111 protein-coding genes, 1 tRNA gene, 1 pseudogene and 1 other annotated feature are annotated in these 107,782 nt (G+C 44.3%); of the genes and pseudogenes, 29 read left to right on the top strand and 84 right to left on the bottom strand.

Translation table 11 applies throughout. From position 1 onward, the window contains the following. Nucleotides 1–25: 25 nt before the first annotated feature. The 17 genes from D2910_RS13870 to D2910_RS13790 all read right to left on the bottom strand — a co-directional run bounded on the left by D2910_RS13870 (nt 26) and on the right by D2910_RS13790 (nt 9,329). A complete protein-coding gene (locus tag D2910_RS13870) occupies nt 26–247 on the bottom strand; it encodes a hypothetical protein (protein ID WP_117313869.1) in 222 nt (73 codons plus the stop codon). Nucleotide 248: 1 nt separating this feature from the next. Continuing rightward, nucleotides 249–797, bottom strand: coding sequence for an ERCC4 domain-containing protein (locus D2910_RS13865; protein ID WP_117313867.1), 549 nt, complete (start codon nt 795–797; stop codon nt 249–251). After that, nucleotides 797–1,063, bottom strand: coding sequence for a hypothetical protein (locus D2910_RS13860; RefSeq protein ID WP_117313865.1), 267 nt, complete (start codon nt 1,061–1,063; stop codon nt 797–799). Before D2910_RS13860 ends, D2910_RS13865 begins: the two co-directional genes overlap by 1 nt. Nucleotides 1,064–1,367: 304 nt before the next feature. Continuing rightward, nucleotides 1,368–3,719 (bottom strand): phage/plasmid primase, P4 family, encoded by a 2,352-nt coding sequence (locus D2910_RS13855; RefSeq protein WP_117313863.1) that lies wholly within the window; start codon nt 3,717–3,719, stop codon nt 1,368–1,370. A 292-nt stretch (nt 3,720–4,011) separates the two neighbouring features. After that, nucleotides 4,012–4,455: a DUF669 domain-containing protein gene (locus D2910_RS13850; protein ID WP_117313861.1), complete on the bottom strand. Its 444-nt coding sequence runs from the start codon at nt 4,453–4,455 to the stop codon at nt 4,012–4,014. A 21-nt stretch (nt 4,456–4,476) separates the two neighbouring features. After that, a complete protein-coding gene (locus tag D2910_RS13845) occupies nt 4,477–4,917 on the bottom strand; it encodes an ERF family protein (protein ID WP_117313858.1) in 441 nt (146 codons plus the stop codon). Next, nucleotides 4,914–5,270: a YopX family protein gene (locus tag D2910_RS13840; RefSeq protein ID WP_117313856.1), complete on the bottom strand. Its 357-nt coding sequence runs from the start codon at nt 5,268–5,270 to the stop codon at nt 4,914–4,916. The genes D2910_RS13845 and D2910_RS13840 overlap by 4 nt, the downstream gene beginning before the upstream one ends. Nucleotides 5,271–5,284: 14 nt before the next feature. Beyond that, entirely contained in the window at nt 5,285–5,776 is a 492-nt protein-coding gene (locus tag D2910_RS13835; RefSeq protein ID WP_117313854.1) for a siphovirus Gp157 family protein, read from the bottom strand. A gap of 72 nt (nt 5,777–5,848) precedes the next feature. Further along, nucleotides 5,849–6,034, bottom strand: a complete 186-nt coding sequence (locus D2910_RS13830; protein WP_117313853.1) for a hypothetical protein — start codon at nt 6,032–6,034, stop codon at nt 5,849–5,851. 442 nt (nt 6,035–6,476) lie between these two features. Beyond that, the gene (locus tag D2910_RS13820) at nt 6,477–7,100 is read right to left on the bottom strand and encodes a hypothetical protein (RefSeq protein ID WP_117313849.1); all 624 of its coding nucleotides are present in this window, start codon (nt 7,098–7,100) and stop codon (nt 6,477–6,479) included. A 47-nt stretch (nt 7,101–7,147) separates the two neighbouring features. After that, complete coding sequence (locus tag D2910_RS13815) at nt 7,148–7,399, bottom strand: hypothetical protein (protein WP_117313847.1); 252 nt, start codon at nt 7,397–7,399, stop codon at nt 7,148–7,150. Between the two features lies 1 nt (nt 7,400). Beyond that, complete coding sequence (locus D2910_RS13810; RefSeq protein WP_117313845.1) at nt 7,401–7,616, bottom strand: hypothetical protein; 216 nt, start codon at nt 7,614–7,616, stop codon at nt 7,401–7,403. A gap of 31 nt (nt 7,617–7,647) precedes the next feature. Next, entirely contained in the window at nt 7,648–7,806 is a 159-nt protein-coding gene (locus D2910_RS16950; protein ID WP_165850188.1) for a hypothetical protein, read from the bottom strand. Between the two features lie 16 nt (nt 7,807–7,822). Further along, nucleotides 7,823–8,350 (bottom strand): hypothetical protein, encoded by a 528-nt coding sequence (locus D2910_RS13805; protein WP_117313843.1) that lies wholly within the window; start codon nt 8,348–8,350, stop codon nt 7,823–7,825. A gap of 39 nt (nt 8,351–8,389) precedes the next feature. Beyond that, nucleotides 8,390–8,593 (bottom strand): hypothetical protein, encoded by a 204-nt coding sequence (locus D2910_RS13800; protein ID WP_117313841.1) that lies wholly within the window; start codon nt 8,591–8,593, stop codon nt 8,390–8,392. Nucleotides 8,594–8,667: 74 nt separating this feature from the next. Further along, the gene (locus D2910_RS13795) at nt 8,668–9,096 is read right to left on the bottom strand and encodes a hypothetical protein (protein WP_117313840.1); all 429 of its coding nucleotides are present in this window, start codon (nt 9,094–9,096) and stop codon (nt 8,668–8,670) included. A 20-nt stretch (nt 9,097–9,116) separates the two neighbouring features. After that, nucleotides 9,117–9,329 carry a helix-turn-helix domain-containing protein gene (locus tag D2910_RS13790; protein ID WP_240633626.1) on the bottom strand — a complete coding sequence of 71 codons (213 nt, stop codon included), beginning with the start codon at nt 9,327–9,329 and terminating at the stop codon, nt 9,117–9,119. 162 nt (nt 9,330–9,491) lie between these two features. On the opposite strand from D2910_RS13790, the gene D2910_RS13785 reads away from it, so the two are divergent. The 3 genes from D2910_RS13785 to D2910_RS13775 all read left to right on the top strand — a co-directional run bounded on the left by D2910_RS13785 (nt 9,492) and on the right by D2910_RS13775 (nt 11,721). After that, the gene (locus D2910_RS13785; RefSeq protein WP_117313839.1) at nt 9,492–9,890 is read left to right on the top strand and encodes a helix-turn-helix domain-containing protein; all 399 of its coding nucleotides are present in this window, start codon (nt 9,492–9,494) and stop codon (nt 9,888–9,890) included. Nucleotides 9,891–10,096: 206 nt separating this feature from the next. Continuing rightward, nucleotides 10,097–10,570, top strand: coding sequence for an ImmA/IrrE family metallo-endopeptidase (locus D2910_RS13780; protein WP_117313838.1), 474 nt, complete (start codon nt 10,097–10,099; stop codon nt 10,568–10,570). 14 nt (nt 10,571–10,584) lie between these two features. After that, entirely contained in the window at nt 10,585–11,721 is a 1,137-nt protein-coding gene (locus tag D2910_RS13775; RefSeq protein ID WP_117313837.1) for a tyrosine-type recombinase/integrase, read from the top strand. A 137-nt stretch (nt 11,722–11,858) separates the two neighbouring features. On the opposite strand, the gene D2910_RS13770 is transcribed toward D2910_RS13775, so the two are convergent. The 5 genes from D2910_RS13770 to D2910_RS13750 form a co-directional block, all read right to left on the bottom strand. Beyond that, nucleotides 11,859–11,931, bottom strand: a tRNA-Val gene (locus D2910_RS13770). 127 nt (nt 11,932–12,058) lie between these two features. Continuing rightward, nucleotides 12,059–14,092: a TRAP transporter permease gene (locus tag D2910_RS13765; RefSeq protein WP_117313836.1), complete on the bottom strand. Its 2,034-nt coding sequence runs from the start codon at nt 14,090–14,092 to the stop codon at nt 12,059–12,061. Further along, a complete protein-coding gene (locus tag D2910_RS13760; protein WP_117313835.1) occupies nt 14,082–14,606 on the bottom strand; it encodes a DUF1850 domain-containing protein in 525 nt (174 codons plus the stop codon). Before D2910_RS13760 ends, D2910_RS13765 begins: the two co-directional genes overlap by 11 nt. Nucleotides 14,607–14,683: 77 nt before the next feature. Further along, entirely contained in the window at nt 14,684–15,676 is a 993-nt protein-coding gene (locus tag D2910_RS13755) for a TAXI family TRAP transporter solute-binding subunit (RefSeq protein WP_084244769.1), read from the bottom strand. Between the two features lie 120 nt (nt 15,677–15,796). After that, a complete protein-coding gene (locus tag D2910_RS13750) occupies nt 15,797–16,390 on the bottom strand; it encodes a phosphatidylglycerophosphatase A family protein (protein ID WP_084244767.1) in 594 nt (197 codons plus the stop codon). Between the two features lie 103 nt (nt 16,391–16,493). Between D2910_RS13750 and D2910_RS13745 the strand changes: the two genes are divergently transcribed. The 3 genes from D2910_RS13745 (at nt 16,494) to D2910_RS13735 (ending at nt 18,247) form a co-directional block, all read left to right on the top strand. After that, a complete protein-coding gene (locus D2910_RS13745) occupies nt 16,494–17,216 on the top strand; it encodes an alpha/beta hydrolase (protein WP_101801454.1) in 723 nt (240 codons plus the stop codon). A gap of 77 nt (nt 17,217–17,293) precedes the next feature. Next, complete coding sequence (locus D2910_RS13740) at nt 17,294–17,812, top strand: YjcG family protein (protein WP_084244763.1); 519 nt, start codon at nt 17,294–17,296, stop codon at nt 17,810–17,812. Continuing rightward, complete coding sequence (locus tag D2910_RS13735; protein WP_084244760.1) at nt 17,813–18,247, top strand: GNAT family N-acetyltransferase; 435 nt, start codon at nt 17,813–17,815, stop codon at nt 18,245–18,247. A 65-nt stretch (nt 18,248–18,312) separates the two neighbouring features. On the opposite strand, the gene fabI is transcribed toward D2910_RS13735, so the two are convergent. Both fabI and mgtE read right to left on the bottom strand, forming a co-directional pair. Beyond that, nucleotides 18,313–19,083, bottom strand: a complete 771-nt coding sequence (gene fabI / locus D2910_RS13730) for an enoyl-ACP reductase FabI (RefSeq protein ID WP_117313834.1) — start codon at nt 19,081–19,083, stop codon at nt 18,313–18,315. A gap of 78 nt (nt 19,084–19,161) precedes the next feature. Beyond that, nucleotides 19,162–20,532: a magnesium transporter gene (mgtE, locus tag D2910_RS13725; RefSeq protein WP_084244756.1), complete on the bottom strand. Its 1,371-nt coding sequence runs from the start codon at nt 20,530–20,532 to the stop codon at nt 19,162–19,164. A gap of 100 nt (nt 20,533–20,632) precedes the next feature. Between mgtE and prpE the strand changes: the two genes are divergently transcribed. Next, entirely contained in the window at nt 20,633–21,370 is a 738-nt protein-coding gene (gene prpE, locus D2910_RS13720) for a bis(5'-nucleosyl)-tetraphosphatase PrpE (protein ID WP_117313833.1), read from the top strand. Here the strand turns inward: prpE and D2910_RS13715 are convergent. From D2910_RS13715 to yjbM, 3 genes are read right to left on the bottom strand one after another with little or no spacing between them, the layout of a single operon-like run. After that, entirely contained in the window at nt 21,363–22,241 is an 879-nt protein-coding gene (locus D2910_RS13715) for an RluA family pseudouridine synthase (protein ID WP_084244752.1), read from the bottom strand. The two genes, prpE and D2910_RS13715, sit on opposite strands and share 8 nt — an antisense overlap. After that, nucleotides 22,238–23,044 (bottom strand): NAD kinase, encoded by an 807-nt coding sequence (locus D2910_RS13710; RefSeq protein ID WP_117313832.1) that lies wholly within the window; start codon nt 23,042–23,044, stop codon nt 22,238–22,240. Before D2910_RS13710 ends, D2910_RS13715 begins: the two co-directional genes overlap by 4 nt. Next, complete coding sequence (gene yjbM, locus D2910_RS13705; protein ID WP_084244748.1) at nt 23,041–23,718, bottom strand: GTP diphosphokinase; 678 nt, start codon at nt 23,716–23,718, stop codon at nt 23,041–23,043. Before yjbM ends, D2910_RS13710 begins: the two co-directional genes overlap by 4 nt. Nucleotides 23,719–23,873: 155 nt before the next feature. Between yjbM and D2910_RS13700 the strand changes: the two genes are divergently transcribed. From D2910_RS13700 to D2910_RS13690, 3 genes are all read left to right on the top strand, one after another. Next, nucleotides 23,874–24,452 carry a CYTH domain-containing protein gene (locus D2910_RS13700; RefSeq protein WP_117313831.1) on the top strand — a complete coding sequence of 193 codons (579 nt, stop codon included), beginning with the start codon at nt 23,874–23,876 and terminating at the stop codon, nt 24,450–24,452. Nucleotides 24,453–24,580: 128 nt separating this feature from the next. Next, nucleotides 24,581–24,979, top strand: a complete 399-nt coding sequence (locus D2910_RS13695; RefSeq protein WP_084244744.1) for a globin domain-containing protein — start codon at nt 24,581–24,583, stop codon at nt 24,977–24,979. Then, nucleotides 24,976–25,773, top strand: coding sequence for a ClpXP adapter SpxH family protein (locus tag D2910_RS13690; RefSeq protein WP_084244742.1), 798 nt, complete (start codon nt 24,976–24,978; stop codon nt 25,771–25,773). The genes D2910_RS13695 and D2910_RS13690 overlap by 4 nt, the downstream gene beginning before the upstream one ends. 303 nt (nt 25,774–26,076) lie before the next feature. Here D2910_RS13690 and pepF read toward each other — a convergent pair whose 3' ends face one another. From pepF to D2910_RS13640, 10 genes are all read right to left on the bottom strand, one after another. Continuing rightward, nucleotides 26,077–27,885: an oligoendopeptidase F gene (gene pepF / locus D2910_RS13685; protein ID WP_117313830.1), complete on the bottom strand. Its 1,809-nt coding sequence runs from the start codon at nt 27,883–27,885 to the stop codon at nt 26,077–26,079. Between the two features lie 60 nt (nt 27,886–27,945). Continuing rightward, a complete protein-coding gene (locus tag D2910_RS13680) occupies nt 27,946–29,034 on the bottom strand; it encodes a competence protein CoiA (protein ID WP_084244738.1) in 1,089 nt (362 codons plus the stop codon). Between the two features lie 146 nt (nt 29,035–29,180). Further along, complete coding sequence (mecA, locus tag D2910_RS13675) at nt 29,181–29,840, bottom strand: adaptor protein MecA (RefSeq protein ID WP_084244736.1); 660 nt, start codon at nt 29,838–29,840, stop codon at nt 29,181–29,183. Between the two features lie 257 nt (nt 29,841–30,097). Beyond that, the gene (gene spxA / locus D2910_RS13670; protein WP_008429739.1) at nt 30,098–30,493 is read right to left on the bottom strand and encodes a transcriptional regulator SpxA; all 396 of its coding nucleotides are present in this window, start codon (nt 30,491–30,493) and stop codon (nt 30,098–30,100) included. Between the two features lie 367 nt (nt 30,494–30,860). Then, the gene (locus D2910_RS13665; protein WP_117313829.1) at nt 30,861–32,069 is read right to left on the bottom strand and encodes a putative glycoside hydrolase; all 1,209 of its coding nucleotides are present in this window, start codon (nt 32,067–32,069) and stop codon (nt 30,861–30,863) included. Between the two features lie 107 nt (nt 32,070–32,176). Further along, nucleotides 32,177–33,115, bottom strand: coding sequence for an ABC transporter ATP-binding protein (locus tag D2910_RS13660; protein ID WP_084244732.1), 939 nt, complete (start codon nt 33,113–33,115; stop codon nt 32,177–32,179). Then, nucleotides 33,115–34,170 (bottom strand): ABC transporter ATP-binding protein, encoded by a 1,056-nt coding sequence (locus tag D2910_RS13655; protein ID WP_084244730.1) that lies wholly within the window; start codon nt 34,168–34,170, stop codon nt 33,115–33,117. The genes D2910_RS13660 and D2910_RS13655 overlap by 1 nt, the downstream gene beginning before the upstream one ends. 15 nt (nt 34,171–34,185) lie before the next feature. After that, nucleotides 34,186–35,205, bottom strand: coding sequence for an oligopeptide ABC transporter permease (gene opp3C / locus D2910_RS13650; protein ID WP_084244728.1), 1,020 nt, complete (start codon nt 35,203–35,205; stop codon nt 34,186–34,188). Then, the gene (opp3b, locus tag D2910_RS13645; protein WP_084244726.1) at nt 35,205–36,140 is read right to left on the bottom strand and encodes an oligopeptide ABC transporter permease; all 936 of its coding nucleotides are present in this window, start codon (nt 36,138–36,140) and stop codon (nt 35,205–35,207) included. The genes opp3C and opp3b overlap by 1 nt, the downstream gene beginning before the upstream one ends. Before the next feature lie 197 nt (nt 36,141–36,337). Continuing rightward, on the bottom strand, nt 36,338–38,065 hold the full coding sequence (locus D2910_RS13640; protein WP_117313828.1) for a peptide ABC transporter substrate-binding protein: 1,728 nt from the start codon (nt 38,063–38,065) through the stop codon (nt 36,338–36,340). A gap of 240 nt (nt 38,066–38,305) precedes the next feature. Between D2910_RS13640 and D2910_RS13635 the strand changes: the two genes are divergently transcribed. Continuing rightward, nucleotides 38,306–38,647: a DUF3899 domain-containing protein gene (locus tag D2910_RS13635; protein ID WP_084244722.1), complete on the top strand. Its 342-nt coding sequence runs from the start codon at nt 38,306–38,308 to the stop codon at nt 38,645–38,647. Between the two features lie 42 nt (nt 38,648–38,689). Next, nucleotides 38,690–38,901, top strand: a binding site (T-box leader). Nucleotides 38,902–38,944: 43 nt separating this feature from the next. Next, nucleotides 38,945–39,931: a tryptophan--tRNA ligase gene (gene trpS, locus D2910_RS13630; protein WP_117313827.1), complete on the top strand. Its 987-nt coding sequence runs from the start codon at nt 38,945–38,947 to the stop codon at nt 39,929–39,931. Between the two features lie 115 nt (nt 39,932–40,046). Here the strand turns inward: trpS and opp4C are convergent, their stop codons facing one another. The 7 genes from opp4C to D2910_RS13595 form a co-directional block, all read right to left on the bottom strand. Beyond that, nucleotides 40,047–40,964, bottom strand: coding sequence for an oligopeptide ABC transporter permease (gene opp4C / locus D2910_RS13625; protein ID WP_084244718.1), 918 nt, complete (start codon nt 40,962–40,964; stop codon nt 40,047–40,049). An 11-nt stretch (nt 40,965–40,975) separates the two neighbouring features. Beyond that, nucleotides 40,976–41,941, bottom strand: a complete 966-nt coding sequence (opp4B, locus tag D2910_RS13620) for an oligopeptide ABC transporter permease (RefSeq protein WP_084244716.1) — start codon at nt 41,939–41,941, stop codon at nt 40,976–40,978. A 152-nt stretch (nt 41,942–42,093) separates the two neighbouring features. Further along, the gene (gene opp4A, locus D2910_RS13615; protein WP_117313826.1) at nt 42,094–43,836 is read right to left on the bottom strand and encodes an oligopeptide ABC transporter substrate-binding protein; all 1,743 of its coding nucleotides are present in this window, start codon (nt 43,834–43,836) and stop codon (nt 42,094–42,096) included. Nucleotides 43,837–43,863: 27 nt separating this feature from the next. After that, complete coding sequence (locus D2910_RS13610; RefSeq protein ID WP_117313825.1) at nt 43,864–44,874, bottom strand: ABC transporter ATP-binding protein; 1,011 nt, start codon at nt 44,872–44,874, stop codon at nt 43,864–43,866. Beyond that, entirely contained in the window at nt 44,871–45,917 is a 1,047-nt protein-coding gene (locus tag D2910_RS13605; protein ID WP_117313824.1) for an ABC transporter ATP-binding protein, read from the bottom strand. Before D2910_RS13605 ends, D2910_RS13610 begins: the two co-directional genes overlap by 4 nt. Before the next feature lie 243 nt (nt 45,918–46,160). Beyond that, nucleotides 46,161–47,399: a beta-ketoacyl-ACP synthase II gene (fabF, locus tag D2910_RS13600; RefSeq protein WP_117313823.1), complete on the bottom strand. Its 1,239-nt coding sequence runs from the start codon at nt 47,397–47,399 to the stop codon at nt 46,161–46,163. A gap of 27 nt (nt 47,400–47,426) precedes the next feature. Next, a complete protein-coding gene (locus D2910_RS13595) occupies nt 47,427–48,359 on the bottom strand; it encodes a beta-ketoacyl-ACP synthase III (RefSeq protein ID WP_084244706.1) in 933 nt (310 codons plus the stop codon). A gap of 187 nt (nt 48,360–48,546) precedes the next feature. On the opposite strand from D2910_RS13595, the gene D2910_RS13590 reads away from it, so the two are divergent. After that, a complete protein-coding gene (locus tag D2910_RS13590) occupies nt 48,547–48,732 on the top strand; it encodes a YjzD family protein (protein WP_117313822.1) in 186 nt (61 codons plus the stop codon). A 165-nt stretch (nt 48,733–48,897) separates the two neighbouring features. Here the strand turns inward: D2910_RS13590 and D2910_RS13585 are convergent, their stop codons facing one another. The 3 genes from D2910_RS13585 to D2910_RS13575 all read right to left on the bottom strand — a co-directional run bounded on the left by D2910_RS13585 (nt 48,898) and on the right by D2910_RS13575 (nt 52,318). Then, complete coding sequence (locus D2910_RS13585) at nt 48,898–51,042, bottom strand: ATP-dependent Clp protease ATP-binding subunit (protein WP_117313821.1); 2,145 nt, start codon at nt 51,040–51,042, stop codon at nt 48,898–48,900. 133 nt (nt 51,043–51,175) lie between these two features. Continuing rightward, on the bottom strand, nt 51,176–51,484 hold the full coding sequence (locus tag D2910_RS13580) for a metal-sulfur cluster assembly factor (protein ID WP_033540921.1): 309 nt from the start codon (nt 51,482–51,484) through the stop codon (nt 51,176–51,178). A gap of 66 nt (nt 51,485–51,550) precedes the next feature. Next, nucleotides 51,551–52,318: a serine aminopeptidase domain-containing protein gene (locus tag D2910_RS13575; RefSeq protein WP_117313820.1), complete on the bottom strand. Its 768-nt coding sequence runs from the start codon at nt 52,316–52,318 to the stop codon at nt 51,551–51,553. A 164-nt stretch (nt 52,319–52,482) separates the two neighbouring features. On the opposite strand from D2910_RS13575, the gene D2910_RS13570 reads away from it, so the two are divergent. Genes D2910_RS13570 through D2910_RS13560 form a run of 3 tightly spaced genes read left to right on the top strand, consistent with a single transcriptional unit; the run spans nt 52,483 to nt 55,515 of the window. Next, complete coding sequence (locus tag D2910_RS13570) at nt 52,483–53,292, top strand: Cof-type HAD-IIB family hydrolase (RefSeq protein WP_117313819.1); 810 nt, start codon at nt 52,483–52,485, stop codon at nt 53,290–53,292. 16 nt (nt 53,293–53,308) lie between these two features. After that, nucleotides 53,309–54,163: a DegV family protein gene (locus tag D2910_RS13565; RefSeq protein ID WP_117313818.1), complete on the top strand. Its 855-nt coding sequence runs from the start codon at nt 53,309–53,311 to the stop codon at nt 54,161–54,163. 14 nt (nt 54,164–54,177) lie between these two features. Continuing rightward, nucleotides 54,178–55,515, top strand: a complete 1,338-nt coding sequence (locus D2910_RS13560; protein ID WP_117313817.1) for a CoA-disulfide reductase — start codon at nt 54,178–54,180, stop codon at nt 55,513–55,515. A 50-nt stretch (nt 55,516–55,565) separates the two neighbouring features. Here D2910_RS13560 and D2910_RS13555 read toward each other — a convergent pair whose 3' ends face one another. The 7 genes from D2910_RS13555 to D2910_RS13525 all read right to left on the bottom strand — a co-directional run bounded on the left by D2910_RS13555 (nt 55,566) and on the right by D2910_RS13525 (nt 67,577). After that, nucleotides 55,566–57,035: an alpha-amylase family glycosyl hydrolase gene (locus D2910_RS13555; protein WP_117313816.1), complete on the bottom strand. Its 1,470-nt coding sequence runs from the start codon at nt 57,033–57,035 to the stop codon at nt 55,566–55,568. Nucleotides 57,036–57,221: 186 nt separating this feature from the next. Further along, nucleotides 57,222–57,596 carry a YisL family protein gene (locus D2910_RS13550; RefSeq protein ID WP_117313815.1) on the bottom strand — a complete coding sequence of 125 codons (375 nt, stop codon included), beginning with the start codon at nt 57,594–57,596 and terminating at the stop codon, nt 57,222–57,224. Between the two features lie 69 nt (nt 57,597–57,665). After that, nucleotides 57,666–58,565, bottom strand: a complete 900-nt coding sequence (locus tag D2910_RS13545) for a fumarylacetoacetate hydrolase family protein (protein WP_117313814.1) — start codon at nt 58,563–58,565, stop codon at nt 57,666–57,668. A 42-nt stretch (nt 58,566–58,607) separates the two neighbouring features. Beyond that, a complete protein-coding gene (locus D2910_RS13540; RefSeq protein WP_084244686.1) occupies nt 58,608–59,786 on the bottom strand; it encodes a DUF418 domain-containing protein in 1,179 nt (392 codons plus the stop codon). Between the two features lie 10 nt (nt 59,787–59,796). Next, the gene (addA, locus tag D2910_RS13535; RefSeq protein ID WP_117313813.1) at nt 59,797–63,411 is read right to left on the bottom strand and encodes a helicase-exonuclease AddAB subunit AddA; all 3,615 of its coding nucleotides are present in this window, start codon (nt 63,409–63,411) and stop codon (nt 59,797–59,799) included. Then, the gene (addB, locus tag D2910_RS13530; RefSeq protein ID WP_117313812.1) at nt 63,389–66,865 is read right to left on the bottom strand and encodes a helicase-exonuclease AddAB subunit AddB; all 3,477 of its coding nucleotides are present in this window, start codon (nt 66,863–66,865) and stop codon (nt 63,389–63,391) included. Before addB ends, addA begins: the two co-directional genes overlap by 23 nt. An 82-nt stretch (nt 66,866–66,947) precedes the next feature. Next, nucleotides 66,948–67,577: a TVP38/TMEM64 family protein gene (locus D2910_RS13525; RefSeq protein WP_101803128.1), complete on the bottom strand. Its 630-nt coding sequence runs from the start codon at nt 67,575–67,577 to the stop codon at nt 66,948–66,950. 308 nt (nt 67,578–67,885) lie between these two features. Here D2910_RS13525 and D2910_RS13520 point away from each other — a divergent pair, with 308 nt between their 5' ends. Further along, nucleotides 67,886–68,578 (top strand): AzlC family ABC transporter permease, encoded by a 693-nt coding sequence (locus D2910_RS13520; RefSeq protein WP_117313811.1) that lies wholly within the window; start codon nt 67,886–67,888, stop codon nt 68,576–68,578. Beyond that, entirely contained in the window at nt 68,578–68,883 is a 306-nt protein-coding gene (locus tag D2910_RS13515) for an AzlD domain-containing protein (protein ID WP_084244676.1), read from the top strand. The genes D2910_RS13520 and D2910_RS13515 overlap by 1 nt, the downstream gene beginning before the upstream one ends. Before the next feature lie 13 nt (nt 68,884–68,896). On the opposite strand, the gene D2910_RS13510 is transcribed toward D2910_RS13515, so the two are convergent. From D2910_RS13510 to hpf, 12 genes are all read right to left on the bottom strand, one after another. Continuing rightward, nucleotides 68,897–69,154, bottom strand: coding sequence for a CsbA family protein (locus D2910_RS13510; protein ID WP_084244674.1), 258 nt, complete (start codon nt 69,152–69,154; stop codon nt 68,897–68,899). A gap of 18 nt (nt 69,155–69,172) precedes the next feature. Continuing rightward, a complete protein-coding gene (locus D2910_RS13505) occupies nt 69,173–70,327 on the bottom strand; it encodes a PDZ domain-containing protein (protein ID WP_240633625.1) in 1,155 nt (384 codons plus the stop codon). A gap of 178 nt (nt 70,328–70,505) precedes the next feature. Further along, nucleotides 70,506–71,612: a trans-sulfuration enzyme family protein gene (locus D2910_RS13500; protein WP_117313810.1), complete on the bottom strand. Its 1,107-nt coding sequence runs from the start codon at nt 71,610–71,612 to the stop codon at nt 70,506–70,508. Between the two features lie 12 nt (nt 71,613–71,624). Next, complete coding sequence (locus D2910_RS13495; protein ID WP_117313809.1) at nt 71,625–72,200, bottom strand: redoxin domain-containing protein; 576 nt, start codon at nt 72,198–72,200, stop codon at nt 71,625–71,627. A gap of 126 nt (nt 72,201–72,326) precedes the next feature. Continuing rightward, nucleotides 72,327–73,646 (bottom strand): murein hydrolase activator EnvC family protein, encoded by a 1,320-nt coding sequence (locus D2910_RS13490; protein WP_117313808.1) that lies wholly within the window; start codon nt 73,644–73,646, stop codon nt 72,327–72,329. Nucleotides 73,647–73,733: 87 nt separating this feature from the next. Next, nucleotides 73,734–74,618, bottom strand: coding sequence for a permease-like cell division protein FtsX (gene ftsX, locus D2910_RS13485; protein WP_117313807.1), 885 nt, complete (start codon nt 74,616–74,618; stop codon nt 73,734–73,736). Then, nucleotides 74,608–75,294 carry a cell division ATP-binding protein FtsE gene (gene ftsE / locus D2910_RS13480; protein WP_084244664.1) on the bottom strand — a complete coding sequence of 229 codons (687 nt, stop codon included), beginning with the start codon at nt 75,292–75,294 and terminating at the stop codon, nt 74,608–74,610. Before ftsE ends, ftsX begins: the two co-directional genes overlap by 11 nt. Before the next feature lie 286 nt (nt 75,295–75,580). Continuing rightward, entirely contained in the window at nt 75,581–75,919 is a 339-nt protein-coding gene (cccB, locus tag D2910_RS13475) for a cytochrome c551 (RefSeq protein WP_117313806.1), read from the bottom strand. Nucleotides 75,920–75,965: 46 nt separating this feature from the next. Further along, on the bottom strand, nt 75,966–76,838 hold the full coding sequence (locus D2910_RS13470; protein WP_084244660.1) for a YitT family protein: 873 nt from the start codon (nt 76,836–76,838) through the stop codon (nt 75,966–75,968). A 318-nt stretch (nt 76,839–77,156) separates the two neighbouring features. Continuing rightward, a protein-coding gene (gene prfB / locus D2910_RS13465) for a peptide chain release factor 2 (RefSeq protein WP_101803211.1) occupies nt 77,157–78,258 on the bottom strand; the annotation gives its coding sequence in 2 pieces (ribosomal slippage) (nt 77,157–78,185 and nt 78,187–78,258; 1,101 coding nt in all). 161 nt (nt 78,259–78,419) lie between these two features. Continuing rightward, on the bottom strand, nt 78,420–80,936 hold the full coding sequence (gene secA, locus D2910_RS13460) for a preprotein translocase subunit SecA (RefSeq protein WP_117313805.1): 2,517 nt from the start codon (nt 80,934–80,936) through the stop codon (nt 78,420–78,422). A gap of 320 nt (nt 80,937–81,256) precedes the next feature. Further along, complete coding sequence (gene hpf, locus D2910_RS13450) at nt 81,257–81,823, bottom strand: ribosome hibernation-promoting factor, HPF/YfiA family (RefSeq protein ID WP_084244656.1); 567 nt, start codon at nt 81,821–81,823, stop codon at nt 81,257–81,259. Nucleotides 81,824–81,952: 129 nt separating this feature from the next. Here hpf and D2910_RS13445 point away from each other — a divergent pair, with 129 nt between their 5' ends. Then, the gene (locus D2910_RS13445; protein ID WP_117313803.1) at nt 81,953–82,660 is read left to right on the top strand and encodes an SDR family NAD(P)-dependent oxidoreductase; all 708 of its coding nucleotides are present in this window, start codon (nt 81,953–81,955) and stop codon (nt 82,658–82,660) included. 34 nt (nt 82,661–82,694) lie between these two features. Here D2910_RS13445 and D2910_RS17070 read toward each other — a convergent pair whose 3' ends face one another. From D2910_RS17070 to D2910_RS13415, 6 genes and pseudogenes are all read right to left on the bottom strand, one after another. Continuing rightward, nucleotides 82,695–83,351: a ComF family protein gene (locus tag D2910_RS17070; RefSeq protein WP_240633624.1), complete on the bottom strand. Its 657-nt coding sequence runs from the start codon at nt 83,349–83,351 to the stop codon at nt 82,695–82,697. Beyond that, nucleotides 83,348–84,676, bottom strand: a complete 1,329-nt coding sequence (locus D2910_RS13435; RefSeq protein WP_117313802.1) for an ATP-dependent helicase ComFA — start codon at nt 84,674–84,676, stop codon at nt 83,348–83,350. The genes D2910_RS17070 and D2910_RS13435 overlap by 4 nt, the downstream gene beginning before the upstream one ends. A gap of 48 nt (nt 84,677–84,724) precedes the next feature. Further along, the gene (locus D2910_RS13430) at nt 84,725–85,564 is read right to left on the bottom strand and encodes a DegV family protein (protein WP_117313801.1); all 840 of its coding nucleotides are present in this window, start codon (nt 85,562–85,564) and stop codon (nt 84,725–84,727) included. Between the two features lie 85 nt (nt 85,565–85,649). Continuing rightward, nucleotides 85,650–86,204, bottom strand: a complete 555-nt coding sequence (locus D2910_RS13425) for a YybH family protein (RefSeq protein ID WP_101803204.1) — start codon at nt 86,202–86,204, stop codon at nt 85,650–85,652. 139 nt (nt 86,205–86,343) lie between these two features. Further along, entirely contained in the window at nt 86,344–87,018 is a 675-nt protein-coding gene (locus D2910_RS13420; RefSeq protein ID WP_117313800.1) for a response regulator, read from the bottom strand. Between the two features lie 26 nt (nt 87,019–87,044). Then, a pseudogene (locus D2910_RS13415) lies at nt 87,045–88,189 on the bottom strand (sensor histidine kinase). A gap of 155 nt (nt 88,190–88,344) precedes the next feature. Between D2910_RS13415 and D2910_RS13410 the strand changes: the two are divergent. Both D2910_RS13410 and D2910_RS13405 read left to right on the top strand, forming a co-directional pair. Further along, the gene (locus D2910_RS13410; RefSeq protein ID WP_117313799.1) at nt 88,345–88,980 is read left to right on the top strand and encodes a YigZ family protein; all 636 of its coding nucleotides are present in this window, start codon (nt 88,345–88,347) and stop codon (nt 88,978–88,980) included. Between the two features lie 159 nt (nt 88,981–89,139). Further along, nucleotides 89,140–90,180 (top strand): LCP family protein, encoded by a 1,041-nt coding sequence (locus D2910_RS13405; RefSeq protein ID WP_117313798.1) that lies wholly within the window; start codon nt 89,140–89,142, stop codon nt 90,178–90,180. A 104-nt stretch (nt 90,181–90,284) separates the two neighbouring features. On the opposite strand, the gene D2910_RS13400 is transcribed toward D2910_RS13405, so the two are convergent. Both D2910_RS13400 and D2910_RS13395 read right to left on the bottom strand, forming a co-directional pair. Further along, nucleotides 90,285–91,361, bottom strand: coding sequence for a glycosyltransferase family 4 protein (locus D2910_RS13400; RefSeq protein WP_084244637.1), 1,077 nt, complete (start codon nt 91,359–91,361; stop codon nt 90,285–90,287). Nucleotides 91,362–91,490: 129 nt separating this feature from the next. After that, nucleotides 91,491–92,456, bottom strand: a complete 966-nt coding sequence (locus D2910_RS13395) for an NAD-dependent epimerase/dehydratase family protein (protein ID WP_117313797.1) — start codon at nt 92,454–92,456, stop codon at nt 91,491–91,493. Between the two features lie 103 nt (nt 92,457–92,559). Between D2910_RS13395 and D2910_RS13390 the strand changes: the two genes are divergently transcribed. Beyond that, a complete protein-coding gene (locus D2910_RS13390) occupies nt 92,560–92,868 on the top strand; it encodes a hypothetical protein (protein ID WP_101803208.1) in 309 nt (102 codons plus the stop codon). 98 nt (nt 92,869–92,966) lie between these two features. Then, nucleotides 92,967–93,152 (top strand): CsbD family protein, encoded by a 186-nt coding sequence (locus D2910_RS13385; RefSeq protein WP_179135762.1) that lies wholly within the window; start codon nt 92,967–92,969, stop codon nt 93,150–93,152. A gap of 123 nt (nt 93,153–93,275) precedes the next feature. Here D2910_RS13385 and D2910_RS13380 read toward each other — a convergent pair whose 3' ends face one another. Continuing rightward, nucleotides 93,276–94,307 carry a general stress protein gene (locus D2910_RS13380; protein WP_117313796.1) on the bottom strand — a complete coding sequence of 344 codons (1,032 nt, stop codon included), beginning with the start codon at nt 94,305–94,307 and terminating at the stop codon, nt 93,276–93,278. A gap of 153 nt (nt 94,308–94,460) precedes the next feature. Then, the gene (locus tag D2910_RS13375; RefSeq protein WP_117313795.1) at nt 94,461–95,072 is read right to left on the bottom strand and encodes a YflT domain-containing protein; all 612 of its coding nucleotides are present in this window, start codon (nt 95,070–95,072) and stop codon (nt 94,461–94,463) included. A gap of 376 nt (nt 95,073–95,448) precedes the next feature. On the opposite strand from D2910_RS13375, the gene D2910_RS13370 reads away from it, so the two are divergent. Then, nucleotides 95,449–96,744, top strand: coding sequence for a helix-turn-helix domain-containing protein (locus tag D2910_RS13370; RefSeq protein ID WP_117313794.1), 1,296 nt, complete (start codon nt 95,449–95,451; stop codon nt 96,742–96,744). Between the two features lie 5 nt (nt 96,745–96,749). After that, entirely contained in the window at nt 96,750–97,079 is a 330-nt protein-coding gene (locus D2910_RS13365) for a hypothetical protein (RefSeq protein WP_117313793.1), read from the top strand. Between the two features lie 63 nt (nt 97,080–97,142). Here the strand turns inward: D2910_RS13365 and D2910_RS13360 are convergent, their stop codons facing one another. From D2910_RS13360 to D2910_RS13335, 6 genes are all read right to left on the bottom strand, one after another. Further along, nucleotides 97,143–97,877, bottom strand: coding sequence for a gamma-glutamyl-gamma-aminobutyrate hydrolase family protein (locus tag D2910_RS13360; RefSeq protein ID WP_117313792.1), 735 nt, complete (start codon nt 97,875–97,877; stop codon nt 97,143–97,145). A gap of 128 nt (nt 97,878–98,005) precedes the next feature. Continuing rightward, nucleotides 98,006–98,317, bottom strand: coding sequence for an MGMT family protein (locus D2910_RS13355; RefSeq protein ID WP_117313791.1), 312 nt, complete (start codon nt 98,315–98,317; stop codon nt 98,006–98,008). A 35-nt stretch (nt 98,318–98,352) separates the two neighbouring features. Continuing rightward, complete coding sequence (locus tag D2910_RS13350) at nt 98,353–98,820, bottom strand: hypothetical protein (protein ID WP_117313790.1); 468 nt, start codon at nt 98,818–98,820, stop codon at nt 98,353–98,355. Between the two features lie 58 nt (nt 98,821–98,878). Next, nucleotides 98,879–99,880, bottom strand: coding sequence for a GNAT family N-acetyltransferase (locus D2910_RS13345; protein WP_117313789.1), 1,002 nt, complete (start codon nt 99,878–99,880; stop codon nt 98,879–98,881). Nucleotides 99,881–99,907: 27 nt separating this feature from the next. Further along, nucleotides 99,908–100,573, bottom strand: a complete 666-nt coding sequence (locus D2910_RS13340; RefSeq protein WP_117313788.1) for a YveK family protein — start codon at nt 100,571–100,573, stop codon at nt 99,908–99,910. Between the two features lie 388 nt (nt 100,574–100,961). After that, nucleotides 100,962–101,258, bottom strand: coding sequence for a replication/maintenance protein RepL (locus D2910_RS13335; protein ID WP_101802710.1), 297 nt, complete (start codon nt 101,256–101,258; stop codon nt 100,962–100,964). 242 nt (nt 101,259–101,500) lie between these two features. On the opposite strand from D2910_RS13335, the gene D2910_RS13330 reads away from it, so the two are divergent. Then, nucleotides 101,501–102,925: an NAD-dependent succinate-semialdehyde dehydrogenase gene (locus tag D2910_RS13330; RefSeq protein ID WP_117313787.1), complete on the top strand. Its 1,425-nt coding sequence runs from the start codon at nt 101,501–101,503 to the stop codon at nt 102,923–102,925. Between the two features lie 76 nt (nt 102,926–103,001). Here D2910_RS13330 and D2910_RS13325 read toward each other — a convergent pair whose 3' ends face one another. Together D2910_RS13325 and D2910_RS13320 are read right to left on the bottom strand one after the other, a co-directional pair. Next, nucleotides 103,002–103,496, bottom strand: a complete 495-nt coding sequence (locus D2910_RS13325; RefSeq protein ID WP_117313786.1) for a cupin domain-containing protein — start codon at nt 103,494–103,496, stop codon at nt 103,002–103,004. A gap of 70 nt (nt 103,497–103,566) precedes the next feature. Beyond that, nucleotides 103,567–104,217, bottom strand: a complete 651-nt coding sequence (locus D2910_RS13320) for a LytTR family DNA-binding domain-containing protein (RefSeq protein WP_117313785.1) — start codon at nt 104,215–104,217, stop codon at nt 103,567–103,569. A 171-nt stretch (nt 104,218–104,388) separates the two neighbouring features. Between D2910_RS13320 and aceA the strand changes: the two genes are divergently transcribed. From aceA to yhfH, 3 genes are read left to right on the top strand one after another with little or no spacing between them, the layout of a single operon-like run. Beyond that, on the top strand, nt 104,389–105,681 hold the full coding sequence (gene aceA / locus D2910_RS13315; protein WP_117313784.1) for an isocitrate lyase: 1,293 nt from the start codon (nt 104,389–104,391) through the stop codon (nt 105,679–105,681). Nucleotides 105,682–105,687: 6 nt separating this feature from the next. Further along, nucleotides 105,688–107,280, top strand: a complete 1,593-nt coding sequence (gene aceB, locus D2910_RS13310) for a malate synthase A (RefSeq protein WP_117313783.1) — start codon at nt 105,688–105,690, stop codon at nt 107,278–107,280. Nucleotides 107,281–107,298: 18 nt separating this feature from the next. Further along, the gene (yhfH, locus tag D2910_RS13305; RefSeq protein WP_084244603.1) at nt 107,299–107,430 is read left to right on the top strand and encodes a protein YhfH; all 132 of its coding nucleotides are present in this window, start codon (nt 107,299–107,301) and stop codon (nt 107,428–107,430) included. The last annotated feature ends 352 nt before the right edge of the window (nt 107,431–107,782 follow it).

Here is a 107,782-nt window from a genome sequence, read left to right as displayed (position 1 = left end):
CCGCTTCACCTCTACTATAAAAAAATTAGTAGGATAAACCAATGCCTTGGTTCGTCCTACTAATCTTAGTATGTTTTTTGTATCCTGTTGCTACACGGTCGAGGTAAGTGGTTTCGTATTCATACGTGGCGACTGCTACAAATCCGCGTTGATTCATCTCCAAAATTTTATCTGCACGTTCTTCTTCGCTCCCCAACTCCGATTTCACGACACCGCCGCGATTGAAGGGGTTTGTTTTGACTGTCATATTAAATCAACCCTTTCTTCACACATTCCATCGCCGCGTAGTAAAAGTGATGGTAAATGTAATTTCCTGTATACGCTTTGTCCAAGTACACGATACTGAAACCGTAACGCGCTTCAAACGTTTTGAGTCTGCCGAGCAGCGCTTTCGGATCGTACTGGCTCCGGTATTCGCCGCGCAATATTTTGCCGTAACCGTCGGGATCTTCGCAAACTAGCACGAATGGAATATCACTAGCGCGTATCAATTCATTCTCGAAGGCCGTTGCTTTTAGCTTCGATAAGTTGCCGGTTATTTCGTCAATGTGCGCTTTTCTTTCCACAGCGGCAGTTAATTGGATATCTCGCATAATGCCGAGTTCTTCGTTCTTTGGTATCAAGCATCCGTAATCACCTGTTTTAAGTGTCCTTTTCATATACGGAACGCCTTTCTTGTCCAGGTAATCGGTCACATGCTGATTTTCCTTTTCACGCGTATCCACAATAATCATCAAAGTCGCTAGTATTTTCTTTACCTCTGTATCTGAGTAGTTGTATCTGAACGCTTGCACCATTACCGCTTACCTCCAAAATTCTCCATTGCCCGCTTATAAAGACTGTTTGCGATTTCCACAGCATCAGGAGTGGCGTATTCAAAAGGTGAATCGCTCAATTGCTTCCAGCCGTTCGATGCGCAAATATCCATAAACTTGATAATGTCCTGGTACGATCCGTCGTCTGCATTCACCCAATCGAGGATTCGCTGATTAGGTTCACCGGCTAACCAGTCCACAATTTTGTGAATGGTCGCTTTTACTGATTTTTCCGCTACGATTTCCACAGAATTATCATCCTTTCCGGAATAGTTAACTTTTGAAACTCGTTTTTTAACTAAAATTAACTCGCTCAAACCGTTGGTATGACTGGGTTTGTGGTCAAAATAGTTAATTTAGTTAACCATTTTTTGCATTGTAGGCTCCTTACGTTTATTACACCCTTAACGCCTTTTCCTTTTATATATATATTTCTTTCATCTCTGCAATAGAGAAATAAATTAACTATATTAACTATTAGGTACTTAAACCCTTGATATGACTGGGTTTGCGAAGAGTTAATTTTTGAATCGAAAATCACTCGTTTATTAACTATCTCCAGTTTTTGGAATTTTTAAAGCGAACCGCTTCTTTTTGCTTCATCACCACTTCGTTTAATTCCAATCCTCGAATCACCACTTTATTTCCAGTGCCGTTTTCTTTCTTGTAACCTCTGTTTTCCAATTCTCGGCCAAACGTCCGCTTCTTCAACTCGAAGTCTCCGTTTTCCTGGCAGTACAGTTTGTATTCGTTGTACAGTTCTTTGAAGCCAACACCGGACAATGGATTGATGTTGCAGCACTCGATGATGAATGGAAGCAGAAGATCCATTTCTTCTCGGTATGTTTTGTTGCTGCCTTCAACGGATGCCGGTGGTTTCAATCCTTCCTTCTGCCACAGCAAGCACCCTTCGACCATCCAGTTGAGTATGCCGTTCGCTTCTTCTTTCAACTTCACTGGCAGCGTTGCATCTCGATTCTTTTCCGGTATGAAGGCAAGGAATGGAATTAGTTTGATGCGCCGCCATATCCCTTCATCTGAACCTTTTACAATCGGCTTGTGGTTGGTTGTGAAGAACACTTTGAATTCTGGTGAAAACTCGAAATAGTCTTTATGAAGGAAGCGCGCGATGATGCTTTCACCACCGGTGATTTGCTTCACAATCGATTCATCCAACTTCTCGCCCTCGTTACTTTCCACAGCAGAGACGAACCGACTGCCTGCTAACCTCGCCACATCGCTGTTTGCGCTGCCGTTGTGTTCTTTAGATATGAACGTCTCTTTGTTGGTTTGGCGTGCGTAATCGCCCAGTATGTCCTTCACCGTGTTGATGAAAGTGGATTTACCGTTTTTACCGCCGCCGTATAGGAAGTACATGCTTTGGTCGGTAATGTCGCCAGTCATCGTGTAGCCGATTAACTTCTGCACATATCGGATCAGTTCGTAATCCGTATTGCCTTTTTCGTCAACGAATATCGTTTCCAAAAACTTCTTCCAGGTAGGCGCATCGGCATCTTTCTCGTATCCCACATCCGCGATTTTCGTCATTAGATGATGCGATGCGTGTGGGAGTAGCGTGCCGGTCTTTAAATCCACAATGCCGTTTTGACAGTTGAGTAAGTATTTGTTGGTGTCGAGTTGTTCATTCTTCACTGGAAGCAACGCCTTCGCCAGTAGCAAACTATTCGTGATAACTCGTCTGCTTTGCGAAGCGTGGCCCCATTTGCGCGCTGCCTTTTCCTCAGCTTGCGCAGCTTCTTCATCATCAATATCACTGTGGAAGGCCATCAATGTTTTAAATAACTTCGTCGCCTGTACTTCCACCTTGCTCATGTCGTCAATTTCCCACTTCTTCTGATTCCACACCAGCCACCCGTATTGATTGCTGTGAAGGATGCGCTCGCGGTATTCATGTGCAAACCATTCAGCGTTGCCAAGTTCGGTGTGCATGAATACTGGTGTTGTTTGGTCTGCTTCTTTAATTTTGATTAGGCGTTCCGTTTTCGGGTTAAGCGTTTCTTTGGTGTCGCGGATGGCCCGTTTTAATGTAATCTCGCCGTATGTTTCAGAGCCGCGCTTTTCGTCCCATTTGCTGCGCATCAAATCACTTTGCCTAAACATGTGATCCATCAACGAATAATTTTTATCGCACCAGAACGCCAGGTGATTCGCTAAACTTTGATCTGTTGCTGAGTGGTCGTTGTTGACGATTAACTCACCGTTAAACATACGCTTGATATCATCACCATTTTTCGACTTGAACATTTTGTTCCAAATGCCGGTGATGCTGTTTTCGTCATAGTCAATATCCTTATCAACTTCAAAATCGTTGTCGTCACTTGCTTCTTCAAAGGTGAACAACTCACTTGCCAACTCTGCTAATTCGTCCGTTCGTTCAAACACATCGTTCTCATTCTCTCGGTTGCCTGTAAACGTGAAGTAACGCCCCTCTGAGTAGATTTCAATGCCCAACTCGTCGTTACGCATCCCCTTCTTAAAGGAAGCGGGGAGAGCGCCCCTGATAATGATATGGATGCCCTCGCCTGATGGTGAAAACTCTGTGTAGCTGTCGAGTTGTTCGATTACTTTTTTAGCAAACTCGGAAATGTTACCTTTACTGTCAACGCAATCGTCCAGGTCGATCCCGATAAACTCATCTTCTGCTGTGAACACAAAGCCGATACCGTCGAATCCGTATTCGGTCATTACGTGTTTGGCTGCGGAAAAGCTGGACCATGTACCTTTGTAAGTTGGTGATGCGTTGTTGCCGTCAACTTGCTTCGGTACTTTGGTTAGCTTCACGCCACCGTTTTTCTTATCCGGTCGTTCCTCCAAACTCCACAAGACCCACTGCCGAAGCTTTTGAAGGTCGTATGGAATGTCTTGCAGGTTATACTTTGCCAATGGTCTCAACTCCTAGTATTTCTGTGGATGGCGTTACAGTTATTTGCGTGCGGACTGCTATTAAGGAATTAAAAGTCCCCTTAGTTCTTGATAGGACTCTTTTACCTCGAAGTAATCTCCCGCTCTATGAATTACAGTCTCTACCCCTGCACATTCACCCATCTCCCAAACATGTACGATATGATCTCGATTAAAAGTACTCTTTGTACCGTCTTTCAAAGTAACTTCTATGAACATATAATTCCTCTCCTTTATTGTTCAAATTCACGCTTATTAACGGTGAAGCTCCCTATTAAAAAGGAAGCTCCGATTCGTCAATGTCAACTGGTGCAGGTGGAGCAACTCTTGATTTGTTGTAATACTTAACACGCAGATATTCTTTACCGTTGTTCGCTTCTTCATACTTCACAACTAAACGCAGTTTCTTGTTCAAAAACGCTTTCGCCCATTCTGTGTACTTTTCAAACTCAGATTCTTCTTCTGTGAAACCGGCTGCAATTGATGCGTTTTCAATCTTCCAAAGCGCCTTCTCTGTGCAAAAGAAATCATCCTGGAAAATCTTTCTTCCTTGAAACTCTTGCTCTACATCGTCGCGGATCTCGTACTCGAATGAAATTACGTTTTTATCACCTACAACCTTTGTATCGAAGTTTGTTGCTGTTACCTCGTATTCACCAGCTTTGATTTGTTGCGGCGCTTCTTTTACCTCTTGATTTAAGTTAAGTTTGATAGCCATTTTGCATTTCTCCTTTTCGACTTAAAAGTCGTCATTTTTAGTTTGTTTTTTGTTCGTCGCGCCATTTCCGGTGGCGTTGTTGCCGTCGTCGTCTTCATCGCTTGTGATGCCGTAAATTGCTGATAAGGCGTAACGTTTGAGATAGCTGATGACACTGCCAGCACCCTGCGCCGTATCCTTATCTGATTTCATATACACCGGATCGTATTCGATATATTCACCCGATGAATGTAAAAGGAGTGTTGCAACTCCTGGTTTACCTTGCTCATTTGTGGATGGCCACTGTGTGAATGACAATCCGTGTTTCGGGCCGAAAGTGTTGATTGTTTTTACTACTTCTTCAAGCGGAACATACGAACTTTTAAAGAAGGGATTCGCCGCTGTTTTCTCCGGTTGCTTCACTTCCGCTTGAAACGCTGAGAGCGCTTTGGCGATTTCCACAATGGAATCTGATTTATTCATTCTGTGGACACCTCCAACAATTCAGGGTTTTGGTAAACGTTTCCGATAACCTCATACCTCAACAGGTTTAAACTCGTTAACGAATTCGGAACCCAATTCATCGCTTGTATTTTATTGGTCGATTTCCCAACAAAACAACCATTGAGGAACACGATGTGCATATCAGGATATCCAGCTAGGCGCATAACATCTCCTTCATAAATCTCAAAACCGTTTACATCATTTAAGCCGGTATATTGCAACCTAACGCCATCCTTCAATTCATGCGCCCAATATTGCGGATGTTGCGACAAGTCGAATGGTGCAATCATTTTGTAACCATCAATCCATACTCGAAACTTAATTTCTCGCATATTCCCAACTCCTTCTATACAATTCGCAAACTCTGTTCCCTCTTCAACTCCACGCCTTCCACAGCAATCCCATTCTTCAAATCAGCCAACAACGCTTTCTTATCAACTGTGGGATGCTGCTCAACCAGGTAATGCGCCGGTACTAACTTTTCATCGAGCAAGCGCACACTCGGCGGGTTATACTGCAAGCGCAAACCAACGTGAGCGCCTTTTACCTTGTCCTTGCCAGTCGCCTGCATCGTCTGAAAGATATAATCCTTCAAGCGATCCGCGTTGCCTTCCAGCGCTTGGCGGCGTTTCTTTAGGCGTTCCTCTTCCACCTTAATGGCGTTCGCTTCCGCTTCAATGGCGCGTATCACCTTCGCTGTGTTTTCCAATTTGTCGTCAATCGCTTCTTCGATGGATTCCAGCGTATCGGTAAATTCCGGACGTTCGGTATCGCTGCTGCTGATTAAGTCGATAAGTTGTTGGTATTGTGCGCTTAGTTCGTAAAGTTTGAATGCCATTTACTTACACTCCATTTCTGTGGTAAAATTACGGTAGATTATTAAATTTCGTTACACGCCACATGTGACGGTTCAAGCGTTCACCCTAGCCGGTGAGCGTTTTTCTTTTTGCCATTCATCGAGCGTCAATCCATCGGGCCAGATTTCGTCATCTTCAACATTCGGTTCATTCGCTTGGCGCAACTCCCATTCGAGATATTCGGGATTGGGATAGCCGATGCGCTCTATCCGGTTAATGTCGCTGTGTTCGATATCCATTTCGTATCACCTCATTTCTGTGGAAGGCTAATACTCTTCCGGCTCAGGTTCGGTTACATAGTTAGAACTGTTGACTAGTCTCCTACACTCGTAGCAAACGTAATCAAAATCATCATTAAGCGCTGACATACCGTGTGGATGGTCGTCGTTAATTGTTTCGAAAAGTCCGGAACCGCATTCGCATTGGAAATTTGTTTGGTGCGGGTCGTTATTCGAAAACTCGTTCATTTTCATCAACTCCTTCTATATAATCTGTGGACAGCCTACACCCGCTTAATCTGCTCACTGGCGCAATACGCGCAGCATTTCGGTGACGGCGTATTTTCAACGGTAAAGAACGTTCCGCCGCACTCGCATTTCCATTCGGTTGCGATCATGGTTAATCACCCCTTTCGAAGTTTTTGGTATCGGACTTTGTGTGCGAACTGTGCAGTAATTAATATTATGAATTTCCCCATTGTTCCGCCATAGCTTCTGCTATACCGGGGAATGTTTTACTTCTTAGTTTTGCTCTTTCTTCTTTCGGTAACTTCCACGCTTCTGCGTACCACGCTGGCATTGATTTCCCACTATCAAACTTTGTTCTTGGTGGTGGTTCTACTATGTTTGTGGGTTTTAATTTGGGTAGTCCTTTTAACCAAAAGCACGTTTTCTTTTCAAACGGATCGCCAAACTCATAAGGTTGTATTATTTGGTTTGGTTTTCTCCAATGTGAACTCATAACCCCAACTGGGTTCTCAATCGCTACCCTTTCGCAGTCTGCGTTAGCGAATAACATAAAGAAGTCAATTGCTTCCTCTCTATCTTTCGTTCTCTTAATCGCTTTTTCTCCGTATCTTTCAATATTGAACCATCTGTTTCCAGTAACTGTTAAAAATGTGCATGGTGGGAAAGCTAAAATCATATCCCATTTTTCTTTTAACAACTCCGTTACGTCTTGTTGTAAGTGCCATTCTGGATGACCTCCACTACATTCTAAAATGTCACAAGAATATGCTTCATGTCCTAACTTTCTAAATTCCTTCGTTACTACTTGGCTTTCTTCACACGCTACTAAAATTCTCATTTTCATTCTCCCCTTTACCTCGTTATATGGTTCAACTGTGTGGAAACTCAAAACACCATATCCGCTGGCTGATTCATAAAATTGTGCAGTTGTTCCCGATCCATAACACCCTTCACCTTCTCGCTAAAATGAATCATCAACTCGACTTCTTCGTAGCTTTCCACAATGTGCATGCTGTCTGCGTCATCCTTGCCGAACCAGAACATTGAACCGGTACTGCCATCCGATGTGATGCGCTCCACTTTGTCCAGGTTGATGAGGTTTTCGCGCCCCAATACTTCGTTTACTTTTATCCACATTTTATTGATGCCCCTTTCGGATAACTTCTGATGTTGTTGCGAGTTGTGCGGTTTTGCGACCGTAATTTGTAGCCGTGCGATTCACTTCCGCGATTTGCGTTTCATTCTTGCGCATCATTTGAATTTCTTGTCGGAAACCAGCGAACAGTAGTCCGAGAAATCCACCGAGCATTCCTGCGGCGATGATTGTATCGATGATATTTTCTTCATTGAACATTGGGCGTTGCTCCTTTCTGTGGATGGCGTCATTAGATAGTAGTCACGCTTACTTCAATATCAACCTCAACTTCTCCGTGGCAACTTTTGCAATTATCTTGAAAACCTTGCCCGTCTTTAGCTGATAACCAGTGAGCCATATTCGTTTGATTCCACTTACCGCAATCGCTGCATTCCCATTTGACAATCATTCTTTCCACCTCCTATTCATATCCACCCAAGCGCCTTCCACTTCACCAGCACATCCTTGATCCGCATCTTCAAACTCATGCGATATTCAACCTGCAACTGCTTCAATAAATTGTCCGAGTGCAGCCGGCTGTGTAATAGCGCATCCATCAGATTGGCGATCCGTTCTCGCTCAACTGTGGATAGTGATTCGATATTCTTTTCGAGTCCAGCTTCCTCCATCATTTGGAGTACGTTGCGCATTTCCTTTGCTGTGGTGTGGCGTAGCGCTAATCGATGCTGCTCAACTTTCTTGCCACGCATAACGGGCGATGTAAATCCGTGTGAAAACTCATGCAGAATGTCCATAATGTATTCGGGATTGTCGTATAGGCGTATACTCTCACTCGCCACATCAGCGGCCATCGTGCGCTTATTCGCTTTAATGCTCGTTATCGTTGGCTTGGATACAGAGAAGTCGAAAGCCAGTTGATCCCTGGATGCGCCTTCCTCTTCGATTAAACGTCCTAGCGTTTCGCCCACATAGGCTGAACGCTTGATTGGCATGGGAATCAGCTCCTTTTGTTGGGTTTTTGTGCGAACCTTTTAATAAATAAGCCTATTCAATTCTTTGTGGTCTTTTAAAGTTTGGTTTATACTGCTTTTCGATTTTTTAACTCGCACTAACGCTTCCTGCACTTCCTCGTCTGTAATAAAGCCGAAGCCTGCATCCAAAGCAACATCGTCATTCAGTTGTCGAATTGCTAAAGTTAGCTTTTTATCCAGCTTCTTGCGTTGTCTTTTATTCATCCAATACCTCCTTCTGTGGTTCCACTCCCCAAAACTGTATCCCTCCGGCTATACCGGTTATACAAGGTGGTGGGTTATGGTTTACTTAACGGCCGTACTAGATACTCTCCGCGATCACCATTCCTATACCTGGACCTTAATGTAGCTAAATGAAATCCATACTCTTTGGCTAAATCGGGTACTCTGTATAACTTGCCTTTCACTTCAACTAAAACGGCGGTGCTTTTGTTGTAGCTGTTTTCAGAAGCTGTGACCCATCTGCAGTTTTCAGGCGAATAACCTTTGTCATTATCGGTGCGATCAATTTGCAATTCATGTGAAAATCCATTTGCGAGCGACCAGTTATAGAACTTGTCGAAGTCTTGCCATTCTTCACAAACGGTTATACCTCTACCGCCATAAAGTCTATATGCAGGGTTTGCTGGATTCGTGCAGCGACTTCTCATTGCATGCCATCTGTCGCAAATACTTCCCTTAATAAATCTGTCGTTGTATTTTGGCATTTCTACAACTCCTTTCTACCCTAAACGTGTAACTTTTCCTTAAAAAAAAGCTCGTCCAGCTCCACATCCAATATCTCCGCAATGTGTTTAGCAGCTTCAAGCGACAACTTGGTGTGGCCTGATTCGATATTCGCGTAACCGGAAGCCGACTTGTAGCCTAGCTTTTCAGCCATGAACGTCATCGAGATTCCCTTTGCTTTTCGCGCTTGTTTCAGTCGCTCCTGAATCATCATTTATCACCTTCTTTCACGTATCGTGTAACTTTATATCCTAACTATACATACTCGTTTTGAGTAAGTCAACAACTTTCTACACTTTTCGTGAAACTTTCTTCACACCTTATGAAACAATGATAAAATTGGACGGAATACTACCTATTGAAATGAGGAATCCACATGACGACATTAGGCGAAAAATTAACAGCGCTCAGGGAACGTAAAGGATGGACGAAAACATTTGTAGCGAGGAAGTTAGGGATTAAAACACTTTCCACTTATGCGAATTATGAATATGGCACACGCGAACCGGACATGGAAACATTGAGCCGTATTGCAGATATATATGATATTAGCTTAGACGAATTAACAGGCCGTTCTGTGGACAGCAAACACACGATCCGCGGCGAAGAAGTCGACACATCCGATTTATCCGAGAATCAACGACTGGTCCTCGAATGGGCCATGCAGCAGGAAGCGCTCTCCTTCCACAGCACAGAAGAATTGAAGGAAATGCTGGATAATATGGCGGTTATTTTTGAGTATGAACGGCGCAAGAAAAACAATAAAAGTAAATAATTTGTAATTTCTATATCTTTTTCTGAATATTTTGGTAGGATATATATACCGATATAGTTATATCTTAGTTCTTTTATCTAAAATTTTACCTTAATGTTGGATAGGTATAATAGACTAATTATATTCGGATAATATCATAAGGGTGATTCACAATCGCTCTTTTTTACGCCGCAAAAAGAACATACGTTCTAAACAAGGAGGAAGTCATGTCGAATTATGTATTTCACACCGCAGACGAAACCGTAAAGAAGATTTACAGTTCCATCAACCTGTCGCATCCCGACCACCTGTCGCCTATTCTGATTGCTGAATTCTTGAATATCGAACTTGCTTACTTACCCGTTAACTCCATGCGCATCAACCGCAATATCTATCTTGACGACCGGCTATCCATAGAAGAGCAATGGGAACAATTTGGGCATGAACTGTGTCATGTGCTGTGGCATCCCGATAATCAGCTACACTTAACGCAAAGCTTCATCGACATGCAGGAACGGCAAGCCAATAATTTCGCCCTGTACGCCTGTATCCCGACCGATATGCTGATGCGTATGGAAATGCCACCCGACCGCTGCCACGCCATCCACAGGATGATGGAGACGTTTCATGTGACACGCCCGTTTGCCGAACGCCGGCTCGACCTACATATCGAGAAAATGAATCAGCTTACATACCAGTAAAGGATGTGGTTTGATTGGGATCCGTTCAACGTTTAGCGAAAGGCAAGTATAAACTGACAATCAGCCAGGGATTTGATGAGCATGGTAAGCGTATACGGCGTTACAAAACTGTGGATGCTAAAGGCAAGCGTGAAGCCGAACAACTGCTGCGGGAGTTTGAGAAGGAATTGGAAGAGGAAACGCTGGCGAAAGGTGAAGCGATTCGATTTGGTAAATTCTATGAACTGTGGAAGGCAGACTATGCGATTCCGCATCTCGAACCATCCACACTCGAAATCTACCGAATCGTATCAAAACCGATTCTCCACCATTTCCGCAACCATCAACTCGCGGCCATCACCGGAATGCAAATCTCGCAATTCCTGAATAACGAAAAGTTGAACGGCAAAGGTTCGTTGGAGAAAAAGTACAACGTCCTAAAATCGATATTCAAATGGGCCGTGAAGTGGAAGTACATCAAATACAATCCGATGGAAGGCGTGAAGAAGCCGCGCAATCCACAGAAGGAAATGGAGTTTTATGATCGGGATGAGATTCGCGAAGTATTGGAAGAAGTTAAGACGATGGAACGCAAACAGCAGCTTAAAGTAAAACTCGCTGTGGTAGGTGGATTGCGTAGAGGGGAAGTGTTAGCCATTGCCGAAGATGCGGTTATCTGGGAAACAAATCAGATTAAAGTATTCCGTTCCGTTCAGTTTTCCACAGAAGGTGGACTTCGCTTGAAGCGTACCAAAACAGGCGACTCACGCATCGTCACGTTTCCGAAATGGTTGATGATGGAATTGCGCTTACATTATCTCGAAGTGTTGCACCACCGCGCCAAACTCGGCCATCTGTGGAAGGGTTGGGAAGATACGGATGGACGGCAAGTTACGCTGCTATTCGCTGATGAGTATGGCAAACCGCTGCGCCCCAACTCCATCACGCAATTTTGGGGGAAATTTATGAAGCGAAACCCACAGTTGAAGCGGATCCGCTTCCAGGACTTACGCCACTCGATGGCAAGTTTGATATTAAGCGAAGGTGTCAACATTAAAATATTACAAAAACGTCTCGGTCATAAGCGCGCAAATACCACACTCAACGTCTACGCCCACATCACCGAAAAAGACGATAAACGGGCAAGCGATGTATTCGATAATTTGGAGTAAATAGCAGCATTTGCGCAAAAGTGTCGCTTTTTTTGTCGCTAGCGCATCATCCGTCCACAGAATATAACTAAAAATGCGCAAAGAAAAAACCGCGCAACCTCAACGGCTACACGGCTTTCTCCATTTTCACTCCACTATGATTCCTACTGGGCTCGAACCAGCGACCTCTACCCTGTCAAGGTAGCGCTCTCCCAGCTGAGCTAAGGAATCGCAATTTCAAGGACATTTTTAATTATATCGCCATCTCATAAAATGTCAATACTCTAGCAATAAATCTTATTACCAAAGTAAAAACCCCCGTAAGGCTCTGTTCATTCAGAGCTCTACGGGGGTTAGTTTATGCTTCAGTTGCTTTTGGTTCTTTTTTATCGCGTGCGAGCCATTGGATAACGAACAAGACGATAAAGGCTGCTGCACCAATTGTATCAGACAGACCTTCAGGATAGATTAACGCGATACCAGTGGCGAATGTGATGATTCGCTCAAACCAGTATAGCTTGCGATACCAGTAACCGATTAATCCGGCACCAATTGCAATCATCCCGGAAATAGCCGTTATGAGCACCCAGATCAGTTCCGGCCAGGTCGTATCGATCATCAGCAATGATGGTGACAAGACGAACATATACGGAATGATGAACGCGGCAATGGCCAGTTTAGCGGCATTAAAACCGGTTTTGATCGGTTCTCCACCGGATATTCCTGCAGCTGCGAAGGCAGCAAGGGCGACCGGTGGGGTGATATCGGCGATGATGCCGAAATAGAATACGAACAAGTGGGCAGATAAAGCTACCACTAATGGTGTCGCAGCTCCTTCAGGATATTCGAGCATCAGCAATGTGATGATTGCCGGAGCTGCAATTGTGGATGTGATAACATAGTTGGCCGTGGTCGGCGAACCCATCCCCAGTACAATTGCGGCAAGCATCGTGAAGAATAACGTCAACAGGACGTTCCCGCCTGAAGCTGAAACAAGGCCATTGGCAAGACTTAATCCAAGCCCTGTCTTAACAACAACCCCGACAATAATACCAGCCGCCGCCGTAGCAGCTGCTACAGCCAGCGCCGTCCGGGCACCATCGACCAGGGCATGGATCATATCCTTGAAATTCAAGCGTGTCTCTTTATCAAAAGCACTGACGACAATTGTTAAAACAATACCCCATAATGCAGCTTGCATTGTCGGAATACCGATCAACAGGAAAATGATGATGGCAAAGATCGGTGTAAGTAAATAGATTTTCTTCAAAACTTCTTTGCGATCCGGCATCTCTTCTTTTGATAAGCCTTTCAAGCCGATTCGTTTCGCTTCGAAATGGGTCATGATCCAGACACCAGTGAAATAAAGAAGCGCGGGAATAGCTGCCGCTTTGGCAATTTCCCAATACGTTACGCCTCCGATGAACTCAACCATCAGGAATGCTGCAGCTCCCATAATCGGCGGCATCAATTGTCCGCCTGTCGAAGCTGCCGCTTCAACCCCGCCTGCAAATTCCTTTTTATACCCCAATTTTTTCATCATAGGAATTGTATAAGAACCGGAAGTTACAACGTTGGCTACCGAGCTGCCTGAAATCGTCCCTTGCAAAGCACTTGAGAAGATGGCCACTTTTGCCGGTCCGCCAGTCAAGTTACCGGCTAATGATACAGCCAGGTCATTGAAGTATTGGCCTACTCCTGTTTTGACCAGGAATGAGCCGAACAACAGGAACGTGAAGATGAATGTGGCGGAAACACCGATCGGCGTTCCAAGAATTCCATCTGTCGTATAGAACATCAATTGGATCAATGAATCCAGGTCCTGCCCTCTGTGCCGCAGGAATCCAGGGAAATAAGGACCGAAAAAGGCATATGTCAGGAATAGCGCGGATATGACAGTTATGGGCATTCCGACTGCTCTTCGTGTAGCCTCAAGCACCAGCAGGACAGCCAGGACCCCAACGATGAAATCGAGTTCCGTAACCCGTCCGATACGGAATACCAAGTCTTCATACATGATCGGCCAATATGCACCGACTCCAAGGGACAATAAGGCAAGAACGTAATCATACCACGAAACTTTATGGCGGACCCCTTTGCGTTTCCGTGCAGGAAACAGGATGAAGATCAAGGAAAGCGCAAATCCTAAGTGGACTGAACGCTGGATATAAGCTGTGTATTGGCCGAAAATCGCCGTATATAACTGAAACAGCGCAAAAGCCAATAGTCCGTAGAAGACAACATGTTTCATAATGCCTGATAAATCACGTGTATTGGATTCAGGGTCGTATTTCTGCAGAATTTCTTTCTGTTTTTCTTCTGAAATATATGTATCATCTTCCGGCGGCAATTTCTGCTCTTCTCTTTCTTCCGGCGGTAATTTATTGGTCATCAATATTCACTCCTTTTAATTGCTGGAAAAATGACAGCCGCTGAATACGGAACGTATACGTCTTTCCTCTGACGAGTGTCTTTTTCAAATCATACTCTTTTCCTTTTTTGATCAAAGACAGGCCAGCATCGACATCACCGATCAGGATACTGAATTCCGGTAATCGCCTGTCCATATTTTTGATGAAATACTTACCGTCTTTTTCGACAAACACTTCCCCTTCTCCTGCATTGGAAGGCATTCCAATATTAAAATCTTCATATTCCAGCTCAGTCAATTTTATCGTGTTATCTGGAAGGGCTATGAAAGTTTCAATTACATCTGATAAATGGATGGAATGTGTATATTTTATCTGAAAACGGGGCTGAGTCAATAGCGAATAGGCCGTGAGGTTTTCTGTTTCGTTATTGATGAACACTATGCTTCTTTTTAGTGGGATGAATAAGAAAGCGGAGCTGATTAAGATGAGGACTATCAGAATCAGAAGAAAACGCTGCTTGTTATTTACTCGCATAATTCATTCTCCTCCGTTGTTCAAAACAAATAACGACGATAAAGCTTTCGCTTTATCGTCAATTATTCAACAAATTCTTATTGATTTACTTCATCAAAGTACTTTTGTGCACCTGGGTGGATATCGATTCCGATTCCTTCAAGAGCCGTTTCAGATTTGATGAATTCAGCTTTTGCGTGCTGGATTTTATCTGTGTTTTCATAGATCGCTTTTGTGATGTTATAAACCGTATCTTCCGATAAGTCGTTTTGTGCCACCAACATAGCCAAAACCGATACAGTCGGCACTTCTTCCGTCAAGCCGTAGACACCTGATGGTACAGTATCATGTGCATAGTACGGATATTTTTCAATCAGTTCGTTCGCTTTGTCTTCAGCAACCGGTACGATCACTACATCAGCAGTTGCGCTTAAGCTTTCAACAGCTCCAGTAGGTGTACCTGCTGTGATGAACGCAGCGTCGATCTGGCCCGATTGAAGGCTTTCCTGGGATTCACCGAAGTCAAGGTTCTGAGCATCGATATCATCCATTGTCATGCCGTGGATTTCGAGTAATTGTTCAGCGTTGATGTAAGTACCTGATCCAGGTGCCCCGACTGAAACCGATTTCCCTGCCAAATCTTCAAATGAAGCAATTCCTGAGTCCGCAGTTGTTACCAACTGGATTGTTTCAGGATACAAAGCGCCGATTGCAGAAACTGAATCGATCACTTCGCCGTCGAACATATTCGTGCCTTCAGAAGCATAGAAAGCTGTATCCGTTTGAACGAATGCAATTTCCCCTGTGCCGTCTTTAAGTGAAGTCATGTTGGCTGCAGATGCCTGTGAAACTTCAGCAGTCGTGTCAATGCCTGTTTCGTCTTCGATGATCTGAGCCATTGCTCCGCCAAGCGGATAGTAAGTTCCCGTTGTTCCGCCAGTTAGGATACTGATGAATTCAGGATCTGATGAACCGCCGCTTTCTCCGCCGTTTTCCGTATCCGTGTCTGCAGAATCATCTCCACAGCCAGCAAGGAATACAGATCCAGCCAATGCGATTCCCGCGAATAAACCAAATTTCTTGTTTACCATAATTTGACCTCCCCTTAATAATTTTTATATGTTCCTATCATCATAATACCATGACTTTATATCCAAATGTCAATGAAATTAAGAATTCGCAACCGCTTTCATCTCTTGCCCTTTAGAGCATTATGTCTCTGCGCCATCCACATGCATTTCCGGAGCAGTTTCATCCGGTGAAATGTCTTTGAAACCTTTGCCTTTTTCCTCGAGGTCGCGCTGTCTGTGTGCAATTCTGGCACTGGCACAGGCTGCAATACTTGAGACGAGATCATCCAGGAACGTGTGGACTTGCCCACCCACTTTTGTATCCAGCTCGCGTATGACTCCGATTTTATTGCGGTCGAGATGCCCGAATGTTGTGACTGCTATACTGCCATATGTCAATACCGCACCAAGGCCGATCATTTCATCCACGCCGAACAGCCCTTCATCCGAATCGACGATCTGCTGTAACGGGCGGGACAGCTTTCTTTGCTCAGCAAGCTCATCCATTTCAATGCCGACAAGAAGCGCGTGCTGCATTTCCCTTTTCAGCAGGACACTTTCTACAGATTCAATGCAATGCGACAATTGAAGCCCTTCGTTGAAAGGTTCCTGCATTTCAAATACGATTTTAGCAATTTCTTCAATTGAGACTCCCCGTCTTTCCAGCGCTTCATGTGCCGCTTTCGTCACTTCGTCAGAATGTACACGGAATTTACCGCCATCCAATCCTTCCATATCAAAAACCCCACTCTCTGTATTTGCTGCTTGCTCCCCCATTATACCTTGCAGTCCGAATATGATACAATTTTTATACAAAACCCATCAAGGAGGCTTCTTCATGAATACAGGAAAAGTTGAAGACATCACTATCTACAGTGAGGAATTGAAGGAAGACATGCAGTTGCTGGTATATCTCCCTTATAATTATTCACCTTTATACAAATACAGCCTGGTCATCGCATCAGACGGCAAAGATTATTTCCAGTTGGGCAGAGTGCCCCGTGTCGTGGATGAATTATTGGAAAAACGAGAAATTGAAAACATCATTTTTGTGGGTATTCCTTATAAGAGCGTCGATGACCGCAATAAAAAATATGAACCTTCCGGGGAACAGCATGCCGCTTATTTAAGGTTTTTGGCGCATGAACTCGTGCCTTTCCTGGATGAAAAGTATCCGACTTACCAGGTGGGGATGGGTCGGACGTTGATCGGTGATTCCCTTGCGGCCACCGTCAGTATGATGGCCGCATTGAAATATCCGAATATTTTCGGGCGTGTAATCCTTCAATCCCCTAAAGTCGGCCCGGAACTGATGGACACGGTGTCCAATTTCAATTCTGCCCACGCCTTCACCGTCTATCATGTAATCGGCAAGGGCGAAACCGAAGTGAAATTAACCAACGGCGAGACAGCCGATTTCCTAAAACCTAACCAGGAGCTGCATCAATTATTGAAAGAAAAGTCTTTCCCTCTTTTTTATGATGAATTCGACGGAGAGCATACCTGGAAATACTGGCAGCCGGATCTTAAGCGGGCCTTGATCCAAAACTTCGGTGTATAACATGGATTCGCAATTTATAAGATTCTTTTGTTATACTGTAATAAGATAAGATCTTTAACCTACGAGGAGGCATATTTATGAAATATGGTGTTGCAGCATTTCCGTCAAAACAATTACAGGACATCGCCAATTCTTACCGCAAACGGTATGATCCCCACTATGAGTTGATCACCCCTCATATCACATTGAAGGAACCGTTTGAAGCGGACGGCACAGAAATTAAAAAAGTTGCAGAAGAAATGGCGAAAATCGCCAAACGCCAAAAGCCTTTCAAATTGCATGCAACCCGCGTAAGTTCTTTTTCGCCGGTCACAAACACACTTTATTTCAAAGTTGAACCAAATCAAGACCTGCTCGCTTTGCATGAAGACCTGCATTCCGATTTCTTCGGAGGCATGCCGCATTATTCATTCGTGCCGCACATCACCATTGCCCAAAAACTGTCTGATTCCGAGCATTCGGACATCTTCGGACAGCTGAAAATGGCAGGCATCGACCATGAGGAAACAATCGACCGATTCCATCTCTTATACAAACTTGAAGACGGGTCGTGGACTGTCTACGACACATTCAGATTGACTGGAGATGAAGAATAATTGCAGAAAGTCAAAATAGCTGAAACCGAACTGGAAAAAGAACAGGCTTTTGAGATTCGCCGCAAGGTTTTCGTGGATGAGCAGCAAGTCCCTCTGCATATCGAAATGGACGAATATGACGACGAAGCGACACATTTTGTCGGCTACAATCTCCAACAGCCGATTGCAGCTGGACGCATCCGCGAAATCGAAAGCGGCATCGGTAAAGTTGAGCGGGTATCAGTATTACCGGAATTCCGTGGACAGCATGTCGGTGTCCTGATGATGGAAGCGATGGAAAAATACGCCCGCTCCGCTGGAATGTCTAGCCTGAAACTCAACTCGCAATCTTATGCCATCCCTTTTTATGAAAAATTGAATTACATCGTGACTTCTCCGGAATTCCTCGACGCAGGAATCCCGCACAGAACGATGGAAAAGAATCTTCATGCATAAAAAATCCAGCCCTCTATTAATAGAGAGGCTGGATTTTTTTGTAGCATTGGACTCAAGGAAAAATTTTAAAGAACATGATACCCGCTATCCACGTGGATCGTTTCACCTGTAATCCCCCGGGACATGTCACTGAACAGGAATACAGCTGTATCGCCCACTTCTTCCGGTGTTGTATTGCGATGAAGCGGCGATTTCTCTTCGATTTCATGAAGAATCGAATTGAAATCACTGACCCCTTTGGACGACAACGTACGGATCGGTCCGGAAGAAATGGCATTTACACGAATTCCCTGTTTGCCAAGATCTGCAGCCAAGTAGCGTACCGACATTTCCAATGCGGCTTTAGCGACACCCATTACATTGTAATTCGGCAATACACGTTCACCGCCGATATAAGTCAGCGCAACGATGCTGCCGCCTTCAGCCATCAATGGTTTGGCATATTTGGAGATGATGGTAAGTGAATAGGAACTGATATTTTGTGCAAGTAAGTAGCCTTCCCTTGACGTTTCAGAAAAATCACCAGCAAGCTCTTCCGTTTTAGCGAAAGCGATGCAATGGGCTAGGCCATCAATTTTGCCTGCCTGTTCCTTGATCGTGCCGAAACATTTCTCAACGTCTTCATCACTGGTCACATCACACGGAAGAATCAGTTCATGCTTTCCTTCAAGTGTTGCAACCAAATCCCTTACCGACTTCTCAAAACGCTCACTGGCATATGTAAAAATCAAATTAGCACCCGATTGGTCAAGCGATCGGGCGATACCCCAAGCGATGCTGCGTTTGTTGGCCACTCCCATGATGACGAAAGTTTTGCCTTTCAATGATATGGACATTGTCATTCCTCCTGATACTTGTTTATTACCTGGTACTAATATTACATCATAAAAAAGAAAAGTGCAATTTACACTTTTCTAAAGGTTGCTAAGGAATGTGGTCGCCAGTCCCAAATAAATTAAAATGGAGATAATATCATTCAAAGTAGTTATAAATGGCCCTGATGCAACAGCCGGGTCAATATTCAAGCGGTGGATCAACAATGGAATAAACGATCCTGCAAGTGTAGCTACAAAAATGGAACCTGCTACAGCTGTTCCGACCAGCAGCCCGATCAGCAGCTCGCCTTTCCAGAAATAGACCAGCCCTACAACTACCACACCGCAAACAAGTCCGGTGATGAGACCTGTCCCGGCTTCACGGAACAGCAGCTTCATCTTGCTTTCTTCTTCTATATCCCCGGTAGCAATGCCTCGGACAGCTACAGCCAGCGCTTGTGTACCGCTGTTTCCTGCCATACCTGCGATCAATGGAATAAATACCGCCAGCAGCGCCACTTGATCAAGAGTTGACTCAAACATCCCCATCAAGTTTGCTGTCAGCATCCCCAAAAAGGTCAGAAGGATCAGCCAAGGCAGCCGCTTTTTAGCGGCGCTGAAAGGTCCTCTGTCGAAATTATCCATATCCGAGACAGCCGCCAGTTTTGAGTAATCGTCTGAAGCTTCTTCATCAAGGACATCGATAATATCATCAACAGTGATGATACCCAGAAGATGGTCCTGAAAATCCACAACCGGCATTGCCAGGAAATCATAATCCTTGATCATGCGGGCAACTTCTTCCTGATCCTCTCCGACAGAAACGCTGACCACCCGTTCATTCATGATGGATTCGATCAGTGTATCTTCTTCAGCAATGATCAAATCCCGCAATGTGACAATTCCGGCAAGCCGTTTTCCTTCATCTATAACAAAAACGTAATAGATCGTTTCCGCGTTCGGTGCAGCATTCCGCAAGATATTCATTGCAGACCGCACAGTGGAGTTTTTGGGGATGGCAACAAATTCGGTCGTCATGATGGAGCCGGCTGTGTACTCTTCATAATGAAGAAGATCTTTAATTTCCCTAGCCGAATCTTTAGGCATAATGGTCAGGTAGCTTGCCACCTGATTTTTATTGAGATTATTCAATACGTCTACCGCATCATCCCGGTACATGAAGGACAGCAGATCTGCAGCATACATGGAATTCATTTCTTTGAAGAGGTTTTCGTATTCGTCGTCATCCAGTTCAATCGCTTCGAATATATCCGCCATTTCCTTAGGAGAGAGATACTCATACAGCTTTTGACGGATTTCAACCTCCGCCTTTTCATAAAATCCTGCCTGGTCATAAGGATGGTGGGACAGGAATTCTTCCCTGAATTTCTCCAAATCCCCTTCTTCCATCAATTGCATCAGCATTTCTTCATTCAACTCTTCGTCACGCACTGTTTTTTCTTCCAGCATCATGGCTCCCTCCTTTCGAATTTGCGACTCTCCGCTTTAGTAGTCTATACGTTACACTATAAGTATGTATAGTGAAATTTTCAGCAATGAGGTGTATTTTATGAAATTTGACATTATCGGTGATATCCACGGCTGCTATGATGAGCTGATGGATTTGCTTGAAAAGCTGGGATATCGGTTTGATGACGGTATCCATATCCATCCCGATGGCAGGATGCCTGCATTTGTCGGGGATGCCATGGACAGAGGTCCTGATTCACTGAAGGTCATGGAATTGCTTTTTGCAAGACAGGACCGCGGCATTCTCCATTATTCCCCGGGCAACCATTGCAATAAACTCTACCGCTTCATGAAAGGAAATCAAGTCCAGCTGGCACACGGCCTTGAAATTACAATTGCGGATTGGCAGTCCATGCCAAAAAAAGAACAGCAGAATTTCCGCGAAAGATATATCAGGTTTTACGAAGAGCTGCCTCAATACCTGGTGTTGCGCGATGATTTGATCGTGGCGCATGCCGGATTGAAACAGGAAATGATCGGCGTACCCGTCAACAGGAAAATAGCGGTGTTTACGCTTTATGGAGACATAACCGGCAAATTCCATGCCGATGGCCGGCCGGTCCGGAGGGATTGGGCAAAATCCTATAAAGGCGGACCATGGATCGTCTATGGCCATACACCTACCGAGGAACCTTATCTTATAAATAAAACCGCCAATATCGATACAGGCTGTGTTTTCGGGGGTTCCTTGACCGCATTCCGTTTTCCTGAAAAGGAATTAGTGGCTGTCCCTTCCATACAGCCTTACCAACCCGACCGCTTTCACCGCTTTATTTAATAAGTGACAGCATGTCTTCCCTGTTAGCCGATTTAAACTTGAGCGCCTCACCCGTTACCGGATGGATCATTTCCAGTTCCCGGCAATGAAGAGCCTGTCGGCTGATCAGTTCCCTGCTGCCACCGTATAAATCGTCGCCTACAAGCGGGTGATTGATATGAGCCAGATGCACCCGTATCTGGTGGGTGCGCCCCGTATTTAATTTGAGTTGGACATGGCTGAAATCCGAAAAAACTTTTAGCAACCGGACTTCAGTTTCCGCGAATTGGCCATCTGCCCGAACTTCCCTTTCAATAATACTGGAATTTTTCCGGCCGATCGGTGCTGTAATCGTAAACCGTTCATGGTCCACTCGACCATGAACCAGCGCTTCGTAACGTCTGGACATCTTTTTTTCCTGCTGCTGAATCGACAGCATATGATGAATGTGGCGGTTTTTCGCAATGCATACGAGTCCACTGGTATCACGGTCCAATCTCGTTGCGATATGCAAAGTTGCCGGAATTTCATTTTCCTCAAAATGTTTCGCTACTATATTGGCCAGGCTGCCGGATGGGTGTTCACGGGAAGGGATCGTATTTTGCAATGGAGGTTTGTCTACAATCAGGAGAGAGTCGTCTTCAAAAACAATCTTTAAATCCCCTTTTTCTGCCTGAAGGCCTTTCCCCAGCTCTTCCAACGGAAAAACAACGGTCACAGCATCTCCTGGTTCCAGGGGATGCCTGACCGTCACTTCTTTGCCGTTTACTGTTATCTGTCCGCCTCCGTACTTTACAGAAGCCAGTGTCCGCTTTGAAATCCCCCAATTGTGCAAGGCTTCGCGAAGCAGTCCTTGTTGTCCGGCAACATATTTCAATTCGAACGGTTTCATCGGGCTTCCTCGCTGTCGATGAAGGAATCATGCACCCTTCTCCAGAACGGGAATGGACGGAAACGGGCAAATCTCACTTTTTGATCGGCTACTCTGTATTCAATCGAACGAACATCTTTATGAAGCAATTGCAGGTGGTCGACTGTCACCATGAAATCCGGCGCTTTAACCGGACGGAGTGCGCAGCGATGATGCGATGGCAAAACCAGGGGAGAACCGACGGTACGGAAAACCCGATTATTGATTGAGGCCATTTCAGTCAATTGCATCGCTTCCAGTGAGGGGTGGATGATCGCGCCGCCAAGCGCTTTATTATACGCAGTGCTTCCTGATGGCGTCGACATGCACAGTCCGTCTCCCCGGAACCGTTCAAAATGGCTTTCGTTCAATAAGACATCCATGACCAGCGTTACGTCAGGTGATTTCACCGTCGATTCATTCATTGCCAGATATACGGCAGGCTCTTCTTTATTGCGGTAATGGATACTCGTTTCAAGCAGTGGATATTCAATGACTTCGTATTCTTTTTTAGCGATCGACAGCACCAATTTTTCAATTTCAATCGGTTTCCAGTCAGCATAAAAGCCTAAATGCCCCGTATGTATTCCGACAAAGGCCACCGAAGATAATTGGTCCGAGTATTTGTGGAAGGCATGCAGCATAGTACCGTCTCCACCTATTGAAAGAACGATATCAGGCTCCTCTTCGTTCCACTCCATACCGAAATCAATCAAATAAGCACGTGCTTTGTCCATCAATTCATTCGATAAATCGTCACTTCTCGACATTATGAAATACTTCATCTCTTTGTTCTGCCTCCTTCTTGGCCATCTGGAAAGTGGGTTCTTGGCGAATCTTTGAATTCAGTGAAATATGCCTGCGCTTCCTGGATTTCATCCCGGATCTGCGACATTTCCTCATCCAGCTGAAAAGCCGCTTCCGCCGCCCGCTGCAGACGCAGCTTTATTTCATCCGGAAAGACCCCTTTGTATTTATAGTTCAATGAATGCTCGATGGATGCCCAGAAATTCATCGCCAGCGTCCGGATCTGAATTTCTGCCAATATCCATATTTCCCCGTTGATAGTTTGAACAGGGTACTCGACAATCACGTGATATGATCTGTAGCCGCTTTGTTTCTCCCTGGAAATATAATCTTTCTCTTCTACGATGCGCAGGTCGTTTCGATTGCGAAGTAAATCGACAACAGTTTCAATATCACCGACAAATTGGCACATCATCCGAATTCCCGCTATATCCTGTAATTCGCGCGCAAGTTCTTCTGAAGGCTCGAAAGGCAACCCTTTTTCAAGCGATTTGTCATATATACTGGCTATCGGTTTGACCCGACCCGTTACAAACTCGATCGGCGAGTTGATATTATCGGTTTCATATTGTCTGCGCATGCCTTTGAACTTTATCTTCAATTCATCGACTGCCTGTTTATAAGGCGCTAAAAATCGATCCCACTGTCCCATAGCCAGTCCCCCACTTCTGTCTCCGTTAACGTGCTGATTATTCTGTCAGTTTACTTAGGAATTTTTCATTATCTAGTGATATTTTAACACAGCACTGTCAATCGTTGCAGTTTGACTGGAATTATCCCATAATAAAATCAAGTGAGGTGCAGAAAATGACAAAAGAACTTGAGATTGAATTCAAGAATTTATTGACCCGTAAAGAATACATAAATTTATTGGAACGCTTCGGATATAAAGAACATGACGCCGTCACTCAAACCAATCATTATTTTGATACAGCAGATTATACATTACGGAACCAAAAATCCGCCCTTCGCATACGGGAAAAAGGCCAGCAGATGGAGTGCACGTTAAAGACTCCGGCAGAAAATGGCTATTATGAAATTACGGACAAACTTGATCCGCCCCAGGCGAGAGATATAATTGAAAACCGCGGATTTGCTGCATCGGAAGTTAAAGAAGCACTGGCAGAAATGGATGTATTCCCTGAAAACCTTATCAGACTAGGAAGTCTAACGACCCATCGCATCGAATTTCCCTACAAGAAAGGACTGCTGGTGCTCGATCACTCTGAATACCACGGTACAGAAGATTTTGAACTCGAGTATGAAGTGGAGGATTATGATACCGGCAAGCAGATTTTCAAAGACCTATTGGACGATGCTTGCATACCCGCCAGAAGCACTGATAAGAAAATCGCCCGTTTCATGAGTTCCGCAAAAAAACGTTAAAAGAACGTAAAATTATTCAATAAAAACATTCTCCAGACATAATTTGTAAATCGAATAAGCGATTTATTTGAGATATTCCTATTCCGTTGTTAGAATGAATTTACAGCTACAGCAAAGGAGACATAATGATGACTGGAAAACCTATACTTCCGTACGATGAAATCGGCGCGGAAAGACTGTCTCAATTAGTGGACGCATTCTATGCCCGCGTTGCTATGCATCCAAAGCTAAAGCCTATATTTCCTGATGATTTAACAGAAACCGCCAGAAAACAGAAACAGTTTATGACACAATATCTTGGCGGGCCAAATATATATTCGGAAGAGCATGGACATCCCAGACTAAAAGCTAGACACAATCCTTTTCCAATAACACCTGAGCGTGCCCAGGCATGGCTCGAATGTATGAGTGAAGCGATGGATGAAATCGGATTGACCGGGAAATTCCGTGAAACCTTCTATAATCGGCTGGTCTTGACTGCTCACCATATGGTCAATGAACCGGACAGTGAGGAGGAAATGGTTTGAATAACCTGGACTTGGCAAAAGAGATCTATGACAACCCGAACCCTGTAAAGCCTATGGAACTGTATGTTTTCTTAGATCCCCTCAATTCGGAATGCTGGGAACTCCAATCCGTGATGAGGAAGCTCCAGATCGAATATGGCCATTATTTTTCAATGCGTGTAGTTCTGAGCACAAAATTATTCAGCTTGAACAGCCAGCAAAAAACTTCTTCTATTGCTACAGACAGCCTAGCTCATCCTGTACTGGCATCTGTAGCCGTCAAAGCGGCGGAATTGCAGGGAAAACGCGCAGGCAATCAATTCCTGCACAAGCTGCAGGAACAGCTTTTTCTAAAAACCAAAGACGTCTCTTCCTATCAGGTGCTTCTTGAAATCGCCGAAGATGCTAATCTCGATCAGGAGGAATTCAAAAAAGACTTCCATTCCGTCCATACTGCAAAAGCTTTCCAATGCGATTTGCAGATTACCAGAGAGATGGAAATCACTGAGGTCCCAAGCATTGTATTCTTCAATGAATGCATTGAAGATGAGGGATTGAAAATTTCAGGATTGCATTCATATGATACTTATATCACGATCCTTCAGGAGATGCTCGGCACTGACACACTGAACAGACAGGCGCCGCCACCACTGGAACAGCTTTTCACAAAATATACTACGATAGCGACAAGAGAAATCGCTTCGATCTATAATATTTCTGCAGAGACTGCAGAACGGGAAATGAAAAAACAGATGCTGCAGCAGAAAGTTGAACGCATCTGCCTTCCCGACGAAACTCTTTGGAAAATAAAATAAGCACGGCGCCTCATAGGCGCCGTGCTTATTTTTTGTCCAAAAGAAAAACGCCTGCCACGTCCGGCAGGCGTTTCTCATTACACAAAGGGGATGGGAGAAATGTTCACGCTCAAACAAAGGGGTGTATGTTTGTATGTGATTTATTTCACAACCTAACTTTATCACAGAATAATTGTTTATGCAATAATTCACAAGCAAATTCACAAATTTGTCATATTGGTAAGCAGAATGAGAAATTTTTAATTATATTAATATACTTAAAAAATAAAGAACCCCTTGATTAGGGGCTCCTTTTTAGACAAATTATTTTTTCAGCAATAATTTTTCCAATTCAATCAGTTTTTCTTCAAACACTTTACACGCTTCTTCTACCGGAGATGACGACGTCATGTCAACACCCGCTTTTTTGAGAACTTCAATCGGGTAATCAGAACTTCCCGCTTTCAGGAATTCATTGATAAAACGATCGACAGCCGGCTGCCCTTCTTCCAGGATGCCTTTGCTTAATGCTGTTGCGGCACTAAACCCAGTGGCATATTGGAAAACGTAGTAATTATAGTAGAAATGAGGGATTCTCGCCCATTCCATACCAATTTCTTCGTCCACTGCCACATCTTCACCAAAGTATTTTTTATTCAGCTCATAATAGACTTCCGTCAGACGGTCAGCTGTCAAGGCTTCGCCTTCCTGATCCATCTTATGGATAGTATGTTCAAATTCCGCAAACATCGTCTGGCGGAATACAGTGCCACGGAAACCATCAAGCCAGTGGTTCAGGAGGTAGATTCGTTCCTGGTCATCATCAGTGGCTTTCACCATGTACTCATTCAGCAACGCTTCGTTTGTAGTGGAAGCAACTTCAGCGACGAAAATGGAATAATCGCCATAGACATAAGGCTGGGACGCGCGAGTATAATGGCTGTGCACACTGTGGCCGAATTCATGCGCCAAAGTGAACAGATTATCGACGTTATCCTGCCAGTTCATCAGGATATACGGATTTGTTCCATACGCACCAGAAGAATATGCGCCGCTCCGCTTGCCTTTGTTCTCCAGAACGTCCACCCATCTGTTCTTGATGCCTTCCGCTACAATTCCTGTATATTCCTCACCAAGTGCGGACAAACCCTTCAGCATGATGTCTGTCGCTTTTTCATAAGGAATTTCCATCTTCACTTCTTTAACAAGCGGCGTGTGCATATCCCACATGTGCACTTTATCGATGCCAAGGACTTCTTTGCGCAGAGCCGCATAGCGATGCAATAAATGGAGATTATTATTTACAGTTTCCACAAGATTGTCATATACACTCTCTGGAATATGATCGTCCGATAAAGCGGCATGTCTTGCCGAATCGTATTTGCGTACTCGGGCATTTACGTTATCGCGTTTCACTGTGCCAGCTAATGTCGAGGCAAAAGTATTAAGGAATTTGCCGTAAGTAGCGTATACGGCTCTGAATGCATCTTCCCGGACGCGCCGGTCTTTACTTTCAAGGAATCGGATATAATTGCCGTGTGTAATCTGAACTGTTTCACCGTTTTCATCTTTTATCTCGGGAAATTCCAGATCCGCGTTATTCAGCATACCGAATGTTTCCGAAGAAGCGCTGACAACTTCAGATAATTGGGCAAGCAATGATTCCTGCTCTGCCGGCAAAACATGCGGACGCATCGAGTTCAATTCTTCCAGCGCATGCCGATAAAGTTTAAGCCCTTCGTGTTCTTCCACAAATTTATTTAAAACATCTTCATCAAGCTCTAAAATTTCAGGCGTCAAAAATGATAAGCCCGCAGAAATTTTTGCGTATAAAGCTTTGATCCGGCTATCCATCGCCTGATATTTCGAATTGGTCGTGTTCTGATCGTAACGCATATGGGAATATGTATACAATCTTCTCAAACGTTCGGACAATTCATCTTTATAAGTCAAAACTTCGAATAGGGATTCAGCTCCCTCTTTCAATTTCCCTTCATATGAACCTGCTTTTTCAGCTAAGGAAGCTACTTCTTTAAACTCACTTTCCCAAGACTCATCTGTCGAAAATATATCTTCCAGTTTCCACGTCAGTTCAACCGGTACTTCTTCACGTTTCAGTATTTTATTGGCCATTTTATTTCCTCCTTTGTCCTTCTCTTTCGGGAGTCGAACTACATCTTATTTTCTCAATTTTCATACGCTTTTGCAATAGATATCATATAACACGTCCCTTTGCTTGGCCGACATCCATTCTCCAGCTTCCATTTCATCCAGAAAATCTGCATAGTCTTTTAAAACCCTTAATGCCTTATCTGTATCTTGCTGCTTCTGTAATTTTATTTTGCCGGAAGAAAGCAGGTTTTCATAGGAGATGCCAAGGCGCTTAGCCCGAGCCAGCTGCAATTGCCATATAACAGCATTCCCTGCCACACTTTCGGCTCCTCTGATCGGTACACCGATTATTTGCGGCAGATTCCGCATATCAAGCCCCAGTTCATAGCAGAGAATCCAGAAAGGGTTCTGATATCTTTTCTTAGCGAAAAACTGTGACCTGATGAAATCATTCCTGGCTTTCAAAAACACCGCACAAACAGAGTCAAAATCATTTCTCGATAATAGCCTAGGCATCGCAAAAGGATAGCTTTGCAGGTCCATAGATATTGACGCCACTTTTCCTATCCATCTGCTGCCGCTGATATGGAAGAGATTAGAATAGTATTGGAATTGTTTCATTGCAGGATTCAGGAGCAGTAAATAGCTCAGATGATCTTGACGAAGAATCATTTCCCTCTGATATTCCTTAATGTTCAAAATCTGAATTTTGTTATCACGGGATTCTTTTATACCGACTATCCAGGTGAAATGAAGACCAAGCCGGGAATATGCTGCAGATCGCCTGACAACATCAGTTGAGGCGATGGGACTGCATTGAAATTCAATGACTGATTTCCGCTCGACAAGTACATCAGCCCTTTGTCGAATTTCCGGTAAATAAGTTTCCAGTTCAGCTGATATTCTTTTATCAGAAAAGAATTGATGTAAAAGCATTTTTCCCTGGAGATGCAGTGAAGATTCCGGCTCTCCATTGCCACATAAAGCAGTTGATTTATGGGCAAAATGCGGGATTTTGATTTCCCCGATTTTCAGAAGAACTTTACTTCCGCAATCAGGGCAAAAGAACTGATGAACTGCCTTTAAACCTGTCAATTCTTTAGCGCTGTAAGTATTAGTCAAATAAATTAGATTTCCTGCCTCAGTCCTGGCGACTAATATTTCTTCCACTCTCCTTTTTCTAAATTATAGAAGGAAGGCCGGATTTAAACAATTTTAATTTTCAGTTTTCTAACTTTTCATTTTACCCAAATAAAAAGACCTGTAAGAATAAGCTGAGCTTAAACTTTCAGGTCTTCTTGCAATAGATTTAATGTTTAGCCAAAATAATGAAGCACGTTTGATAACGCATCTTTTTTGAATATTTCCTTGCCGTATTCTTCCAGACGATGGATCGTCACAGGAGAACCTTGAAGATATTCTGTAAAGACACTCACATGGTCTTTAATGTCGTCGTCTGAGTGCAGGATTTCATCAAAGCTGACATGAAGGAAGTACTTCCCTTCAAAATGATAGAGCGCTGTTTCGATTGGTACATATTGTAACCGGCGTGACAATGGAAGCAATTCTTCCACTTCGGATACCACAAAACTGTATTCGAGGTTTTTAGTGTCCGGCTCATTGAAAACAGGTTCAAACTCATCAAATTCAGTAGCAGCCGCTGCTTCATCACTTGAGAACATTTTGCGGCGTTCTTCTATATCATCCGGCATATCAAGTTTTTGGCCGTCTTTAGTAAGTTGGGCACGCGTTACTGTAACTTCCAGTCCTTTGTCCATTGCCTGGACTTGGATCCATAGAGGACCTTCCATAACAAAATCAGCTTCTTCATTGACCTCATCCATCATTTCCCAGAAAAGCTCTTCACTTTTATCTCTGTTGAACCATATTTCGTCACGGCTGAACCCACGTTCTTCAACGTCGAGATAGGAAATGTAAAATTTGACTGTATTATCATTAATGCGTTCTATTTCCATTTTACACCTCTCCTTTCGAATTGGACCAAGAGGATCTTCCTCATAAGCCGTGCGGTGTTGCTTTACTTATTATATCGCGTTTTTAACTATATGAGAAAGTTAATGCCTGTATTCATAAGTCCGGCGACGGATAATTAGTTAAGAGTTTATGCTAATTAGCAAGGAAATGCAAGATTTATAACTGAAATAAATACAGAAAAGCTGTCCAAAGATCCATTATGAATTGACATAAAGGCCGGACAGCTTTTAGCTTATTTTCAGTTCACCATTCGTTGAGCTTCAAGCAATTGATACGCTCTCACTTTACGAGGAAGGAACCGGCGGATTTCATCTTCGTTATAACCGACTTGCAGTCTTTTTTCATCCATGATGATCGGCCGGCGCAATAGGCCAGGGTGTTCTTGGATTAGCTCATATAATCTCTGAAGAGGCAGACTTTCAACATCTACGTTCAATTTTTGGAAAATCTTCGAACGAGTTGAAATAATTTCGTCAGTGCCATCTTCAGTCATGCGTAAAATTTCTTTTATTTCACTGATTGTAAGAGGTTCAGAAAATATATTGCGTTCTGTATATGGAATATCATGCTCTTCCAACCATGCTTTTGCTTTACGGCAAGATGTACAACTTGGGGAAGTAAATAGCGTTACCATCATAATTGAACACTTCCTTTCGGATTCGGGGAATTCATTTCTATTAATTACTAAATTAGAATGAATATAATTTAATAGCTTTACATTCATTATACAATATCAGGCTTCAATTGAATATAGAAATCGCATATTAATATAGGAAATGCATAATATTTGTCACACATTCGCTATATTTAAACTTTAACTATTAGCTATACAATATAAATTTACCCGATTTTTTTAACAGTTAAACCCAAAATAAAATTATTTTATTCTCAATTAGGTTTTTCTTTTTGAAAATATTTCTTACACTTAATAGTACGTTTTCAACACAAAAAAGTTTCAAAAAAAAGAAGCTGATTTCATGAAATCAGCTCTTTTTTCATTATTAATTGTTTGGTGTATAATCGACACCTGGTGAATAGGTATTCCCTGCATTCCATAATAAAAATTCATCTATGCCATTGTCATTTAGAGCTTTGATCTGTGCTTCCACTTCAGCTTTCCCATAGTTCAGGTAATTGCCTGCGCCAAGATATGAAGCTGTAAAATCCTGAAGCCATGGCCGTGAAACTGGCGGATCTTCAAGTTCACCCAATTTGGCATTCTCGACTTTTGCATATTCAGCTACCAATTTATACGGTTCAAGATCAGGTTTTGCAATTCCAAAATATGACGTCCAGTGGCTTGGATAGATCATAGAAGAAATTACGTCAACATTCTCAGAAATCTTAGAGAAGTTCTGGCCGATGCCCGGCGCTTCCGGCAACGTTGCAGAATAACCAAAGATATCAACGGATACTTCCACATCATAAGGCTCCAATTGTTCATGAGCGTACGCTACGAAGTCCGTTACTGCATCTACGCGGCGCTGCACATTATCATAGTCGTCTCCATCGTACTCACCTTTTGAATACTCCAGAGTGTCTGCACGGTTTTCAAAACCTTCAGGGAAACGGACATAGTCAAACTGAATTTCCTTAAATCCAAGTTTAGCCGCTTCAATTGCGATATCGACGTTGTAATCCCAAACTTCTTTCATGAATGGATTGACGAAAGCTTCTCCTCTGCGGTTCTTCCAAACCTGACCGCCTTCTTTAAACGACCATTCCGGCTTGCTTTCTGCCAATGCCGAATCCTTGAATACGACGACCCGTGCTATAGGATAGATTTCCTCCTGCTCCAAACGTTCAAGCATTGCGCGTGGATCTTTGATATACGGCTGACCGATTCCAAACTCTTCAAGCTCAGAACCTTCTTCAGGTTCATAAGTCAAATAGCCGAAATCCTCTTTGATGTCAATGACCATAGCATTCAAATCTGTTGTATTGACTAAATCGATCAAACTGTCAAAACGGGCGCCTCCTGCAGAATGGCCTGTGACGAATATTCCACGGACAGCGTCCGGGTATTCAAATGTAAGACCGGAACTGTATCTGAACAATTGCGAACTCGACAGTACTTCAGAGTTTATTTCAATAGCATTGTATGTACGTGTGGTAAAATCCTCCGCTTTTTCTTCTGCTGCCATAACGGGAGCTGTAGCCAATCCACTAAACAATAAAGCGGTGGCTGCTGCTAAACGTATTTTCTTCATATTCGACTTAACATCCTCTCAGTTGTCTTTCTTATTCCATTTTATCATCATTTTGACAAATTGAAACAAAAAAATAGCAATACCACAATGTGGCATTGCTAAATTTTTTATACTTTCAGAGAACCAGCTTTTAAAGCTTCAAACTCACGTTCAGAACAGTCCACGAAATGTCCGGGAGTGATTTCTCTCATACGGACATCCTCGCCTTCTGCATAGTTGTGGGTAGCCGGATCGTAAGATTTACGGACGCGGTTGCGCTCGTAGTTCGGATCTGGAAGCGGAATTGCTGAAAGCAACGATTGTGTATAAGGATGCATCGGATTGTTATAAAGATCTTCTGCTGGTGCAAGTTCCACCATTCTGCCGAAATACATAACAGCGATGCGATCAGAAATATATTTTACCATTGAAAGGTCGTGGGCAATGAATAAATAAGTGAGCCCTTTTTCTTTCTGCAAATCTTTCAGCAAATTGACGACCTGTGCCTGAATGGACACATCAAGAGCTGAAATCGGCTCGTCGGCGATGATGAAATCCGGATCTACTGCAAGTGCCCGGGCAATCCCAAGACGCTGTCTTTGTCCACCGGAGAATTCGTGCGGATAACGGTTGGCGTGCTCTTTGTTCAACCCTACAGTTTCAAGCAGGCTGAAAACCATCTGCTCGCGTTCTTTCGAGTTTTTAGCCAATCCGTGGATATCAATGCCTTCTGCAATGATATCCATGACTTTCATCCGCTGGTTCAATGAAGCATAAGGATCCTGGAAAATCATCTGCATTTTGCGGTTGAATTTCTTCAGATCTTTTTTGGACTTTTTGCCGTGGACATTTTCACCTTCATACAATACTTCACCATCTGTTGCATCATATAAACGGATAATGGAGCGTCCGGTAGTGGATTTCCCACAGCCAGATTCACCAACAAGTCCAAGCGTTTCCCCTTTATAGATATCGAAAGAGATGCCGTCGACAGCCTTCACTTCATTGGCTTTGCCAACATTAAAATGCTGTTTCAAATTTTTGATTTCCAGTAATTTTTCAGCCATCAATTTGCGCTCCCTTCATAATAACGGCTTCCAGGGAACTTTTTCATTCTTTCAATGACACTCACCGGCGGCTCAACTTGCGGAGCATCCGGGTGCAACAGCCATGTGGCAGCCATATGAGTATCAGTGATTTTAAAGAATGGAGGATCCATTTCCATATCAATCTTCATCGCATATTCACTGCGAAGAGCGAACGCGTCCCCTTTAGGAGGATCCAAAAGATCTGGCGGTGTTCCTGGAATTGCGTAAAGTTTCGCATCTTCAGTATCCAATGAAGGCATAGAACTTAACAAGCCCCATGTATATGGATGCTGCGGGTTATAGAAAATTTCATCCACAGTCCCGATCTCAACGATTTTGCCTCCGTACATGACCGCTACACGATCTGCAACATTCGCGACAACCCCAAGGTCGTGTGTGATGAAGATGATCGATGTATCGATTTTTTTCTGAAGGTCTTTCATCAGCTCAAGGATCTGAGCCTGGATTGTAACATCAAGCGCTGTAGTCGGCTCATCTGCAATGAGAATCTGCGGATTACAAGCAAGTGAAATAGCGATTACGATACGCTGGCGCTGTCCACCGGAAAATTGGTGCGGATATTGTTTCATCCGCAATTCCGGTTTTGGCATGCCCACTAGTCGTAAAAGATCGATAGCAACTTTACGGGCTTCAGATTTACTGATTTTTTGGTGCTTCAGTAAAGGTTCTGTGATTTGGCGTCCGATTGGCATTGTTGGATTCAATGATGTCATCGGATCCTGGAAAATCATCGAAATATCTTTACCGCGGATTTTCTGCATTTCTTTATCGGATAGTTTTGTCAGGTCTCTTCCACCGAACAAAATCTCTCCATTTTTAAATTCAGCTGAACTTTCAGGCAATAAACGCATGATGGATTTCGTGGTTACAGATTTACCTGAACCCGACTCACCAACGATTGCTAAAGTTTCACCTTTATATAGATCAAAATTTACACCTCGTATAGCTTTTACTTCCCCGCCAAAAGTGTTAAAGGAAAGTTCGAGGTCTTTCACTTGTAGAATTTTCTCCATCTTCGGCTTTCCTCCTTAATCTTTCATCTTAGGATCGAGGGCATCGCGCAATCCATCACCGATCAAGTTGAATGCGATCATGATTAAACTAAGTACGAATGCCGGGATCGCCAAGATATGCGGCTGATACTGGATTAGTTTATAACCGTCATTAATGAGCGTTCCAAGTGAAGCGTCCGGAGCCTGCAGCCCCAGTCCGATAAAGCTAAGGAATGCTTCAAAGAAAATAGCTCCTGGAATCGTAAACATTGTGTTGATGATAATTACACCCAAAACGTTAGGCATTAAATGCTTCCAGATAATGCGTCCGTCAGTGGCTCCCAATGTGCGGGCAGCCAAAACGAATTCCTGTGTTTTGTATTTAAGCACTTGTCCACGGACGACCCGTGACATACCGGTCCAACCGGTTATGGTCAGAGCGATGATGATGGCCAGAATCCCTGGATCCATGATCATGATGAACAGGATTACGACAACAAGGTTTGGAATACCAGTCAAAATCTCGACAATACGCTGCATTACGTCATCAATTCGTCCGCCGAAGTAACCGGAGATCCCGCCATAAATGACGCCGATCAACATATCGATAGCCGCTGCGGCAAATGCGATGAATAATGATACTTGCGTACCTTTCCAAACACGAGAGAACATGTCGCGACCAAGTCCATCAGTACCGAACCAATAGTTTTGTTCAACGTTCTTCATTTCATACAAATCCACTTCTTTACCGCCAAGTGTACCAACACCATCGAAAATTCCAAGATTTTCAATCACCGGAATCTTCGGGGGCAGGTTTGCGTGTGTAATCGTTTGTGAGTTTGGTGAATAAGGGCTGATGACCGGGCCCAGTAATGCCATGATGACGATCAAACCAAACAGGAACAAACTGAATATGGCACCTTTATTCTTTTTAAGTCTGCGCCATGCGTCCTGCCAGAAGCTGACACTTGGTTTTGAAATACGTTCTGCCTGCTGGGTGTCTCTTGGTATTCTGTCAAAAGACCCTTGAGGCAATTTTTCATAGTTTTGAGTCATTAACTCTTACCTCCTGAAAGACGGATACGAGGATCTATAATACCGTACATGATATCAACAATAAGAATTACTAGAATCAGGAATACTGAGAAGAAGATTGTAGTACCCATGATGATCGAGAAGTCACTTACCATGATCGATTTAACGAACTGTTCGCCGATTCCAGGAATTGCGAAAATTTGTTCTACAACCAGTGACCCTGTCAAGATACCGACAGCCATCGGTCCGAGGACCGTAATCAAAGGAATCAAAGCATTACGGAATGCGTGCTTAAATGCAATCTCGGAACCGCTCGCTCCTTTAGCTTTGGCGAGAGTAATATAATCTGAACCTAATACTTCAATCATTTCTGTTCTGATGAACCGCGCTGCTGTTGCAAGCGGGAACATTGCTAAAGCAATCGATGGAAGAACACTGGACATGAATCCGTCTTTCCACAAAGCGACCGGGAACCAGCCTAATTTCAATCCCAGGGAGTATTGAAGCATTGAGGCAAATACAAAGGATGGAATCGAAATACCGATTATCGCAACCACTGTGCTGGAATAATCAATCCATGTATTTTGCCTTAATGCAGCAATCATTCCCAACAAAATGCCAAGCACTGTACCCAACAACATCCCTTGGAAACCAATTTGTGCGGACGGACCCATACGACTTAAAATAACGTCGGTTACATCTGCGCCTTTAAACTGGTTAATCGAAATACCAAGATCGCCTTGAACCAAGCCGAACATATAGTTGAAATATTGTACCGGAAGGGGGTCGTCCAGACCGTACCTTGCTTCTACGACTGCCCTTTGTTCTGGAGATAATTTATCTGCGGAAGCGATAGGGGAACCTGGTAGTATCTTCATCAAGAAAAAAGTGAATGTGGCAATCAACGCCAATGTAATCACCATATATATTATCCGTTTGCCAATATATCTTGCCATGTTGCACCTCCGAAATAGAATACTTCTATTATATAAGCTCTGTTATTCCTTGGAAACAAAAACTTATTTTTTTCAAATTTAGCAGAAAAGGGTTAATTTTCGGTGAACTTTCCTACATTAGAAAAGAGAGTATATCGAGCTAAAGTAGCGATATACTCTCTTTCTATTTGGTTTTAGAACCGTGGCTTCAGATTAAATTATTCTTTGCCTGAAATGAAAGCCCATTTGTAGCTGTAATCTCCACCGAATGGGTGAGAGATGATGTTTTGTACATATGGTTTTTGAAGAGCCATTGTAGCACGTTGGTAAATCGGTGCGATAGCAGCATCTTCTTCAATCAGGATTCTTTCAGCTTCAGCCATAGCTTCCCAGCGAGCTGCAGGATCTTGAGCTAGTTCGCCTTTAGCCTGTTCAACTAAGCTGTCGAATTCTTCGTTAGAATAAGACATCAAGTTGTGTGAAGCTCCAGTAACGAACAAGTCAATGAAAGTCATTGGATCCTGATAGTCAGGGCCCCAACCAGAGTTTTGCATATCGTAGTCCTGTGCTTCGTCAAGTTCAAGACGAACGCCAAATGGTACAGCTTTCAAGTTTACAGTCAAACCTTCAAGGTTAGTCTCCATTTGTTCTTTCAAGTAAGCGTCCATTTTACCAGCCAATTCGCTGTCGCCGCCAAGTAGTTCAAGAGTTACTTCAGTTTGGCCGATTTCTTCAAGGCCAGTAGCCCAGAATTCTTTAGCCTGTTCTGCATCAAAGCCAGTCAAGTCGCCGTTGATTTCACGGAAATCAGCGCCGTCTTCTGAGAATGTGAACTCAGTAGGAACAAGGTAGTTAGCTGGTAGTGAACCGTTAGCCAATACTACGTCAACTAGATCTTGCTTGTTGAAAGACATAGAAATCGCTTTACGGATGTTTTCGTTTGCAAGTGGTGTTTCTTCACCATTGCGTTCTTGGTTGAATTTCAAGTAGAACAAAGTTGGTTCAAGTTCTTTTACAACTTCTGGATCATCAGCATATTGCATTGCGAATTCACCAGATAGTCCAGCGCGGTCTTTCTCGCCAGATTGGTAAAGGTTTAGAGCTGTAGATGTTTCTTTAACAACGTCAACGTTGATAGTTTCAAGTTGAACTGTTTCAGCATCCCAGTACTCAGGGTTTTTCTCCATAGACCAAGTCAAGCCAGTGCCATCCCAGTTAGTAAGCATGAATGGACCGTTGTAAAGCAAGTTATCAGAGTTAGAAGCGTAGTCGTCGCCTTTTTCAGTAACGAATGCTTCGTTCTGTGGATAGAAAGTTCCGAAAGCCATCAATGACATGAAGTATGGAGTTGGACGCTCAAGTGTTACCACTAGAGTTTTTTCGTCTTCTGCAACTACACCAAGTTCTGATGGGTCAGCGCCTTCTGATACTTCAGTAGCGCCTTTGATTGTGCCAGCCATCATGTAAGGTCCGTAAGGAGATCCTACTTCAGGGTCTAGCGCGCGTTTCCAAGCAAATTCGAAGTCTTGTGCTGTAATCGGTGTACCGTCCGACCAGTTAGCATCACGCAATTTGAATGTGTAAGTCAATCCGTCTTCAGAAACTTCAGGTTCAGCTTCTGCTAGAGCAGGAATTGCAACATTCTCTTCGTTCAAACGGAATAAACCTTCGTTTACGTTGTTCAAGATGTTGAATGCTACAGAATCTTCAGCGATTGCTGAGTCCATTGATGGAATTTCTGCACCTTCAACCAGGTTAAGTACTTGTTCTGCGTCAGGCTCGCCTGTATTGCCTTCAGCATTTTCTCCTTCAGCAGGAGCGTCTGTGTCTGTTTCTTCTGGTGTTTCAGTTTCGTTCGAAGTATCGTCTCCGCCGCCACATGCAGCTAGGAAGATGCTGAGAACAAGAACTAGGCCAAGTAGCCAAAATAGCTTGCTGTTCTTCACTTAGGTGACCCCCTTAAATTTTCTGAAAAATTGGTACACTGTTTATTATACATATTATTTTTAGCCTGTACAGCGTTTTTTTTATATTTAATCTGCGATTGTAATAATAGTGTGACATTTATTACAAAACAAATCGCGTGAATATTACGTTTGTAAGCGTTTTCTTGTTAGAAATTTTTGTGGGTTTTTTTTGATTTTTTTCCGTTTTCCAACTACAATCATCTAGAGGAGAGTGCGAAATTGAAAAAAATACTCATGTGGATTTTACTTGTTCAGGCTGTAATTTTCCTGACCATCTTTATACGTCCAGAAGACTTATCTCTTTTGTCCTATATCAACACATCATTTGTTTATGGTGGAATCCTGGTTTTCTTCGGTGCTTGGATCTTCGTCGTGCAAACTGGCGCTTTCGATATTTTCACGATGAGCATGCGCAAATTTTATCGGCGGAAAAGCACATTGGAGGATGATGAAATGCGGCTTCCTTCCGAAGTCATCCCATTCTCGGCTGCCCCACTGCTTATTATCGGCCTGGTCACCATCCTGATGATGAGCATTTCCTTGCTGGTATATGAATTATAATATTGCAATCCATTTCTTGCTTATACTATAATAAGTACAATATATCAGGCGTTGAGAAAGAAGAGTAAATGTATTTCCTTCTATAATAGAGAGTCTGTGGCTGGTGGAAACAGATGGAGGGGTGCATTGAATGGGCTTTCGAGCTGAGCGGGTGAAATTCGAAGTATCCTGCTCCGTCATCTTCACGTTATGAAGAAGAGTGGCCGGAAACGGCAACTAGGGTGGTACCACGGAAACACAGCTTCGTCCCTTTGCAGGGATGCATGCTGTGTTTTTTTATTTTGAGGAGGAATTTGGATGAACAGAATTTTTTCAGGCGTACAGCCTACCGGAACTGTAACACTCGGGAATTATATCGGAGCGTTCAAGCAATTTACAGAGCTTCAGGAAGAGTACGATTGCATATTTTGCATCGTTGATCAGCACGCAATCACAATGCCGCAGGACCGGCTGGAACTGCGCAGGAACATCAAAGCTCTCGCAGCACTTTATCTTGCCGTAGGAATCGATCCCGACAAGGTAACCTTGTTCATCCAGTCTGAAGTGCCGGCACACGCCCAGGCCGGCTGGATGCTTCAATGCATCGCTACGATCGGCGAACTCGAAAGGATGACACAATATAAAGATAAGTCATTAAAAAATGTCTCTGTCTCTGCCGGGTTGCTTACCTATCCCCCATTGATGGCTGCGGACATCCTTTTGTATCAGACCAATATCGTCCCGGTCGGCGACGATCAGAAACAGCATATTGAATTGACGCGTGATTTGGCTGAACGGTTCAATAAGAAATACAATGATGTTCTGACCATACCTGAAATACGGATTCCTAAGCACGGTGCACGCATCATGTCCTTGCAGGATCCGACTAAAAAAATGAGCAAATCAGATACCAATAAAAAATCCATCATCACTTTATTGGATGACTTAAAGACCATCGAAAAAAAGATTAAAAGTGCTGTCACCGATTCAGAAGGCATTGTCCGTTTCGATCCTGTAAACAAACCCGGCGTTTCAAATCTTCTTACTATTGAAGCAGCATTGACTGGTGCATCAATAGATGAACTGACTGCCAAGTATGACGGTGCCGGCTACGGTGACTTCAAAGCTTCTGTAGCCAAAGCTGTAACAGACCATCTGGCGCCGATCCAGGAACGTTATGCACAGCTTGTGGAGTCGGACGAACTGGACCGCATCCTTGATGAAGGTGCAGAGAAAGCAGCCCGCCTTGCGAATAAAACATTAAAGAAGATGGAAAACGCAATGGGTCTCGGAAGAAAACGCTAAAAGCCATAAAAAAAGTTCCGCACAATTTGATGTGCGGAACTTTTTTTGTCCAGAATACAGCGCCAAGATTCCAGTGTCATAAGACAAATCTGTATAGGCGTTTATGCAATTCTTATTATCTCAGCGATTTAGGATTCAACGCATCCTTCAATCCTTCACCGATGAAGTTTATGGAAAGAATCGTCAGTGTCAAAATCAAAGCTGGCGGCATCCAGATCCACGGCTTGCCTTGAAGCACATCGGGTTCATTTGCAGACGACAGCATATTGCCCCAGCTTGGGACCGATTGAGGAACGCCGAAGCCCAAATAACTTAGAGCTGATTCAACGACTATCATACTGGCAAAGATTAAGGTAGCCTGAACGATGATCGTCGACATAACGTTCGGCAACAAATGTTTACGGATGACTTTCATCGGTGAACAGCCGATCGATAAAGCTGCCAAAACGTATTCATTTTCTTTTTCAGCCAGGATTTTACTGCGTACCAGACGGGCTACGCCTCCCCAGCTCAAGACGCCGATTACGATGATCAATACGGATACTCCGTCGATTGTATCGCGCAGAATAGTATTCAGTACGATAACAAATACCAAAAATGGAAAATTGAGAACGAAGTCGGTGAATCTCATAAGGATATTATCCACCAGACCACCGAAGAATCCGGCAATCGAACCAACCAGCGTACCAAGTGTAATAACCATCAATGTTGCGCTGAACCCGACCACGAGGGAAATTCGTCCGCCGTAGAATAATCGCGTCAATACGTCCCGTCCGCTTTTATCTGTACCCAGAATATGTTCACTATTAGGCGGAATATTCATGGAACCGATATTCACCCGGGATACATCAGGAATCGGTGACAAATATGGTGCAAGAAACGGTGCGGCAAACGATAAAGCAGTTACAATCAATATAAATACCGTACTGATCATAGCCAATTTATTGTGAATGAACTTTTTACGAGCAATCTGCCATGGAGACAAGCTGCGTTCCGGCTTCTTTTGCTGGGTTAACGTATTGGATGATGCCATTTTGCTTCCTCCTATTCCAGACGGATTCGTGGATCCACGATTCCATACAGTAAGTCTGCGATCAAATTCCCTGCCAATGTCAGGAACGACAAGAGCATTGTTAAAGCCATCAGCGTCGGATAGTCACGATTTGTGACGGAATCCAGGAACAGCATGCCGATGCCCGGATATGTAAAGATAGTTTCAGTAATAATTGCCCCACCGATCAATGCGGCAAAATCGAAGCCTAAAAATGTTACCAGTGGAATGATTGAATTCCGCAGGATGTGGACATTGTATATTTTCTTCATCGGCGTCCCTTTAGCTCTGGCTGTACGGACAAAATCCTTGCGTGAGTTTTCGATAATGTCATTCCGCAGGAATTGCGTGTAAGAAGCCGTACTCATAGCACCAAGAACGAGAGCCGGCAAAAGAACATGGTGCAACCTGCTGAGGTAATATTCCGCGCTACCGGTTTCAACAAGAATATCGACGGATCCTCCAAACGGGAACCAGTTCAGATTGAAAGCGAAAAAGTAAATTGCGAATACAGCCGCGACAAATGATGGAATGGCCAGCATGACATAGTTGATGCCGGCGATTGCGTTATCTCCAATTGTATATGGCTTGCGTCCCGAGTACATCCCCATCATAAACGCCAAAATATAAGTGATTATGAGTGACATGATACCCAAAAACAATGTATTCGGCACTTTCTCCATGATGACATCGAATGCAGGTCTCTTATATTTCGTTGATTTGCCGAAATCCCCTTGTACGAATCCGGTAATCCAGTTCCAATACTGTACCGGAAGCGGGTCATTATAACCCAGTTTCTCTCTCATCTCTGCAATATATTCCGGATTGGTATTATTCGGGTCAATTTCGCCGCTGAGCGAATCACCTGGCATCAGCTTTGCCAATGAAAATACGACTACGGAAATAAGGATGAGCATAGGAATCATACCAAGCAATCTTCTAATCGAATATTTAAGCATACATACTCTCCTTGTCTGTAACGTTCTCTGCTGCACTCTTCGGCACGGTAAGAGTAATTTGTGCCAAACATCCCTTACCGTGCATAAGAGCCCTATATAATTTTTCAACGATGGGCTAGTGTCAGCCCATCGTTGAAGGTTTACTTCCTATATTATTCTGTTACAAACCATTCAGCCGGGTTGTTTTGACCAGAAACGTCATATTCAACTCCGCCCACACGGTTGTTCAAAGCAACGATTTCTTCAAGTTCAGCAATGTACAGCATTGGAACTTCTTCGTTGACAATCTTTTGCCATTCAATATACAAATCTGTACGTTTGTCTTGATCAGTGCCAACGATTTCTATATCTAAAGCGTCATCAAGCAATTTATCCGCTTCAGGGTTGTTGTAACGAGGGTAGTTCCAAAGCTGATCTGCTTTCCAAAGACCTGAAGGATCCGGATCTGCCCCAGTTCCCCATCCGCCGAAGAATGTTTCGATTGATGGATCATCTTTTTCGACCATGTCATAGTACAAGTTAACTTCTACCATTTCCAATTCTGTTTTCAAGCCAACTTCTTCCCAGTACTGAGTAATTGCTTGTGCACGGGCTTCGAAAGTCGGGTTGCCTGTTGCGTAGTGGGAGAATTTAACAACAAATTCATCACCGTTTGGATCTTCACGGAAGCCATCTCCGTTTTGGTCTACATATCCAGCTTCATCAAGCAAAGTTTTCGCTTTTTCTGGATCGTATTCATATGTGTTCAATTCGCTGTTATCAGCAGCATTCCAGTGAGAGCTTGGTACTGGAGCGTTTACTACGTTTGCGTAGCCGAAGAAGAATGCATCAACCCACTCCTGGCGGTTCAGTGCATACATCATCGCCTGACGAAGCTGCTTGTCTTGATATTTCGGGTTTTCTTCAGTGATAGTTTGTGATTCGCTGTCGAATTTACCGAGCTTGAATCCTACATAATAGTAAGAAAGGCCAGGATATGTTGTAATTTCAACGTTTTCCAAAGGCTCAACTTCAGGTCCTGATACCGGCTGAAGCGAGATCATATCAACATCGTTGTTTTGCAATGCACCAACAACTGAAGAGTTGTCGATTACGCGCAATACGATTTTATCCAGGTTTACATCACCATTCCAGTAGTCTTCGAATTTAGAGAATTCCACTGATTCACCTTGTACGATCTTATCAACTTTGAAAGGTCCGATTCCGATAGGGTTTGTGATAACAAATTCAGAAGCTGACATTTCAGCAACTGGAATGTCCCCCATAGCTGCTTCTGGAAGCGGGTAAGCCCAAAGGTTAGTCAAGTTGTTTACACGTGCCTCGTCGAAAGTGATTTTGATTTCGTAGTCACTTACAACTTCAATTCCTGAAATCGTATCAGCTTCACCGTTGCGGAAAGCTTCTGCTCCCTCAATTGTTTGGACGTTCGAATAACGAGGACCGTCATAATCAGGGTCAGCGATCGTTTCTAATGCGAATACCCAGTCATTAACTGTAAGTTCTTCGCCGTTATGCCATTTTACGCCTTCTTCGAATGTGAATGTGAAGACTTTATTGTCTTCTGTTTCCCATGAAGCTACGTTAGGAACTGGTTCCAGGTTTTCGTTATAATCAATTAATGGCTCATCGAAAAGAGCGATAACTTCAGCATCCGTTGCGATGCCGTAAAAAGCAGATGAGAATAATCCTTCTGGTGGAGCGTCAATGCCGTATACCAAAGTTCCGCCTGTTTGTGGCTCTCCTTCAGCAGTGCTTTCTGTTTCTGTTTCTGTTTCTTCTTTTTTCTCCGAATCATCCGAGGACGAGCCGTTGTCATCTCCGCCACATGCTGCAAGGAACGCAGACAGGACAAGAATCAAAGCGAAAAGCCATAATAACGATTTGTTCTTTTTCATGATTTTCCCCCTACTGTTTTTTTTTGATCAATACAAGACGCAGGCAACATGATGGCCTGGCCGCACTTCTTTTAATGGAGGCTTTTCTTTCGAACAGACTTCCATTGCCATCGGGCAGCGCGTATGGAACGGGCAGCCGGTTGGCGGATTTTGCGGACTCGGAACATCTCCTTCAAGAACAATCCGTTCTTTCTTGATCGCCGTATTCGGTTCAGGGATCGCAGAAATCAAGGCTTGTGTATAAGGGTGCAGCGGCTCCTTGTATAAATCTCTATTTGAAGCAACCTCGACGAGATTGCCCAAATACATAACACCGATTCGATCGCTCATATGTTTTACCACGCTGAGATCATGCGCGATAAACAAGTATGTGAGATCGAATTCAATCTGCAATTCCTTAAGCAGATTCAAAACTTGCGACTGGACAGAAACATCGAGTGCAGAAACCGGCTCATCTGCCACAATCAATTTTGGATTCAACGCGAGTGCCCGGGCTATACCGATGCGTTGACGCTGGCCGCCTGAAAATTCATGTGCGTATTTATAATATGCCGCTTCCGGCAGTCCAACCCTTGTCAGTAACGATTTTATTTCCTGCTCCAGCTCTTTCCTGTTGCGCTTCTCATAATTCAGAATCGGTTCAGCTATAATATCGCCGACCATCTGCATCGGATTGAGGCTCGCATAAGGATCCTGGAAAACCATCTGAAAATCACGCCGGGCTTTTTGAAGTTTCGACCCCGATATTTTGGTGATTTCTTTTCCTTCAAAAAGAATTTGGCCGTCTGTCGGTTTTAACAACCGAAGAATAGTTCTTCCTGTCGTCGACTTGCCGCATCCCGATTCACCTACAAGACCAAGCGTCTCGCCTTTACGTATGGTGAATGAAACATCATCAACCGCTTTTACATGTCCGACAGTTCTTTTGAAGAAACCGCCGGTAACCGGATAATAGGTTTTAAGATTCTGGACTTCGAGAAGCACATCCCGATTCTCGAGACTGTCAATTCTGTCTTGTATAAAATCCCTTGTTGTCATGCCATGGACGCCCCTTCTCTATGAGGTTTTGCATCTTTCGGCCAGCTCTCATCGTAGAGCAGGCAAGCCGCTTCGTGATCTGAGGCTACTTCGCCGAGTTCAGGAGTCACTGTCAAACATTCGGCCATGGCCGATGGGCAGCGGTTCGCGAAGCGGCAGCCGACTTCAGGCATGTTCATCACCGAAGGAACCAGGCCATCTATAGTAGCCAGAACTTCAACGTCTTCATCCATTCTTGGAATAGCCTTCATCAAAAGGTCCGTATAAGGGTGTTTCGGGTTATTGAACAGTTCATCGACTGTAGCTTTTTCCACTATCTTCCCCGCATACATGACCAGCACTTCGTCACAGATTTCAGCGACGACGCCCAAATCGTGAGTGATTAAAATGATTGCCATATCATTCGCTTCCTGTATGCCTTTCAGCAAATCAAGGATCTGCGCCTGTACTGTTACATCGAGTGCAGTCGTCGGTTCATCGGCAATCAGAAGTTTCGGCTGGCAGGCAATAGCCATTGCAATCATAACGCGCTGTCTCATCCCGCCTGATAATTGATGAGGATATTCATCCACGATTTTATCTGCACGGGGTATGCCTACGCTTTTCAGCAATGACACTGAACGGAGACGGGCTTCCTTTTTCGAGATTTTTTCATGGTTAAGGATAACTTCTTCTATTTGATAGCCGATGGTGAAAACCGGATTCAACGAAGTCATCGGTTCCTGAAAAATCATTGAAATATCTTTTCCACGTATATTGTTCATTTTTTTATCAGATAGTTTGGAAATATTCTCCCCTTCAAATTTCACTTCGCCACCGCGAATTTTTCCAATTCCAGTTGGCAATAGCTGCATGATCGACAGGGACATTACACTTTTACCGCAGCCTGACTCCCCCACGACTCCGACTATCTGTTTACGATTTACTTCAAATGAAACTCCTTCAACAGCATTATAGAAGTCGCCATCAATCTTGAAGCCGGTTTGAAGGTTCTCAACCTGTAAAAGCGGCGTCTGTGTAAATGATGTTTTTTTAGCTGACATGCGAACACCTCAAAATTCTTTTTTTTCTGTTAATTCAACTTTTATAAAGTTTATTACAAAAACATTACATAATCAATCTCTTTTTTGTAATTTAAAAAATATTTTGTCAATTGGAAATCAAATAAGGGAATATTTCCTTGTTAAAGCTGGGTTAGCATGCTTGAAGAAAATTATTTTTTCTTTTGATGAGTTGTTGAATTGCATTAAAAAAAGCCCTGCAAGAATCTGCAGGGCCTGATTTCATTATTCATATTTTTTAAATACCAGTGAAGCGTTATGTCCGCCAAAACCTAAAGAGTTGCTCATGGCATATGTGAAATCCGCTTTTCTGGCTTCATTCGGAACGTAATCCAGATCGCATTCCTCATCCGGCGTCGCATAATTGATCGTCGGCGGCATTATGCCTTCTTTCAATGCCAAAGCAGTGAATATGGCTTCAATACCACCAGCTGCACCCAGCAAATGGCCCGTCATCGATTTTGTCGAACTCATGCCAAGCTTATAGGCATGCTCGCCAAAGACTGTTTTTACCGCCATTGTCTCAAACAAGTCGTTATAAGGTGTACTTGTTCCGTGCGCGTTAATATAGCCGATTGCCGTTTTCTCAACACCGCCGTCAGCTATTGCCTGATCCATTGCCCGAGCTGCGCCTTCACCGCCAGGAGCAGGTGCAGTTATATGATGTGCATCGCCCGTCGAGCCGTACCCGATGATTTCAGCATAGATTTTCGCACCGCGTGCTTTTGCCTGTTCGTATTCCTCAAGGATTACAATGCCTGCTCCTTCACCTACTACGAAACCATCACGGTTTTTGTCAAACGGACGTGAAGCGTTACTGATATCCGTATTTGTCGTCAATGCCGTATTAGCTGTAAAACCGGCAACTGATAATTGTGTGATCGGCGCTTCTGCACCGCCCGAAATCATCGCGTCCGCATCACCGCGCTGAATTACACGGAATGCGTCTCCGATAGAGTTGGTTCCGGAAGCACAGGCTGTCACTGAACAGGAGTTGATGCCTTTTGCTCCGAAATAGATTGATACTTGCCCGGAAGCCATGTCCGGAATAATCATCGGAATCAAAAATGGGCTGATCCGGCGTACGCCTCTTGTATTCAAAACATTCATCTGATTTTCTATGGTTTCCATGCCGCCGATGCCTGAACCAATCCAGACACCTGTGCGCAATGCCGTTTTTTCATCAAGTTCCAAACCTGAATCTTTCATCGCCATGATGGATGCCGCAAGTGCATAATGTGTAAACCGGTCCATTTTTCTGGCTTCTTTTTTCTCGATGTAATCTTCTATAGAAAAATCTTTTACTTCAGCCGCTATTTTAGCACTGTAGTCATCAGGATTAAGCCGTGTCAAAGGACCGACGCCTGATTTTCCTTCTTTGATAGCTTCCCATGTTGTTTCTATATTATTTCCGAGCGGTGTAACCGCTCCAATTCCTGTAATAACTACACGACGATTCGTCATTTCTGATCTGTCCTTTCGCATTCCTGATTATTTGCCCCATCGCATTGCAATGGCACCCCAAGTTAATCCTCCGCCAAATCCGACCATCACTATCACATCGTCATCTTTGATTCTTCCCTCTTCGACATCTTCAACCAATGAAATCGGAATCGAAGCGGCCGAGGTATTGCCATATTTATGGATCGTTTTGGACATTTTTTCAACAGGCAGATCCAAACGCTGTCTGGATGCTTCCATAATGCGAATATTAGCCTGATGAGGTATTAAAAAGTCGACATCTTCTTTTGCGAGTCCCGCTTTTTCAATTACGTTTTCAGCTGATTCACCCATTTGGCGTACAGCAAATTTGAAAACTTCCCGGCCATTCATGACGAGGTAATCGTCCTGATATAGATGTTTGCCGCCGCTTCCATCTGCGCCAAGCTCAAATGACAGGATCCCTCTGCCTTCTGAAACTTTGCCCATCACAGCTGCACCCGCTCCATCTCCGAAAAGGACGGCAGTATTCCGGTCTTCCCAATTCGTGATTTTTGAGAGTTTTTCAACTCCAACCACCAGTACATATTTATAAACATCCGAATCGATGAATTGTTTAGCTGTAACCATTCCGTACATGAATCCAGCACAAGCCGCTGAAATATCCATCGCCGCTGCATTAACTGCACCGATTTCCTGTTGAATGACACAGGACATTGAAGGAAACGGCTGGTCTCCTGTAACTGTGGCAACTAAAATCAATCCGATTTCCTTCGGATCGATTCCAGATTCATCTATAGCCTTTTGCGCTGCTTCCCGAGCCATATGTGATGTATCCTGTTCGTCTCCGGCAATACGGCGTTCTTCTATTCCCGTCATGGTCCGGATCCATTCGTCAGACGTATCCATCCGCTGTTCCAGTTCAATATTCGTCAATATGGTTTCCGGTAAGCAACGGCCAATTCCCAATATGCCAGCATTCATATATTTTCCCTCATTTCAACTTGCTTTAAATGTTTAGTACCTGGTATTAATAATACGTCATTGAAACGATTTATTCAAGTTGCTGACATATTTCCGACAAAAACTTTCAAGAATGATGAAACTTTCTTTCTGCCAAGCGGAAGCTATGCTATTATTAAGCTAGACATTTTATGCAGAGGTGAAACAGATGCAATTTATCGGAACATTATTCTGGTCAGCTTTATTGATCACAACACTAAACTACGTTGTCAGTGCTGTACAGAACGTAGACTTTAACTTCATGTCGGGAATCTACATGTCACTTGTTGTTTCCGTTCTAATTTTCGTCATCGGTTCAATCATTCCTGAATCACCGGCTCCAGAGAAACACTGATACAGAAAAGCGACAGCGCCCGTTAAGCTCTGAATGGCATAAGACAGAACAGCAGAGTGGCGTTCGTTGCCACGGCAGCTGGGCTGGCTTATGACCCGAAGAGCTGGGCTGCTGGAGTCTGGACAAAGAAAAGCGACAAAAAAAAGAAGCGCAGGCCACATTGGCCTACGCTTCTTTTTTTGTGATCTTCAATTGATTGTCTTCGCCCATCTCCAAATACATTGTCGTATTTGGCACAACTTCGCCTTTGATCAATTCCCTTGCTATTTTCGTTTCGATCTCACGCTGGATGAAACGTTTCAGCGGTCTTGCACCGAATAGAGGATCGGTTCCTGCTTCCAGTACATAATTGATGACCGAATCATCCGTTTCCAATGTGATTTCCTGCTGCTGCAAACGATCAGCCAGTTCATTGATCATCTTCTTGGCAATATGATAGAAGTGGCGGTTGTCCAGTGCATGGAAAATGACGATATCGTCAATTCTGTTCAACAGCTCCGGTTTGAAATGCTTGCGCAATTCAGCCATTACGATATCTTCTATATCATGGTCAGTGTCTTTTGCCTGAATATGGGACGATCCGATGTTTGACGTCATGATTACGACTGTATTAGAAAAGTTTACCAGTCTGCCCTGACTGTCTGTAATACGTCCGTCATCCAATATCTGGAGCAGGATATTCGCGACATCCGGATGCGCTTTTTCAATTTCATCCAGCAAAACAACCGAATACGGATTTCTTCTCACCGCTTCCGTCAATTGGCCGCCTTCCTCATAGCCGATATAACCCGGAGGAGCTCCGACCAAACGGGATACACTGTGTTTCTCCATATATTCCGACATATCGATGCGGATGAAATGATCTTCCGAGTCGAACAGATTCGCCGCCAGGGATTTGGCAAGTTCAGTTTTACCGACTCCTGTCGGACCCAGGAAAATGAATGATCCAATCGGTTTTCTTTCATCTTTTATCCCCGCGCGTGCACGCCAAACCGCTTCAGTTACAAGTTCGACAGCCTTATCTTGGCCAATGACTCTTTCTTTAAGCGTTTCATCTAGCCGCAGCAATTTCTCGCGTTCCCCTTCCACGAGTTTAGTTACCGGGATGCCTGTCCAGCGGGCAACGATGCCGGCGATTTCTTCTTCCGTCACTTCTTCACGCAGGAGCCTTTCAGCTCCATCTGCAGCCAAATCGGCTTCCATGAGGGCCAATTCTTTTTCAAGTTCCGGAATCTGCCCGTGGCGAAGAACTGCTGCCGCATTCAAATCATAATTGTTTTCCGCTTCTTCCAGTTTACGGCGCAATTGGTCAAGCTGCTCCCTTTTTTCCTGGATTTTCTTCAAGGATTCTTTTTCTTCATTCCACTGATTTTTCATACCTGATGAAGAATCCTTCAATTCCTTGATTTCTCCACGCAGAGTTTCCAGACGGGTTTTACTCGCTGCATCTTTCTCTTTCATCAAGGCCTGTTCCTCGATTTCCAGCTGCATCAGCCGACGCGTCACCTGGTCGAGCTCCTGCGGCATCGAATCGATTTCCGTCCGGATCATGGCACAAGCTTCATCTATCAAATCAATTGCTTTGTCCGGCAGGAAACGGTCGGTGATATAGCGATCGGACATAGCTGCCGCGGCAACAATCGCCCGGTCATGGATGCGCACCGCATGATGCAATTCAAAACGTTCTTTCAGACCGCGCAAAATTGAAACCGTGTCTTCGACCGACGGTTCACGGACCAGAACTTGCTGGAATCGTCTTTCAAGCGCCGGATCCTTTTCAATGTGCATCCGGTATTCATCAAGCGTTGTGGCGCCGATGCAATATAATTCGCCGCGCGCCAGCATCGGCTTCAGCATATTACCGGCATCCATCGCGCCTTCCGTTTTACCGGCTCCGACGATTGTATGGATTTCATCAATAAATAAAATAATCTGCCCTTCACTGTCTTTGACTTGTTTCAGCACCGCTTTCAAGCGCTCCTCAAACTCCCCGCGATATTTAGCCCCAGCGATCAACGCGCTCATATCGAGTTCGTAAATGATTCGGTCTTTCAGACCCTCGGGCACGTCATTACGGACAATCCGCTGCGCCAGCCCTTCAACGATAGCTGTTTTACCAACTCCGGGTTCACCGATCAGCACCGGGTTGTTCTTGGTTTTACGTGACAGGATGCGGATGACATTGCGAATCTCTTCATCACGGCCAATGACCGGATCCGCTTTGCCGGATTGTGCCTGTTCAACCATATTGCGTCCATACTGTTCCAAAGGCGACTTTTGCTCTTCATTATTTGCTGCAAATTGAACCATTATAATCCCCTCCAAATTCTTTGACCTTCTTTGACTAATTTAATTATAGGAAATTTATTCTCATTGCGCAACTATAAGCATCCATAAAAAAAACCTTTCCGGAATCAACATTCCGAAAAGGTTTCTGTACTGCTTATCTGACGCCAAGCGCCATTTTTGCGTATCTTGACATATGCTCTTTGCCCCATACCGGCTGCCAGACGATTTTTACATCGACTTCTTCCACTTCCGGCAACTCATACAAAGCTTGTTTGACCATTTGAACGATTTGAGGCCCCATTGGACAACCCATTGAAGTTAAAGTCATTGTAACCACTGCAAATCCGTCTTCAGATAACTCGACATCATATACAAGGCCCAAGTTTACGATATCAACACCCAATTCCGGGTCGATTACTGTTTCAAGTGCTCCCATCATGCTGTCCTTCATCTCTTGATCCATGACGATCCCTCCTTTTTCTATTAACTCCATCTTAACAAATTTCCAGGCAGAATCAAATTGACACGCTTATTTCCCCAAATGCTCTGCCAGCCACTCTGTCGCGGCAAGCATCCCGGGACGGCTTACGGCGTGGCCAGTTTCTTTTTCACGCAGGAATTGCAGCCTGTCTTGAGCTTCCCCGTATGAATTTTTTAACTTCTTATAGAAATCATAAGTCGGTCCGAATGGAACGATGATGTCCTGCTCGCCGTGCCAGAAAAACAACGGCCGCTTGTTGAAAGAGTCCATTTTTTTTGTGCCATCGAACTGTCCCAGTGTTTTAAGCATATTAGCGCGTTCTTCTTCAGTTATCGGCAAAGTGAAACCTCTTGATTCGAATTGGGTCATCTGTGCATTTGCCAGCTCGACATAATTTGCGGCTCCCATCATGACGGCTGCCGCTGGTATCCATGGATAGACGGTCAATGCGCCGAGAGTTGTGATTCCTCCCATGGAAGTGCCCCCTATAGCAGGTTCGCCTTTCACTAGATGCTTTTCTTTTGCCAGTTTATGTATTTTTCCAACTTCTTCGATAGAAGTAAGGACGATTTCCCAAAATCTGAGACTCAATTGAATCCCATCCTGGTCTTCTTCTCTTTCTCCGTGAAGATGTGCATCAGGCAATAAAACACGGATCCCTTTGTCCGCCAGCTGGTAAGCATAATGCAAATTATGTTCCTTTGCACTCATATGGCCATGTAAAAATATGACCATCGGAAGCTCCGTGTCTGCAGCATCGTCCGGAGCGACATGCAGCAGCGGAATGCCTTCCCAAATTTCCTTAATGATTTTCACTTGCTGCTTACCCCCTTTTCTTCTAATCCTACCAATATTCATCTCATATTTCATAATGATAAGTATCATAAAAGCAATTAATTGAATGCTCTGAACTCAAGATTTTTTGACTAACCCTTCTAATTATCGCTAAACTGTATATATATAGAAAGGAGCCGTTTTACATGAAACAGCATTTGATCGTTCTCGACCTGGACGGAACTTTATTGACAGACCAAAAAGTCATTTCCGAAAAAACGAAAAAAACATTGGCACAAGCGATGGAGCAGGGCCATCAAGTAATGATTGCAACCGGACGGCCATATCGTTCCAGTGAACCTTATTATAAAGAATTAGGATTGAAAACTCCTATCGTCAATTTCAACGGCGCGTTTGTTCATCACCCGACCGACAACAGCTGGGGAAGATTCCATACCCCGATCGGTTTGGAAACCGTCCACGAAGTTGTGGAGTCGATGCATGATTTTAATTTCCATAATATCGTAGCTGAAGTTCTGGATGACGTTTATGTCCATCATCACGATGAGAAGCTGATGGATATCTTCAGATTCGGAAATCCTTATATCACGACAGGTGATTTACGTAATTACTTGAAAGTCGACCCAACTTCCATGCTGATCCATGCGCCATATGAAAGAGTCGGCGAGATCCATGACCACCTGAATCAAGTGCATGCCGAAGTTATTGACCATAGAAGATGGGGTGCTCCGTGGCATGTAATCGAAATCGTAAAAAGCGGCCTCAGCAAAGCGGTCGGTCTTGATCAGGTTTCTAAATCACTCGGCATTTCAAAAGAAAATATAATTGCTTTCGGCGATGAAGACAACGACTTGGAAATGATCGACTTCGCAGGAGTCGGCGTAGCCATGGGGAATGCCATTTCGCCATTAAAAAATATAGCCAATGAAATCACTTTGAGCAATAATGAAGATGGAATAGCAGAATTATTGATTGACCGCTTGAATTTAAAATAAGGAATGGGGGATTGGAATGAGATTATTCGCAGACAGCGCATCAGATTTACCTAAAGAGTTTTTTGAAAAGGAAAACGTGGAATTGTTTCCGTTGCGTGTGCATATCGGCAATGAGGAGTTCGAAGATATCCGGACCATCCATTCGCTGAAGGTTTATGAAGCCATCCGCAATGATATACGGCCAAAAACTTCACAGGTATCACCGGACGAAATGCTTAACGCCTTCGAACAATTAGCGAAAGATGATGAGGAAGGATTCTATATCGCCTTTTCTTCCGAGTTATCAGGCACTTATGGGACGGCAATGATGGCATCGGAACAAGTTCGTGAAGAATATCCGGACTTGAAGCTCACCGTACTTGATTCGAAACTGGCCTCCCTTGGATATGGAATGCTGGTCAAAGAAGCGGTAAAACTCCGTTCACAGGGACATCCTCTAAAAGAGATCATTGAACGGATCCGTTTTATGGCTGATCACACAGAATCTCTGTTCACTGTTGAAGACCTTGATTATATGGCTAAAGGCGGCCGTATTTCAAAAGGTAGTGCGTTTGTCGGCGGACTATTGAATATCAAGCCATTGCTCCACGTCGAAAACGGGAAATTAGTGCCGATTGAAAAGTTGCGCGGCCGAAAAAAAGTCGTTAAACGCATCGTGGAATTAATGGAAGAACGCGGCGAGCAGCTTGAAAAACAAATCATTTCGATCAGCCACGGTGATGACGAAGAATTTGCCAACTTGATGAAAGAAGCGATTGAAGAACAATTCCACCCGAAAAATGTGGAAGTTTATATGATCGGCTCAGTTATCGCAGCCCATACAGGACCGGGTACTCTTGCGGTATTCTTCCAGAATAAATTAAATTCCTAAAGGGGTGCTGTTGGATGGAAAAGATCCTGATCGTCGGAGCAGTTGGCGGAGGCGCCACAGCGGCAGGCCAACTGCGCTTTTATAATAAGGAAGCAACCATTAAAGTTTTCGACCGGGATTCAGTCATGTCCTATGCTGCATGCGGAACACCTTATGCAATTGGCGAAGTCATTGAAGACGAAGAATCCTTATTAATGGCCAATCCTGAGCAATTCCATGAAAAACGCAATATCGATGTCCACTTGAAGCACGAAGTGACGGCGATCGACCGCGACGATAAAAGTATTCATGTAAAAAATTTGGAGACGGGCGAAGAGTTCCAGGAGAGTTACGATAAACTGATACTCGCACCTGGCGGAACCGCAATTGTGCCACAAGTGAAAGGCAGCGAAACAGCGAATATTTTCACTCTGCGGAGCTATAACGACATGCTCTCCATCAAAGAGTATATCCGCTCGAATAATCCACAAAGCTGCACCATTTCAGGCGGGGGCTTTATTGGCCTCGAGATGGCGGAAAATCTCAAGGAGCTTGGCATCGATGTTCATCTGGTCCACAAATCAGACTACGTCATGTCAATCCTTGATGAAGACATTTCCCGGGAAATTGAAAAGGAATTATTATTGAATGAAATCCATCTGCAGACTAATGCTTATATCACAGAAATAAATGGACGTTCGCAAACCCTGTCAAATGGGGATGTCCTTGAAACGGATTTCATCATCATGAGTGTCGGTCTCGCGCCCAACGTCGGTCTGGCTAAAGATGCTGGACTGGAAATCGGAAAAACTGGCGGAATCGTAACCAATGATTATATGCAGACTGATGACCCCTCAATCTACGCAATCGGGGACGCGTCAGAGAATTTCGATATGGTTACCGGTGAACCGAAACGCGTGCCTCTTGCCTGGCCCGCACATCGCCAGGCCTATATCGCCGCTAAGCATATAAACGGTGAATCCATTCCCAAAAAAGGGCTGCTTGGCACCTCAATCGTTAAAATTTTTAGCTTAACAGCTGCGATGACCGGTTTGAACGAAAATAAATTGCGCGAACTTGAAATTCCATCCGTGTCTCTCATCCATAACGGCAATTCAAATGCCGGTTATTATCCTGACCATGGCAAATTGAAATTGAAAATCCATTACGACCCGAATACCAGGGAAATCTTCGGTGCCCAGTGTCTGGGGACGAAAGGTGTGGATAAACGGATAGATGTCATTGCGACAGCGATGTATGCAGGGCTGACCGTCGATGATCTTCAAGCGCTTGAACTCTGCTATGCCCCACCTTACTCATCACCAAAAGATCCTGTGAACATGGCTGGCTATAAGGCAGATAAAAAAATATAAGTAAAAACGGCACAGAAGTTTTCTTTCTGTGCCGTTTTTCTATAACTTATTCAATTTTCGCCTTGCTTTTCATTCGCAGTTTTAGCTGCTTCATCCGCTCTTCGCTGGCGGCCTTTTTTCCAGACCACCCATAGGAAAATCATAAATACGACATAGAGAACAATCAATGCCGCAATATAAGCTTTGTTGAACCCGCGTTCGTCGATGACGTGGAAAGTTTCGGCTATTTCACGGTCCAGTGTGATTTTATAATCGCCATTCTCTTCCTGGCGGACAATATCGTTTTCGAACAATCCCTGCAGCTGTTTGTCACTGCCGATTTCATCTGCCGAAATCGTGAAGTTTCTTGTGCTCGAGGAATTATTGATGGCAATGATCCATGTTTCTTCATCGTTCGATCTTTTATAGATGAGCCATCCGTCTTCTTCGTGAATGACTTCCAGCTCGCCGGTCCGCAAAGCCTCCGACGAGTTGCGCAGCGAATTCAAGTTTTTGATGTGGTCAATCAATTCCTTTTCAACCGCCATGTTCAGCAATTGATGGGATTCCGGCAAGCTTTTTCCGTTCATCGCAATCTCTGAACCATATTGGACAACTGGAATTCCCGGCATCGTCAATAATTGAGTGAACAATAAACGCATGCGGGTCGGCGGGAACCCCTGTGCTTCCACAATATCAGAAGTAATGCGTGATCCCCGCAGTGAATCGGCCTGAATCAATTTCCCTTCAGCATTTTCCATCAACTCCGGCAACCCGGATGTATCCTGGTCAAAGTTTTTATAACTATTGCGTAAAGTTTCCTCGACGCCAGGCAAAACAACCGCATCAAGACCCTCTACCGGCTCCATTTCAGCATCGCCGATCAGATAAATATCACGCACTGATTTAATTTCCTCTGAAAAACGGTTAATAAAGCCTGTATCCAATTTCTCTGTCTCCTGAAGCCTCAATCCATCAATTTCATATTGCTGAATAAAGCCGCTGACAACTTCTATCAAGGCGTCTTGCACATCAGGGTTAGCTGTATCCAGCGCATAAGTCCCATCTTCATTTTCAATAAACCATTCCGGGTTGTCTTTTAACCAGAAATGCTGGCTGCTGAGTTGCTGAGTAGGAATGTCGATCATCAGTTTCATTTCATTTTCATGGACAGTTTCCAAAAGATCAACAAAGTCTTCTTCAGTTCCAAAATGTCTTTCAAATTGGCTGTAATCGATCACTTCTTTACCGTCGTATGTAGCTGAAGCAAACACCGATCCTATCGACAGGACGGTAAAGCCCATATCATTAATATGGAGAATCTCACTCGACAGCCCCGCAAAATCTCCACCGTTGAATGCGGAAGGATCTGTCGCATTTACCTCAAAATCATTTGCGAGCTGCTTATTGAAGTACCGATCGACCAGTACATCGTATATGCTTTCATCTTCTATTTGTCTTGTTTCATCTGCCGATGCGGGAGCTGCTATGCCCAGCAACAGCATCATGCTCAAGATACCGGAAATCCATTTCGCTTTCAATCCTATGTCCTCCTTCAATGAGGGTTTATTGCATGCCACTCGGTCTATTTTAACAAACTACCGTCCCCCCTGCTATTTAAAGATGAATGAATTCGCTGTGCGGTTCAACAGTTTCGTCTAAACTGTGAATGCTGAAGAAAATTTCCCCATAAAAAAAGGATGCCACGTGGGCATCCGTCTTTTTTATTAAGCTAAAAATCTGAAGCCGATCGGTAATTTAAAGCCGTAGAACATGGTTACTGCCAGGAATACAGCAAACAGGATCCAGAACATAGTCACGGATTTCCCTTTTTTGCCGCGTACCAGCACCATTTCCATCATACCGATGGTCAATAGGCCGAACAGGAATTTCATTCCATATTGCATGGCATCAAATGATGAGTGTGCTATGAATAACGCCAACCCGGTAATGATGACCAGAATATAGAACAAGCGCAGAATCATATGGATAATTTTGCGTCCTTTGCTTTCAGGGGCCATGAATGCAGCTATTACGAAAAGCAGAATAGCAATGACCCAAGTCGTGATGTGAAGATGTGTAGTTTCAGTTAAAAAGTCCAATTCGTCACCTCTTTTGATATAGTTCTCCTATAGTCTACCATAATTTTCACTGCTGGCAGCAAGGAGGTGCTATGACAAATGTGTGACGAGTGTTCCGATTGATTCAATTGAAATCTTCACTGTATCTCCGGCTTTCAGGAATTTCGGGGGATTGAAGCCTTTCCCGACACCAGCCGGCGTCCCAGTCAAGATGACATCACCCGGTTCAAGCGGCGTGTATTTTGAAATCTCCGAAATAAGGTCATCCACTCTTCGGATCATATCTTTCGTATTGCCATTCTGGCGTATTTCTTCATTGACTTTAGTGACAATCGACAGATTCTGCGATTGCGGTATTTCGTCTTTCGTTACAATATAAGGTCCCATCGGACAGGATTTAACCAGGCTTTTGCCCAGGAAATACTGTTGATGTTTCGATTGAAGATCCCGCGCTGTCATATCGTTTGCAATCGTATATCCGAAGACATGGTCGTAAGCCATCTGTTTCGGGATGGAACTGCCGCCTTTTCCAATTATAACAGCAAGCTCTCCTTCATAATCATAGGAATCCGTTAAGCCGCTATGGACTGGCACAGTTTCATGGTCAGCAGCAATAGCTGCAGGGGATTTCGTAAAGACGACCAGATCAACAGGCGCCTCACCGCCCATCTCTTTGGCATGTTCAGAATAATTTCTGCCTACGCACAGTACATTTTTAGGTGGGCGCGGCACGGGTGCCAGCCATTCGATATCCGAAAAAGAGTGTTTGAAATCAGCGGGATTTTCCGTTTGGGCTGCTGCATCCGCCAACTTGCGGATTTGCTCAACAAATTCCACTCCCTGTGATAATCCTTCAATCAGCTGTGCCGGAAAAGACGGAAGAACACCAAGTTCATTCTGGATTTTTAAGACATCCCAAACGGCTTCTTCTTTTTTCACTTTTGGTCCGAATGCTTCTTTTCCTTCATAGCGAAATGATAACAGCTTCATTTAATAAACACTCCTTTTCTTTGGTTCCATTAATTATACACATTAATTATTCGATTTGTTGCTTTTTTCGAAATTTAATCCATACGTCACCTTTCGCCAGAAAATTTCCAGCGGTCCCTGGCTGAATTTGGTCAGCCAGATTTCGGCAAAAATCAATTGCAATGCAAAGATGCCGAATGCCATCAATGTCCCGGTCAGAAGGCTGACCTGTCCGTATAGACCTAATCCATATGAGTAGAAGATTGTCGTAGCGATAAGTGATTGCATGATATATGTTGTCATCGACATCCGGCCCACTTTAGTCAATGGCCGGAGCAACTTCCGAGTTCCGTCACTTTGTGCAAGGAGCGCTATGATCGCTGCATAGCTTACCGCAAGCAGCGGTCCACCAAAAATTTCCTGTAAGAAAGTCAGCGCGATATTCGGGCCGAAAATATAAGGGGTCAGTTTCAGCAACAAACCAGCAATTAATCCTGCCGCCATAAGCGCAATCCATAATTTCTTCAATTCTTTCGTGCGTTCGATCAGCTGCCATTTGGCTGCAGCTGCGCCAATCATCGTAAGGGGCAGAATTGTAACAATCAAGATGATGTAATTCAACGGATTATTGCCATACATCCAGTCATCAAAACGCTGCCGGAAAATTTCGGCGAACGTGCCTCCTCCGTAGGCGGCAATCGAGTTCTGCACTTGCTGGATTCCGACATAAAAGCTCGAATCCAGCGCTACCGCCGCAAACATCATGACAAGCAATAAAGTCTGGGGAATCACATATATGATGACGCCCAGCGACAGCAGCCATTTTGACTCAAGCCGGATCATGCCGATCAGCAGGAACCCCATGATTGCGTATGTGATCAGAATATCCCCATACCAAATGAGAAATGCGTGCAGAATACCGAAAATCAGCAGCACTGACAGCCGTTTTACCGCCATTGGCGCAAATGATCTGTTCCTTTCCTCCGCCCTTAAAAATTGCATGCCCAATCCGTATCCAAAAAGCATAGCGAATAACGGATAGAAACTGGCCTGGACGAATACATCAAGAAAAGAAAATGTCGCTGTATCCCCAGGAGCGTCAAACCATGTATACGGGTCTATATAATAAAGCGGTGAATGAAAAGCCAGCATATTGATAAGAAGAATGCCCAGCAAGGCGAATCCTCTCATCAAATCGATCGCTTCCACACGTTCATCCAGAGCCACAGGTTGTAATCTCACAAAAATCCCCCTAAATTCTTACCTCTTTTTCCGCCGAAAACAGATACAGCAGTTTTTCTTTGATCGGTACTTTTAAAATTGCTTCAACAGCTTCAGTATAAACCGTCAATTGAACTTCATAACGGGCTGACATTTCCGACTGGACGTCTTCAATCTGATAGAGCCGGTCCGTCTTGTAATCCAGCAGCACCCAGCCGTCTTCCTCTTCGAAAAGACAATCGACAATCCCTTGGATGATCTGATAATCGCCTTCCTCGTCTTCCTTCGCATAGGTAAAGGGGACTTCCCTTTTAATTTGTTTCGCCTCCATTAACCTGCGGGCTGTATCACTTGAGTAAAACGCTGCAATTTCCCGCATCCTTATAGCTCTTCCTTCTTCACGTGACAGAATTTCCATGCCGACGAGCGTTTCAATCTGTTCGGTTATTTCTGCAGCGGACAACTTTTTATCCAGCGGAATATGCTGCATCAGCGAGTGGACAGCTGTCCCGATATCGGATGCGGCAAGACGTTTTTCCTGCAGAAAATCAGGACGGTCATGCAGAGTACGCTTGGAAGGACCGATGCTTTGAATAAATGATTCCGGCTCATCAAGACGCTGCAGCATCTGCAGACGTTTCATCTCCGACACTGATTGTTTGGAACGTTTTTCTACTGATTGCTGATGCGGATAGCGAAAATCGAATCTGTTTCTGATTTCAGTTTCCAGGTCCTGCAGCTCGCCCTGCATCGGCGACAGCTCCTCAAATACTAGCGGCGCCGGCAGAAGCGATTGGCTCTCGACAAGTTCGACCTGAAATTTCGAATGGTGCGGCAAGAGGATTCCGGATCGGTTCATCAATCCTTCGGCATCCGGATGCCGAGCTATTGCCGGACCGAGCCAATCCAGATAGCCTTTGGCCCGCGAACGGACGAAATCCGGCAGTCTGACATCAGATGACGCCATTTTCCAGCGTTCGAAAAGAGATTCGGGATCTTTCACGGAAGCTGTCAGGAACAGCCGCTCTTTAGCACGGGTCATCGCTACATATAAAACTCTCATTTCTTCCGCTTTCATCTGCAATTGCTTTCTTTCTTTCACGGCAAGAAACGGCAACGAGGTATATTCCACCCGGGTCTCGGGATTGACCGCTTTGACGGCTAAACCATAGTCCTGGTCAAACATATAGGATTTGCGAAAGTCCATTTCATTGAAAGACCTTCCAGTGCCCGCAAAAAAGACTACAGGGAATTCAAGACCTTTCGACTTATGGACGGTCATCAGCCGGACCACATTCTCTTTTTCACTGAGCGATCTGGCAGTTCCAAGATCATCACCGCGTTCACGCATCCGGTCGATGAAACGCAGGAAGCGGAATAAGCCACGGAATGATGTTTTCTCATATTCCAAAGCCCTGTCGTGAAGTGCCCGCAGATTCGCCTGCCGCTGCTTGCCGTTCGACATGGAGCCGACCATCTCGTAATAATTGGTATCAAGATATACCTGCCAGATCAATTCCGCCAGTGAGCCTCGGCGGGCGAGATTCCTCCAGTCTTCCAGTTGCAGCATGAAGCGCTGTAATTTTTCAGCAGCTTCCCTGTCGATGCCGGTGCCGCTCCGGATGAACGATTTGACGGCATCATAGAAAGTCGCCTGTGGAGCAGCCAGCCGTATTTCAGCAAGCTCGTTTTCGCGCAGGCCGATAAACGGTGCACGCAATACTGAAACAAGCGGCACATCCTGATACGGATTGTCGATGACCCGAAGTGTGTTCATCATGATCATCACTTCCAGGGCATCGAAATAACCGCCTGCCAATTCCGTATACAAAGGAATCCCCGCCATTTTGAATTCATCGTCAAAATCACCCGACCATGTCATTGAACGCATTAGCACTACAATGTCACGATACTCCAGTGGCCGCTTTTCATTGGTCCATGGATCGTGCACATACGTTTCACGCTCCATCAATTCACGGATCTTCGCGGCGATGTATCTTGCTTCCCATTGGGATTTAGCCAGGTCTTCCGATTCTTCAGCCTGTTCTTCCTCCATTTCGGGTTCATGGATCAACGCCAGTTCAATCGGTGTTTCATTGTCGGGATAAGGTGCTTTATGTTTTAAAGCGGCGGCTTCGTCATATTCGATCTCACCGACCCGTTCCCCCATTATCTGAGAAAAAATATAATTGGTGCCATCCAGGATCTCTTTTCGGCTGCGGAAATTGGCATTGAGGTCGATGCTCATGCCTGTCCCTTGCGCTTCTTTGGTGAAACGGCCGTATTTTCCCAGAAACAGCATCGGTTCAGCCAGTCTGAATCTGTAGATCGACTGCTTTACGTCCCCTACCATAAAAAGGTTGCCGTCTTGTTCGCCGCCTGATTTCACCAGACCCAATATCGTTTCCTGCAGCATGTTCGTATCCTGATATTCATCCACCAGTATTTCTTTGAACCGGCTTCGGTATTCTTTTGCGATAGGAGAGGGTTCTCCATCTTCACTTAGAATTTCGAGCGCATAATGCTCCAAATCTGAAAAATCCACAATGGCGCGGTCCACTTTCAGGGCTTTATATTGCTCAGCGAAACGTTTCGTCAAATCCACCAATGTTTGCATCAACGGGGCCATTTCGCGCATTTCGTCCAATAACCTGGACGGCTTGCGGATAAAATAAGCATCCGTTATGCCTTTAACTATCTTCTTCACTTCATTGCGCAGCGCTTTTGCTTCATCCGCCAGGACAGGGTCGCATGAATCCTTCTTGATGCTCCCTGCTTTTTGCCAGATGATGCGCTGTGAAAATTCATAAATATCGTTCCAGGAGCGGTCCAAGTCGGCAATTGCCGACTTGATCAATTCCGAATCCATTTCAAAAGTATCGGCCAGGATTGCCGGTCCATCCGGCTGCTGAGCAATATCAATTCCATCTCTTGTCAGTTGCAGCGCCTCTTCAAAGGCATGGCGGATCGTCATTTTCAGATCACCGATAAACGGCAGCTCGTCGATTACCGCTTTATCTGGCACATCGTAGAGCGCGGGAACTTGCTGCAGCCAATATTCAGGATTGGGATGAACGCGTGAATAGTCATACAGCTTACTGACCAGCACTTCCATCGCCTGGTCGCTGCGGTCTGATGTAAAACTGTCGGCCAGGCGGTAAACTGCCTCCGCATTTTCACCTTCGTAAGCTGCTTCAAGAACAGCTTCGAGCACATCGTCACGCAGCAGCGCCGCCTCTGTATCCCCGGCAATCCGGAACCCGGGATCTATTTCAAGAAGATAGGCGTATTGTTTCACTACCGAGAGGCAGAAAGAATGCAGCGTGGAAATCTGTGCTTTATTAATAAGGCGCAGCTGCTGCCTTAAATGTTTCGATTCCGGATTTTCAGTCACCGCTTTTTCCAGCGCCTTCGACATTCGGTGGCGCATTTCAGCTGCTGAGGCATTGGTGAACGTGACAACCAGCAGTTCATCGACTGAAATCGGCTCGTTCTCATCCAGCACCTTTTCAATCATGCGGTTGATCAGAACCGCCGTTTTGCCAGAGCCGGCAGCTGCTGAGACCAGCATATCCTGCCCTTTTGCCCAGATTGCCTGCCATTGTTCATCGGTCCAGGTGGCATCATTCGGTTTTGTCGGAATCATGGTCGCCAGTCTCCTTTCGAATCAATTCAACAGCCTTATCGGATGATAAAGACGGCAGTTTGCGGTATGTCTGTTCCGGATCTGATGGGTCAAATTGGCAAATCGACCGGTAAGAACAGAATTGGCATGGCGTATCATCTTTCACCTTATATGGTGTAATGGAAGTGACGCCGTCCAATATTCCGTTGCCCGCATCCTGGTGTTTGCTCCGCACGAATCGGCGGATGACTTCCATATCATCTTTACTTACTGTCCGCGACTGGGATTTTGAAATGCTGCCGTTTTTATTCATCCGCACCGGAATGATGTTCGAATAGCCATCGATTTCATTGTCCATCGCTTTGATCACTTCTTCATCTTCAACGACCAGCCCATTCATTTTGAACGACCTCGCCATTTCTTCTTCCACTTCTTCAGCCGTCATCAGCTTCGTCGATTTCAGCATCGGATTGTGCATGTGGAAATACAGCACTCCCGCCGGTTCTGCCTGCTCACCCAACCAGCGGTCGGAATGTGTCAAAGCAACATCCAGATAAGTAAATGTCTGCAAAGCGATGCCGTGATAAACTTCACCAAGATCCAGTCCATGTTTGGATGATTTATAATCGACTACACGGATATACGGTTTACCGTTAATATCCGTCGAATCGATGCGGTCGATTCTTCCGCGGATGTTCATTTTCCTTCCTCTTCTCAGCGGAATATCCAATGGCGGAATCGTCTCTTTCGTACCAAATCCGACCTCTAATGCCACTGGCGTAAAGCCGGTGACTTTCGCATGCTTACTCAACATGAAAGCTGTCTGGCGGATAATCGCCTCCAGCTTATGCTGAATGTACCGATAACGGTGTGAACTGATCAGAATATGGTTGACGAAATATGGCGATAATTGATCCATCGCCTGTTTCGCCAATTCACGGCAGTCTTTATTGCTTAATGAAGACCAGGAAACGTCAAGCCTGTTGACTTCATCCGAAATCCATTTGATGGCCGCATGGAACAGATCCCCCATTGCTGGCGGCGCCAATTTATATTGGCTCCGCTCTTCGAGGCGCAGACCATACGCGGCAAAATGCGCATACGGACAGCCATAAAAAGTTTCTACACGCGATACGCTTGAAGAAATAGGCGTACCATATAATGGTTCAGCAATTTCCTCCCGAAGCTGATCGGCTATATTCGGTTTCGCCGGTTCCATAATCCGCTCAACCACTGATGACCAGAACGGATCTTCCTTATAATAAGAAAGCACTGCCTGCCATTCAGGCGTCAGGGAACCGCTTCGAATCTGTGAAGACAAATACGCCAATGTGGCTCGGGGATGCGAAATATAGCTTAAATGATCAGCTTGCTTAAGTTCCTCCGGATCCGCTACTGCAGGTGTCAGTTCCACGCCAAGCATATCAATGAACTTCTGGATATACATTGAAGGCAAAAGCGCTTTCCCTTCTTCATCAGCAATCGGGTATGAAACCGTCAAAAAGTCAGAAGCCGATGTGAAGGCGCGGTAAGCCATGAATGTCTCATCCAATAGCCTTGTTTTAGTGCTGGGTGCGAGTTCAAAACCGATTTTCGCAAACCACTCGCGGTCAGCGTCTGTCAGCAAACCTTCCTGTTCGATACGTTTCGGTAAAACACCATCGTTCACGCCAATGACAAAAACCGACTTGATATCCATCAGTCTCGCCAAATCAATCGTTGAAACTGTAATTTCATCCAGTGAAGGCGGAATCCGTGAAAACTCCAGTGTCTCAAACCCTTCATCAAGGATCCTTACAGCAGATCCGAGCTCAAGTTCTTTGTCACCGAACATCAGCACGAACTGATCCAGAACTCCGATCCATTGTTTCCATGCCTGTTCATGTTCAGCCGCGGCCAATAATTTGTGCTCTGACTCTTCCCGCTCTTTCAAGTCGAGGATTTTATCATAGACGTCCATGTCTTCTACAAACACAAAGAGGGCTTCCGCTATTTCCCTTCCGGTTGAACAACTTTCCAATTGTTCTTTCAGCACAGAAAGCGGCTCACGGACCAAATCCCTTACCGCGTGAAGTTCCATCTGAAGCGCCAATTCTTCATCGGTCTGGACTCCGGTATGAAATTCCAGTCCCCGGTATTTTTTATAGAACCAGCGCTTTTCATCAAACCAGCGTTCTCCATATATTCCATTGGCAATAACAAAATTCTCTAGGACGTCGCTGCGCTCCCGCCATTTCCCCACACTTCCCTGAGGAAAGAAAAGATCGGTTTTGATTGCGCGAAAAACCGGCTCATAGGAATAATTCGATTGCACAGCTTCAAGTACTGAACGACAGAATTCAATCAACGGATGGTGAAGCATGGATTTTTTTTGGCTGATAAAATAAGGCAATTCGTATTGAGGGAAAATGGTATTTATCAATTCATCGTAAACCTCAGGCTGCCGGTACAGAACAGCGATATCTTTATACCGCATGCCTCCTCTGACCTGTTCCCTTATCGAGCGTGCCATCGCATGCACTTCAGCTCTCCTGTTGGCGGCTTCGATCAGATTGACATGTCCTTCTGTTTTCAATTTCTGAAGCGGATAATCATCAAAATGTCGTTCAAGGTGCGCCAATTCCAAGTTGGTGAATCGCTGAGGCGAAGGCAGATGCACCGCATTCTCTACTTGAATGCCCTCTTTTTTTGCCTGATCGACCAATCTGCGTGCCGTATTTGCGGATTGGAAAAACAATGCCTGTTCGTCATTGGCATTTGCCGCTCCGTCCATCGGCAGCGCAATCGTCACTGATTTGGCATGTCTCATCAACTCAAAGATGATTTCATATTCACGCGCAGTAAATGTGACGAAGCCGTCAATATAGATATCAGACCGCTTCACCTGCTCAGAGAAACGGATCTTTTCGGACAATAATGTCAGGTGCCCTTCTGAGTCAACGAAAACCGTACCCAATCGGTTCTCTATTTCCGCCAGGATCAGTTCAAGATCCGAAGCCTTATCCAGTAAAGTCCTCGGCGCACCTGCTTCTGCCAAAGTAGAGCGGATTTCCGTCAATTCACCGCAATCGACACAGTACCTTGAAAATTCTTTGATCAGCTGCTCAATTTGGTCAGTGAAACCCCGTTTTCCAGCAGCGCGGCGGAACAATTGGAATTCATCACGATGTTCTTCGAGCAGGCTGCGGATCAGCATACGATAACCGAAGCTGTCCACTTCTTTTCGGCTGATCCCCCCAGCTTCCTGAAGCACCCGCCAGGCAAGGCGCTTGAAAGTCACTGCCTGCGCGCGGATCATCCCTTTCATGCCATCAGCAGATGACAGGCGATACTCGGTTGAAAAGGACATCTGATCGGGAACAATGAAAAAAATCGGATCTCCGTCCGCACTCCTTTGTAGGGTTTCCACTATTTCATCCAGTATATAAGAGGTTTTTCCGGAACCGGCACGTCCATAGATTATTCTTAATGACATCTGAACACCCTTCCTTCTAAGAACGTTTGTTCTTATTTTACAATAACCAGCGCTTATCAGCCAGTTTCACGGCCGTTATGGACTAGTCTTCTTTCGAACGGTCTTTATTCGCCGCTTGGCGAAAATCCTCTTCAACTTTCTTATTCAGCCTTTTTTCAATTATTTTTCCTACTATATAAAGCAGGATGATGACAATGATCACGATAATTGTCCTGACTGGATTATTGAACAGCGCGCGGATATCATATCCGACATATGTAATCATGAAAACCATTACCGTCTTGCCCGCAATCAGAGTCAATAAATAATAATGCTTGCTGATATTGGATAACCCGGCCACCAGGTTCACGAGCGCCGATGGTGTGAATGGAAAACACAGCAGCAGGAACAAAGGGCCAAAACCATTGCGTTCCACCCAATGAATCAACCTTTCAACTTTCTGGTGCTTAGTCATAAAGTTTAAAAACTTGGCTCGCCCATACTTGCGGATAATTAAAAATACGCTGTACGATCCCGCTACAGAACCGGCTAAGGATATTAAAAAGCCGAAAAGCAGGCCATACGCTCCGGCATTAGCGAAAACAAATACAAAAAGCGGAAGAAACGGTAGAAATGCTTCGATGAAAGGAAGCAAAAATCCGATGAACGGACCGATTGAGCGATAGGATTCATATAATGCTGTGATATTTTCCTGTGAAAAGAATTCCGACATAGGCTCATTCCTTCTGCTTACAAAATTTTTCAAAAGCGGATTCAGAATCCGCTTTTCTTGTGACCGGACTCCAGCGCCCAGCTCTTCGGGTCGCTTCGGCCTTAGCAGTTATGGCAAAAGCGCTGCATAATTTAGTGGTCATGAATGCTGCTCCTGCATCGCTGCGCTGCTTCGTCGCAAAGAGCGGTCCGAAAAATTTCGGTCCGGCTCTTCGCTTCCGCTTTTCTTGTGATATGCTATTATAACTACTTTACACTCTTTGCCCTTGTTTGGAAAAGAGAAATACTTTTGGATAAGGAGAGAAGAAGATGGAACATCGCGGATTTTCTGCGGGGTTGAAAGCTGGTGTCAGTATCGCAATCGGCTATTTTCCGGTGGCATTGACATTCGGTCTTTTAGCCAAGACTACGGGCCTTTCGCTTTTGGAAGCGACAGCCATGAGCATATTTGTCTTCGTTGGTGCAGCCCAATACATATCTTTGTCTTTGATCACAGCGGGAGTTGCACCTGCAGTGATCATACTAAACACATTCATCGTGAATATCCGCCACTTTCTAATGACGGCTTCGCTCAATGAAAAGATGCAGCCGGATGCAAGATGGAAGAAGGCGCTATACGCATTCGGTATTACGGATGAATCTTTTTCTGTTCTGGCAATCCAGAAAGAAGATAATCTCAGGACTTCATTTGCCGCCGGGGTCATCGCTGTTTCATACGGCAGCTGGATCGTCTTTACCGCGCTCGGCCACCTGATCGGCGCTAATCTTCCGGAGTTTCTGCAGGCTGCCATGTCCATTGCGCTGTACGCCATGTTCGTTGGACTGCTCGTGCCATCCATGCGCGGCAATCGTAAAGTTGTGAGTCTCGCTGCCATTGCGGCTGCATTGAATTCGCTCTTCTTTTTTACCGGCTGGCTGTCTACAGGTTGGGCAATTCTGGTCTCCACTCTAGCTTCCGCCGTCATCATCGAATTGATAGCTTCGAAAGGAGGTCGTTCGTAATGGGATCATGGATTTGGTGGACCATTCTCGGCATGGCCGTCGTTACATATATTCCCCGGGCCATTCCGCTCACTTTTCTGGAAGGGCGTGAGTTGCCGCCTTCTCTTCAAAATATATTACGGAATATTCCTTTCGCTGTTCTTGGAGCGCTGATTTTTCCGGCGATCTTTTTCATACAGGACAACATCTGGTTTGGTGTCATTGGAGCCGCCGCTGCGTTTGGCATCGCATTGCTTGGAGCCAACGTCATGGTTGTTGTTCTGGGGTCAATCGCTGTTCTGGCTGTCTACAGTTTATTTATTTGAAATAGAAAAGCCGTCATTCATCTTCATGAATGTCGGCTTTTTTGCTGCGTTTGTACATATTTGTGGCATACCAGAATCCGGCGGTGAGCGAAGCGGCGTTTACGGCATAGAGAAACCATGTATTTGTATAGCCGGCATAGACAGCGGCCGCGATAAGCGCTACGGTCAGGACCAGGCCCACAATGTGGTTGAAAGTCACGCGGGTGAACAGGATAACGAGAAGACCTGGAATCAGCAAAGATAGAAAAAATTTAGTGATCATTGAATCCATGGAATCATCTCCTCCGTATCAGACTACAATCAAACCGAGGCGGTAATGGTCATGCCTGAAAATGACATGCTGCCTGAGGCGCATTTCTTTATTGTGGTCCAGTACTTCCAGTCGGCAATGAGCGGCGTTGACCTGGATTGCTTCATAAAGCTCCGCTTCGTTCGTAACCGTCAGGCCGTTTACTTTACGGATTATTTCTCCGCGGACCAGCCCCATTTTTTCTGCTGGCGAATCTGCGAGAACATCTACAATCATCACTCCAGTTGTTTGCGGAGCGACTGCGTGGTTTCCTTTATTTTCATTGATTAAGGCGATGATCGAAAGAACCATGCGCCCAATTGCACCCGCGAGCAATGCGGCAAGCGCCATCGGCTGCCAGAGATAGGAAAACAACGCCAGAATCATGATCAACAATCCGAGCATCCAGATCCGGGTGCCGAGCTGAGGGTACAGATATGCCGGCAATGTTCTGCGCGCTTTGCCTTGAAAACCGATTACAGCAGGGAATAAAATAAACGAAAAACCGGTGCTGCCAATTGTAAATTGCGGCCAATATGGCAGATAGGCTTCCAATAGATCACCCGGCACTACCAAAAGCAAAGGGATCAACCATAAACGCTTTGCTTTATAGAAGACAGCTGTCCCTCCGCGCGACGTTTTCTGGAGCCTTGGTGAAGAAGCTTCCTCGCCCCGACGCACCACAAGCCGTCCCTCCAGGAAAACCATTGCTCCAGTTATCAGAGCTACTGGCAGCAGCCAATTCCATGCCACCGCGTAGCCGCTGAAATCGAACACCCCAAATGGAATTGTCCATCCGTACTTGGCGAGCAGCCAGCCGAGGCCAATTGCGCCAAGTGCCAGATAGACAAATGAAGCCAGATAGTAAATTCCCGAAATCACGACTGCGGCACTGACTAAACTTAGAGCGACGAGCCATTCTAAAGAAACTGTCAGCCCGATTACCGAGAACAGGACTGAAAATATAAGGGCGTATAGAATCCCGTCTTTCATCAAATGGCCAAATTCCTTCCAACCCCAAACAATTCGGGTACGGAACAGCTTCCTCTCTTTTTTGACCCTGAAATAACCAAGTAAAATTGCTGCAAGCAGTGCTATGTATAAAAGTGGATTGACAAAAAATCTGCCGATATCCAATAAAGCTTCCATGACCATCCTTGTTCACCATCCATTCACCGGCTATTGACGTTAACTTCCATTGTACCAAAGAACCCCTGCAACCTGTACTCCTTTTTGAGCCAAGAGCGGCCAAAGGTTTTCTGGCCGGCGCTTTGCGGCAAAGCCGACGAAACGTTGGAGCCGCAGGGGTGCTGATACAACGTGAAAATTGCCTCTAGTTAAATGCAGCAGCCAGCTGTTCCAGAATATCTTCTGCACCTTCTATTCCTGCCGAAAGACGTACGATTCGGCGGGTGACGCCGACTTTAGCTTTTTCTTCATCTGATAGAGCCCGGTGTGATGTACCGTATGGATATGAAACCGTCGTTTCAACTCCCGCAAGCGTCGGTACTATTTTTATCCAGCCCAGTGATGAAAAGAAAACCGGAACATCGATTGATTCTGGTACTTCAAAGCTGACGATCGCACCTTTCCCCGGATACCAGACCTTCGTTTTTTCATTCAGGAAATCTGCTATTGCCTGAGCATTTTCAGTTTGTGCCTTCATGCGCAGCGCCAATGTTTTGATGCCTCGGATTGTCAGCCATGCTTCAAATGGACTCAGGTTCAATCCCATATTGACAATACGCTTTTCGGCGATTGCAATAAGTTCCGCGTTCCCCACCAATACACCAGCTGTTACATCACTGTGGCCGCCGAGATATTTCGTCGCGCTATGGGCAACAAGGTCTGCGCCGTCTTTATATGGAGTCAATGTGTATGGAGTAGCAAATGTATTGTCGATCATCAGTTTAAGCCCATAATGCTTTTTCAACTGATCAAGTACTTCCATATCTTCAACTCGTAAAAAAGGATTTGTGATGGATTCACTGAAAATCAATTTAACTTCAGGATAATCGATGAGAATTTGTTCAATCGCGCTTATATCCGCGAAATCCGCAAAATGGACCTGTATTCCCATTAAAGAGAGTTCTTCTTTTAATAGAAGGAAGGTTCCGCCATATACATCCTCCGCAGCGAGAATATGATCTCCGCTTTTGACAACCGACAGAATCCCGGCAAGTATGGCTGATGTACCTGAAGAAGCAGCGACTCCTTTTGGTGCACCTTCAAGTTCGGCGACAGTCGACCCGAGGGCATCCGTATTCGGATTCGCTGTTCTCGAATAAAGATAAGTTCCATTCCCTTCATAATAGCCTTCCAATTCTTCCAGAGTCGAAAATGCGAAAGCGGAAGTCTGGTAAACCGGCATTACTTTTGGCTGGATGATCCGTTCTTTCATTTGAGCGGTGTGAACCGACTTGGTTTCAATGCTTGTCAATTTAATTTCCTCCTATTCCATATCTGCAACAAATTCTTCCATCATTTCTTCATTCATCGGTCCCACAATCTTTTGCTGAACCTTGCCTTCTGTATCAATCATATAAGAAGTTGGTATGCTCGCCGCCTGATAAAGCTCACCGATATCACCCTCTGTATCCATCGGTATCGGGAAAGTCAAATTGAACTCATCAACAAATGCATTGATCTTGTCCATGCCTTTATCTGCAGTCGTCAGATTGACAGCCAGGATTTCTACATTTTCCTTATCTGCCTGTTGTTCATAATATGCCTGCATATCCGGCATTTCAGCTCGGCATGGCGGACACCAGGTAGCCCAGAAATTCAATATCACTTTTTTTCCTTTATAATCAGAAAGCCTTACAGCTTCTCCTTCCAAAGTGGTCAATTCAAAATCGGGAGCGGTCTCCCCTTCAGCCAGGCCTTCCTCTGTTGGAAGAAACTCAACAACACTGCCTGCATTCAAACGGTCTGTCGCCTGCCTCTCCTCGACATTTTTCTTCACAATGCCTGCTACCAGCACAGTGATTAAAATACCCACAAGTAATAAACCCAACAGTTTTTTCATAAAGTTTTCACTCCATTCGCATTTAATCATACGATAAAACCAGGCATATCCGCTACTTTCCAAGATAAAAAGCTATAAATTCCCATGAAAAAACCGGCATCTGTGACGATGCCGGTCAAAAAATGATCAGTTGATATAATTCATAGGGTTAACAGCGTTTGAACGCGCACCATTCCAAGATCCGATATGGATTTCAAAATGTGAGTGAGGTCCAGTCGAACGGCCAGTACTGCCCATTGAAGCAATACGCTGACCTTGTGATACAGCCTGTCCAACAGATACGTTAAGCGAACTGTTATGTGCATAAACAGTCGTGTAAGCTTGTCCGTTGATGGAATGCGTAATCATGACCACATTGCCGTAAGTTCCCATTGCACCGGCATATGATACATATCCAGCTGCTGATGCAACAATTGGAGTACCCGCACTGTTGGCGATGTCAACACCACGGTGATTTTCATTCCCTGCTCCGATATTGCGTCCGCCGTAGTTGGACGTTAAACGGCCAGCCGCCGGGCGGATGAAGCCTCCGCTGTTTTGAACCGGTGCACTGTAAGTTGTTACAGATGAGCTTGAAGATTGTTTGCTTGCCGCCGCTTTTTGGGCTGCCGCTCGCTCAGCTGCTTCTTTGCGTTTGCGTTCTTCTTCAGCTTTTCTTGCTATTTCCTGTAAGCGCGCCTGTTCATCTGCGATTTTTTTCGCCAGGGCATTGCTTACGCCAATCGCCTCAGCATGCTCTTTTTCCAAAGCGGATTTTTCTTTAGCAAGACGTTTCTGCTCTGCTTCCAAATCTGCTTTCAAGCCTGCCTGTTCTTTCTTTTTGCTATCAAGTGATGATTTTAACTCTTCTAACTCTGCCCGGCGATTTTCCTGCTCCGCCAGTTTCTTTTCCACTTCCGCTTGTTGTTCAGCAAGAAGTTTTTTATCTTCCGCCTGCTCGCGCATGATATCACGATCAGCTTCGATCAGCATATTTACTGCTGAGAAACGGTCGATGAAATCAACAAAGCTGTTAGCTCCAAGCAATACATCGATATAGTCCACTGAACCGCCGCTTAATTGGATCGCGCGTGCGCGTTCCTTAAGCAATTCTTCACGTTCAGCAATTTTGCGTTCCAATTCTTCGATTGATGCTTTTAACTCATCAATTTCTACGATCGTTTGGTCAATTTCAGCTTGAACCGAATTGATTTTATCCTGTGTTTCAGTAATCTTGTTTTCCAGCTCGTTGATTTGTGCAACGATTTTTTCAAGTGTAGATTGATTTTCGCTGATTGCATTCGCTTTTTCATTGATATTCGAATTTAATTCGCTCTTTTTTCTTTCAGCTTCCTGCTGTTCCTTTTTCAGGTCGCTCAAATCATTAGCGCTTACTGACGGTGTCACCATCGTAATCGCTAATAATAATGAAACAACAGACAACATCCATTTCGACTTCGAGTTCAAGTTCGTGTTCCCCTTTCGGCTTTACGTTCTTTTCTATCTGTCTCTTTTCTCTCTCTCTACGACTCTTATATTTAATTTCCTTCTATACTAGACACGCAGGAATTTACGGATTGACATAAAGCTTCCCCAGATTCCGATGAATACGCCCATTAGAAGGATCAATGCGCTTACCTGGTAAATGAATGGAGCAAAGTCTAGCAACTGGATCATTTCGCCGCTTAATTTAGGCTGCGCGAACTCAGTAACGTTATAGTAAAGCGTTACAATCAATGCAATTGGCAGGATCGAACCGAGCAAGCCAAGCCACATTCCTTCAAGGATGAATGGAATTCGGACAAACCAGTTTGTTGCTCCCACAAGTTTCATGATTTCAATTTCGTGCCGTCTTGCCACGATCGTAATACGGATTGTGTTTGAAATCAGGAACATTGCGGTAAACAATAGGGCAAGGATTAAAACGAGGCCAACATTACGTCCGGTGTTCAGGAATGTGAACAACTTTTCGATTTTGCCTTCGCCATATTTCACTTCTTCAATTCCTTCAAGCTGTGAAATTTCTTTAGCCACATTTTCAGTTTGCTGTGGCTCAGTCGCTTTTACATAGAAAACATCGAGTAATGGGTTATTCTGTTCAAACAGGCTGAACTCATCACCGAAGTCCAGAACCAGATCAGAAAGTTCTTCTTCTTTAGTGGAGTAGTTGACCGATTCAACGCCGGACATACTCAAGATCGCATTTTCCATTTCAGTGACACGCGCTTCATCAGCTTCCAGTGAAACGAAAGATTTGATTTCAACATCGTTCTCGAGATCATCTGCTACTTTATTCAAGTTCATCATGATCAGGACGAAAACGCCTACCAATAATAATGTGACAGTTACTGCACTGACGGATGCGAATGTCATCCAGCCGTTGCGTCCAAGACTCTTAATACTTTCACGGAAATGGCGGGTTAGTGTTCTAGCCTTCATATCCGTAGTCACCTCCAACTTCATCACGGGCAATTAGCCCACCTTCAATCGCGATGACGCGGTGTCTCATTGTATTAACAATTTCCCGGTTGTGTGTCGCCATTAAAATTGTTGTCCCGCTCGCATTGATGCGTTCGAACAGGTTCATGATATCCCATGAAGTTTCAGGGTCAAGGTTACCAGTAGGCTCATCGGCAATAACCACTTTCGGGGTGTTGACAATTGAGCGTGCCACTGAAATCCGCTGTTGCTCTCCACCTGACAATTCCCTTGGGAACATCCGTGCTTTATGTTTCAAACCTACAAGGTCCAGTACTTCAAGTACGCGTTTACGGATAGCTTCAGGTTTTTCCTCGATTACTTCCAATGCAAATGCCACGTTTTCGTAGACATTCAATCTGGGCAGCAATTTAAAATCCTGGAAGACAACACCGATTTGACGGCGAAGCAATGGTACATTTTTTCTTTTAATTTTTGCAAGATCTACGCCATTCACTAACATTTGTCCTGATGTCGGGCTCTCTTCACGATACATCATCTTGATGAAAGTGGATTTTCCTGCACCACTCGGACCTACTATATATACGAACTCGCCTTGTTTGATCTCAACGTTCATGCCGTTAAGGGCTACAATGCCGTTCGGATATTTTTTATAGACGTTCTTCATTTGTATCATCTATTATAACCACCTATATAAATTGTATTTCACAAAAACATTAAGTGTCCTAAAAAACCAGCAAACCCATTGTAGCACTTTTAAAACCTATATTATATTACAGTTCTGTATCAATTAACGTGGTGTTTTGCAACAATTCTTATGTATTTAGATACACTTTTGTAAATTTTGTATTTCTATTTACCTATATATTATTATTGTTATTTAACTTTATCGATATATCTTAATATAATTTTCGCACATAAAAAAACCGACTTTTCAGTCGGTTTGGCGTGTGCTTCAATTCTTATTGCTGTTCAGACAACCATGCAGCTACAGCTTCTGCTTCTTCGCCTTCAATAATGCCTGCAGGCATTGCGCCGCGGCCTTCCTGAATTACTGTCAGGATTTCATCTTCCGATAATCTCGAGCCTACGTCATTAAGTGCCGGGAAGTTGCCTTGCCCTTCCAAATTCTCACCGTGGCAGGAAATACAATTCTGGTTCACGACTTGCTCTGCGTCAACAGATGATTCTTCCCCTGCCGGAGTTTCTTCCGGCGGTTCAGATTCTGAACTTTCGCCGCCACCACATGCTCCCAGGATGAGTGTCGTACCGAATAATAATGCCATTAAGCTTTTTTTCATCTCTATTCCTCCTTTTACTTGATCCATTAATATAAGTATACCTGAGCTATGCCCTTTTGAAACCTTCACCCAACACTTCCGATGCATCGGAGACGATGACAAAAGCAGCAGGATCAATATTTTTAACTACTTGTTTCAATTTCGTAAACTCAGTTTGATGCACAACAACCATTAGGATGGGACGTTCAGAATCCGTGTAACCGCCTGTTGCTGTCAATTTAGTAACCCCTCGGTCCACATCTTCATAAATCGCATCCCGAATTTCCATTTGCTTCGTTGTAATAATGTAGACAAGTTTTGATCTGCCGAATCCGACCTGAACCAAATCAATGGTCTTTGAAGTGACATAAAGACCGATTAATGCATAAAGCCCTCTTTCAATATCAAAAACCACAGCTGCGGCAAGAACAATCATCCCGTCAATTAACGCGATGCTGGTTCCCAGTGTCAATCCTGTGAACTTCGTAATGATTTGTGCAGCCAGATCCGTTCCGCCAGTTGAAGCTTTTCCGCGGAAAACTATGCCCAGTCCGAGACCGACCAATATGCCTCCGAACAATGAACCCAAAAGCGGATTCATCGTCCAAGCTTCCCAGTCTTCCGTCAAATATACTACAAATGGAAGAAAGATGGTACCGACTGCTGACTTGAGGCCGAAGTTCTTTCCAAGAAGAACGACTCCCGCAATGAACAATGGAATATTGAATGCCCATTGTACAAATGCCGGTTTCCATTCGAATAAACCGAACAGGATGGTACTGATTCCGCTGACTCCGCCGGATGCCACCTCGTTGGGCAGCAGGAACACGTTGAACGAAATCGCGACCAGCGCTGAACCGATGATGACGTATATGTAATCCATAAATTCCGTTAAAAATGGATGTGCTTCTTTTCTATTACGTTGGCTTTTTTTACCCATAAATTTGTGTTTCCTCTTTCCTATGCTGTATTCTAGTCGGCGAATATAATTGATAAGCCCTGTCAGAGTATACCAAAGCGGACGCTGCTTGTGAACTTCATCAGGGTAAAGCAAAAAGATCCCCCAAGCATTTGCTTGGAGGATCTGAACGGGTGTCGTCGCTTTTCGGAGCTGAACGGGTGCCGTCGCTTTTCTTTGTCCAGACTCCGGCTACCCAGCTCTTCGGGTCATAAGCCACTTCGGCTGTGCGACTGACGTCGCTTCGCCAAATCGTCTTATGCCTTTCAGAGCTGAACGGGTGCCGTCGCTTTTCTTCTATTATTGCATCTTCGAACGCAGCAGCGAATTGATGAAGCCATCGATGTCTCCGTCCATGACTGCCTGAAGATTCCCTGTTTCAAAGTTTGTCCGGTGATCTTTTACCATAGAATAAGGGTGGAAAACGTAAGAGCGGATCTGGCTCCCCCAGCCGATTTCTTTTTGTTCGCCGCGAATTTCAAGAAGCTGTGCTTCCTGCTCTTCGATTTTCAATGCATATAGTTTGGCTTTTAACATCTGCATCGCTTTTTCACGGTTTTTGATTTGCGACCGTTCCTGCTGGCACGTTACAACTGCACCAGTCGGGAGGTGGGTGATCCGGACTGCCGAATCGGTTGTATTGATGTGCTGACCGCCGGCGCCGCTTGCACGGTAGGTATCAATCTTCAAGTCTTCAGTCCGGATATCGATTTCGATTTCTCCGGTGAATTCAGGCATGACTTCACAGGATACAAATGAAGTATGGCGTCTTCCTGAAGAATCAAAAGGAGAAATGCGGACAAGGCGGTGAACCCCTTTTTCCGCTTTCAGGTAACCGTATGCGTTATGGCCTTTGATGCCCAGCGTAACGGATTTGACCCCTGCCTCTTCACCCGCAAGATAATCGAGTGTTTCAACTTTAAAGCCGCGTTTTTCAGCCCAGCGCGTATACATCCGAAGCAGCATTGAACACCAGTCTTGGGACTCTGTTCCGCCTGCTCCTGGGTGCAGCTCAAGAATTGCGTTGTTTTTATCATATGGTTCACTCAATAGCATCTGGAGTTCATAGTCGCTGAGCTTGGATTTAAATTCCTTCAATTCCTCACTCAGGTCTTCATGCAATTCCTCGTCCATTTCTTCACGCAATAACTCAAGTGTCATCTCCATATTTTCCTGGGATTCTACAAAATCGTGGTAGGTGTTGACGATTTCCTTCAAACCGTTCAGTTCAGAAATGACGACTTGCGCCGCTTCCTGGTTGTTCCAGAAATCAGGATCGATCATCATTTCATCCAATTCCTGAATTCTGGCCTCTTTGTTTTCTAAGTCAAAGAGACCCCCTGAAGTCCGCCAGTTTTGCGGATGATTTGTCGAGCTCGTTTCGTATGTCTGCTAATTCCATCATAATATGTTTCCTCCTCGTAAGAAAAGCGCAAGCGCTTTGTTGCCGCTGGAGTTTTGACAGTACACCGCTCCTCCAGAGCCATATTCAATATTAAAACATCACGTTTTTTCCGTAAATAACACCGAAGAGCATAGCGCTCTTCGGCAATCAGGTGTTCATTATACAGTTGCACCATGGCAGTTCTTGAATTTCTTGCCGCTGCCGCATGGGCAAGGGTCATTTCTTCCGATAGTGGAATCGCTGCGGATCGGTTCTTTTTTCTTCTTGACCGCAGTATCTCCTTCTTTCGGATTTACAGCTTGTCCTTTGGCAACTTCTTCACGCTGCAAGTTGTTGCGGATTTCCGCTTTCATTGCATACTTGGATACATCGTCTTCAATGGCTTCAACCATCGCCTCGAACATCGCAAATCCTTCATGCTGATACTCGCGAAGCGGATCATTCTGTCCATAGGCACGCAGGTGAATCCCTTGACGCAGCTGATCCATGGCATCGATGTGGTCGATCCATTTCGTATCAATCGAACGGAGCAGCACGACTTTCTCGAATTCACGCATGCGCTCCGGCGTCATTTCAACTTCTTTTTCATCATAGCGCCTTACAACTTCCGCTTTAATGAAATCAATGATCTCTTCTTGTGTTTTATTCTGCAGATCCGCTTCTGTCACTGCATCTTCAGGCAAGAGGTTGGCCGCAAGCACATCAGCAAGTGTCTTCAAATGCCAATTTTCCGGTTTCTCGTCTGTCGTATGTGAATAGACGACGCGGTTGACTGTATTATCGATCATGTTTTCAACCAATGCGCGCATATTGTCTGTTTCCAGGACTTCCATACGTTCTTTATAAATGATTTCACGCTGCTGGCGAAGAACATCATCATATTGCAGCAAACGTTTACGGGCATCAAAGTTATTACCTTCAACACGCTTCTGCGCTGATTCCACTGAGCGTGTAACCATACGGGATTGCAATGGCTGGGAATCATCCATGCCAAGTTTGCCCATCATATTACGCATCGCATCAGAGCCGAAACGGCGCATCAGATCATCTTCCAATGAAAGATAAAATTGTGTCACACCCGGATCTCCCTGACGGCCTGAACGGCCGCGCAGCTGATTATCGATACGGCGGGATTCATGGCGCTCGGTACCGAGAACAGCCAATCCGCCTGCTTCGACCACTCCTTCACCGAGTTTGATGTCCGTACCACGGCCGGCCATGTTTGTTGCGATGGTTACCGCGCCTTTTTGGCCGGCATTTAAAATGATTTCAGCTTCGTGCGCGTGGTTCTTCGCATTCAGGACAGAATGGCGAATCCCTTTTTTAGTCAGGTAATTCGAAATGATTTCTGAAGTTTCAATTGCGACAGTACCTACCAGCACAGGCTGCCCTTTTTGATGGCGTTCAGCAATATCATCGCCTACCGCTTTGTATTTCCCTTCAGTCGTCGCATAAATCAGATCAACCCGGTCATCCCGGATAATCGGCTTGTTTGTCGGAATTGCAATAACGTTCATATTATAGATATTGCGGAATTCCTCTTCTTCGGTTTTTGCAGTACCCGTCATACCTGATAATTTTTTATACATACGGAAGAAGTTCTGGAAAGTGATCGTTGCCATCGTCATCGATTCGTTTTGGACTTCCAGCCCTTCTTTTGCTTCGATTGCCTGGTGCAGACCATCAGAATAGCGGCGCCCTTTCATCAAGCGGCCGGTAAATTGGTCAACAATGACCACTTCCCCATCCTGGACTACATAATCGACATCGTTATGCATCGTTACATGAGCTTTCAACGACTGATTGATTGCATGGTTCAGGCGCACATGGTTGATGTCGAATAAGTTATCGATGCCAAAAGCCTTCTCGACTTTTTCAATTCCTTCTTCAGTCAAAACGACGCCTTTTGTTGTTTCATCATATGTGTAATCTGCGTCTTTACGCAGCATGCGCGCAAAAGCGTTCGCCTGCATGTAAAGCTGGGCCGATTTAGCCGCTTGTCCTGAAATGATCAGCGGCGTACGCGCTTCATCGATCAAAATCGAGTCAACTTCATCGACTACGGCAAAGTTCAACGGCCGCTGGACCATATCTTCTTTATAAAGAACCATATTATCCCGCAGGTAATCAAATCCAAGTTCATTATTTGTGCTGTATGTGATGTCAGCCAAATACGCCTGATGTTTTTCTTCTTTTGTCATGCTGTTGGTGTTCAAACCGACGGTCAAGCCAAGCCATGTGTACAATTTACCCATTTCTTCAGCATCCCGGCTGGCCAGGTATTCGTTGACTGTAACAACATGTGCTCCTTGCTTGCTGATGGCATTCAAATAGACAGCCATCGTCGACGTCAGGGTTTTACCTTCACCGGTTTTCATCTCGGCGATATTGCCCTCATGCAAAGCAGCCGCACCCATGAGCTGCACACGGAATGGATACATTCCAAGTACACGTTTTGAAGCTTCCCTCACTGTCGCAAATGCTTCAGGCAGCAGATCATCAAGCGACTCGCCTTTGGCGTGGCGGCTGATGAACTCTTCTGTTCTCGCTTTTAATGCGTCATCGGAAAGTGCTGCAAAATCGGACGCCAGAGCTTCCACAGTGTCAGCAATCTTTTCCAGTCTTTTTAAATCCCTTTTATTCGGGTCAAATACTTTGTTTAATACTCCTAACATTTATACCGCTCCTTGCACAGTGTCCAGTTCCGTAAACGGACCGGATCGCTATTGCTTTATTTATGTGTCAATTGGATCGCATACTTCAAGAATCTCTGATTGGCCGGAACATCCATTGATTTCCGAAAAATCTCACTCCTCATTTTAACACTGCATATAAAAGCGTGCAAACAAAGAAGAGTCTGCTTAACGGAAGGAATTCACGAATATGGCAGCCAAGTTTCAGCAAGAGGCAAAGATCCAAGGCAAATAGAAAAAGCCGGACAGAAAGTTGCTTCTGTCCGGCTTCACAATTATTTGCTTAACTTATTTTTTAAAATTTATGAAGAACTTGTTTCGATCAAGCCGTAGGTTCCGTCTTTACGCTTATAGACGATGTTTGTATCGTTCGTTTCAGCGTCAGTGAAGACGAAGAAGTTATGTCCGAGCATATTCATCTGCAATACCGCTTCTTCTTCATCCATCGGTTTCAGATCGAACTGCTTTGTACGTACGATTGTGAAATCTTCTTCCGTGTCTTCTTCCTGTGTGCCATTGTTTTCATTTTCATAGTTTGCGAATGCTTGGCCCATCGGTTCACGATCACGGAATTTACGGTTTACTTTCGTTTTATATTTACGGATTTGACGTTCGAGTTTTCCGACGATCAAATCTACCGCTGCATACAGTTCATCATGCCGCTCTTCAGCACGCAATGTGAGGTTTTTCATAGGGATTGTAATTTCAACTTTGGATTGGCTGTTATTGATCGCCTTCAGGTTGACCATAGCATTTGCATTGGTTCCTTCAGGGAAATAACGTTCAATTTTTTCAACTTTCTTTTCGATATGGTCTCGAATTGCTGGAGTTACTTCGATGTTGTCACCCTTAAAATTAAATTGCAGCATATTAACTCCTCCTTCTTAATCTCTTACACTGTTACATTTCTACATGTTCCCTAAGGAATCCTTCTTAAAACGTAAATAGTTTCAGCAATGTGGATTACAGGTAAACTATATGGCAAGGAGGTGAAGACGATGTTTACAAATAAGCTTGTCGTCGTTACGGGAGCCGCACAAGGAATAGGAAAAAGCATTGCCGGCCATTTCACAGAAAAGGGAGCAAAAGTGATCGGCCTGGATATTGAAGAAGTGAAAATTGAAGGCGTAGAGTTTATGCAATGCGATGTAGGAAGCTTCCAGCAGGTGACCGATACGATGCGAAAAATCCATGAGAAACACGGAGCGATTCATGTACTGATCAATAATGCCGGCGTTTCTAAATTCCAATCCCTCTGGGAAATCGAAGAAGATGACTGGAATGGGATTTTGGATACTAATCTTAAATCAGTCTTCATCTGCAGCCGTGAAGCAGCCCGGTACATGTCGGAAGATATTCGATCCATCGTTAATATGGCTTCAACACGCGCCTTTATGTCAGAGCCGCATACGGAATTGTATTCCGCTTCTAAAGGTGGAATCTATGCGCTGACGCATTCGCTGGCAGCTTCCCTCAGCGAGAAAGGCGTACGTGTCAATTCCATCGCTCCAGGATGGATTCATACAGGCGACAAATCAGAGTTGAGGGAAGTCGATCACGAGCAGCATTGGAGCGGCCGGGTCGGAGATGTTTCAGATATCGCACGAGCCTGCCTGTTTTTATGCAATCCAGAAAACTCCTTCATTACAGCAGAATGTTTGACGATTGACGGCGGGATGACCAGGAAAATGATTTATGAACATTAATGGAACGGGCTCTTACCGCCCGTTTCCATAAAATTCATGCCCTGATTAAAGCAATGAACGAGACTGTTTCCGCTCCACTTTCTTTTAAGAGCTTCGCGGCAAGGCGCAGCGTAGTGCCGGTTGTGTACATATCATCCACAAGCACAATATTCTTCGGCACCGGATTGCCTTTCAACATGAATAATCCGCGCGTAGCCATTCGCTCCTCTTTCGTCTTCTCCCCCTGAACCTCTTCATTCTTCTGAAGCAGATGGATATAACCCACTTTTCCGGCATCCAGCATGCTGTCGACTTGGGAAAAAGTCCGTCGCCTTAATTTCTCCCCATTCATTGGAATGGGAACAGCAACTGCACCCGCCTTTCTTACGGCTTTTGCCAATTCGTCCGCAAATACCTCAGCCAGCACCACATCCTGCAGGAATTTAAATTGATGGAAATATTCCTTCATCGCTTGGTTATAAATGTATAGGCATTTACCTGAATCGATTGCACCGCGGAATTCGGTCGTTTCCCAATAACTGCATTCACTGCAAAGTTCTGCGCCTGCAAGTCCACAAATCCTGCAGCCGCTTCCGTTCCGTTCAAAACCGGATCTGCAAGTTATACAGATGGTTTCTTCCGGATCCATAAAAAACAAGTCCCGCCAGGAAGGCTTCAAATCCAGTTGGCTATCACATAAATAACAGTTCATCGACGTCCCTCCCGGTTATAGGAAATAATGAGATCCCTTGCTTTATCCATCTGACGGGAGATGCCATTATGAAAAAAGATCACTTCACCATTCGGGAACGCACTTGACCGTCCCGCCCTTCCCGCCATTTGAATCAGTGCTGATGCCGAAAAAACCTCTTCATCAGCTCCAACAACGCCAACTTGGATATTTTCGATCGTCACGCCTCTTTCCAATATAGTGGAAGTCAGTACACCTCGTATTTCACCGTTGCGCAGCTTCATCACTTTTTCTTTCCGGTCCTCATCTTTTGAATGCACTGCTTCAATCCCATTATCGATCCATTTGAATAAAGGCTCGGCCTGCCGGATCATTTCGATGGTAGGGAAGAAAAGCATGAACGGTTCATTTTTTTCAAGTCTCAATTTTACCCATCCTGCCAATTTTTCCGGAATTTTATTGGCGTTAAAAGATTTCCGGTAATTCCATAACGATCGATATTCCGGCACAGGAAGTGCGTGTCCATGGAAACGGCGGAAGATTTTTGACTGGTTTGGTATGGCTTTCAATAATTTGCGTGAAGGGGTTGCAGAAACATAAATGATCGGGGAATCTGCTTTCAACGATTTAATGACTGCCCTGGCAAGTGCCGGATCATATGAATATGGAAACGCATCCGCTTCGTCAACAACCACCAGATCGAATGCCTGGCTGAAGCGATAAAGCTGGTGGGTTGTCGCCAAAACCAGCTGGGCAAATCCTTCTTCTAAAGCAGATCCACCATATAATGTATGGATGGTCGTATCGGGAAAAACCGCTTTGAGGCGCGGCGACAATTCAAGCACGACGTCGGTGCGCGGCGCCGCGATACAGATTCTTTTTCCTTCAGACAGGGCTTTGTGCAGCGGCGGAAACAATAATTCCGTTTTACCTGCACCGCAGACGGCATAGACCAGATGGGATCTGTTTTTTCGCAAGCTTTCACTCAACTCATCGGAAGCAAGCTGCTGGAGGTTTGTAAGTTCGCCATTCCATGTGAATGAATGGGAATGAGGGGTTAATGATAGAGGGTCTTTCCAGGTTATCAAATCTGTACATGAGCTGACTCTGCCCATCCTGATGCAATGCCTGCAATAAAAACATTCAGCTTCACATTTCGCACAATTGTAAGATACGATTTTTTCAGTCGATTGCTCGAGGCACCGGGCACATTTCAAGTCCTCCGTAATGCCTTTTTGCACAGCAATAAATCCGGCGTCAATTGCATTTTCAATTTCTTCCTGTGGAAAAGGCGTAAAATCACGCAGCCAGATTCTGCCGCTGAGAAATTTCTGTAAAGCTTCCATATCCCAACTCCTTCTTTGTTCTTCCGGTTTTAAAAAAGTCCTGGCAGGTTATTTTTTTACCCAGCCAAGACCCATTGATCCTTCTCCTAAATGAACACCGATAACCGGTCCAAAATAAGAAATATCAAATTCTACTGTAGAGAATTGCGCTTCCAGTTCCTTCTTCCATTGCTGCGCGTCCGCTTCCCGGTTTGCGTGGATGATCGTTGCTTTAATGGAATCACCGGATTGTACATCGGCTTCGAGCAATGACATCATACGGTTCATGGCTTTTTTTCGTGTACGCACTTTCTCGAACGGCACTATTTCCGTTTTCTCAAAATGCAGGATCGGCTTTATTTGGAGCATGCCTCCTACAAGTGCCTGCGCACCAGATAATCTTCCGCCACGCTGAAGGTGTTTCAAATCTTCAACCATAAAATAAGCGCGCATCGATTTTTTCATCTGATCAAGTTCCTGCAGAATTTCAGTTGCACCAGCACCATCAGATGCCATTTCCGCAGCTTTTAACACATAAAAACCTTGCATGGCACATGATATCTCGGAATCGAATGCATAAACAGCTGCATGTTCAGTCATCTCGCCTGCCTGAACAGCTCCCGCGTATGTACCGCTGATGCTGCTGGAAAGGTGTATGGTGATAATTTCATCGTAATCCAAAGCAAGACGCTTATATAAATTGATGAACTCCCCGATTGGCGGCTGGGAAGTCTTCGGCAATTGGACTGACGATTTCCTATAGAATTCGTCAACAGTCAATTCCTGTTCTTCTTCAAAAGATTCCAAGCCGAACGTGACTTGCAGTGGAATCATATGTATATTGCATCTTTCACGGACATCTTTAGGCAAATATGCCGTACTGTCCGTAACTATCGCTGTTTTTTGCATAAATCATCCTCCTCTTCCAGTTTACCAAATAGTACTCCTGTAAAACTACATAAAAAAACTTCCCGTGAAAACGGGAAGAATACCATCAATTGCCTATAAAATGAAGTCCGCTGACTTTCCACTCAGCGTCTTCCTTCTTGAAAATCACCACTTGTCTTCCTGATTGTTCAGTTTTCGCACCGGTTTCAGCACCGACAGCCACTTCAATTTCAGCAAATACTTCTGCACGTTCAGGTGTATACTTCACAATTGTTTCATTCGATGGAACGTATTCAGTGTCGTATGCAGTAAAAGCTTCTTCCAAAGCAAGCTGATCTTCAGCTCTGTCGAAACCTTCCGGCTCTTCCGCAATCACAGCCATATAGCGATCCAGGTCTTCTGCATTAAAAGCTGCAATGTATTCGTCATATGCCGCAAGGATCGCTTCCTCTTCTTCTTCAGGAACATCAGCTTCCAGCACATTTCCTTCACTGTCCATTGTAAATCCAGCAGATTTATCTTCCATGCCGTGGTCCACAGCATTATTTTCATTTTCAAGATTGCTGTCATCAACTGAATTCGTGTTCTCGGCAGGACCACTTTCCTCTGAACAAGCAGACAGCAAAAGCAGCATGCCGGCCAGCAACATCATTTTTTTCATGGGGCACTCCTCCTGCGATTCATTTTGACACAGGCCATTTCATATATCAATGAAGAATCTGTGTCATTTCCTGCAGATGATCGTAATAATCACTGAAAATAAAAACGCGATGGCACTGGGCCACCGCGCGGAATTTCAATTATCTTACTTCTACCCAGCCATTTTTAATCGCAGTGACCACTGCTTGCGTACGATCATTGACCTGCATTTTTTGAAGTATGCTGGAGACGTGGTTTTTAACTGTTTTTTCAGAGATGAAAAGCGTTTCACCAATGATTCGGTTGCTTTGCCCATCCGTCAACAATTGCAGGACTTCACTTTCACGTTTCGTCAACAAATGGTAGGGACGGCGGATTTCAGTCTGGTGGAAGGATCCTTTGTTTTCGCGTTCGCTTAGACGGCGGAATTCCATTACCAGATTGCGGGTCACTTTCGGATGCAGATATGAGCCGCCCTTCGCCACAACTTTAATGGCTTGGATGATTGCTTCAGCATCCATTTCCTTCAGCATATACCCTAACGCGCCGTTTTTCAGGGCATGTGTAACGTATGACTCATCATCATGAATCGACAGCATAATGACTTTTGCATCCGGATGCTTCTCCATCAACTCGCCTGTAGCTTCGACACCGTTCTTTTGAGGCATATTGATATCCATCAATACGACATCCGGTTGATTTTCTTCGTATAATTTGATGACTTCAGTACCGTCGCCGCCCTCGGCAACAACTTCAAAAGTCTCTTCAAAGTCCAGAATCCTTTTTACACCTTCACGGAATAGCTGGTGATCATCTACAATAATAATTTTCGTCATTATGTTGTCCTCCTCAAATACCGTTCTTATATACCCAATTCATAGGGGATTTGAAACATTAAGATGGTCCCTTCCCCAAGACTTGAATTTATGATGAAATCCCCTTTGATCAGTTCGATTCTCTCTCTCATCCCCAGTAGACCGAATGATTGATTCTTTACGATACTCTGATCAAAGCCGGTGCCGTTATCACTGACGCTAATGCTGACATGTTCTTTCAACCATTCCAATTTGACTTCAATAGCAGTCGCTTTTCCGTGCCGGATGGCGTTCGAAATCGCTTCCTGCACCAGACGGAAAATGGAGGTCTCAAAACTTGATGGCAATCTTCTCTCGGTCCCATTCGATTTGAAAGCAAGAACAGTACCCGGGTTATAATCACCGGTCGTTTCCAGATACTTCCTCAGTGTGGGCACTAATCCAAGATCGTCCAGCGCCATTGGGCGAAGATCATAAATGATTCTCCTGACTTCAGTCAAAGCATGGCGAACCATTTCTTTCAATGAAGATATTTCACGGAATGCCTGCTCCGGCCCTTTTTCACGGTACGTCCGTTCAATCAGGTCCGATCTGAGCAGGACATTCGCCATCATCTGCGCAGGTCCATCATGAATTTCGCGTGACAGCCGTTTGCGTTCTTCTTCTTGCGCTTCGATGATCCGCAGGCTATAATCGTGATTTAACTGCGGCTTTTCAATCGCATCTTCCACCTCTTCAAAATCGGATGAGAGATAATTCATGGTGATGTTCAATTGGTTCACAAGCTTTTCAGCCCGTTCGATTGTCTGTAATAATGTCTGCAGACGCCGTTGAAGCCGATCCCGTTTTTGACGGTATTTTTTTTCTTCGGATCTGTTGGCAGACAATTGAAGCTGCAAACTATTGGCATTTTCATATGATTGGCGAATCTGCTCTTCCGTATAAGAGTTGAATGACCCTGATACTTCAGCAAGGCGCCTTCTTGCAGCACGTGTTTTCTCTTCCAATAAGTCTCCGGTTTTGATGACAGCCGAAATGTTCAAACGCACATCTTCCAGTTCGTCCTTCATCTCTTCATAACCCTGGCGACTTTGTTCGCTTATAATGAAAATATCTTTTTTGACTGCTCCATTTTGGCCAGCAGCTCATCATAAATGGAATCCAACTCTTTTCCATCGATTTTTCTGGACATTTCAAAACCGCCTTAGATAATCTTCGTGCATTTGGTGAAATCCTTGAATCTTTATGCCTGCATAGGCTTTAACAAGTATATCACTATATAAGTAAGCTAATATTAAATATACATTACAAATTATCTGATTTCATTTTACAACAGGGGGGTTTAAATTGCGAGAATCTTACATGACAACAGGCAGTTCGGCCAGTGCTGAACTGCTTATACAGAAATCCCGCTTTATCGGCTACGCTGCGAGAGCTGAAACCGAACAGGAAGCTCTTGACTTCATCACTTCGATAAAAGAACAGCATCGTTCAGCAAATCACAATTGTTCCGCCTATATGCTGGGTGAACATGACTCAATCCAAAAAGCGAATGACGACGGGGAACCTAGCGGAACCGCAGGCGTCCCAATACTGGAAGTTTTAAAAAAGAAGCAGTTGAAAGATACTGTCATTGTAGTAACCCGTTATTTCGGCGGCATCAAGCTCGGCAGCGGCGGACTGATCCGCGCATATGGAAAAGCGGCTTCCGAAGCACTGGCTGCGGCTGGCATTGTTGAACGGAGACTGCATTCATTGATGAAAGTGACCATCGACTATACCTGGCTGGGCAAAGTCGAGAACGAAGTCCGACAGTCCCAGTACCCTTTAAAAAAGATTGAATATACCGAAGGCGTTGACCTGTATATTTACGTCCCAGTGGCTGAAGAAGAGACATTTGCCGCTTGGTTGAATGAACTGACAAACGGGCAATCTTCCTTTATTTGCACAGAAAAGGAATATCTGGAATTCCCCGTTAATTGAGCAACTTTATTTACTCAGCCTTTAAAACACTGTATAATAAATTGATTAGAATACTTGCTTTTCGATTTTCAATTATTGCATCTTTATATAGAAGAAAAGACTGGAAAAACTGAATTTGTAAAATCGGTTAGCCCATTCCCACTCAGAGGAGCCATAACCATGAACCGTAAAAAATACCGTAAACACAAATCGTCCAAAAAACGGACAATCATCAAAATTTCCTTGACCCTGGCAGTGTCCTTGCTTTTATGCCTTTCCGCATATGGCATTTATTTAGTTAAAAAAGCCGAAAACGCCGCCAACAACGCCTTTGAGAGTGGGGATCGGGAAATGTCCGATTTACGCGACGAAAAAGTTGAGCCTCTCCACGATGACATTTCCATTCTTTTCATTGGAGTCGATGACAGCAGCAAGCGGGACCAGAGTTCCGGTAGCATCCGCTCTGATGCATTGGTGCTGGCGACATTGAACAATGAAGATAAGTCCATTAAACTGGTGAGTATTCCGCGAGATACCTACACGTTCATACCAGATGCAGGCAAAGAAGATAAAATCACGCATGCATATGCCTATAATGGGCCCAGCTCCACTATCGAATCCGTCGAAAATCTCTTGGAAATCCCTGTTGATTATTATGTAAGAATGGATTTCGAAGCATTCATCGATGTGGTCGACGCACTTGATGGAATCCGTGTGAATGTTCCTTACGACTTGGAAGAACAGGACGAATTCGATAATGCAGGCGCTATCAGTCTTGAAGAAGGCATCCAGACAGTCGATGGCAGCGAAGCACTCGCTCTCGCACGGACTCGCCATTACGACAATGACATTGAGCGCGGAAAACGCCAGCAGATGATTTTGCAGGCAATTATGGACAAGGCTTTATCAGCTGGTTCATTCACTAAATACGCTGATGTGATTGACGCAGTCGGCGATAATATGAAGACGAACCTATCTTTCAAAGACATGCAGGCATTCTTCGAATACGCTAAAGACGGCAAGCCTGATGTTGAGGCTATTACACTCAACGGTTACGATGACATGTCGACCGGCATCTATTATTGGCAGCTGGATGAAGAGTCCTTAATGGAAGTTCAGGATATCCTTCAAAGCCATCTGGGATTGAAACCGGACACTTCTTCTTTCTCTGACAACAGCAGTTCTACTGAATTCGGAAATGAAGCTTATAATAATGATTAACAAAAAGAGACATTCCTCCATGGAATGTCTCTTTTCTTTTTGATCAAGTTCAGCGCACATAAAAAAGACTGGCCACAAACCCGATTGTTTTGTGGCCAGCCTTTTTATTTACCTATCATTTTAACCAGGTTGATCAACGGGCGGTAATTCTTTCCTGCCAACCCCACAACCTCTACGAATAATTCAATGGCCAACAGCATCACACCCAGCAGAAGGATGCCTCCCCACAGAGTCGCTTGGGAGAACAGCAAAGCTGCCAATCCGAACAACGCCGCAATGCCATAAATGATTAAGACTGTCTGGCTATGTGAGAATCCGATATTCAGAAGACAGTGATGCAAATGCGATTTATCTGCAGCAGAAATCGGCTGTTTTTCACGAACGCGCCGAACTATTGCAAAGAATGTATCTGAAATCGGTACACCAAGCATGATGACCGGAATGATCAAAGCCACCATTGTGACATTCTTAAAGCCCATCAAGGCAAGAACCGAAATCATGAAGCCAAGGAACAACGCTCCCGTATCCCCCATGAAAATCTTTGCCGGATGAAAATTGTAAAACAGGAAGCCGATTGAACTGGCTGCCAGTATAGCGGCTGTTGACATGACGAAGATATCGCCCATGATAAATGCCATTATCGCCAAAGTGACAAGTGCTATAGTTGAAACACCTGCAGCCAAACCATCCAGGCCGTCAATCAGGTTAATGGCATTTGTGATTGCGATAATCCAGATGATCGTCAACGGTATACTGAAGTATCCAAAATCAATTTCTCCGCCAAAGGGCAGGTTGATAAATGAAATTTCAAGACCGCCGCCGACGACTACAATCGATGCAGCCAGCAGCTGGCCCAACATTTTCGCTTTTGCGGTAATTTCAAGCATATCATCGAAAACACCGGTGATGATTATGATAAATGCCCCAATTATAATGGCGGTTGTAATCGGTATAAAAGCAGGTTCAACTGCATTGGATATGGGATCTACAGGCCTTAAAATAAAATATCCGATCAAAAACGATCCAAAAATGGCTAATCCACCTAAACGCGGCATTATACGCGCATGGACTTTCCTGTAGTTTGGACGGTCCACCGCTCCAACCCTGAAGGCAAGGCGTTTGACCAGAGGCGTCAGGACAATAGAAGCAATGAATGCCAAAACCAGCACGAGGTATAACATACCTTTCCTCCTCAAAAATTCTTATGCACATAGAAATTCAATGCTATTATAGCACAGAATCTCCCATGAATCATATTTATTCCTTGTTATTCCAATTAGACGTTGTCTGCAGATGAAAAGTTTCGGGCTTTACCGATCTATTTTAATCAGTGATTGAATTTTATTACGCTGTTCTTCACTGATTCCGGTTTTCAGATCGTTGCTGCTGGTCCCCTTTTTCCATTCACGGACCGCTTCGGCTGTTTCAGCCAATCCATGGGGAGCCCAGCCAGTTTCTTTCGCTTTTGTATTGTCAGCCAATATAAAGCCTTCCGGATGATCAGCACTTACCGGTATCCATAGCGGAAATTCAAAAGGTTTAACTCCAGCGTCCAATAATATCCGGTCGTCTGCCCATACTGGAACTGCTTCATCAGAAGCCAGCGTTTTCACAAGCTCTTCCATAGTAACCGGATTTGCAGTTAGATTAAACGTGCCGTTAGTTCTATTTTCAACATTTAAAACCGTAAAAGCGGCCAGATCTTTCGCGTCTATCCACTGCACTTTCCTCGACCGACCGCCCGGTATCAGCACTTCACCCGATTCGTTCAGTTTGAGCGCCCAGTAAGTAAAACGATCTGTCGGGTCGTGAGCTCCAGCGACAATTCCAGGACGGATAATCAAGGCATTATGCGGAAAATACTCTTTTACAGTTTCTTCACATGTCACTTTTAAAGGTCCGTAGGTTTCTCCGGTTACCGTATCACCTTCCATGCCTTTATGCATAGTAGCACCTTCAGCCACCGGCCCTTCACTGAAATCATCGTAAACAGAAATCGTGGAAATGAACGTATAATGGTCTGTGGATACATGATCTAAGACTGGGATCAGATCGGAAGGTGTATAAGCGGAAGTATCGATCACTGCATCCCATTTTTCATTTTCCAGTTTATGTGCATCCAGCCGTCTGTCACCTGTTATGCGTGAAAGCTCAGAAAAAAGATCGGGATTGCTTTTTCCTCTATTGAATAATGTGACATCATGCCCTTTTACCACAGCTTCTTCAACAATGTGACGTCCTACAAATGACGTTCCACCGACAATAAGAATTTTCATATTTTATCCTCCAAAGCAAGTTTATTTTAGTAGTATTTCGGGGTAAAGCTGTTATAATACAATATAGTTAGAATATTTTAAAAATATAGGGGTGCAAAGCAGCATGAATGGCAATCTGCAATTTTATACAACGTTAACGGATTGGACCGGTTGGGACGAAGCGGCAGTTTTGAAAATGCAGCATAAAGAGCGTGCCGAACTTGCAAAATCCATTACTTGTGCAGGATTACTTGTCGACCTATCCATGGACCAGCACGCCGAAGTAAGGGAAAATGTTGCAAAGAACTCTTTCACACCCCTTACCACTTTAAATCGTTTAGCAGAAGAAGATCTGTGCATCAGTATACAAAACGCTGCTAAAGAAACGTTAAAAGCAATTCACAGCCAGCCTATTCCAAAGAACTTTCAGTGAACACTGAAAGTTTTTTTATTTGCCTCGATTTCCCAAGGGTTTAAAAACGAAGCAAAAGGCTATACAAGAGTTAAGACATTCATTGGGAGGAATCGATTATGAGCAAGGATGGATTTTCTGATAAAGTCAAAAGCGCTGTCAGCAAAGGTAAAGGCGAGCTGAAAGATCAAGTCGGCAATGCAACTGATGATAAGCAAAAACAGCGGGAAGGTAAAATGGACAAAGCAAAAGGTGAAGTCCAGGACGCCGTTGGAGATTTCAAAAACAATACAAGCAAAAAATAATCTTGGTGTACCGGTCAAATCGACCGGTTTTTCTTTTAATTACAAAAGGGTTCCGCTCATTTAATTGAGCGGAACCCTTTTCACGTCCTTTACTGCCGTTTGCCGGACGCTTACCGCAGCTGCTTAGAAAAGTCTTGGTGTAGGTGGCGTTGAAGTTTTCTTTTCCACATCCTCATGGAATGATCGCGCATCGCGCGGATTGTGGCGGTTGTCCACATCATCATGTCCATCAAGTGTATGCTTCGGATCGTCGTGTCCGCTTCTATGTCCATTGTTTCGGTCATCATCATCTCTTATTAAATGTTCTTCTTCTGAATCCCTTCCGAAAGGGGCCGGTCCTAAATTGGGATCCACACCCGGAGATGGTTCATCCTGTCTCCGATTTACCCCATCTTCACGATTAAGGTCATCTTCTTGTGCTTCTGTCTCCAATTGCGGCTCGTGGTCGAAACTCTTCTCTTTTAAAGAACCTTCATCTTCAGGCTTAGCATCCGTTGTCGGATGAATAGTTGCGCCTTCCAGCCTTGAATCTTTGGTTTTGTTTGCATAACCCGGATCACCGTGCTGATCTTCGCGTCTGACTTCCGATGTATAGATACGATCCGAGTCTTCAGCGATTGTCCGAGAAGACAATCCATCCGGACGTGTATCATCTATATGATCTGCGCGCACATCCCGATCTCTTATTTTTTCATCGTTGAATTTATTGCCGTCACGTTCGATATCTCTGCCGAATGGTGTAAAGGCAGTATTTCTTTTGCGTTCATCACTATCAAGTGTACGGGTGTCATCGCCGAATGATGAAGTATTCTCTCTTTCCCTGCTGAGCGAATTACCATCTGTATATAGAAGAATGGCTCCTTTTTTAATATCTTCACTGTATCTGTCGATCGATGATTGATCCAGATCCAAATCCCTCAACTGCGAATGCACTGTATCTTCTCCGCTGAAGAAAGACTTGAACTTGCTCGAAAATGATTCTGCTTCATGCTTATCCACATTGGATTGACTCTCATATGAATCGAAAACATCCTTATCTCTGGCAAGGACATGGATATCATTTTCACTGTAACCGTGCATCTTTAACTGTTCGATGCGCTGTTCCATCTCTTCCTGGCTATATACCATTTCGAATTCTCTATTAGACTCTCTCATTTTCAATTCAGCCTCCTGTATAATCGTCTTAATAAGTGTTTACCCGAACCTTCAGAAAAATAAAACCTGCTGTTCTAAGTAATGACATTCGCAGAAGATAATTTTGTGCAAAATTAAAACCCTTTCCATATATAAAGGAAAGGGCTTAAACTTTTAACGGTATTTCTTGTCGCTCTTCGTATGTTTTTCAGCTTCGCTTGTTCCGCCTCTGGCTTTTTCAACTTCCGGTTTTTCCTCAGTTGTGAAAGAAACATGCCGCTCATCTTTCACTAATGTCGGATCTTGCAGGAAAGTTTCGCCGCGGGCAAACCGGTCTTCCTGCTCATCGAAATTATTATCGACCGAGTTGATGAACTGATGGCGTTTTTGGTCTTCGGGAGTTTCAGTCCCCTGGTTATTCCTCAATTCGCCTTCTTCCACTGCCTCCAGAATTCCGGCACGTTCTTCTTCCGTATAAAGAAGGATTCCGCCATTTGCAATATCAGCGGTATAGCGCTCTGTCTCCTGGTCATTTAAGCCTAATGATTTTACGCCTTCCCTGACACTGCCTTCGCCACTGATGAACCCTTTGAATTTATCCTTGAATGAGTTCACTTGTTCGCCTTCCGCTCCAGTCCGGTTTTCAATGGTGTCCAGACGATCGCCGTCCTGTGCCACTAAATGAATATCACTTTCCTTATATCCCTGGGTTTTTAAGCCCTCGATTTTTCTCATCAAATCTTCTTCGGAAAATACCACAGCTAAAACTTTTTTCTCTTTATCCATACTAAGAACCTCCAGAAATATATTTGTTGTTATATGTACATTACCCAAATGCCCGGAAGTGCTAAACTTTTCAGCAATCATGCCGATAATTAGATGAGTAATTCTCAACCTTAACTATATGAGATGATAGGTATTTTTTACCTTTTTATTATATTTTTAATAGAGCATAATAAAAAAAGCAGTTTATTTAGAAAATTGATGATAAGATGGTAAAAAAAGAGATATAATAAAGTATACTTAAGATGTGGAGGCGGAAATTATCGTACTAAGCAATCTTTCTACTTCTTACTTCCCCAACATTTCGGAGAAGTACGACAGTAACTCTCCTACATGGATGATTGAAGTTCTGCCCATGCAAACGGAAAGGAGAGAATCAATGGACACTGGAATGCGGCTCAAATATCACCGAATGAAGAGAAAAATGAGCTTAGAAGATCTTGCTTCAGGGATTCTTCTCCCGAAAGAGCTGAAAAAAATTGAGTCTGGACTCAAAGAACCAGGACTCAAAGAATTAGAAGCTTTATGTAAAAAGTTATCGATATCCCTTGCTCCAAAGGATAACCCTGTTGGTAAAGTATTAGTGAAAAATTTTAAATCATTACTACTACACCCCCAGAATAAAGCAAAAATTATGGAACAATATGCTGATATTCATAATCACCCCTTACTACATAATGATGAAGAGATTGAGTTGGAATATAATATTCAGCAAATTAGATTCTTCATCATAACTGGTGACTTGGATAGTGCAGAAGAAATGATGAAAGACATTGAGCGTTTCAAAGAATTTATGAATCAGGAACAATTTTACTTGTACCATAAGTATTTAGGAAATTATCATTATATTCTCGATGAATACGAATTAGCATTAAAAACTTATCTTATGGCTGAAAAAATATCGCCATCAACTCTTCCAACCTCTGAATTAGGAGATTTATATTATTCAATTGGAATTTCCGCATCACAGTGTTGGGAAATAAATCTAGCGAACAAGTATTCAACTATGGCACTCAAAATCTACCAACAAGAATTTGTACCAAAAAGAATAGTAGAATGTCATTTAAATATCGCTATTAACGAACGTAGAATTGGAAATTATAGAACAGCTAAAGAACATTTTAAGTATGCATTCACTATCGGAAATAAGATTGATAATGATTTCCTTAAATTTAATACTGAATATAACTATGGATATTACTATTATCAATTACAGAATTTCCAAGCTGCTATCACTCATCTTGAGAATGCTTTAAAATTCGTACCAGAAGAATACACTTCAGATCTAATATTAGATTATTGTGTCTTAATAAAATGCTACATTGAGCTAGAGGATTTTGATTCTGCAAAGAAGATTCTTAATAAAGGGCAAAATGTAATTGAAGAAAGAAACATCAGTGTAGATTCACCTTCAAACAACCAATTCAAAGAAGTTTACGTTGAATTCATGTGTTTGAAATATTTTGTGAATAACGAATTTGATAATTTTGTAGAATGCTTAGAAAATAAATTAGTACCAATTCTAAAGAATCATAATAAACATTTCGAAATAGGTTTTTACTATGGTCATTTAGGTAATACTTATATCAGAATGGGAGAATTTGAAAAGTCTGCATATTCTCTAGTGAAAGCGAAAAAAGCATATAAAGAATTGATGGCCATTAAAGAGGAGTGAAAATAATGAAAAAAGTATTTGTATTAACTTTTGCAGCAGCACTTACAATTACAAGTATCGCCGGATTTAATTTGAACGAAAAACAAGATTTAACAGAACGTATCCCAGAACCTTGGTCTATTAAATTCGTAGAGCGCATTCCTGAACCTTGGTCTATTAAATTCGCAGAGCGCATTCCTGAACCTTGGTCAAAATCAAAAGAATTAGCAGAACGCATTCCTGAACCTTGGTCAAAGTCAAAGGAATTAGCAGAACGTATTCCTGAACCTTGGTCTAATTCAAAAGAAGTTGCAGAGCGCATTCCTGAACCTTGGTCTGTAAAAAATAAAGCATAATTAATAATGCACTCAAAAAAGCTGCTCACTTGAGCAGCTTTTTCTATTTCTTCTATTTAATTATTATTGATTTTGGTATTTATCTTTCAAGCACTCGTCAACAAATCTTTCAAAAATATTAATGGAAGGCTGATCGTCCTGTAAGGCGAATTCTTCCGGGTGCCACTGGATGCCCATCACGAATTGGTGATGGTCACTTTCCAAAGCCTCAACTAATCCATCAGCTGCACGAGCGGCTACTCTCAATTTATCAGAGACATCGCGCACGCCCTGGTGGTGGAATGAATTGACACGGAATTTCTTAACACCCATGATGTCATACAGGCGGCTGTCTTCTTCCAATTCGACAGAATGCGTACGGTGCGTCCGCATAGCCAATTGAAGGTGCTGGTAAAGTTTGCCTTCAAATTCTGCTTCCAAGTCTTGATAGTTAGTGCCACCAAGAGTGATATTCAACATTTGCAGTCCTCGGCACATACCGATGAACGGCTTATCCAGTTTTAAGAATTCAGTGATAAGTTCTTTTTCGTATTCGTCACTTCCTGGATATACAGCGCCTAAACTTGGATGCGGCTCTTCACCGTAAAGTGTAGGGTTAATGTCCCCGCCACCAGTTACGATCAGCCCATCAAGCCTTTCACACAATAATGGAATATCTTCTTCATCTACGATGGGAACAATCAACGGTAGACCGCCGGATTGCAATATCGCTTTCGCATAAACTGGATCTAATGTATAAGTTTGATCTTTTTCTACTCGTGCTGTAATACCGATGACCGGTTTTTTTCTATTCGACATAATTGAGTACCTCTTTCCTATAAGCAGAATTCTACTCTGCTTATATACCCCTGATACTCTTCACACAAAACATATTCGACTATTCGGTCTCCTCCGGCTCTGACAGAGCCAAACCTCTTCCCACTCTTTTAGTCCTCTCCCGGGTCGAAGCGGAAACGAATTAAGTCAACATTCATCCCTGTGAATACTACACCTTCTCCAAGCAAAAGCTCTTTTTGTGTCTGACGATGATTCTCGTCTTGAAAAGATATCTTTCCTGCGGCATTAATCACCCTGTGCCAAGGCAGATCATATTTTGCACTCATGCTGTGCAGCAGCCGTGCCACTTGCCTTGCGGCTCTTGGGCTGCCTGCTTGAGCGGCAATCTGTCCATACGTCATTACTTTTCCTGCCGGTATATTTTGTATTGTTTGTATGACTCTTAAAGTGAAAGCTTCCATAAAAATTGTTCCTTTTTATTCGAATTTCCATTGTCTCAGCGTCCACTTTGTATTTCTCGGGCCAACTCTCCATTTCGATAATCTGTAATCAGAGATTTGCTGAATTCATATAACGGCAATTTCGCAGTTTTCAACGAAAAGCCTTCACTGGAATAATGGATATGTTTATAATAACCGATTAAGTTATCCACTACATCCTCCAATTCGTCTATCGTATTGGCTGGCGGAATTGCTGTGCCATAATCCGAATAATCTATGTCGGCCGCCTCCGTGTAACGGTCCTGCAGATGTATCAAATCAGCTACTGTCTGATCGAACAGTAATTGCCTTTCTTCCAGACGAAAGTAATTTCTCCAATATACGAAAATCTCCTTGGCGATGCCTAATTTTTTTGCACCATCTACGGCATTTAAATTTTCGTTCACACATAATTGATGCATCACTTTCTTCAATGACATTTTATATTCCCGTTCCACTACCCCTTTATATTGAAGATATCTCAATTAGATCCCTCCCTGATAATCGTTTCAATCATTTATTCATTCGTTCATGAACACCGATTTAGACATTGCCGTATCTTTTTATCAGTTCCGTTTGCTCTAATGGATGAAATGTTTTATATATTTCCTTGTCATGGACAAGGCGGCTGATGAAATATGTGGATGTGTCGATTGATATTTTGCTGGATATGGATGTGAGGCTCTTTTCAAGGCCATCAAGCGTTTTTCCGCCAAGATGGTAATAAAGATAATTATTTTCTGCTCCCCACACAGCAATTTTTCTTCTCAGCTCACTTTCAGCTTCAGGAACTCCCTGGCCCTCGGCAGTTCCACTGAGATGATGATAGATGACTTCACCTTTGGCCAGTAAATAACAGGCGGCAAGAAGTTTATTTTCTTTATATGCACCAAAAAGATGAAGGTTCGGTCCAAGCGCACTGACCAGGGATTCAAAATAATCATTTGTGAAAAAATAATAGCTGTCCGTGTCTTCATTCATCCGAATCGTCGAATAATACAGCACCAGAAAATCGAACATGTGCTTGACGGTGCCAAGTTTTTTTACGGTATATTCCGGCGAGTTCCCATGCTCATCTGTCTGATTATGAAATATTGCACTTTTCAGAGGGAGAGTGTAGGTGTTATGAACGGAAATCAGATCCAGATGATCTTTGAAGAACTCTGCATTGTTCAGCAGCGGATGAAAGCGTATAAATTCAGCTGCGATCTTTTCAGCATGGCAATACTCCGTAAATACTGTCAGGAAATTGGCTGCCAGCTTATAACCATCCCCTTTTACATTAAGCAATGGACCGCCATAACCGAAAGGGGTTGTAATATCGTAAAATAGGATCCCGTCCTCTTTAATCTCCCGTTTAATAAACGGATACGCGACTTCTCCTTCTCCGCTGTCGTCCAGAAAATAGAAGAGGACCGCTTGGCCAGGATCCAGCTTAAGTGCGCTTACAAGATATTCACACGTGTAATAAATGTCTGTAATATTGAAAAGATCAAGAATTTGCTGCCAGCGATTTGTTTGGCTGGCAGAGACCAGCTCATACATTTCAGTTCCCCCATTCGAGTATCCGGATTACTTGAACACTGTCTGCAGATTTGACTGTTTTCTTTTTCTTTGCAGCACACCCGTACTGAACAGCATATTGAACAGTTCAGCGATAAATGCCATTAAAATTCCGACAATCGCCCCGAATATACCGCCAATGGCCAGAACGTAAAGGACATTTTCCTCAAGTACAGAAGGCACTTCTTCTACGGAAGCCTTAGCGATGATCTCCAGGTTATCCGTCTTCATCAGCTTCCAGCCTTCCGCTACCGCAAAGTTCGCCAATGAGTTAGCAAGTTCACCAGCAATTCTTCTATCTTTATCTTCCACCGTAATATTCAATACCTGTGATGCCGGTACATTGGAAACTGTAACTTTCTCAAACAGTTCAGCCGGAGTCAGTGCTACGTCCGTCTCTTCAATGGCTGACGCCAGTACTTCCCTGCTTTTAATCATTACACTGTAAGCTTCGACTACCTGCGGATCAGCTGACTTTTCCACTTGCCCCGCTTCCGGGAGTCCCGCTGTCGGCTGCTCTATGTAAAGCTGGCTGGTCGCCTGGTAGTTCGGTGCGAGTATAAATGTGAGAAGTGCCCATATTGCGCCCATGGAGACTATCGAAACCCCCGCTATCAACTTCACATGATTCTTTAGACTCTTCAGGATATTAAAAACCATGACTTTTTCCGCCATAAATTTTCCTCCTTCAAAAAAGAAATCGCCATATGCTCTTTTATATCTAAAAATTCAGATTATTATAGTACCTTTATATCACATAACCATGAGTACTTCTACTATTAAATTAATAAAAATGAAATAAAATTAACGAATGATGAGCATAAAGTCTCTTAGAATAATTACAAATATTACAAAAATTACACTAGTAGGTATAAGGACTTATAGTATTTTTAAATAAAAAAATAAAGAAAGCTCTATCCTTATAAGGAATAGAGCTTTCTTATAGACTTGCTGGCCTTCATAAATGAAAGGAGGAATAGAGTTCTGTAATATTAAGAAACGATAGTCATTCATATTTATATTAAAATATTAAAAAAAAATCATTTAAATAATTATCCTGTATTTAATTTTTCCATAAACCTATAATCCCATTTCGCCTGTAAATCACTTTTTTATCTTCAAGAACTTTCAGCACTTTCGATAAAGACTGATGTGGAATATTTATATCGCCGGTAATTTCTTTTATTGTTTTAAATAAGACACCATCCGAAGATGCATTATCTGCAAAGTAATGGACAAACTTCTTACCGATCTCAGCAATGCGTTCTGATTCCGACGCGAAACAATCATTGCAAATCTCTTCCACCTTGCGCTCAGTTAATGGATCGTAAGCTGTTTTGCGGCTTTCGCTGACCTTCATCAATCTCACCCTCCTGCTCACAGACTTGATTATTTCCATTCTTTACTACTTATACCCCGTCTGTTTTCAATTAGACATATATACGCAAAAAAGTACAATTTTGCGTCATTTACATCCACGGCCGATTTCAGATTGTAAAAACATGGACAAATCTTCCCCCAATATCCATTCTGCACAATTAAAATTTCAGCCAAAAGGGTATACCATTGGAGTAGAAACAATATTCAAGGAGGTTATACGCAATGGAAGGCAAACATTATATTAACGGAGAATGGTCAACCGCTGGAGACGGTGTCATCAATGTCATGAATCCGGCTACCGGCGAGCAGGTCGGGACAGTCCCTAATGGCGGTGAGGATGAAGCGACGCAAGCAATCGATGCTGCCGCAGCCGCTTTTCCGGAATGGTCAAAGACGACCGCTTATCAACGGTCGGAGTTATTGATGAAATGGCATGACCTTTTAATGGAAAATAAACAGGAAGTTGCTGAAATCATGACAAAGGAAATGGGCAAGCCACTCGCTGAATCAATCGGTGAAATCGAATATTCTGCGGCGTTCATCTCCTGGTTTGCAGAAGAAGGCAAGCGTGTTTACGGCCGGACAGTCCCTGCCAGCAAAGACGGCAAGCGCATCCAAGTGATCAAGCAGCCAGTCGGTGTAGTGGTATCAATTACTCCATGGAATTTCCCAGCTGCCATGATGGCGCGGAAAATGGCGCCTGCGCTTGCAGCCGGCTGCACATTTGTCGCGAAACCGGCAAAATTGACGCCGCTGACAGCCGTCAGGATGTATGAATTGGCTGAGGAAGCCGGATTCCCGAAAGGCGTCATTAATATGGTTACGGGAAGTGCCAGCAAAATCGGCAAAGTCTTTACCAGCCATCCGTCAGTCCGGAAACTGACATTCACCGGTTCCACCGAAATAGGCAAAGAATTGATGAAGCAAAGTTCAGAAACGATGCTGAACCTGTCGCTTGAACTTGGCGGCCACGCACCGATCATCGTCCTCGATGACGCGAATATCGAAGAAGCTGTCAAAGGCGTAATGGCGTCCAAGTTCCGCAATGCCGGGCAGACTTGTGTCTGCGGCAACCGCATCTATGTACAGGAAGGGATTGTGAATGAATTTTCCCGCAAGCTGCAGGAAGCCGCTTCGGATCTGAAAGTCGGCAACGGACTGGATGAAGGTGTGCAAATCGGTCCTCTTGTTGATAAGGATGGTTACGAGAAAGTGGCGGAACACGTGAAAGATGCGGTCGACAAAGGGGCGAAAGTGCTTGTCGGCGGTGACGGCAAAACGGAAAATGATGCTTATTTCTATAATCCGACCGTCTTATTGAACGCAAATTCCGATATGCTCGTCATGAATGAAGAGACATTCGGTCCCGTTGCGCCGATCATGACGTTCAAGACAGATGAAGAAGCAGTAAAATTGGCCAATGATACACGTTTCGGCTTGGCTGCCTATTTCTTCACAGACAGCATGACACGCGGAACCTATATCGCTGAAAATCTCGATTATGGCATTGTGGGCTGGAATGACGGATTGCCATCCGCTGCCCAGGCGCCATTCGGCGGAATGAAAGAGAGCGGCATCGGCCGTGAAGGCGGTATGGAAGGTCTCGAAGCATTTTTGGAAACAAAATATATTTCTATACAGTTATAAAAAAGAAATATCCACTGCCCACAATTATTGAGGGCAGTGGATATTTTTTGTCCAAATCAAAATGGTGACGCATTTCTTATGACCATTCTTTTAAAAGAGGCCCTTCATCGCCATAGACCGGATCTTTCTGCGGCAAAGGCGTGTTCTGGATATCTTCCAGCACATAGGGCCGTTCATCGAGGTTCCCGACTTTCTTGTTCGGGCTGACGCCGCCCGGGTACGCGCCGACTATCTGAAAATCATCGGTGGCCGAAATTTTCTTGTGTCCGGTGCCGGCAGGCAAAACTGCAACGTCGCCTGTTTTGACTTCCACTTCCTGCCCATCATCACCGCCAAGCAGTATAACAGCCGAACCTGAACGCACGCCCAGTGCCTCATGCGTGTTGCTGTGGTAATGGTGATAATCGAATACTCCGTTTGTCCAGCTGTTCGTCCAGCCATTCTTATTGAACACATCTTCTATCTTTTCCGGATTGTCTTTAAAAGCTCCCGGATAAATGGCCACTCTCAAAGATTCATTATTCGGTATCATGCCGTCATCTTCAAAATGAATGAATTTCGTTTTTTCCATCGGTCCATCACTCCAAAGCTTTTTACAGGACTTTACCCGGCTGTCAGGATGTTAATCAATATTTACTGTGTCAAAATCCGAGAAGTTCACGGATCGACCCGGCATAGTTCTGGCTGACCGGCAGCAGCGATCCGTCTTTCATGGTCAGAACGTAATTTGAAGATACGTCGCGCGCAATACCTTCTATATAATTGATATTTACAATAAAAGACCTGTGTACAGGAAGAAAATAATCAGGCAATTGATGCCTCAGTTCCTTCAATGTATAAATTGTGCTGTAAGCTTCTTCTTCGGAATAGAACCATGTTTTTTTCTGGCTGCTTTCGATATGGGTCACCCGCTCGAGGGGCACAGGCCGCCAGTTTTCTTCCAGCTTGCCGGTCAGAAAGCGGAGCTGCGGCTTCTTGGCCAATATGTGGTTCGGTGGCAGCATGACTACCAATGCCGCCGCTTGCCCCGCATACTCCACCGGGTAGCCGATGCCGTAATAAGGAAAGCCGAGCGGTGAGTTTTCCACCAGTCTTTCGACTTTCCCTTTCTTTTTGAAAGTCATTTCCGCCACACTGCCCGCTGGAACCGGATCGCCTTCCTGTATCCGTAAGTCGAGCTCCCCCGCTTTGAAGTATACATAGGAATTCTCTATTGCTACAGCGATCGAAGCCTCTTTCGGGAGCCAGTCCCCCATGATCCGGCTGATCTGTTCTACTAATCCTTTTTCCACGCTATCCGCCCCTTCCCGTCATTTGTCCGCTTATAATCCATTTTGTCAGCGAATAAAACCATTCATCCAAAAAGAAGGACAATCAGAATTATCTGTTATATATTAATATACATCAACACAAACTGTATTAATACAGTTAACTTAAATTTTTTATTCGAAGGGAATGGTTGGATGGTCAGCAAGCAGCAGCAAATCGAGGAATTGAAAAGAAGTTGGGAACAGGATAGCAGATGGAACGGCATTACGCGCCCTTATTCGGCAGAAGATGTTGTGAAACTTCGGGGTTCTGTCCAAATTGAATACACACTCGCAAAACGTGGTGCCGAACGCCTTTTCCGTTCCATCCATGAAATGGATTTCGTTAACGCGCTGGGAGCATTGACTGGTAACCAGGCAGTCCAGCAGGTAAAGGCAGGACTACAGGCGATTTACCTGAGCGGCTGGCAAGTGGCCGCAGATGCGAACTCAGCAGGTCAGATGTACCCGGATCAAAGTTTATATCCGGTCGATTCAGTTCCTAATGTTGTTAAGAAAATCAACCAGGCATTGCAGCGCGCCGATCAGATCGATAATGTCGAAGGCACAGAAGGCATCGACTGGTTTGCACCGATCGTCGCTGATGCGGAAGCTGGATTCGGCGGTCCATTGAATGTTTTCGAATTGATGAAAGCGATGATCGAAGCTGGTGCAGCCGGCGTCCATTTCGAAGACCAGCTCGCATCAGAGAAAAAATGCGGCCATCTCGGCGGCAAAGTATTACAGCCGACACAGAACGCCGTGCGAAACCTGGTTTCCGCGAGACTTGCAGCTGATGTACTGGGTGTATCGACTTTGCTGATCGCCAGAACTGATGCGGACGCGGCCGACTTGATCACCAGCGACATTGACCCTGCCGACCACCGTTTCATCACTGGTGAACGCACACCGGAAGGCTTCTACCGCACGAACCCTGGCATCGACCAGGCGATTGCCCGCGGACTTGCTTATGCACCTTATGCCGACTTGGTATGGTGTGAAACTTCGCATCCGAATCTCAAAGAAGCTCAAGCATTCGCGGATGCGATCCATGCTGAATATCCGGGCAAACTTCTTGCTTACAATTGTTCTCCTTCATTCAACTGGAAAGCGAAATTGGATGAAGAGACAATCGCGAAATATCAAGTCGAGCTTGGCAAGATGGGTTATAAATTCCAATTCGTTACATTGGCAGGTTTCCATGCACTCAACCACAGCATGTTCGAACTTGCCCATGATTATAAAGACCACGGCATGGCCGCTTACTCGAAATTGCAGCAGGCTGAATTCGCCAGCGAAGAAAAAGGCTATACGGCTACCCGCCACCAGCGCGAAGTCGGTACAGGCTATTTCGATGAAGTTGCTCAAGTCATTTCGGGTGGAACAAGTTCCACTACCGCTATGAAAGGTTCAACTGAAACAGATCAATTCCAGACGGTGAAAGGGTGATCCAGTTTGATTACAAAATCGGATATTAAAATCACTGCCGATATTACACCTGATATGGAAAAGATCCTGACGCCGGAAGCGCTTGAATTCGTCGAGAAGCTCCATGTGAAGTTCGACCAGCGCCGCCGCGAGTTGCTGGACCGGCGCCAAGTGCGGCAGAAAGAAGTGAATGCCGGCAAGAAACTCGATTTCCTGCCGGAAACGCAGCACATCCGGGATGGCGATTGGAAGGTCGCTTCCCTGCCGGAGGACATGAAAGACCGGCGCGTTGAAATCACTGGCCCGACCAACCGCAAGATGCTCATCAATGCGTTGAATTCCGGTGCGAAGATGTTCATGGCGGATCTCGAAGACGCCACTGCACCGAACTGGTTCAATGTGATCGACGGCCAAGTGAATCTGTACGATGCGGTTCGCCGTCAAATCGATTTTGAAGTTCCTGAAACCGGTAAAAAATATGCGTTGAATGAAAAGACAGCTGTATTGATGGTACGGCCCCGCGGATGGCATCTGCCGGAGAAGAATATTGAAATTGGCGGCCGCGCCGCTTCCGGCAGCCTCGTCGATTTCGGATTATATTTCTTCCATAACGCGAAAGAATTGATTGCCCGCGGTTCCGGCCCTTACTTCTATTTGCCGAAACTTGAAAGCCATCTCGAAGCGCGGTTGTGGAATGATGTTTTCGTTATTGCTCAGCAGGAGCTCGGCATTCCGAACGGTTCCATCCGCGCAACGGTGCTGATCGAAACGATTCTTGCAGCGTTTGAAATGGATGAAATCCTGTATGAACTGCGTGATCATTCCGCTGGCCTCAACTGCGGCCGCTGGGATTACATCTTCTCCGTCATCAAACGGATGCGGAACAATCCGGATTATATTTTCCCGGACCGCTCCCAGGTGACGATGACGGTTCCTTTTATGAGAGCTTATACTTTATTGTGCATCAAAACCTGTCATCGCAGAGGCGCCCCGGCTATGGGCGGCATGGCTGCCCAGATCCCTGTAAAAGGTGACGAGGCTGCCAACAGCGCCGCTTTCGCTAAAGTTGCTGAAGACAAACGACGCGAAGTGACAGACGGCCACGATGGAACATGGGTAGCCCATCCGGGAATGGTCGGAGTTGCGATGGAACAGTTTGACGAGCACATGCCTGAGGCGAATCAAATCGGGCGGCAGCGGGACGATGTTCATGTTTCTGCTGCGGAACTTGTTGAAGTACCACGGGGTACGATTACAGAAGAGGGCTTGCGCTCCAATATCTCTGTCGGGATCCAGTACATCGCGTCCTGGCTGTCCGGCAACGGTGCCGCTCCAATCAATAACCTGATGGAAGACGCCGCGACCGCTGAAATTTCCCGCTCCCAGGTCTGGCAGTGGATCCGCCATCCACAAGGAATCCTTGCAGATGGCCGTAAGATCAATGTGAGTTTATTCCATGATTTTCTTGATGAAGAAACCGATAAGATCAAGCAAGCCGTCGGTGAAGAAGTTTATGTTTCCGGCAACTATGCCGCTGCCCGAGAATTATTTGCAAAACTGACATTGGAAAGTGATTTTGCTGAGTTTCTGACACTGCCGGGGTATGACAAACTAAACTAATTTATTGGAGGAGATATTATGAAAAACATGACAACTACGTACGGGACACGCACTAAGAAAGAATGCCGTGAATGTGGAGCAGAAATCCAGGAACAGCGCGAATCGATCGTGTACGAATGCGAACGCTGCATGGGTCATGGTGAAGAGTAGAAATAAGTTGTGGAGGCGGTCCGCTGAGTGCGGATCGTCTTTTTTATGGGAAGTATTTGGTCCGGACAGTATTTTGCTTTTGCGGATAGTATTGTTCGTCTGCGGACAGTATTTGAGTGATTCCGGACAGTATATCCAAATTAATGGGAATTAACTGCAAAATAGTTTCCAGCATTATGCAAATTAATTTCAGAAAATCAACTGGAAAGTATTTGAGCCAATTTGGAAAGTATTTCGGGTAAATTGGAAAGTATTTAAGCCAATTTGGAAAGTATTAAAGTTAGTCTTAAAAGTGGACAGTCATTAAGTGAAGTATAATGAAATCACAATGAAAAAGGACGTGTCCACAATG

Origin of the sequence: Planomicrobium okeanokoites, from assembly GCF_003428875.1 — a bacterium.
Taxonomy (GTDB): Bacteria; Bacillota; Bacilli; order Bacillales_A; family Planococcaceae; genus Planococcus; species Planococcus okeanokoites.
This window is presented reverse-complemented; position numbering and strand designations above follow the sequence as displayed.

Excerpts from the sequence above, each read along its gene's own strand:
- hpf (WP_084244656.1), bottom strand. The coding sequence starts at position 81,823 with ATGCTGCAATTTAATTTTAAGGGTGACAACATCGAAGTAACTCCAGCA.
- D2910_RS13345 (WP_117313789.1), bottom strand. The coding sequence starts at position 99,880 with ATGTATGAGCTGGTCTCTGCCAGCCAAACAAATCGCTGGCAGCAAATT.
- D2910_RS13355 (WP_117313791.1), bottom strand. The coding sequence starts at position 98,317 with ATGGAAGCTTTCACTTTAAGAGTCATACAAACAATACAAAATATACCG.
- D2910_RS13795 (WP_117313840.1), bottom strand. The coding sequence starts at position 9,096 with ATGCCAAAATACAACGACAGATTTATTAAGGGAAGTATTTGCGACAGA.
- D2910_RS13325 (WP_117313786.1), bottom strand. The coding sequence starts at position 103,496 with ATGGAAAAAACGAAATTCATTCATTTTGAAGATGACGGCATGATACCG.
- D2910_RS13840 (WP_117313856.1), bottom strand. The coding sequence starts at position 5,270 with ATGCGAGAAATTAAGTTTCGAGTATGGATTGATGGTTACAAAATGATT.
- D2910_RS13570 (WP_117313819.1), top strand. The coding sequence starts at position 52,483 with ATGAAACAGCATTTGATCGTTCTCGACCTGGACGGAACTTTATTGACA.
- D2910_RS13710 (WP_117313832.1), bottom strand. The coding sequence starts at position 23,044 with ATGAAGTATTTCATAATGTCGAGAAGTGACGATTTATCGAATGAATTG.
- cccB (WP_117313806.1), bottom strand. The coding sequence starts at position 75,919 with ATGAAAAAAAGCTTAATGGCATTATTATTCGGTACGACACTCATCCTG.
- D2910_RS13470 (WP_084244660.1), bottom strand. The coding sequence starts at position 76,838 with ATGGGTAAAAAAAGCCAACGTAATAGAAAAGAAGCACATCCATTTTTA.
- ftsE (WP_084244664.1), bottom strand. The coding sequence starts at position 75,294 with ATGATACAAATGAAGAACGTCTATAAAAAATATCCGAACGGCATTGTA.
- prpE (WP_117313833.1), top strand. The coding sequence starts at position 20,633 with ATGAAATTTGACATTATCGGTGATATCCACGGCTGCTATGATGAGCTG.
- D2910_RS13560 (WP_117313817.1), top strand. The coding sequence starts at position 54,178 with ATGGAAAAGATCCTGATCGTCGGAGCAGTTGGCGGAGGCGCCACAGCG.
- D2910_RS13375 (WP_117313795.1), bottom strand. The coding sequence starts at position 95,072 with ATGGATAAAGAGAAAAAAGTTTTAGCTGTGGTATTTTCCGAAGAAGAT.
- D2910_RS13790 (WP_240633626.1), bottom strand. The coding sequence starts at position 9,329 with ATGATGATTCAGGAGCGACTGAAACAAGCGCGAAAAGCAAAGGGAATC.
- D2910_RS13370 (WP_117313794.1), top strand. The coding sequence starts at position 95,449 with ATGGACACTGGAATGCGGCTCAAATATCACCGAATGAAGAGAAAAATG.
- D2910_RS13510 (WP_084244674.1), bottom strand. The coding sequence starts at position 69,154 with ATGGATTCAATGATCACTAAATTTTTTCTATCTTTGCTGATTCCAGGT.
- D2910_RS13865 (WP_117313867.1), bottom strand. The coding sequence starts at position 797 with ATGGTGCAAGCGTTCAGATACAACTACTCAGATACAGAGGTAAAGAAA.
- addB (WP_117313812.1), bottom strand. The coding sequence starts at position 66,865 with ATGTCATTAAGAATAATCTATGGACGTGCCGGTTCCGGAAAAACCTCT.
- D2910_RS13545 (WP_117313814.1), bottom strand. The coding sequence starts at position 58,565 with ATGAAGCTGTTATCATTTCGCTATGAAGGAAAAGAAGCATTCGGACCA.
- D2910_RS13605 (WP_117313824.1), bottom strand. The coding sequence starts at position 45,917 with ATGTCAGCTAAAAAAACATCATTTACACAGACGCCGCTTTTACAGGTT.
- mecA (WP_084244736.1), bottom strand. The coding sequence starts at position 29,840 with ATGGAAATAGAACGCATTAATGATAATACAGTCAAATTTTACATTTCC.
- D2910_RS13830 (WP_117313853.1), bottom strand. The coding sequence starts at position 6,034 with ATGGATATCGAACACAGCGACATTAACCGGATAGAGCGCATCGGCTAT.
- pepF (WP_117313830.1), bottom strand. The coding sequence starts at position 27,885 with ATGGCCAATAAAATACTGAAACGTGAAGAAGTACCGGTTGAACTGACG.
- D2910_RS13520 (WP_117313811.1), top strand. The coding sequence starts at position 67,886 with ATGGAACATCGCGGATTTTCTGCGGGGTTGAAAGCTGGTGTCAGTATC.
- opp3C (WP_084244728.1), bottom strand. The coding sequence starts at position 35,205 with ATGACTCAAAACTATGAAAAATTGCCTCAAGGGTCTTTTGACAGAATA.
- D2910_RS13870 (WP_117313869.1), bottom strand. The coding sequence starts at position 247 with ATGACAGTCAAAACAAACCCCTTCAATCGCGGCGGTGTCGTGAAATCG.
- D2910_RS13565 (WP_117313818.1), top strand. The coding sequence starts at position 53,309 with ATGAGATTATTCGCAGACAGCGCATCAGATTTACCTAAAGAGTTTTTT.
- D2910_RS13745 (WP_101801454.1), top strand. The coding sequence starts at position 16,494 with ATGAATACAGGAAAAGTTGAAGACATCACTATCTACAGTGAGGAATTG.
- D2910_RS13755 (WP_084244769.1), bottom strand. The coding sequence starts at position 15,676 with ATGGTAAACAAGAAATTTGGTTTATTCGCGGGAATCGCATTGGCTGGA.
- opp4A (WP_117313826.1), bottom strand. The coding sequence starts at position 43,836 with ATGAAAAAGAACAAATCGTTATTATGGCTTTTCGCTTTGATTCTTGTC.
- fabF (WP_117313823.1), bottom strand. The coding sequence starts at position 47,399 with ATGACGAATCGTCGTGTAGTTATTACAGGAATTGGAGCGGTTACACCG.
- yhfH (WP_084244603.1), top strand. The coding sequence starts at position 107,299 with ATGAAAAACATGACAACTACGTACGGGACACGCACTAAGAAAGAATGC.
- D2910_RS13385 (WP_179135762.1), top strand. The coding sequence starts at position 92,967 with ATGAGCAAGGATGGATTTTCTGATAAAGTCAAAAGCGCTGTCAGCAAA.
- D2910_RS13800 (WP_117313841.1), bottom strand. The coding sequence starts at position 8,593 with ATGAATAAAAGACAACGCAAGAAGCTGGATAAAAAGCTAACTTTAGCA.
- yjbM (WP_084244748.1), bottom strand. The coding sequence starts at position 23,718 with ATGGGACAGTGGGATCGATTTTTAGCGCCTTATAAACAGGCAGTCGAT.
- D2910_RS13835 (WP_117313854.1), bottom strand. The coding sequence starts at position 5,776 with ATGGCATTCAAACTTTACGAACTAAGCGCACAATACCAACAACTTATC.
- D2910_RS13820 (WP_117313849.1), bottom strand. The coding sequence starts at position 7,100 with ATGAGAATTTTAGTAGCGTGTGAAGAAAGCCAAGTAGTAACGAAGGAA.
- D2910_RS13850 (WP_117313861.1), bottom strand. The coding sequence starts at position 4,455 with ATGGCTATCAAACTTAACTTAAATCAAGAGGTAAAAGAAGCGCCGCAA.
- D2910_RS13430 (WP_117313801.1), bottom strand. The coding sequence starts at position 85,564 with ATGCAAAAAACAGCGATAGTTACGGACAGTACGGCATATTTGCCTAAA.
- addA (WP_117313813.1), bottom strand. The coding sequence starts at position 63,411 with ATGATTCCGACAAAACCGAATGATGCCACCTGGACCGATGAACAATGG.
- D2910_RS13760 (WP_117313835.1), bottom strand. The coding sequence starts at position 14,606 with ATGCGAGTAAATAACAAGCAGCGTTTTCTTCTGATTCTGATAGTCCTC.
- D2910_RS13660 (WP_084244732.1), bottom strand. The coding sequence starts at position 33,115 with ATGGCTGAAAAATTACTGGAAATCAAAAATTTGAAACAGCATTTTAAT.
- D2910_RS13515 (WP_084244676.1), top strand. The coding sequence starts at position 68,578 with ATGGGATCATGGATTTGGTGGACCATTCTCGGCATGGCCGTCGTTACA.
- aceA (WP_117313784.1), top strand. The coding sequence starts at position 104,389 with ATGGTCAGCAAGCAGCAGCAAATCGAGGAATTGAAAAGAAGTTGGGAA.
- D2910_RS13815 (WP_117313847.1), bottom strand. The coding sequence starts at position 7,399 with ATGTGGATAAAAGTAAACGAAGTATTGGGGCGCGAAAACCTCATCAAC.
- D2910_RS13420 (WP_117313800.1), bottom strand. The coding sequence starts at position 87,018 with ATGACGAAAATTATTATTGTAGATGATCACCAGCTATTCCGTGAAGGT.
- D2910_RS13360 (WP_117313792.1), bottom strand. The coding sequence starts at position 97,877 with ATGTCGAATAGAAAAAAACCGGTCATCGGTATTACAGCACGAGTAGAA.
- spxA (WP_008429739.1), bottom strand. The coding sequence starts at position 30,493 with ATGGTAACGCTATTTACTTCCCCAAGTTGTACATCTTGCCGTAAAGCA.
- D2910_RS13330 (WP_117313787.1), top strand. The coding sequence starts at position 101,501 with ATGGAAGGCAAACATTATATTAACGGAGAATGGTCAACCGCTGGAGAC.
- D2910_RS13810 (WP_117313845.1), bottom strand. The coding sequence starts at position 7,616 with ATGTTCAATGAAGAAAATATCATCGATACAATCATCGCCGCAGGAATG.
- D2910_RS13805 (WP_117313843.1), bottom strand. The coding sequence starts at position 8,350 with ATGCCAATCAAGCGTTCAGCCTATGTGGGCGAAACGCTAGGACGTTTA.
- trpS (WP_117313827.1), top strand. The coding sequence starts at position 38,945 with ATGAACAGAATTTTTTCAGGCGTACAGCCTACCGGAACTGTAACACTC.
- opp4C (WP_084244718.1), bottom strand. The coding sequence starts at position 40,964 with ATGGCATCATCCAATACGTTAACCCAGCAAAAGAAGCCGGAACGCAGC.
- D2910_RS13655 (WP_084244730.1), bottom strand. The coding sequence starts at position 34,170 with ATGGAGAAAATTCTACAAGTGAAAGACCTCGAACTTTCCTTTAACACT.
- D2910_RS13435 (WP_117313802.1), bottom strand. The coding sequence starts at position 84,676 with ATGGAAGCTTTACAGAAATTTCTCAGCGGCAGAATCTGGCTGCGTGAT.
- D2910_RS13765 (WP_117313836.1), bottom strand. The coding sequence starts at position 14,092 with ATGACCAATAAATTACCGCCGGAAGAAAGAGAAGAGCAGAAATTGCCG.
- D2910_RS13380 (WP_117313796.1), bottom strand. The coding sequence starts at position 94,307 with ATGAGAGAGTCTAATAGAGAATTCGAAATGGTATATAGCCAGGAAGAG.
- D2910_RS13585 (WP_117313821.1), bottom strand. The coding sequence starts at position 51,042 with ATGGTTCAATTTGCAGCAAATAATGAAGAGCAAAAGTCGCCTTTGGAA.
- D2910_RS13700 (WP_117313831.1), top strand. The coding sequence starts at position 23,874 with ATGACAAAAGAACTTGAGATTGAATTCAAGAATTTATTGACCCGTAAA.
- D2910_RS13695 (WP_084244744.1), top strand. The coding sequence starts at position 24,581 with ATGACTGGAAAACCTATACTTCCGTACGATGAAATCGGCGCGGAAAGA.
- D2910_RS13390 (WP_101803208.1), top strand. The coding sequence starts at position 92,560 with ATGAATGGCAATCTGCAATTTTATACAACGTTAACGGATTGGACCGGT.
- D2910_RS13780 (WP_117313838.1), top strand. The coding sequence starts at position 10,097 with ATGTCGAATTATGTATTTCACACCGCAGACGAAACCGTAAAGAAGATT.
- D2910_RS13785 (WP_117313839.1), top strand. The coding sequence starts at position 9,492 with ATGACGACATTAGGCGAAAAATTAACAGCGCTCAGGGAACGTAAAGGA.
- D2910_RS13425 (WP_101803204.1), bottom strand. The coding sequence starts at position 86,204 with ATGAAAAAAATGATGTTGCTGGCCGGCATGCTGCTTTTGCTGTCTGCT.
- D2910_RS13340 (WP_117313788.1), bottom strand. The coding sequence starts at position 100,573 with ATGGCGGAAAAAGTCATGGTTTTTAATATCCTGAAGAGTCTAAAGAAT.
- D2910_RS13405 (WP_117313798.1), top strand. The coding sequence starts at position 89,140 with ATGAACCGTAAAAAATACCGTAAACACAAATCGTCCAAAAAACGGACA.
- D2910_RS13395 (WP_117313797.1), bottom strand. The coding sequence starts at position 92,456 with ATGAAAATTCTTATTGTCGGTGGAACGTCATTTGTAGGACGTCACATT.
- D2910_RS13495 (WP_117313809.1), bottom strand. The coding sequence starts at position 72,200 with ATGAAAAAACTGTTGGGTTTATTACTTGTGGGTATTTTAATCACTGTG.
- D2910_RS17070 (WP_240633624.1), bottom strand. The coding sequence starts at position 83,351 with ATGAACTGTTATTTATGTGATAGCCAACTGGATTTGAAGCCTTCCTGG.
- ftsX (WP_117313807.1), bottom strand. The coding sequence starts at position 74,618 with ATGAAGGCTAGAACACTAACCCGCCATTTCCGTGAAAGTATTAAGAGT.
- opp3b (WP_084244726.1), bottom strand. The coding sequence starts at position 36,140 with ATGGCAAGATATATTGGCAAACGGATAATATATATGGTGATTACATTG.
- fabI (WP_117313834.1), bottom strand. The coding sequence starts at position 19,083 with ATGTCCATATCATTGAAAGGCAAAACTTTCGTCATCATGGGAGTGGCC.
- D2910_RS13590 (WP_117313822.1), top strand. The coding sequence starts at position 48,547 with ATGCAATTTATCGGAACATTATTCTGGTCAGCTTTATTGATCACAACA.
- D2910_RS13750 (WP_084244767.1), bottom strand. The coding sequence starts at position 16,390 with ATGGAAGGATTGGATGGCGGTAAATTCCGTGTACATTCTGACGAAGTG.
- D2910_RS13400 (WP_084244637.1), bottom strand. The coding sequence starts at position 91,361 with ATGTTATACCTCGTGCTGGTTTTGGCATTCATTGCTTCTATTGTCCTG.
- D2910_RS13335 (WP_101802710.1), bottom strand. The coding sequence starts at position 101,258 with ATGAAGGTCAGCGAAAGCCGCAAAACAGCTTACGATCCATTAACTGAG.
- D2910_RS13610 (WP_117313825.1), bottom strand. The coding sequence starts at position 44,874 with ATGACAACAAGGGATTTTATACAAGACAGAATTGACAGTCTCGAGAAT.
- D2910_RS13505 (WP_240633625.1), bottom strand. The coding sequence starts at position 70,327 with ATGGTCATGGAAGCTTTATTGGATATCGGCAGATTTTTTGTCAATCCA.
- D2910_RS13845 (WP_117313858.1), bottom strand. The coding sequence starts at position 4,917 with ATGAATAAATCAGATTCCATTGTGGAAATCGCCAAAGCGCTCTCAGCG.
- D2910_RS13365 (WP_117313793.1), top strand. The coding sequence starts at position 96,750 with ATGAAAAAAGTATTTGTATTAACTTTTGCAGCAGCACTTACAATTACA.
- D2910_RS16950 (WP_165850188.1), bottom strand. The coding sequence starts at position 7,806 with ATGATTGTCAAATGGGAATGCAGCGATTGCGGTAAGTGGAATCAAACG.
- D2910_RS13525 (WP_101803128.1), bottom strand. The coding sequence starts at position 67,577 with ATGTCGGAATTCTTTTCACAGGAAAATATCACAGCATTATATGAATCC.
- D2910_RS13580 (WP_033540921.1), bottom strand. The coding sequence starts at position 51,484 with ATGGATCAAGAGATGAAGGACAGCATGATGGGAGCACTTGAAACAGTA.
- D2910_RS13665 (WP_117313829.1), bottom strand. The coding sequence starts at position 32,069 with ATGAAGAAAATACGTTTAGCAGCAGCCACCGCTTTATTGTTTAGTGGA.
- D2910_RS13715 (WP_084244752.1), bottom strand. The coding sequence starts at position 22,241 with ATGAAACCGTTCGAATTGAAATATGTTGCCGGACAACAAGGACTGCTT.
- D2910_RS13445 (WP_117313803.1), top strand. The coding sequence starts at position 81,953 with ATGTTTACAAATAAGCTTGTCGTCGTTACGGGAGCCGCACAAGGAATA.
- D2910_RS13740 (WP_084244763.1), top strand. The coding sequence starts at position 17,294 with ATGAAATATGGTGTTGCAGCATTTCCGTCAAAACAATTACAGGACATC.
- secA (WP_117313805.1), bottom strand. The coding sequence starts at position 80,936 with ATGTTAGGAGTATTAAACAAAGTATTTGACCCGAATAAAAGGGATTTA.
- mgtE (WP_084244756.1), bottom strand. The coding sequence starts at position 20,532 with ATGCTGGAAGAAAAAACAGTGCGTGACGAAGAGTTGAATGAAGAAATG.
- D2910_RS13595 (WP_084244706.1), bottom strand. The coding sequence starts at position 48,359 with ATGAATGCTGGCATATTGGGAATTGGCCGTTGCTTACCGGAAACCATA.
- opp4B (WP_084244716.1), bottom strand. The coding sequence starts at position 41,941 with ATGCTTAAATATTCGATTAGAAGATTGCTTGGTATGATTCCTATGCTC.